At 71.5% G+C, this 110,084-nt stretch carries 111 protein-coding genes, 2 pseudogenes and 1 riboswitch (1 of these 114 only partly in view); of the genes and pseudogenes, 43 read left to right on the top strand and 70 right to left on the bottom strand.

Going from position 1 to position 110,084, the window contains the following annotated elements; all coding sequences use genetic code 11:
• Nucleotides 1-365: 365 nt before the first annotated feature.
• A complete protein-coding gene (locus tag ACIBAF_RS10705; protein ID WP_399462808.1) occupies nucleotides 366-740 on the top strand; it encodes a hypothetical protein in 375 nt (124 codons plus the stop codon).
• A 330-nt stretch (nucleotides 741-1,070) separates the two neighbouring features.
• Here the strand turns inward: ACIBAF_RS10705 and mug are convergent, their stop codons facing one another.
• The 12 genes from mug to ACIBAF_RS10645 all read right to left on the bottom strand — a co-directional run bounded on the left by mug (nucleotide 1,071) and on the right by ACIBAF_RS10645 (nucleotide 13,577).
• A complete protein-coding gene (gene mug, locus ACIBAF_RS10700) occupies nucleotides 1,071-1,568 on the bottom strand; it encodes a G/U mismatch-specific DNA glycosylase (RefSeq protein WP_399462807.1) in 498 nt (165 codons plus the stop codon).
• 71 nt (nucleotides 1,569-1,639) lie between these two features.
• Nucleotides 1,640-3,082 carry an adenylosuccinate lyase gene (purB, locus tag ACIBAF_RS10695; RefSeq protein WP_399462806.1) on the bottom strand — a complete coding sequence of 481 codons (1,443 nt, stop codon included), beginning with the start codon at nucleotides 3,080-3,082 and terminating at the stop codon, nucleotides 1,640-1,642.
• 186 nt (nucleotides 3,083-3,268) lie between these two features.
• Nucleotides 3,269-4,279: an aminotransferase class I/II-fold pyridoxal phosphate-dependent enzyme gene (locus ACIBAF_RS10690; RefSeq protein ID WP_399462805.1), complete on the bottom strand. Its 1,011-nt coding sequence runs from the start codon at nucleotides 4,277-4,279 to the stop codon at nucleotides 3,269-3,271.
• Complete coding sequence (locus tag ACIBAF_RS10685; RefSeq protein ID WP_399462804.1) at nucleotides 4,276-5,616, bottom strand: radical SAM protein; 1,341 nt, start codon at nucleotides 5,614-5,616, stop codon at nucleotides 4,276-4,278. Before ACIBAF_RS10685 ends, ACIBAF_RS10690 begins: the two co-directional genes overlap by 4 nt.
• Nucleotides 5,613-5,858, bottom strand: a complete 246-nt coding sequence (locus ACIBAF_RS10680) for a hypothetical protein (RefSeq protein ID WP_399462803.1) — start codon at nucleotides 5,856-5,858, stop codon at nucleotides 5,613-5,615. Before ACIBAF_RS10680 ends, ACIBAF_RS10685 begins: the two co-directional genes overlap by 4 nt.
• 64 nt (nucleotides 5,859-5,922) lie before the next feature.
• A complete protein-coding gene (locus ACIBAF_RS10675) occupies nucleotides 5,923-6,762 on the bottom strand; it encodes an SGNH/GDSL hydrolase family protein (RefSeq protein WP_399462802.1) in 840 nt (279 codons plus the stop codon).
• A 133-nt stretch (nucleotides 6,763-6,895) separates the two neighbouring features.
• Entirely contained in the window at nucleotides 6,896-7,909 is a 1,014-nt protein-coding gene (locus ACIBAF_RS10670) for a hemolysin family protein (RefSeq protein ID WP_399462801.1), read from the bottom strand.
• A complete protein-coding gene (locus ACIBAF_RS10665; protein WP_399462800.1) occupies nucleotides 7,906-9,249 on the bottom strand; it encodes a hemolysin family protein in 1,344 nt (447 codons plus the stop codon). The genes ACIBAF_RS10670 and ACIBAF_RS10665 overlap by 4 nt, the downstream gene beginning before the upstream one ends.
• Nucleotides 9,250-9,419: 170 nt before the next feature.
• Nucleotides 9,420-9,845, bottom strand: coding sequence for a GNAT family N-acetyltransferase (locus ACIBAF_RS10660; protein ID WP_399462799.1), 426 nt, complete (start codon nucleotides 9,843-9,845; stop codon nucleotides 9,420-9,422).
• Between the two features lie 56 nt (nucleotides 9,846-9,901).
• Complete coding sequence (locus ACIBAF_RS10655) at nucleotides 9,902-10,144, bottom strand: hypothetical protein (RefSeq protein WP_399462933.1); 243 nt, start codon at nucleotides 10,142-10,144, stop codon at nucleotides 9,902-9,904.
• Nucleotides 10,145-10,198: 54 nt separating this feature from the next.
• Nucleotides 10,199-12,766 (bottom strand): ABC transporter permease, encoded by a 2,568-nt coding sequence (locus ACIBAF_RS10650; protein WP_399462798.1) that lies wholly within the window; start codon nucleotides 12,764-12,766, stop codon nucleotides 10,199-10,201.
• Between the two features lie 4 nt (nucleotides 12,767-12,770).
• Nucleotides 12,771-13,577: an ABC transporter ATP-binding protein gene (locus tag ACIBAF_RS10645; protein WP_399462797.1), complete on the bottom strand. Its 807-nt coding sequence runs from the start codon at nucleotides 13,575-13,577 to the stop codon at nucleotides 12,771-12,773.
• Nucleotides 13,578-13,726: 149 nt separating this feature from the next.
• On the opposite strand from ACIBAF_RS10645, the gene ACIBAF_RS10640 reads away from it, so the two are divergent.
• Both ACIBAF_RS10640 and ACIBAF_RS10635 read left to right on the top strand, forming a co-directional pair.
• The gene (locus tag ACIBAF_RS10640) at nucleotides 13,727-14,014 is read left to right on the top strand and encodes a toxin-antitoxin system HicB family antitoxin (protein WP_399462796.1); all 288 of its coding nucleotides are present in this window, start codon (nucleotides 13,727-13,729) and stop codon (nucleotides 14,012-14,014) included.
• 4 nt (nucleotides 14,015-14,018) lie between these two features.
• A complete protein-coding gene (locus tag ACIBAF_RS10635) occupies nucleotides 14,019-14,393 on the top strand; it encodes a fic family toxin-antitoxin system, toxin component (RefSeq protein WP_399462795.1) in 375 nt (124 codons plus the stop codon).
• 22 nt (nucleotides 14,394-14,415) lie between these two features.
• Here the strand turns inward: ACIBAF_RS10635 and ACIBAF_RS10630 are convergent, their stop codons facing one another.
• Nucleotides 14,416-15,114 carry a class I SAM-dependent methyltransferase gene (locus tag ACIBAF_RS10630; RefSeq protein WP_399462794.1) on the bottom strand — a complete coding sequence of 233 codons (699 nt, stop codon included), beginning with the start codon at nucleotides 15,112-15,114 and terminating at the stop codon, nucleotides 14,416-14,418.
• 100 nt (nucleotides 15,115-15,214) lie between these two features.
• A complete protein-coding gene (locus tag ACIBAF_RS10625; RefSeq protein WP_399462793.1) occupies nucleotides 15,215-15,901 on the bottom strand; it encodes an esterase/lipase family protein in 687 nt (228 codons plus the stop codon).
• Nucleotides 15,902-16,018: 117 nt separating this feature from the next.
• Here ACIBAF_RS10625 and ACIBAF_RS10620 point away from each other — a divergent pair, with 117 nt between their 5' ends.
• On the top strand, nucleotides 16,019-18,229 hold the full coding sequence (locus tag ACIBAF_RS10620) for a LuxR C-terminal-related transcriptional regulator (RefSeq protein WP_399462924.1): 2,211 nt from the start codon (nucleotides 16,019-16,021) through the stop codon (nucleotides 18,227-18,229).
• Here the strand turns inward: ACIBAF_RS10620 and bioD are convergent.
• Genes bioD through bioB form a run of 3 tightly spaced genes read right to left on the bottom strand, consistent with a single transcriptional unit; the run spans nucleotide 18,226 to nucleotide 21,429 of the window.
• Complete coding sequence (bioD, locus tag ACIBAF_RS10615) at nucleotides 18,226-18,948, bottom strand: dethiobiotin synthase (protein ID WP_399462923.1); 723 nt, start codon at nucleotides 18,946-18,948, stop codon at nucleotides 18,226-18,228. The genes ACIBAF_RS10620 and bioD overlap by 4 nt on opposite strands.
• A gap of 2 nt (nucleotides 18,949-18,950) precedes the next feature.
• Entirely contained in the window at nucleotides 18,951-20,231 is a 1,281-nt protein-coding gene (locus ACIBAF_RS10610) for an adenosylmethionine--8-amino-7-oxononanoate transaminase (protein ID WP_399462792.1), read from the bottom strand.
• Nucleotides 20,224-21,429: a biotin synthase BioB gene (gene bioB, locus ACIBAF_RS10605; protein ID WP_399462791.1), complete on the bottom strand. Its 1,206-nt coding sequence runs from the start codon at nucleotides 21,427-21,429 to the stop codon at nucleotides 20,224-20,226. Before bioB ends, ACIBAF_RS10610 begins: the two co-directional genes overlap by 8 nt.
• A gap of 148 nt (nucleotides 21,430-21,577) precedes the next feature.
• On the opposite strand from bioB, the gene ACIBAF_RS10600 reads away from it, so the two are divergent.
• Nucleotides 21,578-22,705: an 8-amino-7-oxononanoate synthase gene (locus tag ACIBAF_RS10600; RefSeq protein WP_399462790.1), complete on the top strand. Its 1,128-nt coding sequence runs from the start codon at nucleotides 21,578-21,580 to the stop codon at nucleotides 22,703-22,705.
• Between the two features lie 75 nt (nucleotides 22,706-22,780).
• On the opposite strand, the gene ACIBAF_RS10595 is transcribed toward ACIBAF_RS10600, so the two are convergent.
• Both ACIBAF_RS10595 and ACIBAF_RS10590 read right to left on the bottom strand, forming a co-directional pair.
• Nucleotides 22,781-23,014 carry a DUF397 domain-containing protein gene (locus tag ACIBAF_RS10595; RefSeq protein ID WP_399462789.1) on the bottom strand — a complete coding sequence of 78 codons (234 nt, stop codon included), beginning with the start codon at nucleotides 23,012-23,014 and terminating at the stop codon, nucleotides 22,781-22,783.
• A gap of 9 nt (nucleotides 23,015-23,023) precedes the next feature.
• Entirely contained in the window at nucleotides 23,024-23,884 is an 861-nt protein-coding gene (locus tag ACIBAF_RS10590; protein ID WP_399462788.1) for a helix-turn-helix domain-containing protein, read from the bottom strand.
• A gap of 213 nt (nucleotides 23,885-24,097) precedes the next feature.
• Between ACIBAF_RS10590 and ACIBAF_RS10585 the strand changes: the two genes are divergently transcribed.
• Nucleotides 24,098-24,580, top strand: coding sequence for an ATP-binding protein (locus tag ACIBAF_RS10585; protein ID WP_399462787.1), 483 nt, complete (start codon nucleotides 24,098-24,100; stop codon nucleotides 24,578-24,580).
• Nucleotides 24,581-24,633: 53 nt separating this feature from the next.
• On the opposite strand, the gene ACIBAF_RS10580 is transcribed toward ACIBAF_RS10585, so the two are convergent.
• The 5 genes from ACIBAF_RS10580 to ACIBAF_RS10560 form a co-directional block, all read right to left on the bottom strand.
• Nucleotides 24,634-25,107 (bottom strand): C40 family peptidase, encoded by a 474-nt coding sequence (locus tag ACIBAF_RS10580; protein ID WP_079663740.1) that lies wholly within the window; start codon nucleotides 25,105-25,107, stop codon nucleotides 24,634-24,636.
• 3 nt (nucleotides 25,108-25,110) lie between these two features.
• Nucleotides 25,111-25,290: riboswitch (cyclic di-AMP (ydaO/yuaA leader) on the bottom strand.
• 370 nt (nucleotides 25,291-25,660) lie between these two features.
• Nucleotides 25,661-25,966: a hypothetical protein gene (locus tag ACIBAF_RS10575; protein ID WP_399462786.1), complete on the bottom strand. Its 306-nt coding sequence runs from the start codon at nucleotides 25,964-25,966 to the stop codon at nucleotides 25,661-25,663.
• Between the two features lie 7 nt (nucleotides 25,967-25,973).
• Nucleotides 25,974-26,609, bottom strand: coding sequence for an ATP-dependent Clp protease proteolytic subunit (locus tag ACIBAF_RS10570; protein WP_399462785.1), 636 nt, complete (start codon nucleotides 26,607-26,609; stop codon nucleotides 25,974-25,976).
• Between the two features lie 161 nt (nucleotides 26,610-26,770).
• Nucleotides 26,771-27,961 (bottom strand): tyrosine-type recombinase/integrase, encoded by a 1,191-nt coding sequence (locus tag ACIBAF_RS10565; protein ID WP_399462784.1) that lies wholly within the window; start codon nucleotides 27,959-27,961, stop codon nucleotides 26,771-26,773.
• Entirely contained in the window at nucleotides 27,954-28,538 is a 585-nt protein-coding gene (locus ACIBAF_RS10560) for a helix-turn-helix domain-containing protein (protein ID WP_399462783.1), read from the bottom strand. The genes ACIBAF_RS10565 and ACIBAF_RS10560 overlap by 8 nt, the downstream gene beginning before the upstream one ends.
• Nucleotides 28,539-28,604: 66 nt before the next feature.
• On the opposite strand from ACIBAF_RS10560, the gene ACIBAF_RS10555 reads away from it, so the two are divergent.
• From ACIBAF_RS10555 to ACIBAF_RS10520, 8 genes are all read left to right on the top strand, one after another.
• On the top strand, nucleotides 28,605-28,907 hold the full coding sequence (locus ACIBAF_RS10555; RefSeq protein WP_399462782.1) for a hypothetical protein: 303 nt from the start codon (nucleotides 28,605-28,607) through the stop codon (nucleotides 28,905-28,907).
• A complete protein-coding gene (locus ACIBAF_RS10550) occupies nucleotides 28,904-29,143 on the top strand; it encodes a helix-turn-helix transcriptional regulator (protein ID WP_399462781.1) in 240 nt (79 codons plus the stop codon). Before ACIBAF_RS10555 ends, ACIBAF_RS10550 begins: the two co-directional genes overlap by 4 nt.
• Before the next feature lie 966 nt (nucleotides 29,144-30,109).
• Nucleotides 30,110-30,496: a hypothetical protein gene (locus ACIBAF_RS10545; protein WP_399462780.1), complete on the top strand. Its 387-nt coding sequence runs from the start codon at nucleotides 30,110-30,112 to the stop codon at nucleotides 30,494-30,496.
• 2 nt (nucleotides 30,497-30,498) lie between these two features.
• Nucleotides 30,499-30,714: a hypothetical protein gene (locus ACIBAF_RS10540; RefSeq protein ID WP_399462779.1), complete on the top strand. Its 216-nt coding sequence runs from the start codon at nucleotides 30,499-30,501 to the stop codon at nucleotides 30,712-30,714.
• Entirely contained in the window at nucleotides 30,711-30,950 is a 240-nt protein-coding gene (locus ACIBAF_RS10535) for a hypothetical protein (RefSeq protein ID WP_399462778.1), read from the top strand. The genes ACIBAF_RS10540 and ACIBAF_RS10535 overlap by 4 nt, the downstream gene beginning before the upstream one ends.
• Complete coding sequence (locus ACIBAF_RS10530; RefSeq protein WP_399462777.1) at nucleotides 30,947-31,204, top strand: hypothetical protein; 258 nt, start codon at nucleotides 30,947-30,949, stop codon at nucleotides 31,202-31,204. Before ACIBAF_RS10535 ends, ACIBAF_RS10530 begins: the two co-directional genes overlap by 4 nt.
• A 307-nt stretch (nucleotides 31,205-31,511) precedes the next feature.
• Nucleotides 31,512-32,861 (top strand): phage major capsid protein, encoded by a 1,350-nt coding sequence (locus tag ACIBAF_RS10525; protein ID WP_399462776.1) that lies wholly within the window; start codon nucleotides 31,512-31,514, stop codon nucleotides 32,859-32,861.
• A gap of 242 nt (nucleotides 32,862-33,103) precedes the next feature.
• Nucleotides 33,104-36,805 (top strand): phage tail tape measure protein, encoded by a 3,702-nt coding sequence (locus ACIBAF_RS10520; RefSeq protein ID WP_399462775.1) that lies wholly within the window; start codon nucleotides 33,104-33,106, stop codon nucleotides 36,803-36,805.
• 826 nt (nucleotides 36,806-37,631) lie between these two features.
• Here ACIBAF_RS10520 and ACIBAF_RS10515 read toward each other — a convergent pair.
• Complete coding sequence (locus ACIBAF_RS10515; RefSeq protein WP_399462774.1) at nucleotides 37,632-37,859, bottom strand: hypothetical protein; 228 nt, start codon at nucleotides 37,857-37,859, stop codon at nucleotides 37,632-37,634.
• 208 nt (nucleotides 37,860-38,067) lie between these two features.
• Here ACIBAF_RS10515 and ACIBAF_RS10510 point away from each other — a divergent pair, with 208 nt between their 5' ends.
• From ACIBAF_RS10510 to ACIBAF_RS10500, 3 genes are all read left to right on the top strand, one after another.
• Nucleotides 38,068-39,321 (top strand): multiprotein-bridging factor 1 family protein, encoded by a 1,254-nt coding sequence (locus ACIBAF_RS10510; RefSeq protein ID WP_399462773.1) that lies wholly within the window; start codon nucleotides 38,068-38,070, stop codon nucleotides 39,319-39,321.
• Nucleotides 39,322-39,479: 158 nt separating this feature from the next.
• A complete protein-coding gene (locus ACIBAF_RS10505) occupies nucleotides 39,480-39,866 on the top strand; it encodes a DUF6415 family natural product biosynthesis protein (RefSeq protein WP_399462772.1) in 387 nt (128 codons plus the stop codon).
• A gap of 401 nt (nucleotides 39,867-40,267) precedes the next feature.
• Nucleotides 40,268-40,576, top strand: coding sequence for a hypothetical protein (locus ACIBAF_RS10500; protein ID WP_399462771.1), 309 nt, complete (start codon nucleotides 40,268-40,270; stop codon nucleotides 40,574-40,576).
• Between the two features lie 73 nt (nucleotides 40,577-40,649).
• Here ACIBAF_RS10500 and ACIBAF_RS10495 read toward each other — a convergent pair whose 3' ends face one another.
• The 5 genes from ACIBAF_RS10495 to ACIBAF_RS10475 form a co-directional block, all read right to left on the bottom strand.
• Nucleotides 40,650-41,036: a hypothetical protein gene (locus tag ACIBAF_RS10495; RefSeq protein WP_399462770.1), complete on the bottom strand. Its 387-nt coding sequence runs from the start codon at nucleotides 41,034-41,036 to the stop codon at nucleotides 40,650-40,652.
• Nucleotides 41,036-41,224 (bottom strand): hypothetical protein, encoded by a 189-nt coding sequence (locus ACIBAF_RS10490; protein WP_399462769.1) that lies wholly within the window; start codon nucleotides 41,222-41,224, stop codon nucleotides 41,036-41,038. The genes ACIBAF_RS10495 and ACIBAF_RS10490 overlap by 1 nt, the downstream gene beginning before the upstream one ends.
• 100 nt (nucleotides 41,225-41,324) lie before the next feature.
• Nucleotides 41,325-41,600, bottom strand: coding sequence for a hypothetical protein (locus tag ACIBAF_RS10485; RefSeq protein ID WP_399462768.1), 276 nt, complete (start codon nucleotides 41,598-41,600; stop codon nucleotides 41,325-41,327).
• The gene (locus ACIBAF_RS10480; RefSeq protein ID WP_399462767.1) at nucleotides 41,597-41,869 is read right to left on the bottom strand and encodes a hypothetical protein; all 273 of its coding nucleotides are present in this window, start codon (nucleotides 41,867-41,869) and stop codon (nucleotides 41,597-41,599) included. Before ACIBAF_RS10480 ends, ACIBAF_RS10485 begins: the two co-directional genes overlap by 4 nt.
• On the bottom strand, nucleotides 41,866-42,216 hold the full coding sequence (locus ACIBAF_RS10475; RefSeq protein WP_399462766.1) for a hypothetical protein: 351 nt from the start codon (nucleotides 42,214-42,216) through the stop codon (nucleotides 41,866-41,868). Before ACIBAF_RS10475 ends, ACIBAF_RS10480 begins: the two co-directional genes overlap by 4 nt.
• Before the next feature lie 194 nt (nucleotides 42,217-42,410).
• Here ACIBAF_RS10475 and ACIBAF_RS10470 point away from each other — a divergent pair, with 194 nt between their 5' ends.
• The 8 genes from ACIBAF_RS10470 to ACIBAF_RS10435 all read left to right on the top strand — a co-directional run bounded on the left by ACIBAF_RS10470 (nucleotide 42,411) and on the right by ACIBAF_RS10435 (nucleotide 49,336).
• Nucleotides 42,411-42,689 (top strand): type II toxin-antitoxin system Phd/YefM family antitoxin, encoded by a 279-nt coding sequence (locus tag ACIBAF_RS10470; RefSeq protein ID WP_399462765.1) that lies wholly within the window; start codon nucleotides 42,411-42,413, stop codon nucleotides 42,687-42,689.
• Between the two features lie 340 nt (nucleotides 42,690-43,029).
• On the top strand, nucleotides 43,030-43,332 hold the full coding sequence (locus ACIBAF_RS10465) for an urease subunit gamma (RefSeq protein ID WP_010355509.1): 303 nt from the start codon (nucleotides 43,030-43,032) through the stop codon (nucleotides 43,330-43,332).
• Nucleotides 43,333-43,343: 11 nt separating this feature from the next.
• Nucleotides 43,344-43,655: an urease subunit beta gene (locus tag ACIBAF_RS10460; protein ID WP_399462764.1), complete on the top strand. Its 312-nt coding sequence runs from the start codon at nucleotides 43,344-43,346 to the stop codon at nucleotides 43,653-43,655.
• Nucleotides 43,648-45,369 carry an urease subunit alpha gene (locus ACIBAF_RS10455; RefSeq protein WP_399462763.1) on the top strand — a complete coding sequence of 574 codons (1,722 nt, stop codon included), beginning with the start codon at nucleotides 43,648-43,650 and terminating at the stop codon, nucleotides 45,367-45,369. The genes ACIBAF_RS10460 and ACIBAF_RS10455 overlap by 8 nt, the downstream gene beginning before the upstream one ends.
• Nucleotides 45,370-45,379: 10 nt before the next feature.
• Entirely contained in the window at nucleotides 45,380-46,054 is a 675-nt protein-coding gene (locus ACIBAF_RS10450; protein WP_399462922.1) for an urease accessory protein UreF, read from the top strand.
• Between the two features lie 124 nt (nucleotides 46,055-46,178).
• Nucleotides 46,179-46,856, top strand: coding sequence for an urease accessory protein UreG (gene ureG, locus ACIBAF_RS10445; RefSeq protein ID WP_399462762.1), 678 nt, complete (start codon nucleotides 46,179-46,181; stop codon nucleotides 46,854-46,856).
• A 1-nt stretch (nucleotide 46,857) separates the two neighbouring features.
• Nucleotides 46,858-47,616 (top strand): urease accessory protein UreD, encoded by a 759-nt coding sequence (locus tag ACIBAF_RS10440; protein ID WP_399462761.1) that lies wholly within the window; start codon nucleotides 46,858-46,860, stop codon nucleotides 47,614-47,616.
• Between the two features lie 118 nt (nucleotides 47,617-47,734).
• Complete coding sequence (locus tag ACIBAF_RS10435; protein ID WP_399462760.1) at nucleotides 47,735-49,336, top strand: alpha/beta hydrolase; 1,602 nt, start codon at nucleotides 47,735-47,737, stop codon at nucleotides 49,334-49,336.
• 72 nt (nucleotides 49,337-49,408) lie between these two features.
• On the opposite strand, the gene ACIBAF_RS10430 is transcribed toward ACIBAF_RS10435, so the two are convergent.
• From ACIBAF_RS10430 to ACIBAF_RS10405, 6 genes are all read right to left on the bottom strand, one after another.
• Nucleotides 49,409-50,164, bottom strand: a complete 756-nt coding sequence (locus ACIBAF_RS10430; protein WP_399462921.1) for a lysophospholipid acyltransferase family protein — start codon at nucleotides 50,162-50,164, stop codon at nucleotides 49,409-49,411.
• Between the two features lie 140 nt (nucleotides 50,165-50,304).
• Entirely contained in the window at nucleotides 50,305-51,558 is a 1,254-nt protein-coding gene (locus ACIBAF_RS10425) for a PP2C family protein-serine/threonine phosphatase (RefSeq protein WP_399462759.1), read from the bottom strand.
• A 67-nt stretch (nucleotides 51,559-51,625) separates the two neighbouring features.
• Nucleotides 51,626-54,076, bottom strand: a complete 2,451-nt coding sequence (locus ACIBAF_RS10420; protein WP_399462758.1) for a SpoIIE family protein phosphatase — start codon at nucleotides 54,074-54,076, stop codon at nucleotides 51,626-51,628.
• Between the two features lie 112 nt (nucleotides 54,077-54,188).
• A complete protein-coding gene (rocD, locus tag ACIBAF_RS10415) occupies nucleotides 54,189-55,442 on the bottom strand; it encodes an ornithine--oxo-acid transaminase (protein WP_399462757.1) in 1,254 nt (417 codons plus the stop codon).
• Complete coding sequence (gene ddaH, locus ACIBAF_RS10410; RefSeq protein ID WP_399462920.1) at nucleotides 55,439-56,260, bottom strand: dimethylargininase; 822 nt, start codon at nucleotides 56,258-56,260, stop codon at nucleotides 55,439-55,441. The genes rocD and ddaH overlap by 4 nt, the downstream gene beginning before the upstream one ends.
• Before the next feature lie 167 nt (nucleotides 56,261-56,427).
• Nucleotides 56,428-56,913, bottom strand: coding sequence for an Lrp/AsnC family transcriptional regulator (locus ACIBAF_RS10405; RefSeq protein WP_079663754.1), 486 nt, complete (start codon nucleotides 56,911-56,913; stop codon nucleotides 56,428-56,430).
• Nucleotides 56,914-56,991: 78 nt separating this feature from the next.
• Between ACIBAF_RS10405 and ACIBAF_RS10400 the strand changes: the two genes are divergently transcribed.
• From ACIBAF_RS10400 to ACIBAF_RS10385, 4 genes are read left to right on the top strand one after another with little or no spacing between them, the layout of a single operon-like run.
• On the top strand, nucleotides 56,992-57,744 hold the full coding sequence (locus tag ACIBAF_RS10400) for a LytR/AlgR family response regulator transcription factor (protein WP_399462755.1): 753 nt from the start codon (nucleotides 56,992-56,994) through the stop codon (nucleotides 57,742-57,744).
• A gap of 2 nt (nucleotides 57,745-57,746) precedes the next feature.
• Nucleotides 57,747-58,106, top strand: a complete 360-nt coding sequence (locus ACIBAF_RS10395; RefSeq protein ID WP_399462754.1) for a hypothetical protein — start codon at nucleotides 57,747-57,749, stop codon at nucleotides 58,104-58,106.
• A gap of 30 nt (nucleotides 58,107-58,136) precedes the next feature.
• Nucleotides 58,137-59,882, top strand: a complete 1,746-nt coding sequence (locus tag ACIBAF_RS10390; protein WP_399462752.1) for a cation acetate symporter — start codon at nucleotides 58,137-58,139, stop codon at nucleotides 59,880-59,882.
• Nucleotides 59,879-61,084 carry a sensor histidine kinase gene (locus tag ACIBAF_RS10385; protein WP_399462751.1) on the top strand — a complete coding sequence of 402 codons (1,206 nt, stop codon included), beginning with the start codon at nucleotides 59,879-59,881 and terminating at the stop codon, nucleotides 61,082-61,084. Before ACIBAF_RS10390 ends, ACIBAF_RS10385 begins: the two co-directional genes overlap by 4 nt.
• Here ACIBAF_RS10385 and ACIBAF_RS10380 read toward each other — a convergent pair whose 3' ends face one another.
• Nucleotides 61,085-61,255, bottom strand: a complete 171-nt coding sequence (locus ACIBAF_RS10380) for a hypothetical protein (RefSeq protein ID WP_399462750.1) — start codon at nucleotides 61,253-61,255, stop codon at nucleotides 61,085-61,087. It abuts the gene before it with no gap.
• Between the two features lie 61 nt (nucleotides 61,256-61,316).
• Nucleotides 61,317-62,267, bottom strand: coding sequence for a cytochrome c oxidase assembly protein (locus ACIBAF_RS10375; RefSeq protein ID WP_399462749.1), 951 nt, complete (start codon nucleotides 62,265-62,267; stop codon nucleotides 61,317-61,319).
• Nucleotides 62,268-62,407: 140 nt separating this feature from the next.
• Here ACIBAF_RS10375 and ACIBAF_RS10370 point away from each other — a divergent pair, with 140 nt between their 5' ends.
• Entirely contained in the window at nucleotides 62,408-63,187 is a 780-nt protein-coding gene (locus ACIBAF_RS10370) for an HAD family hydrolase (protein ID WP_399462748.1), read from the top strand.
• A 44-nt stretch (nucleotides 63,188-63,231) separates the two neighbouring features.
• On the opposite strand, the gene ACIBAF_RS10365 is transcribed toward ACIBAF_RS10370, so the two are convergent.
• From ACIBAF_RS10365 to ACIBAF_RS10350, 4 genes are all read right to left on the bottom strand, one after another.
• Entirely contained in the window at nucleotides 63,232-64,665 is a 1,434-nt protein-coding gene (locus ACIBAF_RS10365; protein ID WP_399462747.1) for a hypothetical protein, read from the bottom strand.
• Nucleotides 64,666-64,906: 241 nt separating this feature from the next.
• On the bottom strand, nucleotides 64,907-65,932 hold the full coding sequence (locus ACIBAF_RS10360) for a 6-phosphofructokinase (RefSeq protein WP_399462746.1): 1,026 nt from the start codon (nucleotides 65,930-65,932) through the stop codon (nucleotides 64,907-64,909).
• A 190-nt stretch (nucleotides 65,933-66,122) separates the two neighbouring features.
• Entirely contained in the window at nucleotides 66,123-66,851 is a 729-nt protein-coding gene (locus tag ACIBAF_RS10355) for a glutamine amidotransferase (RefSeq protein ID WP_319344941.1), read from the bottom strand.
• Nucleotides 66,852-66,868: 17 nt separating this feature from the next.
• Nucleotides 66,869-68,107 (bottom strand): MurT ligase domain-containing protein, encoded by a 1,239-nt coding sequence (locus ACIBAF_RS10350; RefSeq protein WP_079663764.1) that lies wholly within the window; start codon nucleotides 68,105-68,107, stop codon nucleotides 66,869-66,871.
• Between the two features lie 158 nt (nucleotides 68,108-68,265).
• Between ACIBAF_RS10350 and def the strand changes: the two genes are divergently transcribed.
• Nucleotides 68,266-68,820: a peptide deformylase gene (gene def / locus ACIBAF_RS10345; RefSeq protein WP_399462745.1), complete on the top strand. Its 555-nt coding sequence runs from the start codon at nucleotides 68,266-68,268 to the stop codon at nucleotides 68,818-68,820.
• Between the two features lie 9 nt (nucleotides 68,821-68,829).
• On the opposite strand, the gene ACIBAF_RS10340 is transcribed toward def, so the two are convergent.
• Nucleotides 68,830-69,471: a TetR family transcriptional regulator gene (locus ACIBAF_RS10340; protein ID WP_399462744.1), complete on the bottom strand. Its 642-nt coding sequence runs from the start codon at nucleotides 69,469-69,471 to the stop codon at nucleotides 68,830-68,832.
• Nucleotides 69,472-69,649: 178 nt separating this feature from the next.
• Between ACIBAF_RS10340 and ACIBAF_RS10335 the strand changes: the two genes are divergently transcribed.
• Nucleotides 69,650-70,876, top strand: a complete 1,227-nt coding sequence (locus ACIBAF_RS10335; protein WP_399462743.1) for an acyl-CoA dehydrogenase family protein — start codon at nucleotides 69,650-69,652, stop codon at nucleotides 70,874-70,876.
• Between the two features lie 19 nt (nucleotides 70,877-70,895).
• Here the strand turns inward: ACIBAF_RS10335 and ACIBAF_RS10330 are convergent, their stop codons facing one another.
• From ACIBAF_RS10330 to ACIBAF_RS10300, 7 genes are all read right to left on the bottom strand, one after another.
• Complete coding sequence (locus ACIBAF_RS10330) at nucleotides 70,896-71,414, bottom strand: cupin domain-containing protein (protein WP_399462742.1); 519 nt, start codon at nucleotides 71,412-71,414, stop codon at nucleotides 70,896-70,898.
• Nucleotides 71,415-71,500: 86 nt separating this feature from the next.
• A complete protein-coding gene (locus ACIBAF_RS10325) occupies nucleotides 71,501-72,565 on the bottom strand; it encodes a type III polyketide synthase (protein WP_399462741.1) in 1,065 nt (354 codons plus the stop codon).
• Nucleotides 72,566-72,713: 148 nt separating this feature from the next.
• Complete coding sequence (locus ACIBAF_RS10320; protein WP_399462740.1) at nucleotides 72,714-72,950, bottom strand: DUF6213 family protein; 237 nt, start codon at nucleotides 72,948-72,950, stop codon at nucleotides 72,714-72,716.
• Nucleotides 72,951-72,975: 25 nt separating this feature from the next.
• A complete protein-coding gene (locus ACIBAF_RS10315) occupies nucleotides 72,976-74,370 on the bottom strand; it encodes an NADP-dependent succinic semialdehyde dehydrogenase (RefSeq protein WP_399462739.1) in 1,395 nt (464 codons plus the stop codon).
• 76 nt (nucleotides 74,371-74,446) lie between these two features.
• Nucleotides 74,447-74,929, bottom strand: coding sequence for an NUDIX domain-containing protein (locus tag ACIBAF_RS10310; RefSeq protein ID WP_399462738.1), 483 nt, complete (start codon nucleotides 74,927-74,929; stop codon nucleotides 74,447-74,449).
• Nucleotides 74,926-76,464, bottom strand: a complete 1,539-nt coding sequence (locus tag ACIBAF_RS10305; protein WP_399462737.1) for an ATP-dependent DNA ligase — start codon at nucleotides 76,462-76,464, stop codon at nucleotides 74,926-74,928. The genes ACIBAF_RS10310 and ACIBAF_RS10305 overlap by 4 nt, the downstream gene beginning before the upstream one ends.
• A gap of 99 nt (nucleotides 76,465-76,563) precedes the next feature.
• The gene (locus ACIBAF_RS10300) at nucleotides 76,564-77,505 is read right to left on the bottom strand and encodes an NAD(P)/FAD-dependent oxidoreductase (protein ID WP_399462736.1); all 942 of its coding nucleotides are present in this window, start codon (nucleotides 77,503-77,505) and stop codon (nucleotides 76,564-76,566) included.
• A 79-nt stretch (nucleotides 77,506-77,584) separates the two neighbouring features.
• On the opposite strand from ACIBAF_RS10300, the gene ACIBAF_RS10295 reads away from it, so the two are divergent.
• From ACIBAF_RS10295 to ACIBAF_RS10270, 6 genes are all read left to right on the top strand, one after another.
• A complete protein-coding gene (locus ACIBAF_RS10295) occupies nucleotides 77,585-78,157 on the top strand; it encodes a helix-turn-helix domain-containing protein (protein WP_399462735.1) in 573 nt (190 codons plus the stop codon).
• A 113-nt stretch (nucleotides 78,158-78,270) separates the two neighbouring features.
• Entirely contained in the window at nucleotides 78,271-79,248 is a 978-nt protein-coding gene (locus ACIBAF_RS10290; RefSeq protein ID WP_399462733.1) for an NADPH:quinone oxidoreductase family protein, read from the top strand.
• The gene (locus ACIBAF_RS10285) at nucleotides 79,245-80,429 is read left to right on the top strand and encodes an acyl-CoA dehydrogenase family protein (protein ID WP_399462732.1); all 1,185 of its coding nucleotides are present in this window, start codon (nucleotides 79,245-79,247) and stop codon (nucleotides 80,427-80,429) included. Before ACIBAF_RS10290 ends, ACIBAF_RS10285 begins: the two co-directional genes overlap by 4 nt.
• Nucleotides 80,426-81,508: an acyl-CoA dehydrogenase family protein gene (locus tag ACIBAF_RS10280; protein WP_399462731.1), complete on the top strand. Its 1,083-nt coding sequence runs from the start codon at nucleotides 80,426-80,428 to the stop codon at nucleotides 81,506-81,508. Before ACIBAF_RS10285 ends, ACIBAF_RS10280 begins: the two co-directional genes overlap by 4 nt.
• 181 nt (nucleotides 81,509-81,689) lie before the next feature.
• Complete coding sequence (locus tag ACIBAF_RS10275; RefSeq protein WP_399462729.1) at nucleotides 81,690-82,550, top strand: phosphatidylinositol-specific phospholipase C/glycerophosphodiester phosphodiesterase family protein; 861 nt, start codon at nucleotides 81,690-81,692, stop codon at nucleotides 82,548-82,550.
• A 116-nt stretch (nucleotides 82,551-82,666) separates the two neighbouring features.
• The gene (locus tag ACIBAF_RS10270) at nucleotides 82,667-82,861 is read left to right on the top strand and encodes a hypothetical protein (protein WP_399462728.1); all 195 of its coding nucleotides are present in this window, start codon (nucleotides 82,667-82,669) and stop codon (nucleotides 82,859-82,861) included.
• Nucleotides 82,862-82,892: 31 nt separating this feature from the next.
• On the opposite strand, the gene ACIBAF_RS10265 is transcribed toward ACIBAF_RS10270, so the two are convergent.
• Both ACIBAF_RS10265 and ACIBAF_RS10260 read right to left on the bottom strand, forming a co-directional pair.
• Nucleotides 82,893-84,122 carry a phosphodiester glycosidase family protein gene (locus tag ACIBAF_RS10265; protein ID WP_399462727.1) on the bottom strand — a complete coding sequence of 410 codons (1,230 nt, stop codon included), beginning with the start codon at nucleotides 84,120-84,122 and terminating at the stop codon, nucleotides 82,893-82,895.
• Between the two features lie 166 nt (nucleotides 84,123-84,288).
• Nucleotides 84,289-84,641, bottom strand: a pseudogene (locus ACIBAF_RS10260) (NUDIX domain-containing protein); the annotation flags it as partial.
• A gap of 290 nt (nucleotides 84,642-84,931) precedes the next feature.
• Here ACIBAF_RS10260 and ACIBAF_RS10255 point away from each other — a divergent pair.
• Both ACIBAF_RS10255 and ACIBAF_RS10250 read left to right on the top strand, forming a co-directional pair.
• Nucleotides 84,932-85,654, top strand: a pseudogene (locus ACIBAF_RS10255) (dienelactone hydrolase family protein); the annotation flags it as partial.
• Between the two features lie 311 nt (nucleotides 85,655-85,965).
• Nucleotides 85,966-86,976: an aldo/keto reductase gene (locus ACIBAF_RS10250; protein ID WP_399462726.1), complete on the top strand. Its 1,011-nt coding sequence runs from the start codon at nucleotides 85,966-85,968 to the stop codon at nucleotides 86,974-86,976.
• Nucleotides 86,977-86,982: 6 nt separating this feature from the next.
• On the opposite strand, the gene ACIBAF_RS10245 is transcribed toward ACIBAF_RS10250, so the two are convergent.
• The 5 genes from ACIBAF_RS10245 to ACIBAF_RS10225 form a co-directional block, all read right to left on the bottom strand.
• A complete protein-coding gene (locus ACIBAF_RS10245; protein ID WP_399462725.1) occupies nucleotides 86,983-87,162 on the bottom strand; it encodes a hypothetical protein in 180 nt (59 codons plus the stop codon).
• Nucleotides 87,163-87,823: 661 nt separating this feature from the next.
• The gene (locus tag ACIBAF_RS10240; RefSeq protein ID WP_399462919.1) at nucleotides 87,824-88,558 is read right to left on the bottom strand and encodes a class I SAM-dependent methyltransferase; all 735 of its coding nucleotides are present in this window, start codon (nucleotides 88,556-88,558) and stop codon (nucleotides 87,824-87,826) included.
• 259 nt (nucleotides 88,559-88,817) lie between these two features.
• Complete coding sequence (locus ACIBAF_RS10235; protein WP_399462724.1) at nucleotides 88,818-89,267, bottom strand: carboxymuconolactone decarboxylase family protein; 450 nt, start codon at nucleotides 89,265-89,267, stop codon at nucleotides 88,818-88,820.
• A 93-nt stretch (nucleotides 89,268-89,360) separates the two neighbouring features.
• Nucleotides 89,361-91,250 (bottom strand): glycoside hydrolase family 97 catalytic domain-containing protein, encoded by a 1,890-nt coding sequence (locus ACIBAF_RS10230; protein WP_399462723.1) that lies wholly within the window; start codon nucleotides 91,248-91,250, stop codon nucleotides 89,361-89,363.
• A 55-nt stretch (nucleotides 91,251-91,305) separates the two neighbouring features.
• Nucleotides 91,306-93,606: a glycosyl hydrolase family 95 catalytic domain-containing protein gene (locus ACIBAF_RS10225; protein WP_399462918.1), complete on the bottom strand. Its 2,301-nt coding sequence runs from the start codon at nucleotides 93,604-93,606 to the stop codon at nucleotides 91,306-91,308.
• A 184-nt stretch (nucleotides 93,607-93,790) separates the two neighbouring features.
• Here ACIBAF_RS10225 and ACIBAF_RS10220 point away from each other — a divergent pair, with 184 nt between their 5' ends.
• Entirely contained in the window at nucleotides 93,791-94,447 is a 657-nt protein-coding gene (locus ACIBAF_RS10220) for a cinnamyl alcohol dehydrogenase (RefSeq protein WP_399462722.1), read from the top strand.
• A gap of 8 nt (nucleotides 94,448-94,455) precedes the next feature.
• Here the strand turns inward: ACIBAF_RS10220 and ACIBAF_RS10215 are convergent, their stop codons facing one another.
• The 7 genes from ACIBAF_RS10215 to ACIBAF_RS10185 are packed head-to-tail and all read right to left on the bottom strand — an operon-like array spanning nucleotide 94,456 to nucleotide 101,163.
• Nucleotides 94,456-95,199, bottom strand: coding sequence for an SDR family NAD(P)-dependent oxidoreductase (locus ACIBAF_RS10215; RefSeq protein ID WP_399462721.1), 744 nt, complete (start codon nucleotides 95,197-95,199; stop codon nucleotides 94,456-94,458).
• On the bottom strand, nucleotides 95,196-96,122 hold the full coding sequence (locus tag ACIBAF_RS10210) for a fumarylacetoacetate hydrolase family protein (RefSeq protein ID WP_399462719.1): 927 nt from the start codon (nucleotides 96,120-96,122) through the stop codon (nucleotides 95,196-95,198). Before ACIBAF_RS10210 ends, ACIBAF_RS10215 begins: the two co-directional genes overlap by 4 nt.
• A 12-nt stretch (nucleotides 96,123-96,134) precedes the next feature.
• Entirely contained in the window at nucleotides 96,135-97,067 is a 933-nt protein-coding gene (locus ACIBAF_RS10205) for a VOC family protein (protein WP_399462718.1), read from the bottom strand.
• Between the two features lie 4 nt (nucleotides 97,068-97,071).
• Entirely contained in the window at nucleotides 97,072-98,067 is a 996-nt protein-coding gene (locus tag ACIBAF_RS10200; protein ID WP_399462717.1) for an amidohydrolase family protein, read from the bottom strand.
• Entirely contained in the window at nucleotides 98,064-99,197 is a 1,134-nt protein-coding gene (locus ACIBAF_RS10195) for an FAD-dependent oxidoreductase (RefSeq protein ID WP_399462716.1), read from the bottom strand. The genes ACIBAF_RS10200 and ACIBAF_RS10195 overlap by 4 nt, the downstream gene beginning before the upstream one ends.
• A gap of 23 nt (nucleotides 99,198-99,220) precedes the next feature.
• Nucleotides 99,221-100,183, bottom strand: a complete 963-nt coding sequence (locus ACIBAF_RS10190; protein ID WP_399462714.1) for a cyclase family protein — start codon at nucleotides 100,181-100,183, stop codon at nucleotides 99,221-99,223.
• Nucleotides 100,180-101,163: a fumarylacetoacetate hydrolase family protein gene (locus ACIBAF_RS10185; protein ID WP_399462713.1), complete on the bottom strand. Its 984-nt coding sequence runs from the start codon at nucleotides 101,161-101,163 to the stop codon at nucleotides 100,180-100,182. Before ACIBAF_RS10185 ends, ACIBAF_RS10190 begins: the two co-directional genes overlap by 4 nt.
• 122 nt (nucleotides 101,164-101,285) lie before the next feature.
• Between ACIBAF_RS10185 and ACIBAF_RS10180 the strand changes: the two genes are divergently transcribed.
• The gene (locus ACIBAF_RS10180; protein WP_399462917.1) at nucleotides 101,286-102,209 is read left to right on the top strand and encodes a LysR family transcriptional regulator; all 924 of its coding nucleotides are present in this window, start codon (nucleotides 101,286-101,288) and stop codon (nucleotides 102,207-102,209) included.
• A gap of 110 nt (nucleotides 102,210-102,319) precedes the next feature.
• On the opposite strand, the gene ACIBAF_RS10175 is transcribed toward ACIBAF_RS10180, so the two are convergent.
• The 5 genes from ACIBAF_RS10175 to ACIBAF_RS10155 form a co-directional block, all read right to left on the bottom strand.
• The gene (locus ACIBAF_RS10175) at nucleotides 102,320-103,591 is read right to left on the bottom strand and encodes an MFS transporter (RefSeq protein ID WP_399462711.1); all 1,272 of its coding nucleotides are present in this window, start codon (nucleotides 103,589-103,591) and stop codon (nucleotides 102,320-102,322) included.
• Between the two features lie 357 nt (nucleotides 103,592-103,948).
• A complete protein-coding gene (locus ACIBAF_RS10170) occupies nucleotides 103,949-104,815 on the bottom strand; it encodes a sugar phosphate isomerase/epimerase family protein (RefSeq protein ID WP_399462710.1) in 867 nt (288 codons plus the stop codon).
• On the bottom strand, nucleotides 104,812-105,828 hold the full coding sequence (locus tag ACIBAF_RS10165; RefSeq protein ID WP_399462709.1) for a Gfo/Idh/MocA family oxidoreductase: 1,017 nt from the start codon (nucleotides 105,826-105,828) through the stop codon (nucleotides 104,812-104,814). Before ACIBAF_RS10165 ends, ACIBAF_RS10170 begins: the two co-directional genes overlap by 4 nt.
• Before the next feature lie 40 nt (nucleotides 105,829-105,868).
• A complete protein-coding gene (locus tag ACIBAF_RS10160; protein WP_399462708.1) occupies nucleotides 105,869-107,299 on the bottom strand; it encodes a sugar porter family MFS transporter in 1,431 nt (476 codons plus the stop codon).
• A gap of 8 nt (nucleotides 107,300-107,307) precedes the next feature.
• Entirely contained in the window at nucleotides 107,308-108,258 is a 951-nt protein-coding gene (locus ACIBAF_RS10155; protein WP_399462707.1) for a TIM barrel protein, read from the bottom strand.
• A gap of 217 nt (nucleotides 108,259-108,475) precedes the next feature.
• Between ACIBAF_RS10155 and ACIBAF_RS10150 the strand changes: the two genes are divergently transcribed.
• Entirely contained in the window at nucleotides 108,476-109,477 is a 1,002-nt protein-coding gene (locus tag ACIBAF_RS10150) for a LacI family DNA-binding transcriptional regulator (protein WP_399462916.1), read from the top strand.
• 63 nt (nucleotides 109,478-109,540) lie between these two features.
• Here the strand turns inward: ACIBAF_RS10150 and ACIBAF_RS10145 are convergent, their stop codons facing one another.
• Nucleotides 109,541-110,084, bottom strand: the 3' portion of a protein-coding gene (locus ACIBAF_RS10145; RefSeq protein WP_399462706.1) for a sugar ABC transporter substrate-binding protein. It continues 461 nt past the right edge of the window; only the last 544 of its 1,005 coding nucleotides appear in the window; its start codon lies off the right edge, out of view; it ends in the stop codon at nucleotides 109,541-109,543.

The raw sequence follows: 110,084 nt of genomic DNA, 5'->3' as shown, positions 1-110,084 counted from the left end.
CGTCCCGGCGAGTGACGAACAGGTACCGATGACGTCACGCACGGTTCCTGGCCGTTGAGCAGGAGTGAGTTCTAGCTACAAATCTGGCGATCATGGACATATCTAACGGTTTCGGGTGTCATAGCCGCCCGCGTTCGCTCCGCGTCCGGTGTCACGCATCGTGTGCGTGGCACTGCACGGCGCGGGGGAGAGCACTCTCGACCCCTGCACCGGTCTCACGGTGACCGCCCGGTGGACGGCGACCGCGGTGACCGCCGGCGCCTGGCGGCTGCGACGCCGGGAAGCCGGGATGCCGGGACCACGTGAGCGCGAGCGCTCCACTGACGGGCCGCCAATTGTCAGTGGCGGCGGGTTTACTGGATCGCATGGACATCGAGAAGTACCTCGCCGCCCCCGGCGACCGTCCGGCCGCCTTAGCGACCAGCCACGGTCTCGTGGCGGCGGACGCCGCCGTGCGCGTCGAGGCGGTCGAGCGGTTCCACGACGACAAGGAGGACCTGGCCGGGGAACTGACGCGGAGATGGGGCGAGCCGCAGCACATCGGCCTGCAGACGATACGGCTGCGGACCGAGCGGGAGGACATACCCGAGCCCTGGTCCGAGCTGAGCCTCAGGGCGGGCCACGCATACCTCTGGCAGGCGACGGAGCAGGGCCGCTGGGTGGCCCTGGGCGTGGCCGACCTCGACCCGGACGACGAGATAGAGCTTCTCCTCGTCGTCACGGAGACCGACCCGCCGTAAAGCTGCCGTGAAGCCCCGCACCATCCAGGCCTCACACGCTCCCGCGCGCCCCCGGCAAGCTCCTTCCCGGCGACCCCCGAGGCTGTCGAACCTGAGCAGATGCATGGATCGGGACCGCCGGGCTGGTGGACAGCCCTTGCGATCATCGCGGCCGTTCTGGGAGTCATCGAGTGGCTGCGACCACCCGGGCGCGATGAATGCCGCACCTGCAAGGGCAGGCGAGGCTTCCACCAGACCTCCTACGTCAACGGCAGGACCACGACCTGGTACGAGTGCTCCGACTGCCGCGGAACCGGCAAACTCCGCCGCTAAGGGCTGTGCGCCGACAGGTCACCCCTCCGCCGCCATACGCAGGCGTGCGAACTCCTCCGCCATCGTCGCCGCCGTCCAATGCGCGTTCAGCCCACTGGGATTCGGCAGCACCCACACGCGTGTGTCCCCGATGACCCGCTCCTGCGGACCCACCGCCGCCTTGCGGTCGTCGAAGGCCGCCCGGTAGGCGGTCACGCCCACCACCGCAAGCCAGCGGGGCTTCAGCAGCGTCACCTTCTCGGCCAGCAGTCGCCCGCCCTCCCGGTACTCCTCGGCGCTCAGCTCGTCGGCTCGCGCGCTCGCCCGGGCCACCACGTTCGTGATGCCGAGCCCGTGCGACAGCAACTCCCGCTGCTCCGCCGGCTTCATCAGCCGCGGTGTGAAGCCGGAGAGGTGCAGCACCGGCCAGAAGCGGTTGCCGGGGCGGGCGAAGTGGTGGCCGGACGCCGCCGTCATCAGCCCCGGGTTGATGCCGCAGAACAGCACGCGGAGGCCGCCCGCGACGACGTCCGGCACGAGACGGTCGCGGGCGGCCTCCAGCTCGGCCTGGGTGAAGCGTGCGACCCGGGTCAGAGGATCGTTCCGGGTCAGAGGATCGCTCCGGGGGTGTAGCCGGCCGCCTCCGGACGCTGCTTCACGATCTCCTCGACACGGCCGACGACCGCGGCCACCTGCGCGGCGGCGGCGCCCGTGAAGGACAGCTTGTCGGCCATCAGCGCGTCCAACTGCGCACGGTCGAGCGGGAGACGCTCGTCGGCGGCCAGCTTGTCCAGCAGTTCGTTGCGCTCGGCGCCCTGCTCACGCATCGCCAGCGCCGAGGCGACCGCGTTCTCCTTGATCGCCTCGTGCGCGACCTCCCGGCCGACACCCGCACGCACCGCGCCCATCAGCACCTTGGTGGTGGCGAGGAACGGGAGGTAGCGGTCCAGCTCACGGGCGACGACGGCCGGGAAGGCGCCGAACTCGTCGAGCACCGTCAGGAACGTCTCCAGCAGGCCGTCGAGCGCGAAGAACGCGTCCGGGAGCGCGACCCGGCGCACCACCGAGCAGGACACGTCGCCCTCGTTCCACTGGTCGCCCGCCAGCTCGCCGGTCATCGACGCATAGCCGCGCAGGATGACCATGAGCCCGTTGACGCGCTCGCACGACCGCGTGTTCATCTTGTGCGGCATCGCGGACGAGCCGACCTGGCCCGGCTTGAAGCCCTCGGTCACCAGCTCGTGCCCGGCCATCAGCCGGATCGTCTTCGCCAGCGAGGAGGGGGCCGCCGCGAGCTGCACCAGCGCGGTGACGACCTCGTAGTCCAGCGACCGCGGGTAGACCTGCCCGACGGACGTGAACGCCTGCGAGAAGCCGAGGTGACCGGCGATCCGGTCCTCCAGCTCGGCCAGCTTCGCGGGGTCGCCGCCCAGCAGGTCCAGCATGTCCTGCGCCGTGCCGACCGGGCCCTTGATGCCGCGCAGCGGATAGCGGCCGAGCAGCTCCTCGACCCGGCCGTACGCCACGAGCAGCTCGTCGGCGGCGGTCGCGAACCGCTTGCCGAGGGTGGTCGCCTGCGCGGCCACGTTGTGCGAGCGGCCGGCCATGACCAGCTCGCCGTACTCGCCGGCCAGCTTGCCCAGACGCGCCAGGACGGCCACCGTACGGTCGCGCACCAGCTCCAGCGACAGCCGGATCTGCAGCTGCTCGACGTTCTCCGTCAGGTCGCGGGACGTCATTCCCTTGTGGACCTGCTCGTGCCCGGCGAGGTCGTTGAACTCCTCGATCCGCGCCTTCACGTCGTGCCGCGTGACCTTCTCGCGCTCGGCGACGGAGGCCAGGTCGACGGTGTCCAGCACACGCTCGTAGTCGGCGATCGCCGCGTCCGGCACCTCGATCCCGAGGTCCTTCTGCGCCTTCAGCACGGCGAGCCAGAGCTGACGCTCCAGCTTCACCTTGTGCTCGGGCGACCAGAGCGTGGCGAGCTCGGCGGAGGCATAGCGTCCGGCGAGGACGTTGGGGATGCGGGGCTTGGCGGCAGCGGAAGTCACGTGCACGGATTCTACTGGCGATTCGTGCAGGCCAGCGCCACCGTCCCGTTCGGCAGAACCTACGAGACGGGCGTCACCCCGCGGCGTCGGGCTGAACCTCGTACGGCAGCAGCCCGGGGCGTTTCGGCGGCAGGCCGTCCCCGGACGGTGTACCCATGGGGGTTGACTGGTCCGGAACGCGGGGCTTCATCGCGCCGGCGTCGGGCCGAAAGCGTCAGCAAGGCTGGTCAGGATGGAGCCGGACCAACTGCTCTCCCCGAACACGCTGACCGGCATGGCGAGCACGCCGCACTCATGCCGGAGCGTCTCCGCCGGGATTTCAACCGGGAAGAAATAGTTGCCGGGACACGTCCGGCTCGCCGTGGGAATCGCCCCGAGCACCTCGTCCGGCAACCGTTCGAACAACCGCTCAGCCCGTGCGGCCAGTGCGTCGACGACCTGCCGGGGCACGTCGTTGTCCTCGGTCAGCAGGCGGTCGGCGAGCCTCAGCTGCGACGGCGCCGGCGGATCCGCCCGGAACGCTTCGGCCAATGCGGCTTGCGTCGGACCCAGCAGGACCACGCCGAATGTGCGGGGCCACAGCCATCCCTTGGTGACCGAATGCAGGAGGACCGCGCAACCGGTGTCCAGCAATCGGCGTGTGCCGGCAGCGAACGGGGCTCCCAGGTCGTAGACGCCGTCGATCAGCAGGCGGCGGCGTGGTGATTCCCGCAACCACGACATCACCGTGGCGCACTCGGCATCGGACAGGTACCGGCCGAGCGGCTTGCTGGGGTTGGCGAGCAGCAGGTATTCGGGCCGGTCGTCCGCCTGCGATCTCGGCAGGACCGGCGCCGGCAGCGTCGGATAGGACGCGGGCGCCAGGCCCGCGGCGCGGGCCAGCTCGAAGTAAACCGGGTACACGTCGCTGGGCAGCCACAACCGCGCTTGCACGGCGCTCAGCCAGTGGAACACCATGCCGAGCCCGTGACGGACCCCTCGACAGACCATGGCGCAGCCGGACCACTCTTCCGGCAGCTCGAAGCGCCGCAGCCAGGCACGGGCGAGATCGCACCGGTGCACCGTACTCATCTCGGTCGGCGGTTGCGGTCGCATCGGAGCAAGCGCCCGGTACACGTTGGTCTCGGCGGCATCCAGAAGCGACGAACCAGCGATGAGTTGCCGGTGCCGGAATTTCTGGAACTCCTCGAACCTCATGCCGTCGCACCTTCCGGCACGATCTCGCTGGCCCGGTCTTCCAGGGAGGCGTAGCAGCGTCCGTCGGCCATGACGTTCCAGCTGCGCGCGATACCGCTGGTGCGTTCCCAGAGCAGGCTGGGCTCGGTGTAAGCGGCGATCCGCATCGGCCGGCCGTCCCAGCTGCCGTGGTAGACCGGCGCGCCCCAGGGCAGGCGGCTCGCCAGTTCGAAGCCGTGCTGCTCGGCGAACCGGGTGACGACGGACAGCGAAACCTGGTGCTCTCGGCTCCAGACGTTGGCGGCGCGGTCGAAGTAGAGCGACTCAGTGCTGGTGGAGACGTAGAGCTCCTTGAAGCAGACTTCCTCGACACCGAGAGCCGCGGCCCACGAAAGGTAGTCGGCGACGCCGGCCGCGTCGGCGACGCCGCCATGCTGGAGCACGCAGATCAGCCTCATCCGCAGCCCCGGCCAGCGGTCACGTTCCACGTGCCAGGTGTCGATCACAGAGCTCACCGGCGTGCGCAGCATCATCAGCCGCTCGCTGACGGCGTCGTCCTGATGGTGCCGGGAGACCGCCAGCACGCTCAGGCCTGCGGCGCTCAGGGCTGCCAGTCGGCCGGCCCGGTCAGCGTGCTGCCCCTTCGCCAGGGTGTGCGCGTTGGTGATGAGGACGACCTTCGGGAAGGCCGCCGAGCAGGCGGACACCAGCCGTAGCAGCTGTTCGAAGGGTATGAGCGTGGGCTCTCCGCCGCCGGTGATCACTGCGCGCTCGGCACCCGCCACACGAGCGCGCTCCAGCCAGCGGGCGACCGCGTCCCACGGGACCCGGGCCGGCGCCTGGTCGCTGGAGATCGAAGCCGAGGAGAAGCAGAACGAACACCGGGCTTGGCAGGCGGCGGCGACCGGGAGAAGCGAAACGGAGCGCGGTCGCATGTCGGCGTGGCGACACTGTGCCGATGCGTGCAGGTGCAGGGAAGCCGCCATGGCATCCTCGACGGTTGTCGGACGCAGAGTGAAGTCGTCGCCCACGTGGTCGAGCTCGTGGACGGCTGACAACCGGATGTGAGCCTCGCGCAGTTCCATGCCGAGGCCTGTCGACACGTTGGGCACCAGCTTGTCGGGTTCCACCGTGGTTTCCAGCACCAGCAGCCGGTCGCCCGGAATGGCCAGACGGTCCAGCAGGCGTCGCGCCTTGCCGATGCCGATTCCCAACTCCGCCCGGGTCAGCAGGTGGAACCGGTCGGGAAAGGTGCTCTCCGGAATCCCCGCCTTACCGTAAGCGAACGCGTACTTGTCGAAGCCCTTCGCGAAGTTCGACAGCACGATGACGTGGAAGCGCTGCTCGCCATGGTTCATCCCGTCATCATGCATGAACGGCCCCGGACGCCAGGGGCCGAACCAGGGTTCTTCTCGCGCACCCACCCCTCCATGGCCATCACGTCGCGCAGCGGGACGCGTGGGGTGCGCCCCCAGGGCAGTGGCCAGAGCCGGCGCGTGATGCTCAGGGTGTGTCCGTCGAAGGTCAGCCGGACGGGCAGGGTCGACGCGGTCAGCGGATGGCGGACGGGCGGCTCACTCACCCCGTCGGGCTTCGGCATGACCGCAAGTGTGACCTTGCATCGATCCGGTCAGGGCCGCCCGTGATCCGCCGGACAGGCCCTGTCAGGGCCCCACCCGTTCCCAGTCCGTCACAGGGCCGGGGTTTGTGTGGTCCGCAGGGGTGACCCAGAAGGCTTTGCCCAGCTCGGCGCTGAACTGGGCGCCTGTCCGGCCGTCTCCCGAGGAGCGGCCCGTGAGGCGGCGGCCTATCCACGGGAGCAGGTACTGCCGGGTGAAGCGGGCGTCCGCGACGCGGCGGGCGGCCCAGCCCGGGGGCGGGGTGGCCGGCATCGGCGTGTGCCACTCGGCGTCCTCGGGGTCGTGGCCGAGGGTCTGCCAGACGGCCTCGGCGACCCGGCGGTGCCCCTCCGGCGTCAGGTGCAGCCGGTCGACGTCCCACATGCGCGGGTCGCCGAGCGACGCGGCCCCGTACAGGTCGACGACGAGCGCGCCGTGCCGCGCCGCCAGCTCCTCGACGCACACGAACAGCTCCTCCATGCGCGGCCTGAACCGCTCCAGGACCGGGCCCTGCCGGCCCGGGCTGCGCATCAGGACCAGCTGTTCGCAGGCCGGGGCGAGCTGCTCCACGGCCTCCGTCAGCAGGCCCTTGACCCGGCCCATGTCGCACTTGGGGCGCAGGGTGTCGTTGAGGCCGCCGACCAGGGTGATGACGTCGGCGCCCATCGCCGCCGCCACCGGCACCTGTTCGTCGACGATCTGCCCGATGAGCTTGCCGCGCACGGCCAGGTTGGCGTACCGGAAGCCGGGCGTGCGGGCGGCCATCCGGGCGGCGAGGAGGTCCGCCCAGCCCCGGTAGGAGCCGTCGGGCAGCAGGTCCGACATGCCCTCGGTGAAAGAGTCGCCGATCGCGACCAGGCTGGTGTGTGTGGAGTTCGTCTGCATGGCGACATAGATGGTAGCCCGAGTCCCATACCCAGCGGTCGGTCACCTCTTGTCCGTGGTCACCTCGTGTCCGCGGTCGCCTCTGGACCGTCCAAGCCCGTCAGCGCCCGCCCGTCACCGCCCGTCCGTGGCCTCAAGCCTGCTGCCCGAACAGCTCCCGCAGCACGTCCTCCATGGTCACCAGGCCGGCCAGCCGCCCGTCGGAGCCGAGCACGGCCGCCACATGCGTACGGCTGCCGCGCATCGCCGTGAGGACGTCGTCCAGCGGCGTCGCCTCCCGCACGCGCGCGATGGGCCGCATGTCCTGCGCCCGGAACGGCACGTCCTGCGGCGAGGCGTCGAGAGCGTCCTTCACATGCAGGTAGCCGACGATCCGGCGCCCCTCGTCCACCACCGGGAATCGGGAGAACCCGGACTCGGCCGCCAGGAGCTCCAGCCCCTCCGGGGTGATGCCCACGCGCGCGTGGACGACCCGCTCCAGCGGCAGGACGACGTCCCGCACCGGGCGACGGCCCAGCTCCAGGGCGTCGTGCAGCCGCTCCTGGGCGCGGTCGTCGATGAGGCCGGCCTCGCCGGCGTCTCGCACGATCTGGGCCAGCTGGGCGTCCGAGAACGCCGCGGCGACCTCGTCCTTCGTCTCGATCCGCAGCAGTTTCAGCAGACCGTTGGCGAAGGCGTTGATCGCGAAGATCACCGGACGCAGCGTCCGCGCCAGGGTGACCAGCGGCGGGCCCAGCACCAGGGCGCTGCGCACCGGCTCGGCGAGCGCGATGTTCTTCGGCACCATCTCGCCGAGCAGCATGTGCAGATAGGTGGCGAGGGCCAGCGCGATCACGAAGGACACCGCGTGTCCGGCGCTCTCGGGCACGCCCACCGCATGGAACACCGGCTCCAGCAGGTGTGCGATGGCCGGTTCGGCGACCACACCGAGGATCAGCGTGCACAGCGTGATGCCGAGCTGCGCCGCCGCCATCAGCGCGGACACGTGCTGCAGCCCCCACAGCACGCTCTTGGCGCGCCGGTCGCCCTGATCGGCGTAGGGCTCGATCTGGGAGCGGCGGACGGAGATCAGCGCGAACTCGGCGCCGACGAAGAACGCGTTGACGACGAGGGTCGCCAGGGCGATCAGCAGCTGGACGGCGGTCACTTCCCGGCCTCCTGTTCAAGACTTCCGGACGACGCGACGGGCGGCGCGTGCAGCAGCACGCGCGCGGCCCGGCGGCCGGAGGCGTCCACCACGTCCATGCGCCACCCGGCGACCTCGACGGTGTCGCCCTCGGCCGGTATCCGGCCCAGTTCGGCGGCGACGAGCCCGGCGAGCGTCTCGTACGGCCCCTCCGGGGCGTGCAGGCCCACGCGCGCGAGCTGGTCGGTGCGGGCGGCGCCGTCGGCCGAGTAAAGGGCGCGGCCGTCGTCGTCCGTGCCGGCGGGCGCCAGGTCGGGCGTCTCGTGCGGGTCGTGCTCGTCACGGACCTCGCCGACGACCTCCTCGACGATGTCCTCCAGCGTCGCCACGCCCGCCGTGCCGCCGTACTCGTCGATGACGACGGCCATCGTCCGCTTGCCGGACAGCCGGTCCAGCAGCCGGTCCACGGTCAGCGACTCGGGTACGAGGAGCGGCTCGCGCATGATCTCCGAGACGGGCACGCGCACGCGGCGCTCCGCCGGGACCGCCAGCGCGTCCTTGATGTGCGCGGTGCCGACCACCGCGTCGAGGCTGCCGCGGTACACGGGGAACCGGGACAGGCCCGTCGCCCGGGTCGCGTTCGCCACGTCCTCGCAGGTCGCCGACGCGTCCAGGGCGATGACCTGGACGCGCGGGGTCATCACGTTCTCCGCGGTCAGGTCGGCCAGGTTCAGCGTGCGCACGAACAGCTCCGCGGTGTCCGCCTCCAGGGCGCCCTCCCTCGCGGAGTGCCGGGCCAGGGCGGCGAGCTCCTGGGGGCCGCGCGCGGCGGCGAGTTCCTCGGTGGGCTCCAGTCCGAAGCGGCGCACGACGTGGTTCGCGGTGTTGTTGAGGTGGCTGATGAACGGGCGGAAGGCGGCGCTGAACCAGCGCTGCGCGTTGCCCACGGTCTTGGCGACCGTCAGCGGGGAGGAGATCGCCCAGTTCTTGGGCACGAGTTCGCCGACGACCATCAGGAACACCGTCGACAGGGCCGTGCCCAGCACCAGGGCGACGGAACTCGACGTGGCGGCCGACAGGCCGAGCGACTCCAGCGGCCCGGCGATCAGCTTGGCGATCGACGGCTCGGACAGCATGCCGACGACCAGGTTGGTGACGGTGATGCCGAGCTGCGCGCCGGAGAGCTGGAAGGTGAGGTTCCGTACGGCCTTGAGCGCGCCGGCCGCGCCGCGCTCGCCGCGCTCCACCGCCCGCTCCAGTTCGCCGCGCTCGACGGTGGTCAGCGAGAACTCGGCGGCGACGAAGGCGCCGCACGCCAACGACAGCAGGATCGCCACCAGGAGCAGCAGCACTTCGGTCATCGGGTCACCTCCGTCCCAGGATCGGACAGGGCAGGAAGGAACGCGCGATGTCGCGTGCGGGTACTGGGAGGCTCGCCCATGGGCGGACGCTCACACCTTTCACAAGTCGTCAGGGGGCCGTACGGTCCCGTACGGTCCCCCAATGGTAAAGGATCAGCAAAGGGTTCTGGTCAGTCGGTGAGCGGCTTCACCCAACGCCGCCATTTCTCCTCCGGCGCATACCCCGCCGCGCGCCAGGCATGATGCGCCGTCTCGTTGCGGGTGAGCACCATCGCGTCCCCGCGCCGCCCGCCCAGCCGTACGAACCGCTCCTCCGCGGCGGTCAGCAGCGCCGAACCGATGCCCAGGCGGCGCCGCTGCGGGTGCACCGCCAGCCGGTACAGATGGCACCGCCACCCGTCGAACCCCGCGATCACCGTCCCCACCAGCTCACCGCCCCGCTCGGCGAGGATCAACGCCTCCGCGTCCCGGGCGACCAGCCGCTCCACCCCGCTCCGGTCGTCGCTGATGCTCGTGCCCTCGGCGGCGGTCTTCCAGAAGGCGAGGACGGTGTCCAGGTCGTCGGGCGTCGCGGCCCGTATCCGCAGATCAGACATGCGGCGATCCCATCACGGCCGACGCGCCGGGGCGCGGAATTCCAGAATCCGGACGGTCACCGGCCCCGCCGCTCGGCGACGACCGGAGCGAACGCCTCCCGGTGCGGCCGCCCCAGGAGCGTCCGCCGCAGCCGCTCCAACTCCTCGGCCGTGCACTGCAGATGATCGACCCGCTCGCCCGGAGAGCCCCACGGCAGCCCGGCCGCCTCGTGTCGGTGGCCCCGGCGGCATGTGGCACGCCACTCGTCGGCGGGCCCGGGGCAGCTCAGGCCGGCGCCGAAACGGAACGGACGCGGCATGAACCCGCCTGAGCCGCAAGCGACGTGCGTCTGCGCCGGGATTCACCCCGTCCGTCACTCGTGCGCGATCGCCGCCAGCACGTTCATCCGGGAGGCACGCAGCGCCGGCAGCAGCGCCGCCACGACGCCGACGACCGCCGAGCCCACGACGACCGCGACGATCGTGCCCCACGGGATCGCGAGGGCCTTCATGCCCTGCAACTCCAGCACCTGCTGTATGCACACGCCCCACACCAGGCCGAGCGCCAGCCCCAGTACCGCGCCGAACACCGCGATCACCACCGACTCCAGCCGGATCATCCGGCGCAACTGCCGCCGGGCCAGTCCGATGGCGCGCAGCAGCCCGATCTCCCGCGTCCGCTCCACCACCGACAGCGCCAGGGTGTTGACGACGCCGAGCACCGCGATGACGATCGCGAGCCCGAGCAGCGCGTACACCAGGTACAGCAGGACGGCGATCTGGTCGTGCACCAGCTTCTTGTAGTCGGCCTGGTCGCGGGCCTGCACCTGCGGATACGCGTCGAGCGTCCGGTCCAGTCGGGGGCGCAGCTGGTCGGCCGTCGTGCCGGAGGCCGCGTTCACGTACAGCGCGGAGTCCTGCCCGCCCGGCACGTACTTCTCGACGGTCGCGATCGAGAAGAACAGACCGCCCTGCGTCCCGAACCCCTCGGCGGAGTCCTGGTCGGTGAGCGCGCCGACCTTCAGCGACGTCGTCCGGTCGCCGGGGAACTCCACCGGCAGCACGCTGCCGAGCCGCACCCCGTGGTCCTCGGCGAAGTCGACGTCCATGCCGATCGCGCCGGCGGCCAGCGCGGCCGCCGAGTCCCCCTGCGCGTAGGTGACATGCGCGACGTCGTCGATCCGGTCGTCGTAACCGGTGGCGGTCGTCTCGATCCGCTTGCCGTCGGGCAGCCGTACGGCGACCGGCGCGAACCGCTGCCGTACGACGAGGCCGACGCCCTCGGTGCCGCGCACCGCGTCCGTGACCTCGTTGGAGAACGGGGTGAAGTTGGCGTTCTGGATGACGAAGTCGGCGCCCAGCGTCCGGTCGATCTGCTGGTCGAAGGACTTGGACATGGAGGCGCTCGCCACCGACATCCCGCCCACCAGGGCGAGGCCCACCATCAACGCGGCGGCCGTGGCGCCCGTGCGGCGCGGGTTGCGCAGCGCGTTGCGCTGGCTCATCCGGCCGACGGAACCGAACAACGCCGGGAAGGCGCCGCCGAGGACGCGGATCACCGGACGCACCAGCAGCGGGCCCGCGACGACCATGGCGACGAGCGTGAGGACCACGCCCAGGCCCAGCAGGGAGGCCGCCGACGCCGTCTTCGAGGAGGACACGCAGCCCACGAGCGCGGCCACGCCCAGCGCCCCGACGACCGCGCCCACCGCCGCGCGCACCTTCAGCGGCCGGCCCACCCCGGCGACGTCCGCGTCCGCCAGCGCCGCCATCGGCGACACGGTCCCGGCACGCCGGGCCGGCAGGTAGGCCGCCACGAAGGTGACGCCGACGCCGACCACGTACGCCGCCACCGGGGTCGCCCAGCCGACGACCATCTCCGTGGTCTTCAGGTTCATGCCGAACGCGCTCATCAGCTTGATCAGCCCGGCCGCGAGACCGATGCCGGCGGCGAGACCGAGCGTCGAGCCGACGACGCCGAGCAGCACCGCCTCGGTGAGCACCGAGCGCCGCACCTGACGCCGGTCGGCGCCCAGGGCGCGCAGCAGGCCCAGCTCACGGGTGCGCTGGGCGATCAGCATCGAGAACGTGTTGACGATCAGGAACACACCGACCAGGACGGCGATCCCGGCGAAGCCGAGCATCACGTACTTGATGACGTCGAGGAAGCCGCTCAGGGCCTCCGCCGACGACTTCGCCTGCTCGTCGGCGGTCTTCACGTCGTAGGGCCCGGCGCCGACCGCGGCGGCGACGCGCTGCTTGAGCACCGTGTCGCTCACGCCGTCCGCCGCGTCGACGGAGATGCTCGTGGCCTTGTCCGCCGAGCCCAGGAGCTTGGTGGCGGCCGTCCCGGGGTCGAGGAAGACCAGGGCCGCGCCCGGGTTGGTGGTGGTGAAGGTGGCGATGCCGACGATCTCCACCTTGAACGACCCCGGCTGGGCCATCACGGTGAGCGTGTCGCCGATCTTCACGTGCTTCTTGTCGGCGGTGTCGGCGTCCAGCATGGCCTCGCCGGCGCCGTGCGGGGCGTGGCCGTCGGTCAGCTTCACGGGGCTGCGGTCGGTGAGGTACCAGTCGGTGGCGATGGTCGGCGCGCCCGTGGTGGGCCCGACGGACTTGTTCCCGCTGTCGACGACCGTGATGTTCTCGACGCTCACGTCCGGGTGGGCCGACGCGACCCCGTTCACGCGGGCCAGCTGCCCGGCGAGGGAGGCGGGCACGGTCTGGACCGCGCCGGTCGGCACGGAGGAGCTCAGGTCGTCCTTGGGCTCGACCGTGACATCCGCCGCCGTGGAGGCGAAGAGCCGGTCGAAGGTGCGCGTCACGGTGTCGGAGAAGATCAGGCTGCCCGCGACGAACGCCACCGACAGGACGACGGCCAGCGCGGACAGCAGCAGCCGGCCCTTGTGCGCGAGAAAGCTTCGCAGTGTCGCCTTCAGCACCGGGTCAGTCCTCCTCGGGGGCGCCGTCGACCAGGGCGCGGGTGACGTCGAACCGTTTCATGCGTTCCAGCACCGCGTCCGCGGTGGGCCGCTCCATCTCGTCCACGATGCGCCCGTCCGCGAGGAAGAGCACCAGGTCGGAGTGGGCGGCGGCGCTGGGGTCGTGGGTGACCATGACGACACTCTGGCCGAGATCGTCCACGGCCTGGCGCAGGAAGGCGAGCACCTCCAGGCCCGCTCGCGAGTCCAGGTTGCCGGTCGGCTCGTCGGCGAAGATCAGCTCGGGCCGGGAGGCGAGCGCCCGGGCGCAGGCCACGCGCTGCTGCTGGCCGCCGGACAGTTGCGCCGGCCGGTGCTTCAGCCGGTCCCGCAGACCCAGCGTGTCGATCACCTGGTCGAGCCACTTCTGGTCCGGCCTCTGACCCGCGATGTCCATGGGCAGGGTGATGTTCTCGGCCGCGTTGAGCGTCGGGATCAGGTTGAACGACTGGAACATGAACCCGATCCGGTCCCGCCGCAGCCGGGTCAGCTCCCGCTCCTTCAGCCCCGTGATCTCGGTGTCGCCGAGCCATACCTGACCGGCCGAAACGGTGTCGAGCCCGGCCAGGCAGTGCATCAGGGTGGACTTCCCGGAGCCGGAGGGTCCCATGACGGCGGTGAAACGGCCGCGGGCGATGTCCACGTCCACCGAGTCCAGAGCGAGCACCGAGGTCTCGCCCGAGCCGTACGCCTTGGTCAGACCGCGGGCGCGGGCCGCGATCCCGTCGGCCGAGGCCAGGCCGGGGGCGTGCTCCGCAGCAGGTGTGGACAAGGCTTCCTCCTCGCTCGCATGGACGGGCCGACTACGCGCCGATACCCCTGCCTGGCCGAGCGTAGTGTGACCCGGCGCACACTGCGTATTCCTTTTCGATTCCTGGCCGCCCTTGCGGCTGCTAGCGTCCCGGCGCTAGCGTCGATGGTATGGCGAAGACCCAGCTGAACGTACGCGTCGACGAGGGCACGGCCCGGGCCGCCCGCGAGCGCGCCACCGCGCGTGGCATGAGCGTCAACCGCTACATAGAAGAGCTGGTCAGACAGGACGCCGGGGAAATCGGTCACACGTTCGTCGAGGCGGCCAGTGACTTCATGAAGCAGTACGAGGCCGTCTTCGTGGAGGAGTTCGGCGCGGAGCGCGAGGGCGGCGCCCGCGAGACGGGCGCCCACGAGGCCGGCACGCGTGAGGCCGGTACGCGCGAAGGTCGCCGCTGATCCCTTGAGCGACCTTCGCATCGACCTCGCCTGGCTCCTCATGCTCGCCGAACAGAACACCCCGGGGGACCCCCAGGTCACCGACTGGGGGGCACTGGTCGCGGCCGTGGCACGCCACCAGGCCGAGATATTCGACGTCCCCGTCTACGACGACCCGCAGGCCCGCGCCGCGGCCCTGCTCCAACTCCTCATCCACGTCCCCGCGCTGGAGCGCTCCAACGCCCTGTTCGCCTGCGCCGTCGCCTACGCCTACCTCGTCGCCAGCGGCCTGAAGGTCGCCACCTCGCCCGAACAGGTCCGCGACCTGGCCCGGCTGGTGAAGGACGGGGAGGCGTCGGTGTCCGACATCGCGCAGGAACTGCGCCAGTGGAGCCTGTGAGATCCGTGCGGGCGGTGAGGTCTCACCCGGGTGCGTCGGGCCGCCGGGCGGTACCGAGCACGCAGTAGGAGAACGGCATCCGCGGCCCCTTCTCCGGCAGCAACAGCCGCTGGTACGGGCCGAGTTCGAAGCCGGCCTCCCGCAGCGCGCCGACCGCGTCACGGGTGAGCCGGCAGCCGCCGGCCAGGTGCGGCCACACCGTACGGTCCAGCGCGCGCTGGGTGAGCCGCATCGCCCGGCCGCCGCCCGGTCCGTGTTCCAGGAACCGCACCTCGCCGCCGGGCCGCAGCACCCGGCGCAGCTCCGCCAGGGCGCGTGGCACGTCCCGCACGCTGCACAGCACCAGCGAGAGCACCGCCGCGTCGAAGGCCTCGCTCTTGACCGGCAGGGCCTCCGCGACGCCCGGCACGACGTCGACGGGCGCCTCGGCGCGCAGGGCGGACTCCAGCGCCGCCTTCCGCATCCCGCGCTCGGGTTCGATCGCCACGACCTCCGAGACGGCCCCCGGATAGTGTGCGAAGTTCAGCCCGTTGCCCGCGCCGATCTCGATGACCCGGCCGGAAAGCCCGGCGAGCAGCCGGTCCCGCACACCGGCGAGACCGGCCCGGGTCTCCGCGGCCGCGCCCAGCCGGGCGTAGCAGCGGGCGAACAACGGATGGTGGACGGGATCACCGGGCACCTTGCCGGAGCCGGAGCCGGAGCCGGTGGAGCACAGCCGCATGGCGACCTCCCGGGCAGGACGGGCCTATCGGGATTCTCCCCCGGACGGGCCCGTCGCACCCATCGGTGTTCCGTCGCGTGCGGCCGTCCGTCGCGTGCGGCTACTGGATGAAGTCGCGTACCCGTTCGTACACGCCGTGGTCGTTGTTCATCTCGTCGTGCGAGATGCATCCGACGCCGACGTTGGTCGCGCCGCTCAGCAGCGCCGAGGAGTCCGGGTCGACGGCGGCGTCGCAGTTCGACCAGTAGGTCGCGTAGTTCACGCTGCCCGGGGTCTCGTCACCGGAGTTGAGCGCGGTGACGAAGGAGCTGCCGGTGACCATCTCGGCGCACGAGGTGTACAGCCAGCTGCACCACGAGGCGATCGAGGTGCCGTGGTTGGTGCCGGCGACGGAGACGAAGTCGTCCACGTACGCGGTCCCGCCGAGGTTCTTGAGGTAGTAGCGGGAGCTGAGCGCGCCCATGGAGTGGACGACGACGTCGACCTTGCTCGCGCCGGTTCTCGCCAGCACGCTCTTGATCTCGGTGGCCAGCTGGGCGGCGGTGGTGGCGTTCGACTGGGACCAGCTGTACGTCCACGCGTCGAGCTCGGCGGCCGTGTAGCCGTCGGCCTTGAAGTCGGCGACCCAGTCGTCCCAGCTGCTCGAGGAGCTGCTGATGCCGTGCACGAAGACGATCGGGTTGTGGGTCGCCGCGTGGGCTGTGGGGGCGGAGAAGGACAGTGACAGCAGGAGCGAAGAGACCACGGCCGAGAGAGCCGCTGCGATGCGACGCTTGGGGCGCTGCATGATGCCTCCTGAAACGGGTGGGGTTGCCAGGAGTGTCCGGCGGGTCTACGCGCGCCGCATCGGTGAAATCGCCGGTCTTTACGGTTCAAGTAACCCGCCAGTAACGTCAGTTGTGTGGTGACACCGGTGAACCCCCCACCTCTTGACCGCACTTCGCCACCGACGCCCCCGGACGCGGGTCCGCGTCCGGCCTCGGCGCTGCCCGACGGCGTCCGCGTGCGCGTGCTGCGGCTCGTATACGGCGATCCGCGCGCCGCCGCCGAACTCGCGGCGCGGCTGACCGAACGGCAGACGGCCGGCCTCGACCCGCTGCCGACCGAACCCGCCGACCTCGCTCCGGTCCTGCTGCACGGGTACCGCCGGGAGATCCGTGCCCTGCCGGAGGACACCCGGCTGCTGCTCCTGCTGGCCGCCGCCGACCAGTACCCGGTGGCCACCCACGCCTTCCTGCGGGCCGTGGCCGCCGCCCGCCTCGACACCCGTCCCCTGGAGGCGGCCGAGGCGGCCGGCCTCGCGTACGCCACGGCCGGCGGCGTCGGCTTCCGCGACGCCTGGACCCGGATCGCCGCCTACGAGACGGCCGTTCCGGCCGACCGGCGCGACGTCCACCGGTTGCTCGCCCGCGTCCTGCACGGCCCGGCGGAGACGCCCCGGCGGTCCTGGCACCGGGGCGCGGGCGCGCTCGGCCCCAGCGCCCGGCTCGGCGCGGAACTGACGGCGGCGGCCGCCCAGGCACGCGTCGGCGGAGACCCGGCCCTCTCAGGCGCCCTCGCCGAACGCGCCGCCGCGCTCTGCACGGACCCCCGCGAACAGTCCCGCCTCCTCGCCGACGCGGCGACCGACGCCTGGCACTCGGGCGACGGCGACCGCGCCCGCACCCTCGCCGCCCGCACGCACTCGGGCGCCTTCACCGGCATCCTCGCCCTGCGCACGGGCAACGCGACGGAGGCCTTCGACGCCCTGCTGGCAGGGACGGCGCGCCCGCAGGGCGACGGCGGCGCCGACCCCTCGGCGTCCCGCGCCCCCGCCTCCCACCTCCTGGCCCGGGCCGCCGAAGCCGCCGTATACACCGGTGACCTGCGGCGATGTCGTGAAGTGGTCGTGGTGGCCAGGGAGTTGGGATTGGATCCGCCGGGTGTGTCGGGCGGGCTCGCCGCGGCCGCCGACGGGCGGTACGACGATGCGCGCGATCTGCTGGAGGCGACCGCCGGACGGTGCGGGCCCGGCGGCGACCCCACCCATCTCGTTCACGCCGGCATCGCCGCGCTGATGCTCGGCGACCACCCCCGCGCCGCCACCGCCACCGTCCGCGCGGCCGCCGCCGCCCGCGCCCGGGGACTCACCGCGGCCGTGTCCCAGGCCATGGAGTTCCGTGCCTACGCCGACTTCTGGACCGGCCGCCCGCGGGCCGCCGAGACCGCCGCGCTGGACGCCCTGCGGCAGGCGTACGCCACCGGACAGGACAACGGCGCCTGCCATCTCCAGGCCGCCCTGGCGATGTTCGCCGCGCTCACCGGCGACGGCGACCTGTGCCGGGAGCGGGCCGCGGCCGCCCGCTCGTACGCGCTCGCCCACGGGCTGGGCCTGCCCGCCGCCCTCGCGCAGTGGGCCCTCGCCTTCCTCGACCTCGGCTCCGGCCGCTACGACGCCGCCGCGACCCGGCTGCGCGCCCTCGCCGCTTCCGGCCCCGGCCACGGTCACCGGGCCATCCGCCACCTCGCCACCCCGCACTACGTGGAGGCCGCCGCCCGCACGGGCGACACCCGCGTCGCCCGCGCCGCGCACGCCGACTACGACCGCTGGGCCCGCGCCGTCGGCAGCCCCGACGACCTCGCCCTCAGCGCCCGCTGCCGGGCCCTGCTCACCCCGGGCGACGACGCCCTCGACCACTACCGCACGGCCCTCGACCTGCACGCCGACGGCGCCCGCGCCGTCGAACGCGCCCGCACGGAGCTGCTGTTCGGCAGCGCCCTGCGCAGACTGCGCCGGCGCACCGAGGCCCGCGACCGGCTGCACAGCGCCCTGGCGGCGTTCGACTCCTTCGGCGCCCCGCACTGCGCGGAGGCCGCCCGCGCCGAACTCCGCGCACTGGGCGCGCCCGCCGCCCCGGCCCGTGGCGGCCGACGCCCGACGACCGACCTGACCGCGCAGCAACTCCTGGTCGCCCGCATGGCCGCCGACGGCGCCACGAACCGCGAGATCGCTTCCCGCCTCGCCCTCAGCCCCCGTACCATCGACCACCACCTACGCGGCGTCTTCACCCGCCTGGGGATCCGCTCCCGCATCGAACTCGTACGACTGCTCGCGGACGGCGACGACCGACCCTAAGCGCCCGAACCGGTCCTCGTTCGGAACGCCTCGGCCTCCCACGTTCCGTCCAGGCGCGGCGCCAGCCAACCGGGCGCCGCCGTACGGAAGTCGGCGGGCGCGAGCGCACCCGACCCCGCCGGGAGCGCGCCCAGCAGGGGCGCCCCGGCCACCTCCGGCAGGTCCGCCACATTGCAACGGGACGCCAGGTCGGGGGAGTCGGGCCAGCTGCCGATGACTACTCCCAGCAACTCCACGCTCCGCAAGCGCAGTTCACGGGCCGTCAGTTCCGTGGTGTTGAGTGTGCCGAGCCCCGCCGACGCCACCACCAGCACCGGCGCCCGCAGCGCCTGCGCCGCGTCGGCCAGCGTCCCGCCCGCCTCGTCGAACCGCACGAGCAGACCGCCCGCGCCCTCGACGAGCACCAGGTCGTGGTCGGCCGCCAGTTTCTGCGCCGCTTCGACCACCTCGTACGGCCGCACCGGCGCGAGGCCCGCCCGGCGCGCCGCCGTGGCCGGGGCCAACGGCTCCGGGTAGCGGGCGAGTTCGGCCGTCGTGAGCGCGCCCGCGAGCCGCGCGACCTCATGGGCGTCCCCGGGCTCGTCCGGCCCCACGCCGGTCTGCGCGGCCTTCAGCACGGCCACCGAGCGCCCCGCCGCCAGCGCCGACGCGGCCACCGCGGCCGTCGTGACGGTCTTGCCGACCTCCGTGCCCGTCCCCGTGACCACCAGGATCGGCATGTTCATCCCTCCCGCGCCGCGGCGCACACCGCGCGCGCGATCCGAGCCACGTCCACGTCACCGGTGACGTAGGGCGGCATCGTGTAGACCAGATCGCGGAACGGGCGCAGCCAGACGCCCTCCCGCACGGCCGCCGCCGTGGCCGCCTTCATGTCCACCGCATGGTCGAGCTGGACGACTCCGATCGCGCCGAGGACACGGACGTCCTGGACGCCCGGAAGCTCCAGGGCGGGGGCCAGCCCGTCCCGCAGTCCGGTCTCGATCCGCTTGACCTCCGCGAGCCAGTCCTGTCCGAGCAGCAGTTCGATCGAGGCGCAGGCGACGGCGGCGGCGAGCGGGTTGCCCATGAACGTCGGCCCGTGGGCCAGCACCGGCACATCGCCCCGCGAGATCCCGTCGGCCACCCGGGAGGTGCACAGGGTCGCCGCCATCGTCATATAGCCGCCGGTCAGCGCCTTGCCGACGCACATCACGTCCGGTGTCACCGCCGCGTGCCCCGCCGCGAACAGCGCGCCGGTGCGCCCGAACCCGGTCGCGATCTCGTCGAACACCAGCAGTGCGTCGTGGGCGTCGCACGCCTCGCGCAGCACCCGCAGATACGCGGGGGAGTGGAACCGCATCCCGCCCGCGCCCTGCACCACCGGCTCCACGATCACCGCGGCCAGTTCGTCGGCGTGCTGCTCGATCGCCGCGCGCAGCCGCTCCGCGTACGACTCCTCGTACCCGGCCGGCGGCGGGTCCACGAACACCTGCCGGGGCAGGACCCCGGTCCACAGGTCGTGCATCCCGCCCTCGGGGTCGCACACGGACATCGGCTGCCAGGTGTCGCCGTGGTAGCCCCCGCGCCAGGTCAGCAGCCGCTGCTTGCCCGGGCGGCCCAGCGAACGCCAGTACTGCAGGCACATCTTCACCGCGACCTCGACCGACACCGAACCGGAGTCGGCGAGGAAGACATGCTCCAGGCCGTCGGGCGACATGTCGACAAGGAGCTTCGCGAGCCGTACGGCGGGCTCGTGGGTCAGCCCGCCGAACATCACATGGCTCATCCGCCCGAGCTGCTCGCGGGCGGCCTCGTTCAGCACGGGGTGGTTGTAGCCGTGGATCGCCGACCACCAGGACGACATGCCGTCGACCAGCTCACCCGAGCCGTCGGCCAGACGCAGCCGCACCCCGCTCGCCGACGCGACGACGAGCGGGTCCACCCGGCCGGGCATCGGACCGTACGGATGCCACACATGCCGCCGGTCGAGCTCCAGCAGTTCGGAGACGGGCAGCTCAGGCATTGGGCGCGAGGTCGGTTCCGGCGCCACGGCGGCGCACGGCGACCAGGTCCGTGCGCGGCTCGCTCACCGCAGGAGCTTCGGCGGCGGCAGCAGCAGTACCGCACACGCCCCCGCCCTCGTGGGACCCGCAGCCCCCGCTCTCATGCGCACCGCAGCCGCCGCCCTCGTGGGACCCGCAGCCGCCGCCCGCCGTCACCCGGTGCTCGGGCAGCGTGATCTCGCCCGCGCCCTCCACCTCGAACCCGGCGTCCGCGATCATCTCCAGGTCGGCCTTGCCGGCCTGGCCCTCGGTCGTCAGGTAGTCGCCGAGGAAGATCGAGTTGGCCAGGTGCAGGGCCAGCGGCTGCATGGTGCGCAGATGGACCTCACGGCCGCCCGCGATGCGCACCTCGACGTCAGGGCAGACGAACCGGACCATCGCCAGGATCCGCAGACACCGCTGCGGGGTGAGGTTCCACTCCTTGGCCAGCGGGGTGCCCTCGACCGGGATGAGGAAGTTGACCGGCACCGAGTCGGGGTCCAGCGCGCGCAGCGAGAACACCACGTCGACGAGGTCCTCGTCGCTCTCGCCCATGCCGGCGATCAGACCCGAGCAGGCCGACAGGCCGGCCGCGTGCGCCTTGTTGACCGTGTCCACCCGGTCGGCGTACGTGTGCGTGGTCGTGATGTCCCCGTACGTCGACTCGGACGTGTTCAGGTTGTGGTTGTAGGCGTCCGCGCCCGCCTCGCGCAGCCGCTCGGCCTGGCCGTCGGAGAGCAGGCCCAGACAGGCGCACACCTCGACGCCCTCGTTCTCTTCCTTGATCGCCTTGATGGTGCCGGCCACCCGGTCGACGTCCCGGTCCGTGGGACCGCGCCCGGACGCCACCAGACAGACCCGCTTGGCTCCGCCGGCGAGCCCCGCCGCGGCGGCCCGGGAGGCCTCGTCGGGCTTGAGCCAGGTGTACTTCAGGATCCCGGCCGTGGAGCCGAGCCGCTGGGAGCAGTACGAGCAGTCCTCGGGGCACAGCCCCGACTTGAGGTTGACGAGGTAGTTGAGTTTCACCCGTCGCCCGAACCAGTGCCGGCGCACCCTTCCGGCCGCGGCCACCACGTCCAGCACGTCGTCGTCGGAAGTGGCGAGGACGGCCAGAGCTTCCTCGCGGGTCGGCAGCTCGCGCCGAAGCCCCTTGTCCACCAGCGTGTTCAGCAGGTCCATGAGAGCCGATCCTGTCCTACGCACCCGCTTCGGGCCAAGGTAGGGATCGCACAACACACCCGCTTCGACGTGTGGGTATTGCCACACCGTGGGTAGCGATCGCTGCCGCTAGTGTCTGTCCGCTACCTACAAAAGCCCCGGAGGACCCATGGCGTTCGGCTGGATCGACGAGCAGGCGGAGCTGCGCCGCCGCGCCGGACTCGTGCGGACGCTGCGGCCCCGCCCGGCCGACTCGCCGCTCCTCGACCTCGCAAGCAACGACTACCTGGGCCTGGCCCGGCATCCCCGGGTCGTGGCGGGGGCCGCGGAGGCCGCCAGGACCTGGGGCGGCGGCGCGACCGGTTCCCGACTGGTCACCGGCACCACCGAGCTGCACGGCGAGCTGGAGCGGGAGCTCGCGGAACACTGCGGGTTCGAGGCGGCCCTCGTGTTCTCCTCCGGGTACGCGGCGAACCTCGCCGCGGTCACCGCGCTGGCCCCGCACGGCTCGCTGATCGTCTCCGACGCGGGCAACCACGCCTCGCTCATCGACGGCTGCCGACTGGCCCGCGGCGCCACCCAGGTCGTCGGACACGCCGACCCGGACGCCGTGCGCAAGGCGCTCGGCACCCACGCGGGCCCGGCCGTGGCCGTCTCCGACACGGTCTTCTCCGTCGACGGCGACGCGGCCCCGCTCGCTGCCCTCGCGGCCGCCTGCCGGGAGCACGGCGCCGGACTGGTGGTCGACGACGCCCACGGGCTCGGCGTGCTCGGGGACGGCGGCCGGGGCGCTCCGTACGCGGCGGGTCTCGCGGGCGCCGACGACGTCGTCGTCACGGTCACGCTGTCGAAGTCGCTCGGCAGTCAGGGCGGAGCGGTGCTGGGCCCCGCGCGCGTGATCGACCACCTGGTCAACGCGGCTCGGACGTTCATCTTCGACACCGGCCTGGCTCCGGCGGCGGCGGGCGCGGCGCTGGCCGCCCTCAGGCTGCTGCGCGGCGAGCCGCAGCGGGCGGCACGCGCGCGTGCGGTGGCGGGCGAGCTGTACTCGCGGCTGACGGCCGCGGGTCTGGAGGCGGTGCGTCCGGACGCCGCGGTCGTCTCCGTGCGTGCTCCGTCCCCGGAGAAGGCCGTGCGGTGGGCGGCGGACTGCCGGTCGGCAGGCCTGGCCGTGGGCTGCTTCCGTCCTCCCTCCGTGCCCGACGGCGTCTCACGCCTGAGGCTGACCGCCCGTGCGGACCTCTCCGGGGCCGAGCTGGAACGCGCTGTACGGGTGATCGACGAGACACGACCATGAGTCGGCGTGACACGGCCGTGGGTCGCCGCTGAGCACCGCTTGCCGACTACTGCGGTGCGTTGTGCTGCGGTGCGCTCAGCGGAACGCGGCCGTGAAACCCGTCCAGCTCTCGGGGGAGAAGAGCAGGGCGGGGCCGGCCGGGTCCTTGGAGTCGCGTACGGCGAGCAGGCCGGCCCAGGGGCCGAGGGCCGGCCGGGCGGTCTCCACACAGTTGTTCGCTCCCGTGCTGTAGCTGCTGCGCAGCCACCGCACCTGCGGGAGATGATCGGGATCGGTACTGGAAGGTACGTTCCGCGGTAGTGCGGACATGGTGCCTCCTTACGCGCCGTCGGCTATCGCGGCGATGTAATCCGATGAGTCCCCGGGCGAAAGGGCGTGCGCCCGAAGGGCGTTGAAGGCCTCGGTGTAGGCCTGGAGGTCTTCTTTCCGTTCGAGATAGAGGCTACTCGTCAAGTGGTCGAGAACAACCACATCCAGATCAGAAGTGCGCGAAAATGAGAAGATAACGAAAGGGCCGGTTAGGCCGATATGCGCCCCGGCGGCGAACGGCAGGACCTGAAGTCTCACTTGCGGCAGCCGGGCCGCCTCCGCCAGCCGACCGAGCTGATGTGCCATCACCTCGGGCCCGCCCACCTCCCGCCGCAGCACCGCCTCGTCCAGCACCGCGTTCAGCTCCAGCGGCGGCTGCGCGCGCAGCACGTCCTGGCGGGCCAGCCGCACCTCCACCAGGGTGTCGAGCCGCTCCTCGTCGGCGCCCTCCACTGCGGCCCTGGTCACCGCGCGCGCGTACTCGGGCGTCTGCAGCAGCCCCGGTACCACACTCGTCTCCAGCGTGCGCATCGCGCTCGCCTGGGACTCCAGACTGATGAAGTCACGGTAGGTGGGCGGCAGCACCCCGCGGTAGGCGTGCCACCAGTGGTCCCGACCGCCGCTGCCCTCGGCGCCCGCCAGCGCCAGCATCAGCTCCCGCAGCTGTGGATCGACTACGCCGTAGACGTCGAGGAGTAACCGCACATCGGCCGGTTTTGACCCACTGGTGCCGGTCTCGATACGGCTCACCTTGGACTGGTGCCAGCCCACGAGCCGGGCCGCCTCACCACTGGTGAGGCCCGCCTGGGTGCGCAGCGTGCGCAGTTCGGCGCCCAGTTTCCGGCGGCGCACCGCGGGACCGTGTTGCATGGGCTCCTCCTTAGTCCTTACGGGCCGTCCAAATACGCTCTGTCGTCGCAGAGTTCACCGCATCGAGCGACAGATATATGCATATCTTGGTGGATCGCCACCCGTGACCGGCGCGGTAATGGCAGTCTGGCGAAGAAGCACCAGTCCGGGACCGTACTCGAACCACACGCACCGTGTCGGACTTCGGTCCCGTGGGAAAGGGACGACGTCGCCATGGCAGATCACCTGGAAGCATCCGTCACTCTGCCGAGCGATCCCGCTTCGGTCTCCACGGCCCGCGGCTTCGTGGCCGGCGCCCTCGAAGAGTGGGGTCTGCCGGGGGACACGGAGGCGGCCGACACCGTCCGGCTGATCGTCTCAGAACTCGCCACCAACGCCGTACAGCACACCTTCGGGCAGTCACCCACCTTCACGGTGGACCTCGTCCTGGACCGTGACGAACACTTGCGCATCGGTGTCACCGACAGCCACCCGCGCTTCCCGAAACGGCTGCCGGCCGCCGTCCAGCAGGACAACGGCCGAGGCTTGGTGATCATTCGCTGGCTGACCGCGGAGTGCGGCGGCAAGCTCAGAGTGCGGCCCACCCGGGAGGGCGGCAAGACCGTCATCGTCGAACTCCCGTGGACCGTCCCGGCGGCGGAGCCGGTGGCCGGAGCCCTGACTGCCCCGGCGGAGGGCGAGATCCCGGGGCGGTGACGGCGCGTCAGGGACGCCGGCGCCACCCCGGGAGACTCAGTGGACCCGATGGCTCAGCGGACCCGCCCGTACCAGACGCTCTTGGTCCAGATCTTCTGCAGTTTCACCACGTCCCCGGTCTTCGGCGAGTGCCAGATCTTGCCGTTACCCGCGTAGATCCCGACGTGGTACACGTTCGAACCCGAGTGGAAGAACACGAGGTCGCCCGCCTTGCGGCTGGACGCCGAGATGTGCTTCGTCTTGTTGTACTGCTGGGCCGCCGTCCGAGGCAGGGTCTTGCCCGCCTTCTTGTACGAGTACAGCGTGAGCCCGGAGCAGTCGAACCTCTTCGGCCCGGTGGCCCCGTACTTGTACGGAGCGCCCTTCTTGGAGGCCGCGATCTGGAGCGCCTTCGTCGCCGGTGTGGCAGCCGAGGCGTCCGGGGCGAGCCCGGGGACCACGACCGAGCCGCCGACGGCGGCGATGGCGAAGGCCGAGGCCGTACCGGCCCGGACCATGAGCGACGGGACACGATTGAGCGCAGTCATGCGCAACCCTTCGTCAGCCGCCTGTGAAGGATGACCTGTCGGATTCGGGCTGGCGAAGTTGCCCGGCCGCTGACGCGGCTTCACCCCAAGGGCTGCTCGGCCCGGTCATGGCGTGACCGTTCCGGCGACCCGTCGTGCTTGGGTCCTCCACTCCTGCCGATGCACTTCTGTCGACCGGTCATCCGGGCGGCGGCAGGACTCGGCGTCCGCCCGGACCGCCCCGCCTCTTGTGGCGGGGGCTTGTCGTCAGTCAGGGATCTTGGCTCACGGATGTCCGAAAATCCCAATGGAACCGGGGATTTGTGGGGTTACTCACCACTCACCCGTTCGGGTGGACACCCTGATGGCCGATCAGGTGTCAAGGCGGCCACAGGGCCCCGGACCAGCCATGGAGCCCTTTATTCCGCCCGAAGAGCGCCCATTTGCGCAACCTCTACCGGCCCGGGAAGACAGCGCACGCTACGCCGAACGAGGGTCCCTCGTCTGGTCCGTTTCAACTCCGCGCCGGACGGCACGCTCGGGGCGCGGTCCGCCCGGCCCAGGTCGCCTCGCGTCAACTGTCGGAGAGCGGAGGCACCGTGACGCGCGCCGCACGGCGCTCCCCGTCCAGGACGCGCAGCGCCCGCGCGAGTGTCGGAGCGTGCAGCTCGTTCTCGCCCCGCTGGTGCATCAGCGTCAGCGCGTCGCGCAGCGCGACCGCCTTGCTCACCAGCGCCTGGGCGGCACGCAGTCCGCGGTACGTGTCGCCGTGGTGGGCGGGGTTGATACGGCCGAGCAGGTCGACGACGTCGAGGTAACCGTCGATCAACTCGGCCTCGGCGCGCGTCAGCGCGGGCAGCGGCGGCAACTCGGGCACCATCGGCCCCTCACCTCCCGCCCTGGCCGCCGGCCGAGGTCTTGCGGGTGGTGATGATGCCGTCCACCAGGCCGTATTCCATGGCCTCCTGGGCGGTGAGGAACTTGTCCCGCTCGATGTCCGCGCTGACCTGCTCCGGGCTGCGCCCGGTGTGCAGGACGAGCATCCCCTCCAGGGTGGCCCGGATGCGCGCCAGTTCGTCGGCCTGGATCGCGAGATCGCTGGCCTGTCCTTCTACGGGCTCGGGCAGGGACGGCTGGCGGATCGTCATCCGCGCGCCCGGCAGCGCGAACCGCTTGCCCGGCGTGCCCGCCGCGAGCAGCACCGCCGCCGACGAACCGGCCTGGCCCAGACAGGTCGTCTCCACGTCGCAGGTGACGTACCGGATCGTGTCGTACAGGGCCGTCATCGCGCTGAACGAGCCGCCGGGGGAGTTGATGTACAGCGCGATGTCCCGGTCCGGGTCCTTGTGCTCCAGGTACATGAACTGGGCCATCACGTTGTTCGCCGAGAAGTCGTCGATCGGCGTCCCCAGGAAGACGATCCGCTCCTCCAGCAGCTTCGAGTACGGATCCATGGTCCGGCTGCCGAAACTCGTACGCTCGGTGAACTCGGGCAGGACATGGCGGGCGGACGGTCGGGTCATGGGAAACCCCCTCCTTCTGGCGTGTGCATCTGTAAGAAATGTACAGGACGTACGTGACGTTAGAATGGGGGTACATTCTAGTGATCCACTAAAAGCCGCAGTTCAGAGGCGGTATTCAGTTGTCTGTCAGGGGTTCTGTCTCACAAAATCTCACGCGGTGGTCATGCGGCGACTTCATCCCCGAAGCCGAGCAGGACCGTGAGCTGATCCGAGGCGACCCGAAGATCGTCGGGGCTCGGATGGACGTAGACGCGCTTCGTGAACTCCGCCGAGACGTGCCCGGCCCATGCTGCGAGGATCACGTCCGGGACGCCGTTGACGGCCAGGAACGTCAGGCACGAGTGGCGGGCGTCGTACAGCCGCACCTTGCGCAGCTCCAGCCGCGCCATGGCCGCATAGGCGTGCTCGCGGAGGTGACGTGTGGTGAGCGGCTCGCCAATGTGGTCGACGAACATGTAGCCCGACGGGACGTAGAAGCTGCCCATGGACATCTGCTCGATCTCCTGGAGCGCCTTGAAGGCGAGCAAGGCTTGCCGTACGGGCTCCGGCAGCGGCAAGACTCGCTCGCCAGCCTCCGTCTTCGTGTCCTTCTCGACCACTTCGGCGTTGCCGATCATCGTCCGGGTGTTGGCGATGTCCAACGTCCCGCCGTCAAGGTCGATGTCCTCCCAGCGCAGCCCTGCGACCTCGGCCGGGCGCAGCCCCATCAGGCTGAGGATGAGCGGCGCGAACAGTCGGTCGTCGCGGATGCCGAGTAGGAAGTCCTTGACCTCCACGACGTTCCACGGCTTGGCTCGCTGGTTGGTGCGACGGTCCTCCTTCCATGCCTTGCGCGGGATCTGGACGTACTGCGCCACGTTGGCGTGCACGTACTTGCGGACCACGGCCCACCCGAGGGCCTCCTTCAGTCGGGACAGCACGCCCTGCGCCGTACTGGGTCGGATGCCCGTGCCGACCTTCCCGCCGCGCCTGCGCGCGGCTACCAGGAGCCACGCCACCATCGAGTCGACCTCGTCCTCGGTCAGCTCCTGGATGCGGATGTGACCGAGGTACTCGTCGACGTGCACCAGGGCGTTGCGGTAGCCCTGGATTGTCGTTACCTCCAGGTCCCGGGCCTTCTTGGCGAGCCACATGGCCAGCAACTCGGCCACGGTGATCTTGTTCGGTGCCACGAAGGACCCGGTCGCCCGCTGATTGACGATACGGGCGTACTCCTCCTGCGCCTCTTTCTTGCTGTCCTTGGTCACGGTCAGCTGCTTGCGCCGGCCGTTCTCGTCGCGGCCGACGTCGACGACGAACCGGTACCTGACCTTGCCGCTCCCCAGCGTGATCCGCTTGATCGGATCAGCCATCGGATTCCCCCTCGGTCTTCGGCGGATTCTTCCAGCGAGGCTTCCCGTCCGTCCGATCCCATTCGTACGTGCCGCGTACATGCCCCTCTGTCCGGTACTCCTCTAGCTGCTCGCGTGTGTAGGCCTGACGGGCGGAGCGGAGCGGGGCGAGGAATCCGGGACGGCCCAAGAGCTCGTACTCGCGATACTGCTCGTTCGGGTTACTCCGAGGGTCGTAGATCAGCGGCGTGAGTCCGTCAGCCCAGTCCCACGCTGCCAGTGCGGGTACGTCGCCGACGCCCGTGACGCCCACCGACTCGTCCGGGGTGAGCGTTCGGCGGACCAGGAGGGCGGAGGGCGAAACGCCGAGCGTGATCGCCAGGGCGGCGAGATCGTCGACCGTCACCTGCCGTTCCATCCGTTCGATCTTTGCTACGGCAGAGGGAGTGATCGGGCGGTCGGCGTCACCGAGGGCCGCGGATAGGGCGTAGATCGTCATGTTGTGGCGCTCTCGGAGTCGCTTCACGTTCGCCGCCACGGCTTCAGCGGTAGGGCCGTAAGTGACTGAGGGGCGCGGTCGGCGCTGGGCTTCGCTCATGAACGGAAGCGTAGGGCTCATCGGTGTCCATTTCTTGCTCCGGGGTGCTAGCTTGATCCTCGCCATGTGTTCAGTGTATCTCTAGCCGTGTTCAATCTGAACACGAAAGCCGAGGAAAAAATGAGCCAAGGGTCGATAGTGGCCACGGTAGTGCTGCCTGAGGGCGGCGACGAGCTCTTGAAACCCGTGCAGGTCGAAGCGGAGTACGGGCCAGCGCTACGGGTTCACACCCTCGCCCAGTGGCGCTGGATGGGCCGAGGGCCTGAGTACATCAAGACGACCCCCGGTAAGTCGGGACGGATCTTCTACCGCCGGAGCGCCATCGAGGCGTACCTGAGGGACCAGACCGTCTCCGTAGGTGCCCGATGAGTAGCGCACGAGCCATGCGAGCGGAGACGCTCTCGACTGCTGCGCCCACGCTCGAAGACGTGCGCGGTTGGCCGGCCACCGTGGATGTCTCGCAGGCGGCCACGGCGCTCGGCTGCTCCAAGAGCCATCTGTACGAGTTGATCAGGCGGGGCGAGTGCCCCGTCCGCGTGCTTCCGCTCGGAGGCCGTCAACGCGTCGTGACTGCGTCGCTCGTGCGGCTGCTCGAAGGGGCGTGATGGACGACGAGCAGGCGGCATCCGGAAGCGTGGCGCACGCCTTCGGCAACAAGGTTGCCCAGAGGTGGGCGCCCGAGCTGCCCCGGCCCCTGCGGTCGGGCTTCCTGAAGCTGCTCTACGCCCTTCGGGCCGTCGCGCGCGCCGATGGCACCGTGGCCGGCGAGTACTCGCCCTACCGCATCAGCCAGATTGCACAGTTCTGTGGCGCAGACGAGAAGGACACTCGACGCTACCTACGGGCTGCGATCGCCGCGGGCGTCGTAGTGATCCCCGAGGGCGAGAAGGTGACCCGCGGCAAGGCGAACACGTACGTGCTCCTGCCTGCCCCACGCCCGGACTGGCAAGCCGCCGTGGACTCGCTCAAGGAGAGCCGGCCGAAGCCGAGCCCGAAGCGAGCGGCCAGCGTTCCCCCCTGGCGGCAGGGTTCAGGGGACCAACCCCTGAACTCTGAAGGGCACGGTTCAGGGGACCAACCCCTGAACTCTGAAGGGCAGGGTTCAGGGGACCAACCCCCGTTGGAGTTCGGGGGACCGACCCCCGGCGAGTTCGGGGGACCGACCCCCGGCTTCTCAGGGAGTACTCAAGAACAACCTCAAGAAGTGGCTGATGTAGTACCTCAGCCACAGGACGTCCGCGTGCGAGGGATCGACCCCCACCAGCGACATCCGTACGAGGACAACGGCGACGGCAGTTGTCGGCACTGCAATCTGCCTCGCAGCAACAGCCGGAGGCATCTGCGGGATGCTGCATGAGCACCTGGCCGCCTACCGAGCTACCGGGGCTGCACGTCGACTTTGGCGCGTACGACGTGCAGGCGGCGCGCTGGGTGCGGGAGCCGTCGGCCCGCTACCGCTGCGTGTGCGGCTTCAGGCGGGCAGCGTCCGGGGTCAAGGGCGTTGCCTCCGTCACGGCCGCTGCGGACGGCCACAAGGCGTCCTGCCGACACCACACTGACCGGAGGGCCGCATGAAGCACCGTCACAACTGCGCCGTCTGTGACCGCCCGCTGAAGTCCGGCCGGTACCGGGCCTGCGTACGTGGCTGTGGAGCGGTGTACTGCCGCGCACCGCACAGACCGCCCTGCGGCGACGTCCACGGCGGTCAGTGCTCCCGCTTGCAGCTCCCGGAGAGCGAGCCGCTCCAGGCCGCTGCCGAGCGGCTGCTGACCGCCCTCACCGCCGGGTCGGACCCCGTGACGACCGCCGGGTCGTCGACCGCCGGGTCGGACCCCGTGACGACCGCCGGGTCGTCGACCGCCGGGTCGGACCCCGTGACGACCGCCGGGTCGTCGACCGCCGGGTCGGACCCCGTGACGACCGCCGGGTCGTCGACCGCCGAGACACCGAAGGAGTGACCATGTCCAAGAAGAAGCCCCCGACCCCCGCCCCGCCCGCCCCGGACGGGCTGATCATCCGCAGCACCCCGTTCAACGGCACCGACGGCCGCCGCCTGGCCCTGCACGAGCAGCAGGAAGACACGAAGCGGCGAGGCCGTGAGCAGCTGCGTGCGCGTAGCCGCTTCATCGGGGCGACCGGCCGCCGGCCCCGTCGCGCGCCGAAGGGCGAAGCGTGAAGCGCGCCGCCGCCCCGACGCTCGCCGACCGGGCCCGCGAGCTCCAGGCCCTGGCCGCCGTCGGCTCCAACCGGCGGCGCGCGGCCGGAGTCGTCGCCGTCCTGCTCGACAGCTCCCGGACCACGGCCGGCGCGCGCCGCCTGCTCGCCCGCCACCGGGTCCCCGCGGAGCTGAAGGCCGCGGTCCTCCAGGTCCTCGCCGAGCTCGACCACTCCGAAGGAGACGATCCGTCATGACCGATGCACAGCCCGAGCTGCCCGTCGAACTCGACTGGGAGGACGTGGCCGCGTTCGTCGCCCACTTCACCGCCCACCCCAACTGTGCCGTGTGCGGGGGCCGCGCCGAAGTTCGTCCCGGGCGGGGAGGCCGGCCGAACGTCGTGATCTGGCACGAGGATCACTGCGAGATGCTCGCGAAGGCGCTGGAGAGCGGCGCACGCCCGGCCGACGTCCAGCCGCAGCCCCCGGCCACCTTCCGCAGCCTGGGGTGATCCTGGCGGCCCGCACGGCTGCTGACGTACCCTGATCGAAAGCTCCGCTCGAAGGGCCTGGCACTGGCCCTCGAACGGCCCCGCCCGGCACGGGCACCGGCCTTGAGCGTTGAGCGATCCCACGGCCTGGCACTGGTCGACGCCCTGTACACCCAGCGTCCGCCTCTGCCCTGGCACTGGAAAGACGACGACGCGCATCCCTTCTGGGAGAGCGCACGTGTCCACACCCACACTTCCCTCGCTGGCGCGCCTCCAACAGCGCCTCGAAGACCTCCAGAGGCACATGTCCGGTCTTCAAAGCCGGCGCATGAGCATCCTCGCCGCTGTCGAGTCGAGGGGGGCCGATTCCCTCACCGAGCCGGAGAGCGCCGAGATCATCGAGGTGGCCGACCAGCTGAAGGCCGCCCGTGCTGAGCTGAAGCAGATCGAGGAGCGCATCGAGCAGCTGGGCGGCGACGCCCCGGTCAGGCCGGCCTCGGCCGCCGCGGTCCCCGCCTACCGGCAGACGCATCCCACTGGGGCTGCCCTGGCGGTGCGGAACATGCATGTGCCGCGCGCCACGATCGGCCGTGAGCCGATGACGTACGACCAGGGCACGCGCACTTCGTACTTCGCCGACCTGATCCGCCACCGCGTCGGCATGGACGACGGCAGCGGCGCCGAGCGTCTGCGCCGTCACGCCGAAGAGGTCGCATCGACTGCCGAGTACCGCGACCTCAGCCGCACCGACGGCAACGGGGGCTACTTCGTGCCGCCGCTGTGGCTGATGAGCCAGTTCATCGAGCTGGCCCGCGCAGGACGGGCGTACGCCAACCTCTGCACCTCGCAGCCGCTGCCCCCGGGCACCGATACCATCAACATCCCGAAGGTGGCCACCGGCGCGTCGACCGCCATCCAGACCGCCGACAACGCGGCCGTGTCCGAGACGGACCTGACCGACACGTCCGTCCCGGCCCCCGTGCGCACGATCGCCGGTCAGCAGGACGTCGCGATTCAGCTGCTCGACCAGTCCCCGGTCTCCTTCGACGAGGTCATCTTCCGGGACCTGACCGCCGACTACGCGACCAAGGTCGACCTCCAGGTCATCTCCGGCACGGGCGGCTCCGGCCAGGTCACCGGCATCCGGGCGACGTCCGGCATCGTGACGGTCGCGTACACCGACGCCTCGCCGACCGTGGCTGAGCTCTACTCGAAGCTCGCGGACGCCGTGCAGCGCGTCCACACCGCCCGCTTCATGCCGCCCACGGTGATCGTCATGCATCCGCGCCGGTGGGCGTGGTTCCTGGCGGCCTCCGACAGCACCGGACGGCCCCTGGTCGTGCCGAACGCGGGCAACCCGCAGAACGCGGCCGCAACCCTCGGCGTCGTGGGCTCTCAGCAGGTCGTCGGGCAGATGCACGGCCTTCCGGTCGTCACCGACCCGTCGATGCCGATCACGCTCGGCGCAGGGACGAACGAGGACGTCATCCACGTCCTGCGCGCGTCCGACCTGCTGCTGTTCGAGTCGGGCCTGCGCTCCCGGGTCCTCCCCGAGGTCGGCTCCGGCACGCTCACGGTCCGCCTCCAGGTCTACGGGTACCTCGCCTTCACCGCCGGTCGGTACCCGCAGAGCATCGTCGAGCTGGGTGGCTCCGGCCTGGTTCAGCCTGCGTTCTAGGTCCCCAACTGTGGGGTGAGCGCAGGGGAGTGATGACCCCGCGCCGCCTGATCGGCCTGGCACTGGCCTTGATCGGCGGCAGCGCTCACCTCCGGGCCGCGGCCGGGTCCCGCGGTCCACCCCGTGGCGGGTCTCGCTCATCCCCGCCACACCCGCCGGCCGGGAGTCGCGATTCCCCTCGGGGCCCTGGCCGGCGGCCCCCTCCACTTCCCGCTCAACAGCCCCACCGGGAGGGTGTAGCCGTGGCCAGCTCCACGATCGTGTTCGCGCTCGTCGGCCGCGACCGGGCGTCGTCGGTGTTCCGGCAGGTCGGGCGATCGGCGAACTCGCTGGCGTCCACGTCGTCGAAGGTCGGCAGGGCCATCAAGACGTCGCTGGCCGTCGGCGCCGTCGGCGTCGCCGGAATCGCCGTCGCCTCCCTGAAGACCGCGGGCGACTTCGAGAAGAGCATGAACAGGGTCAAGGCCGTGTCGCAGGCCACCGGCAAGGACTTCACGATGCTGCGCGACCAGGCGAAGGAGATGGGCCGCACCACGGCGTTCAGCGCCAAGGAGGCTGCCGACGCGCAGGGCAACCTCGCCATGGCCGGCCTGTCGACCAAGCAGGTGTTCAAGGCCCTCCCGTCGGTGATCAACCTCGCTTCGACGGAACAGATGGGGCTCGCCGACGCCGCCTCGATCGCCACGAACGTGATGACGGGCTACGGGAAGACCGTCGATGATCTGGCGCACGTCACTGACGTTCTGGCCAAGGCCTCGATCAACACGAACGCCGGCGTGAGCAGCATCGGCGAGGCAATGAAGTACGCCGCTCCGGTCGCCCATCAGGCAGGGCTGAAGTTCGAGGAGACGACCGCCGCAATCGGCTTGATGTCCAACGCGGGCATTCAAGGCTCGATGGCGGGCACGGCGCTGCGCGGTGCCATCAGCCGTCTGCTGAAGCCCACCAAGCAAGTTCAGGCCGCGCTCGACCACCTCGGGGTGAAGGTCAGCGACTCGCACGGGAAGCTGCTGCCCCTGCGGGACATCGTGGATCAGCTCGGCAAGAAGGGCGCGACAGCCGGTGACCTGCTGACGATCTTCGGGCAGCGGGCGGGACCGGGCATGACGAAGCTCGTCGCGCTGGGGGCGCCCGCCCTCGACAAGCTGCGCGTGCAGCTGGAGAACAGCGGGGGCACCGCCGAGAAGGTCGCAAAGATTCAACTGGCAGGTCTCCAGGGCCAGTTGAAGCGGCTGAAAGGCGCGTGGGAGGACCTGCTGATCGAGGTCGGCGATACGGGCCTGCTCAGCGGTGCCACGAAGGCCGTGACCGGCCTGACGACCGCGACGAGCGGATTCGCGTCCTGGATCAACCAGAAGGGCATCCCTGCCGCGCAGAACTTCGGTCACACGCTCGCCGGCATGATCCCCGTCGCGCAGATCCAGGACCGCGTGGGCCAGGCCAAGCAGGTCATCGGCGACTTCTGGGGCGGCCTGACCGGGTCGAAGCCGGCGAAGGCCGCGAAGGACCTCATGGGCGGGCTGCTCGACACCTCCCCGCACCTGGGCTCCAGCAAGACGACCGTGGCCCCGAAGGGCCCGGCCCTGGCCCCGATGCCTCACTACGGCGTCGGGCAGGTCGCCCCGACGACCGGCGTGAAGGGTCCGGCGCTCGCGCCGATGCCGCACGGTGGGTCCGGTTCGGTCGCCCCGCTGGTCACCCCGAAGGTGAAGCCCCCGAAGTCCCTTGCTCTGCGGATCGGCGAGCAGGTACGCCTCGCGTTCACCGGCGGTATCAAAGGCGTCGACTGGGGGAAGGTCGGCGCTGCCATGGGCAACGGCCTGGCGTCGGGTGTGAAGACCCTCGCCAAGGGCGCGGTGAAGCTCACCGCCGCGTTCGGCCACCTCATGACACAGATCGACTGGGTCGGCATCGGAATCAGCCTGGGGAAGTTCGCCATCCCGCTCGTCACCGGCTTCGTCGTCGGCCTGCTCAACGTCGACCTCGGCGCGCTGCTCAAGGGGCTCGGCGACCACTGGTTCGACGTCTTGATCGCGGTCGTCACCGTCGCCTTCCTGCCCGCGAAGTGGGTCGGCGCGATCGGCAAGATGCTCACCAAGATTCCGTTCCTCGGGAAGCTGATCAGCTGGGCATTCGAGATCTTCGCGAAGTTCTCCAAGTCGCTCGGCGGCTTCGCTGGGAAGGTGCTCGGCGGCTTCGCCAAGGGCTTCGTCTCAGGCATTGCCCGCGTCTTCCCCGAGATGGCCGCGAAGCTGAGCAGCGGCCTGGCTAGCTTCGCCGTCGGCATCGTCGCCTACGTCGGCCGCTTCGGAGAGTCCGGCCTCCGCCTCGTACGCGGCATCGTCCCCGGCATGGTCAGAGGCGCTGCCGAGGTCGGCACCGCCGCAGGCCGCGTCATCGGCACCATCGTCAAACCCTTCGCCAGCGCCGGCCGGTGGCTGCTCGTGCGCGGCTTCGAGCTCGCCAAGGGCTTCGGCTCCGGCATCGTCACCGGCGCGCAGGGGCTCGGTTCCCTCGGCAAGGCGTGGATCGTCGACCCCGTCGTCGGCGTCTTCAAGACCGCCGGATCGTGGCTCCTGGCGCGCGGCTCGGCGCTTGTGTCCGGCTTCAAGTCAGGCATGGTCACGGGCGCGAAGGCCATCGGATCCTTCGGCAAGACGTGGATCATCGACCCCGTCGTGGGGGCCTTCAAGACGTCCGGATCCTGGCTGTGGGCGCGCGGCTCAGCGCTGGTGTCCGGCTTCAAGAACGGGATCGTGGCCGGCGCGAAGTTCCTCGGCACGTGGGTCATCAAGAACGTCGTCAACCCGAGCGTCGGCGCCTTCGCCAAGGCCGGATCCTGGCTGTTGGATAAGGGCGGCGCTCTGATCTCGGGTCTGAAGTCCGGCATCGTGTCCGGGATTAAGGGCATCGGCTCGTGGATCAAGTCGAACATCATCGACCCCGTCGTCAACGCCGTGAAGAATTTCTTCGGCATCCACAGCCCGAGCACCGTATTCGCCGAGATCGGCGGCCACTTGGTCGGCGGCCTCTTCAAGGGCCTTGCCACCACCAACGGAACGGACATCGCGAAGAAAGTCTTCGGCGACATGCCGTCCGCTCTGGGCTCCATCGTGAAGAAGGGCATCGTGTCCGTCGCGGGGCTGCCAGGCAAGGCACTCAACGCGCTCGGCAGCCTCGGTGGCAAGCTCGGCGGCTTCTTCAAGGGCCTCTTCGGCGGCGGCGACGGCGGCAGCGTCGGTAAGGGCGTCCAGAGGTGGGCGCCGCTGGTGTCGCAGGTGCTGTCGATGCTCGGCGCGCCCGCCACCGCGATCGGACCCGTCCTCAAGCGGATCAACACGGAGTCCGGCGGCAACCCGAACGCCATCAACAACTGGGACATCAACGCCAAGAACGGCGACCCCTCCCGCGGCCTCATGCAGACCATCGGGTCGACGTTCGCCGCATACGCTGGCCCGTTCCTCAAGCGCGGCATCTACGACCCGCTCGCGTCGATCTACGCCGGCATCAACTACGCCATGCACAGGTACGGGGCGAACTGGATCAACGTGATGACCCGGCCCGGCGGCTACGCCAAGGGCACCATGTCGGCTGCCCCCGGCCTGGCGTGGGTCGGCGAGAAGGGCCCCGAGCTGATGAATCTCAAGGGCGGCGAGAGCATCCTCAGCCACCGCAAGTCGATGGCCGCCGTCGCAGCCGGGGTATCCACCCGCCGCGTTGTGATCCCGAGCCCCGCCAGCACGTTCGACACGCAGCAGGCCGCCGCTGTCCGGGAGCTCGCGGCAGCGGTGCACGAGAGCAGCGCAAGCGGCGGCCAGTTCGTCGGCGAACTGCGACTCGACAGCGGTGAACTGATGGGGATGATCCAGGGCACCGTGCGCCCCATGATCAAGAGTGGTCTCAGCGAGGCGGCCTACCGGGCGAAGGTCGGGCGACAACCGTGATGGTCGCGGCCGTGCGATCGCCGCGCCCGACCGCGCCCGGCGGGCCGACGGCGAGCGCGGCGACACGCGAAGCCGGCAGGACAACGAGACGCGATCAAGGCTCTGACCTGCGGAAACGTGAAGTCGATCAAATGCGCGGCTGCAAAGTCGATCTTTTTATGCGACGGCCGGCTGACCCCGCGCCCACCTCAAAGAAAAATCCCCCCGAGGTCAGATCGACAGGGCTCTGTCTTCCTCGGGGGGATTCGGTGATCTTCGCGGATCCCGGGGGCCTTCTCGGCTCTCTTCGGGGGTTCCGGGGGCGATTCGCTCGACCGGGGGGCCTGTCGGCCGCTGCGGGAGCTGCTCGCCTGCATCACCAGAGTCCTGCACGGCCGGGTGTACGTCAAGCCCTCAACTCACCTTATTTCAAATAATCTTGAGGAATGAGCGGACATGGCCCGAAGCTACGTGTGCGCGGACTGCTCTGCCGCGGGTGAGACGGAGAAGGACCGCGGCGGCCTCCCGAAGCGCTGCCCGGAGTGCGCCCGCCGCCGCAGGGTCGAGCAGGAACGCGCCCGCGAGAAGACCCGGACCCGGGCACCGCGCACGTACCCGCCTGAGGGGCGGGCGAGCTCGGCACTGTGCGCCGACGGCTGCGGGCGGCTGCTGTACGGCAGTCCCACGTCGCTTCCGGCCGGGAAGAGGACGTGCCGAGCCTGCCGGGCCGCACGCCGCGCCCTACCCTCCTCCGCCGGCGGAGGAGGGTAGCCCGTTCCTCGATCGGTGGAGGAACGGACAGTACGCCCTGGTCTCCTCCACAAATCGAGGAGACCAGGGCCGCGACTCAGGCGCCGCTGTCCGGGTCCCCGCGCACCGCGTCGCCGATGTCCGCCAGGTCCCACAGTGCGAGGGGCTGACCGCGTACGGGGTTGGGCCGGAAGCCGGCCGGGGCGACGCCGCGCCGCCGGGCCCAGGCTCGGAACTGCTGGGGGTTCTTGCCGAGGGAGTAGGCGGCCTCGGGGGTCATCACGAGCTGACGGCCGTCGCGGCCGGTCTTCTGGGAGGGCAGCACGCAGCCCAGTGTGCGCCGCGCGCGTGCTGCACTGGCGTCTCCCGCCCGATCCGGGCACTCCGAGAGGGGACTGCCCCCTGTGAAGCGGACGGCCCGCAGAAGGGGATACAGGGCGACGGCCCCCACCTCAGAGATGGGGGCCGATCGCTGACACCCGGGCCACGGCCAGGGGTACCGTTCTGATTGCGACGTCAGAACGGAGTTCAGTATGCCTGAGCGGACCGACATTGCCCCCGAGACCTTCGGTCAGCGCGTCCAACGCGCCCGCGTACGTACAGGTAAGACCAGGGCCGTTGTAGCGGGTCTGATGGATCAGTCCACCGAGTGGGTCAAGGCCATCGAGACCGGCCGTATCGGGATGCCCCGCCTGCCCAAGCTCCTTCGGCTCGCGCACGTCCTCGGCATCGAGGACATCAGCGAGCTGACCGGAGACGAACGCATCGCAGCCACGACCTACACCAAGGCGCAGCACGACGACTTGCCCGTCATGAAGCGCGCGCTGACCACGTATCGGCTCGCTGCTGACGACCGTGAACCGGAGTCCGCCGAGGTACTGGCCGCGCGCCTGCGCCAGGCGTGGAAGCTGTGGCACGCCAGCGACCGCCGCACGGGCCCGAGGAACGCTGTCGAGGGCAACCGCTCCCGCATCGTCGGCCTGCTGCCCAGCCTGCTCGCCGACACCCAGAACGCCACACGCGCCCTCGAGGGCGCCGACCGCCGGCGTGCGCTCGTCGCGCTCGCCGAGACCTACCACCTGGCCCAGCTCTTCCTGTCCTTCCAGCCCGCGCCTGATCTCGTCATGCTCACCGGGGACCGGGCCATGACGGCGGCTCAGGACGCTGACAGCCCGCGCGCGATCGCTGCTGCCGCCTGGTACGTCAACCACGTTCACCGCGACGCCGGAGAAGCAGCAGAAGCACGCGTCGAACTGGCGGAGCAGGCCGCCGTGCTCCTGCCCGACCAGGCCGACCCGGACCACGTCGCCCGCCGAGGCCTGCTGTACCTGGCCGTCGCCCTGTCGTACGCGAAGACGGGCCAGGCCGGGGACGCATGGCGGTACTGGGACAAGGCCGACGCCGCCGCCCGCCAGCTCGGCGACGACTACGCGCACCCGTGGCTGATGTTCGGCCGCGGAATCGTCGACGGCTACGCCATCACCATGCACAACGACCTGGTGCAGCCCGGCAAAGCTCTCCAGGTCGCGGACTCCCTCGAACTGGACCGGATCCCGTCGGCCACCCGCCGCTCGTACCACCTGATCGAGACGGCGCGCGCGTACGGCCTGGTCGGCGAGCGCGTCGCGGCCGTCGCCCTTCTCAAGAAGGCGTACGAGGAGTCGCCGGAGACGATCGAGTACAACCTGCACACACGCAGCGTGCTGCCGGAGTTGGTGAAGTCGGGGCCGCGCATGGTCCGTGACGATGCGCTCGTGCTGGCCCGGGACTTGGGCGTACCTGTGTGATCACGGCGGGGGTAGGAACCGTACCCCTCCGTAAGGGGGTAGGGGCCGTACCCCTTGGCGGCCTCAACCGCTCTTAGCGTCGACAGCTCAGGCAAGACCCCCGCGACCGGGCGAACGGTCCGGGGGCGTGGCCACAGCCGCGAAGGAGCTGCGACACCATGCAAACTACAACCTCGGTGCCATCCGCCGAAGAGCAGGTTCAGGACCCGCCGGATATCGCCACCATGCGGGAGACGGCGGGAATCCTGCTGGACCCCGACGCCGTCGCCCTGGCCCCCGCCGCCGGCGAGCTGGACAAACTGACGCGGATGATGCGCGGGCACCTGGAGCTGCTCATCCCGAAGGTCGAGCGGGTGGCCGGGAAGCTGGAGGAAGGGAGCCCCGCTCGCCACTGCGCGCTGGCGTGCCTGGGTGAGGCGAGCAGGAAGCTCCGCACGGAGGCGGCCCCGACGCCTGACGGGCCGCTCACCCACGCCCGGCGCCTGGCCCGCGTCCTGAACGCCCTGTGCGAGCACTACGAGCAGAGCGGCGGTGAGCGCCCGTGACCGCCGCGACCGACAGGGAGTCGCTGTCCGCCGAGTGCGCGGTCGCGCGCACGCCCAACTACGAGAGCCTGCACGGGGACTGCCGCCAGCTGGAGGACATCCCTCTGCCGCACTCCAGTGGCGTCGTGCTTGTGCCTCGCTGCCGCTGTTCGTGCCACGGGAAGGCGTCGTGAAGGCGGTCACCGGCCTGCTCGTGTACGTGGCGGCCGTGACGGCCCCGGTCCTCGCCCTGGTGCTGGCGCGGACGCCGAACTGACGCACCCCCATGGCGGCCGCTCCGGGACAGGGCCGCACCCAAAGCCCCGCCGCGCCGAGGACCGCAAGCCTCAGCCCGGCGGGAAGCCGCCCCGCCGCAGTCTCCGCAAGAGCTCGGCGGGGCGGCCCTCACCAGGAAGAGACCGATGGACCCCATCGACGGGCAGACCCTTCCGCCCCCGGCGCCCTTCATGTTCGGGTGCGCCGAGTGCGTGAGGCTGCTACGGGCGTTGGGCGAGAACGTCGCCGCGGACGTCGGTTGCCTCACCGAGCAGCTGTTCATCGCCCGGCACATCGTCGAGAACCATCCCGACCAGGTGCCGGATCCGCACGCCCGGAACTGCGACCGCTGCCCCCGCTACGCCTCCCGCAGCGACGGCGATCCTGGCGGCCTGTGGGCCGAGCACCGCGCCCGCGACCTGTTCCTGCCGGAAGCCGTCGCCCGGCTGCTGTAGCCCCGCCCGCCCCCTGAACGGCCCCGTCTGTCCGCTCCCCCCGTGGCGGATGGGCGGGGCCTTCCTCGTTCTGTCAGGCGGATTCGTTCGGGAGGACTGCAACGGGCCAGTCACCGAGGTATAGCCACTCGTCGAACTCTGGCTCGGGCCGCTCCCGGAAGGCGATCCAGAGGTGCCCGTGCGCCCGGAAGATGTTGGCCAGTGCTCGGCAAAGATCCTGCGGCGACTCGTTCGGGTAGTCGTCGAGGTCGAGGCCCATCTCATCGAGGGTCTGCCGCAGGCTTCCCCGGGCGTCGAGCACGCTGCCAGCGTCGACCTCGGCGCGGTAGAGACACGGGCCGCCGAACACCAGGAACCGGCCGCTCGCGTAGTCGAGTGCGTGTTCCCTGCTGCTCGTCCATGAGGTCAACCCCTCGATGACGCTCAGGCCGGGGGCATCTGCTCGATACAGAGTGATCACTACCGTTGGTGCCCCTCGACGGCGCTGGCGATCGCGTTGCCCAGTTCCGGAGCGAGCGCGGCCAGGATCGCGCTACCGATTCGGGGTGACACGGTGGCACGGAGGGTCTTCTCGTCCGTGGAAAGCGAGAGATAGACCGCGCCCGGCGGCACCGCCTTCTCATCGACGATGATCTCGACGTCATACATGGCTTCTTCTTCCCTGTGGTGAAGGTCGGATACGACCTCGCCGGGCCACGCCTCGCCATGCCGCTCTCAGGCTACTGGACGAAACGGACCCGGCGATGGGTCACACGGCGTGGAGGCCGTGCCGGTCGTCGCTGTGGGCGTCCCGGTGTCTGCCGGTCCGGCCGCCCTCGAGGACCCGCAGCGCGGGCCGGGGCCGCTTCTGGATTGCCGCCAGAATCTCGTCTGCCTCCTGCTCGGCGCGCGCCACCTCGGGTGCCTCCTCGGCGAGCACGGCCCGCAGGAACTCCAGGTGCGCACGGGTGGCGCGCAGCTCACGCGACACGGCGGCGAGCTGCTCTTCGACGGCCGCCAACCGCTGGGACTCGGCGTGCGTCATCTCCGCTCACCCCCACCCCGTCTGACGGCCGTATGACGCTCCTCGGGGGCGTCATACATGCTGGTCAGGTCGGCGACACGGATGGACAGGACGTCCGGCCGGTCCCCGTTCCGGGCCGTCAGGTCGTCCACCGTGCGGTGAGCCTGAGCGATCAGGCGCACCGCACACCTCACGGCGTCGGACGCGCTCAGGCCGCCGCGCTGGAGTACTGCGAGGTCGTCGTCGAAGTCGGGCGTCCGACGGATCGACACGGGAGGCCGGCGGCTCATCGACCCTCACCGCCCGACGGCCGGACGGCCTCCATCCAGTTCTTCCCGGCGGCGAGGCGCTCGCGCGCCTGGTCGTAGGTGACGTACCCGGTGGGCGGATGCTCGGCGAGCCGCTCGCGCAGATAGTCGGTCGTCCAGTCGACGCCGAGCGGAGCGTCATCGGTGAGGACCGTCTGAAGAGCGATCTTCACGTGACCGATGCGCTCGATCAGGATCCGGTCGTGTGTGGCTGCGTCGCCGACCGTGGCCGGGTACGGAAGGTCGACGGCTTCGAGGACGGCCGCGAGTAGGTCGCGCAGCGGCTCAGTCTGGTGCCCGGGTGCGGGGTTGGCGGTACGGTCGTGCACGGGTCTGGCTCCTTGATCGGAAGGATCTGGATCAAGGCCCTGGGCCGGTCTCTCACACCGGCTTGGGGCCGCCCGCCGTCTCACGGATATCTCACAGACGTGACGTGTGACGGTGGTCTCGGAGCCTCTGAACTGCGGTTTCGTGGAATCTGCGGTCTCTCACGGAACCCCTGGAACGTCCGTAAGCTAGGGGTATGGCCTACGAGATTCCGGTGACGCAAGCCAGGGCTGAGCTCGCCGACCTGATCAACCGAGTGGTGTACGGCGGAGAGCGCGTCGTCGTGACACGGCACGGCAAGCCCCTTGTCGCCCTCGTCTCCGCCGCCGACCTGGAGCGACTCGACGAGCTGGACCGGCCCGTGGAGGAGCCGGTGATCCGCTCGGTCTCAGCCGTGCGCGAGGTCGCGTCCGCTCCCCGCGAACAGCAGCGGTTCGGCATCGCGGCGGAACACCGGCGGCCGAACCCGTCGTGAAGACGCCGTCGGCCGCGAGCGCCGGGCCGCGCCCCGCGGCTCGGGCCCCGGGCCGCCGTGAGGGCCGGCTCCTGGGCCGGTGAGGGCCGTCGCGCTGTATACGGTCCGGTCCTCTGTGCCGTCCCGGCCGGCCTTCCGGTGGGGTCGGGACGACGGGAGGGCCTGGGCGCGTCGCCGGGCGGGTCGCCCCCCGCTGCCGGGATCATGCATCGAGCACCGCTCGGTTAACAGGCTCGAAACGCGGTCCAACTAGCCTGCCGATCCATGCCACCAGGGACTTTTCCCCGTGGCCGCGGCAACCGGGCCCCGCACGGCCTGGAGCGAGGATGTGAGGTGGGACGTGCAACTGACCCCGCACGAGCAGGAGAGGCTGCTGATCCACGTGGCGGCCGACGTCGCCGAGAAGCGCCGGGCCCGCGGGCTCAAGCTCAACCACCCGGAGGCCGTGGCCCTCATCACGTCGCACATCCTCGAAGGCGCGCGTGACGGCCGCACGGTCGCCGAGCTCATGGCCTCCGGCCGCAAGCTGCTCACCCGCGACGACGTCATGGAGGGCATCCCCGAGATGATCCACGACGTCCAGGTCGAGGCCACCTTCCCGGACGGCACCAAGCTCGTCACCGTCCACGACCCGATCGTCTGAGGGAGGCCTCGATGATTCCCGGAGAGATCCTGTTCTCGGACGAGCCCGTCGTGTACAACGAGGGCCGCGAGGTCACCCGGCTGACCGTCCTCAACGCCGCCGACCGGCCCGTCCAGGTCGGCTCCCACTACCACTTCGCCGAGGCCAACCCGGGCCTGGACTTCGACCGCGCCGCCGCGCGCGGCAAGCGGCTGAACGTCGCCGCCGGCACCGCCGTGCGCTTCGAGCCCGGGATCCCCGTCGACGTCGAACTCGTCCCCCTCGCCGGCGCCCGTGTCGTGCCCGGGCTGCGCGGGGAGACCGGAGGTGCCCTCGATGCCTGAGATCTCGCGTGCCGCGTACGCCGACCTGTTCGGCCCGACGACCGGCGACCGCATCCGGCTCGCCGACACCGACCTGCTGATCGAGATCGAGGAGGATCGCTGCGGCGGCCCCGGCCTCGCCGGTGAGGAGGCCGTCTTCGGCGGCGGCAAGGTCATCCGTGAGTCCATGGGCCAGTCCCGCGCCACGCGCGCCGACGGCACGCCCGACACCGTCATCACGGGCGCGGTCATCGTCGACCACTGGGGCGTGGTGAAGGCCGACGTCGGCATCCGCGACGGGCGGATCACCGGCATCGGCAAGGCCGGCAACCCCGACACGATGGACGGCGTCCATCCGGACCTGGTCATCGGCCCCGAGACCGAGATCATCGCGGGCAACGGGCGGATCCTGACGGCCGGCGCGGTCGACGCGCACGTCCACTTCATCTGTCCGCAGATCGCCGACGAGGCGCTGTCCTCGGGTGTCACCACGCTCGTCGGCGGCGGCACCGGACCGGCCGAGGGCTCGAAGGCGACGACCGTGACGCCGGGCCCCTGGCACCTCGCGCGCATGCTGGAGGCGATGGAGCAGTACCCGCTGAACATCGGGTTCCTCGGCAAGGGCAACACCGTCTCCCAGGACGCGATGCTGTCGCAGATCCGGGGCGGGGCGCTCGGCCTGAAGCTGCACGAGGACTGGGGCTCGACCCCGGCCGTCATCGACGCCTCGCTGACCGTCGCCGACCGGACGGGCATCCAGGTCGCCATCCACACGGACACCCTCAACGAGGCCGGTTTCGTGGGCGACACGCTCGCCGCGATCGCCGGCCGCGGCATCCACGCCTACCACACCGAGGGCGCGGGCGGCGGGCACGCGCCGGACATCATGACCGTCGTCTCGGAGCCGCACGTGCTGCCGAGCTCGACCAACCCGACGCGGCCGTACACGGTGAACACCGCCGAGGAACACCTCGACATGCTGATGGTGTGTCACCACCTCAACGCGGCGGTCCCGGAGGACCTGGCGTTCGCCGAGTCCCGGATCCGGCCGTCCACGATCGGGGCCGAGGACGTCCTGCACGACCTCGGCGCGATCTCGATCATCTCCTCCGACGCGCAGGCCATGGGCCGGGTCGGCGAGGTCATCCTGCGGACCTGGCAGACGGCGCACGTGATGAAGCGGCGCAGGGGCGCGCTGCCCGGCGACGGCCGCGCGGACAACCACCGGGTACGCCGCTACATCGCCAAGTACACGATCAACCCGGCGCTCGCGCAGGGCCTGGCCCGCGAGATCGGCTCGGTCGAGGGCGGCAAGCTCGCCGACCTGGTGCTGTGGGAGCCGGCGTTCTTCGGCGTCAAGCCGCACCTCGTCATCAAGGGCGGGCAGATCGCGTACGCGCAGATGGGCGACGCCAACGCCTCGATCCCGACCCCGCAGCCGATCCTGCCGCGCCCGATGTACGGGGCGATCGGGCGGGCGCCGGCGGCGAACTCGTTCAACTTCGTGGCGCCTCTCGCCATCGAGGACGGGCTGCCGGAACGGCTCCAGCTGGGCAAGAAGTTCGTCGCCATCGACTCCACGCGCGCGGTGACCAAGGCGGACATGCGGGAGAACGACGCCCGGCCGCGCGTTCAGGTCGATCCCGACAGCTTCGCCGTGCACATCGACGGGGAGCTCGTCGAGGCGACTCCGGCCGCCGAACTGCCCATGGCCCAGCGGTACTTCCTGTTCTGAGGACGTGAGTGTGACAAGGGCGGCACTACTGGTCCTGGCCGACGGCCGCTTCCCCGCCGGAGGGCACGCGCACTCCGGCGGGGCGGAACAGGCCGTCAAAGCCGGGCGGATCACCGACGCGGCGAGCCTGGAGTCCTTCTGCCGGGGACGGCTGCACACGGCGGGACTGGTGGCGGCGGCGCTGGCCGCGGCGGCGGCCGTCGGGGCGGACCCGGCGCAGCTGGACGCGGCGGCCGACGCCCGCACGCCGTCCCCGGCGCTGCGGGCAGCCGCACGGCGACTGGGCCGGCAACTGATGCGGGCCGCCCGCGCGACCTGGCCGAGCGCCGAACTGGACGCCCTGGCACGGGAGTTCCCCAAGGGCGCGCACCAGCCGGTGGTCCTGGGTCTGACCGCGCGGGCGGCCGGGCTGGGGGCGGAGGACGCGGCGTACTGCTCGGTGTACGAGAGCGTGAGCGGGCCGGCGACGGCTGTGGTGCGGTTGCTGAGCCTGGACCCGTTCGAGGCGACCGGCGTCCTGGCCCGGCTGGCGCCGGAGGCGGACCGGGTGGTCGACCGGGCGGTGTCGGCGGGGGCGGCGGTGGCCGCGGGCGGGGTCGACGCGTTGCCTGCGGCTTCCGCGCCGCTGCTGGAGATCGGGGCGGAGGTGCATGCGGCGTGGCCCGTGCGGCTGTTCGCCTCCTAGCTTTCCTCGCCCCCGCCGCCCCTTCCCGTCCCATCCCTGGGGGCTCTGCCCCCAGACCCCCGTTCGGCCCTGAAAGGGCCTCGTCCTCAGACGCCGGACGGGCTGAGTTGTAGGAGCCGTTGCCATGCATCTTGACCATTCCCACGGCGGGCCCGCCGCCGTCAGCGCCGACGCTCGTCGGCCCGACGGTTCGCGTCGTGCCCTGCGGATCGGGCTCGGTGGGCCCGTCGGGTCCGGGAAGACGGCCACCGTCGCCGCGCTCTGCCGGGAGCTGCGGGACGAGCTGTCCCTCGCCGTCGTCACCAACGACATCTACACCCGCGAGGACGCCGAGTTCCTGCTCCGGGAAGCCGTGTTGCCGCCCGAGCGGATCACCGCCGTGGAGACGGGCGCCTGTCCGCACACCGCGATCCGGGACGACATCTCCGCCAACCTCGAGGCCGTGGAGGATCTCGAGGACGCCGTCGGGCCGCTCGATCTCGTGCTGGTCGAGTCCGGCGGGGACAACCTCACGGCCACCTTCTCCAAGGGGCTGGTCGACGCGCAGATCTTCGTGATCGACGTCGCGGGCGGGGACGACATTCCGCGCAAGGGCGGGCCCGGCGTCACCACCGCCGACCTGCTGGTCGTCAACAAGACCGACCTCGCGCCGTACGTCGGCTCCGACCTCGCCCGGATGGCCGCCGACGCCAAGGCCCAGCGTGCCGAACTGCCCGTCGTCTTCCAGTCGTTGCGCAGCGACAGCGGGGTGAGCGACGTCGCCGCGTGGGTGCGGGCGCGGCTCGCCGCCTGGGCGGCGTGACATGAGCGGTGTGCACGCCACCGCACGGATCGGGGCGCGCGCCGACGGGCGTGGGGGAACCGCGCTGCCCGTCCTGGAGAGCGACGGGCCGCTCGCCCTGCGGCGCACCCGGGGCACGGGCGGCGAAGCACGGGTCGTGCTCGTCGGGGCGATGAGCGGACCCCTCGGCGGCGACCGGTTCGCCGTCGAGGCGGACGTCGGCGGCGGCGCCCGGCTGCGGGTGGGATCGGCCGCCGCCACCATCGCCCTGCCCGGTCAGACGAAGGACGAGGCCCACTACGACGTACGCCTGAGGGTCGCCGACGACGGTGAACTGCATTGGCTGCCCGAGCAGTTGATCTCGGCCAAGGGCAGCGAACTGTTCGTGTCCACCCGGGTCGACCTCGACGCCGGGGCCCGGCTCGTGCTGCGCGAGGAGCAGGTCCTCGGGCGGGCGGGGGAGGAGCCCGGCCGGCTCACCAGCCGGCTCGTCGTGCGGGTCGCCGGGCGGGTCGTCCTCGACCAGGAGCTGGCCTGCGGGCCCGGCGCTCCCGGTGGCTGGGACGGCCCCGCCGTGCTCGCGGGACACCGCGCCCTGGGCCAACTCGTCGTCGTCCGGCCGGAGTTCGCCGAGCAGGCGGTGGCGGCCCGGGTCCTCGGGGAGCAGGCCTGCGTCATGCCGCTGGCCGGGCCCGCCGCCCTCGTCACCGCCGTGGCGCCCGACGGCCTGCGGCTGCGCCGCGTGCTGGACGAGGCGCTCGTCGCGCTCGACATCCGGTGAGCGGTACGTTCTGCTCCGGTTATCGGATTGGCAAAGAAGGTCAACGACACCTGTTCTCAGGCGCCGCACAGCCGCGAGGATCCCTCTGCCGCCATAACTAGGTAGGGAGAGGGCCCACTTGAGGGACATACGACCGACCAAACGGACCGCTGCGCTCGGCTCGGCCGGCGTACTCGTCGCCACGACGCTGCTGGCCGCCGCCGTCGCGGCGCCCACGGCGAGCGCGACCAGCAGCAGCACCGGGCAGGACCGTGAGGCGCGCGGAGCCGCGATCGCCGCGGAGCGCGCCGCCAAGGCCGGCATCGACTGGCAGGACTGCCCCGCCGACTGGGGCCTGGAGAAGCCGATCCAGTGCGGCTGGGTCACCGTGCCGCTGGACTACGCCAGGCCGAACGGCAAGCAGATCAAGCTGGCCGTCGACCGCATCGGCAACACGGGCACGCCCCAGGAGCGCCAGGGCGCGCTCGTGTACAACCCCGGCGGCCCCGGCGGGTCCGGCCTGCGCTTCCCGCGCCGCGTCACCACCAAGGCCCCCGTCTGGACCAACGTGGCCAAGGCCTACGACTTCGTGGGCTTCGACCCGCGCGGGGTCGGCCACTCCGCGCCCATCTCCTGCATCGACCCGCAGGAGTTCGTCAAGGCGCCCAAGGCCGACCCGGTCCCGGACAGCGCGGCCGACAAGCGCGCGCAGCGCAAGCTCGCCCGTGAGTACGCGGACGGCTGCGCCGAGCGCAGCGGCAAGGCCGTGCTCGCGCAGATGACGACGCCGAACACCGTCCGCGACCTGGACGTCATCCGCGCCGCCCTCGGCGAGAAGAAGCTCAACTACCTGGGCGTCTCCTACGGCACCTACATCGGCGCCGTCTACGGCACCATGTTCCCGGGCCATCTGCGCCGCATGATCGTCGACAGCGTGGTCGACCCCTCCCGCGAGAAGATCTGGTACGAGGCCAACCTCGACCAGGACGTCGCCTTCGAGGGCCGCTGGAAGGACTGGCAGGACTGGGTCGCCGCCCATGACGCGACCTTCCACCTCGGCACCACCCGCGCCGCCGTCCAGGCCAAGTGGCTTCAGCTGCGCGCCACCGCCAAGAAGAACCCCATCGGCGGGGTCGTCGGCCCGGCCGAACTGATCTCCTTCTTCCAGAGCGCCCCGTACTACGACTCCTCGTGGGTCCCGGTCGCCACCGTCTTCGGCAAGTACGTCGCCGGGGACACCCAGGCGCTCGTCGACGCCGCCGCCCCGGACCTCACGGACACGGCCGGCAACATCACCTCGGAGAACGGCAACGCCGTCTACACGGCCGTCGAGTGCACCGACGCCAAGTGGCCCACCAGCTGGCAGAAGTGGGACCGGGACAACACGGCGCTCAACAAGAACTACCCGTTCATGACCTGGGCCAACGCCTGGCTGAACCTGCCGTGCGCCACCTGGCCGGTCAAGCAGCAGACCCCGGTGGACGTCAAGACCCACAAGGGCCTGCCGCAGGTGCTGATCGTGCAGTCCACGCGTGACGCGGCCACCCCGTACGGGGGCGCCGTCGAACTGCACAAGCGGTTCAAGGGCTCGCGCCTGATCACCGAGAAGGACGCCGGCTCCCACGGCGTGACCGGTCTGGTCAACACCTGCATCAACACCCGGGTGGACGCCTACCTCCTCACCGGCAAGCTGGACACCGCGGACGTGACCTGCGCGCCGCACGCCACGCCGAAGCCGTAACCACCGGCTGCAGGACGGCAACGAGGGGCGGCCGGAGCAATCCGGCCGCCCCTCAGGCATTGTGACGGAGCGTCAACTCAGCGGAAGGCGACGGAACTTCCGTTCCTTCTCCGGCTTCTGCGCCTTGTCCGCCTTGTCCGCCTTGGCCGCGGCGGCCTCCTCCGCCTTGGCGACGGCCGCGTACTGGTCCACGTACTCCTGCTCGGACAGCATCAGGATCGCGTACATGATCTCGTCGGTGATGGCGCGCAGCACCGCCTTCTCGTTCTCCATGCCGAGGTAGCGGGAGAAGTCGAGCGGCTTGCCGAAGCGGATCACCACGGGGTGCAGGGTGGGGATCTTCTTGCCGGGAGGCTGCGCCTCGAAGGTGCCGATCATCGCGCAGGGGATCACCGGCGCCTGCGCCTTCAGCGCCATCACCGCGACGCCGACCTTGCCCTTGTAGAGGCGGCCGTCGTGCGAGCGGGTGCCCTCCGGGTAGATGCCCAGCAGTTCGTCCTTGCTCAGCACGCCGAGGCCCTCGCGGATCGCGGCCTGACCGGCGTCCTTGCCGGAACGGTCGACCGGGATCTGCCCGGCGCTGCGGAAGAAGGTCGCCGTCAGCCGGCCCTTGATGCCGGGGCCCGTGAAGTACTCGGCCTTGGCCAGGAAGGTGATGCGCCGCTTGAGGACCGCGGGCATCAGAAAGTGGTCCGAGAACGACAGGTGGTTGCCGGCGACGATGGCCGCTCCCGACTCGGGGACATGCTCCAGACCCTCTATTCGGGGGCGGAAGAGCAGTTTGAGCAGCGGCCCCAACACCACGTATTTCAGGAGGTAGTAGAACAAGGGAGTCGCTCCTCGGGTCCGGCGGATCGGCTCGTGGCCGTGTTCCAGCAGGTCAACCGGCATGGTGTGGGGTGTCAGTGTAGGGGCAGGCGGCGACGGCCGAAACCGTGCCGACCCGTCCCCGCGGCCCGACCTCGCCGTCACAGCCGTACGACGACCAGGGCCGTGTCGTCGGTTGCGCCGCCCGGGGGCAGCAGCTCCAACAGGACGGCGTCGGCGAGGGTTTCGGGGTCGGCGTCCCGGTGCCGGGCGAGGGCGTCGGCGAGGCGGTTCACACCGGTGTCGATGTCCTCCCGGCGCCGCTCCACCAGTCCGTCGGTGTACAGGGCGAGGGTGGCGCCGTCGTCGTAGGAGGTGCACGCCTCGGGCCGGGGGGCCGGGGTGGGGCGGGCGTCGAGCGGGGGATCGGTGGCCTGGTCGAGGAACTCCACGCGGCCGTCGGCGTGGACGAGCACGGGCGGCGGGTGCCCGGCGCTGCTGTAGGTGATGGTGTGGTGGTCGAAGTCGATGAACGTGGTGACCGCGGTGGCCGACTCGGCGCCGTCCACGACGTGCGCGTACCGCCCGAGCACGTTCAGCGCCTCGGCCGGTCCCGCGGCGACCCGGGAGGCCGCGCTGAGGGCGCTGCGCAGCTGGCCCATCACCCCGGCGGCCTCCAGACCGTGCCCGACCACGTCGCCCACCGACACGCCGATGCGGTTGCCGCCGACGAGGTCGACCAGGTCGTACCAGTCCCCGCACACGTTGAGCGCGCCCACCGCCGGCCGGTAGCGCACGGCCGCCCGGTGGTGTCCGACCTGACGGCGGGCCGGCAGCATCGCCTCCTGCAGGGCGAGGGCCACCTCGCGTTCGCGGGCGTGCGCCCGGCGCAGGCGCTCGTTGAGCTCCTGCAGCTCACGGGCCCGGGTGTACAGCTCGGCCTCCAGGACGCGGCCCCGGCTGTCGATCTGTGATCCGTGCCCGCCGGCCCCGCGCCCGCCGCGGGCCCGGATCAGCTCGGTGACCTCCTCGACCCGGTGCACCAGCAGCACCACCGACCCGTCCGGGCCGTGCACCGGCGCGTTCACCGGGCTCCAGTAGCGCTCCTCCCACTCGCCGGGGCGCTCGACCGACTCGACGTCGTAGCGCTGCAGCGCCATGGCGTCCCGCTCGCCGGTGGCCAGTACCCGGCGCAGTGAGGCCTCCAGGTTGCGCATGCCGGTCGCGCCTTCGTCGTTGGGGTTGTCCGGGAAGACCTCGAAGAGGTGCCGACCGATCATCTGCTCGCGCTTGCGGCCCGCCACGCGCAGGAACTCCTCGTTGGCGTCCGCGTACACCAGCCCGGGCGTCAGCAGCGCCACCATGCCCGGCAGGGCCTGGAACACCGCCGCGTAGTCGATCGCCGTGTCGTTCATGGCTCGCGCCCCATCCGCCGGTATTGCGCCATTTTCTCATGTGATGTGACGAATGGTGGAAACGTGCTCAGGCGCCGGGATCCATGAGCGACTGCTCGGCCCAGATGATCTTCCCTTCGGGGAGGAAGCGGGTGCCCCATCGCTGGGTGACCTGTGAGACCAGCAGCAGCCCGCGGCCGCCCTCGTCCATGGCGCGCGGATGGCGCAGATGGGGTGCGGTGGCCCCGCCGTCGAAGACCTCGCACACCAGGGTGCGCTCGCGGATCAGCCGCAGCCGGATCGGGCCGGTGGCGTACCGGATGGCGTTGGTGACCAGCTCGCTGACGACCAGCTCGGTGGTGAACGACAACTCGGCGAGCCCCCACTCCGCCAGCCGGCGGCTCGCGGTCTTGCGGGCCTCGGCGACCGCCGCAGGATCGGCGGGCAGCTCCCAGTCGGCGACCCGGTCGGCGGCCAGCCGGTGCGTCCGGGCCATCAGCAGGGCCACGTCGTCGTGCGGCCGGGCCGGCACGAGCGCGTCGATCACGGCCTGGCAGCGCACATCGAGACGCTCCGACGCCCGCTCCAGGGCCAGCCGCAGCCGCTCCCGGTCCGTGTCCAGCGCCCAGTCCTGGCCCTGGGCCAGCAGCCCGTCCGTGTGCAGCGCGAGCGTGCTGCCCTCCGGCAGGGTCACCTCGGCCGACTCGAACGGCGGGCCGCCCACGCCGAGCGGCGGTCCCTGCGGCAGGTCGACGAACGTGACGGCGCCGTCGGGCAGGACGACGGCCGGGGCGGGGTGCCCGGCGGCGGCCATCGTGCACCGCCCGTCCACGGGGTCGTAGACGACGTACACGCATGCGGACCCCACGGTCTGCGTCCCCTCGGCCCCCGGCTCCGCCTCCCCCTCCTCCGCTGTCACGTCGTCCTCGTGGTCCATGCGGGCGACCAGGTCGTCGAGGTGCGCGAGGACCTCCTCGGGCGGCAGGTCCAGGGCGGCGAGGGTGCGCACGGCGGTCCGGACCCGCCCCATGGCCGCGGCGGCGTCGATGCCGTGCCCGGGCACCTCGCCGACGACCAGGGCTACCCTGCCCGCCGACAGCGGGATCAGGTCGTACCAGTCCCCGCCGAGGCCGGTCAGCTCGTCGGCCGGCCGATAGCAGGCGGCCACCTCGACCGCCTCCTGCTCGGGCAGCCGGCGGGGGAGCAGGTTGCGCTGGAGCACCAGGGCCGCGTCGCGCTCGCGGGTGTAGCGGCGGGCGTTGTCCACGCAGACGGCCGCCCGTGAGACGAGGTCCTCGGCCAGGGCCAGGTCGTTCTCGTCGAAGGGCTCGCGCCGGTGGTCTCGCAGGAACGTGGTGACGCCCAGGGTGGTGCCCCGGGCCCGGACCGGCACCACCAGGACGCTGGGCGGCTCGGCCGCGGCCGGCCCCCGCTCCTCGGCCGGCCCCCGCTCCTCGGTGGGCCGCTCGCCCCGCCAGGGCCGCCCGGTCGCGAGGCAGCGCGCCGACGGCGAGTCGACCGGGCAGACGACCAGGGCGGCGCCGGCGTCCTCTGGGGCGTCGGCGCCGGCCGACCGCCGGCCTGCCCGGTGCAGGGTGACGGTTTTCCTCGGGCCGTCCGCCGGTTGCCCTTGCGTGGGCTCCGCGCCGCGCAGGACCGGCTCCAGCAGGTCCACGGTGACGACGTCGGCGAAGCCCGGCACAGCCACGTCGGCGAGTTCCTGGGCGGTGCGGCCGATGTCCAGGCTGCGGCCGATGCGCCGGCCGGCCCGGTCCAGCAGAGCCAGCCGCTGCCGGGCGCGGTGGCGCTCGGTCATGTCGACGACCGTGTAGTACACGCCCATGGGATGGCCGTGGTCGTCGTCGAGCCGGGTGAACGAGAGCATGTGCGCCGTCTCCCGGTGCGGCGAGGCCCGTACATGCCCCACGTGCTCGTACCCGAGGACGGGCTCCCCGCTCTGCAGCACCCGCCGCATCTGCGCCTCGATCGCCTCGGAGTCCAGACCCGGCTGGACGTCCGCGAGCCGCAGGCCCAGCCGGTGCTCGGGCGGCCCGCCGCCGAACCGGGCGAGGGCCGCGTTCGACCACACGAAGCGCAGGTCGGCGTCGACGATGGCGATGCCGATCGGCGAGCCGCTCACCATCTTCTCCAGCACGGGGCGGCTCATGCTCCAGCCGGGGGCGTCGCCCCGCTCGTTCAGCAGGACCAGCCAGCGTGTCGGGCCGCCGGGCTCGTCGGCCGAGGTGATCCGGGCCATGACCGGGATCGGCCGGCCGTCCCCGCGGCGGGCCGACAGCAGTCCGGCCCAGCCGCCCTCCCGCCGGCACCGTTCGAGGACGTCCGGCACCCGCGCGGCGTCCGCCCGGGTCAGCAGCTCGGCCAGCCCCCTGCCCACCGCCTCGGCGGCCGGATAGCCCAGCAGCCGCTCGGCGTCCCTGGTCCAGCCCCTGACCACACCGCCCGCGTCGAGCAGGAGGGGGGCGGCATCCGCCACGTCGAACCGCCGACGGGCAACGTCGTCCTCGTCGTGTGTGCCCACGGTCGACCTCTCTGTCGCTGAGAGTGGTCTACCACCTCCTGACTCAATCATCACCCTGCCTGCACGACAGCCGCCGAGCCACCCGGGGAACGGGGCCGGTCCGGCGGATCCCTCAGGCCTCCCGGGTCAGCACCCGCTCCAACGCCGTCAGCGCCGAGGCGAGTTCCTCTTCGGTGATCGTCAGCGGTGGGGCCAGCCGGATGGTCGAGCCATGGGTGTCCTTGACCAGGACGCCCTCGCCCATCAGGCGCTCGCTCACCTCGCGGCCGGTGCCGAGGGCCGGGTCGACGTCCACGCCCGCCCACAGCCCCCGCGCCCGGAAGCCGACCACGCCCTTGCCGACCAGCCCGGTCAGACCGTCCCGCAGGACCGCCCCCAGCTCGGCCGCCCGGCGCTGGAACTCGCCCGTCTCCAGCAGGTCCACCACCGCCGTGCCGACCGCCGCGGCCAGCGGATTCCCGCCGAACGTCGACCCGTGCTCGCCAGGCCGCAGCACCGACAGCACCTCGCGTCGCGCCACCACCGCAGACACTGGCACGATCCCCCCGCCGAGCGCCTTGCCCAGCAGCAGGACGTCGGGGACGACCCCCTCGTGCTCCACGGCCAGCGTGCGACCGGTGCGCCCGAGCCCGGACTGGATCTCGTCCGCGACGAAGAGACAGTTCGCCCGCCGGGTCAGCTCCCGCACCCCGGCCAGATAGCCGTCGTCGGGGATGAGGACGCCCGCCTCGCCCTGGATCGGCTCGATGAGCACCGCGGCGGTCGTCTCGTCGACGGCCTGCTCCAGCGCGGCCAGGTCGTTGTACGGGACGATCCCGAACCCCGGAGTGAACGGTCCGAAGCCGGCCCGGGCCGTCTCGTCCGTGGAGAAACTCACGATCGTCGTCGTACGGCCGTGGAAGTTGTCCGCGGCGACCACGATCGTCGCCCGGTCGGCCGGGACGCCCTTCACGTCGTAGGCCCACTTACGGGCCACCTTGATGCCGGACTCGACGGCCTCCGCGCCCGTGTTCATCGGCAGGACCATGTCCAGACCGGTCAGCTCCGCGAGCCGCTCGGCGAATTCGGCGAGGCGGTCGTTGTGGAAGGCGCGGGAGGTGAGCGTCAGACGGTCCAGCTGACGGTGGGCCGCCTCGATCAGCAGCGGGTGCCGGTGGCCGAAGTTGAGGGCCGAGTAGCCGGCCAGCATGTCCAGGTACCGGCGGCCCTCGACGTCCTCCACCCAGGTGCCCTCGGCGCGCGCGACGACCACGGGCAGCGGATGGTAGTTGTGCGCGAGGACGGGCTCCTCGGCACGGATCAGGTCGGCGGAGGAACGCTCGGCGGCGGCATCGGCGGACTGCGCGGGGACGACGGGTGCGGTCATGAACGGATCTCCTGCGTGCAGCACTTGATGCCACCGCCGGCCTTCAGGAACTCCGAGAGGTCGACGGGGACGGGGACATAGCCGCGCTCGGCGAGCCGGGACGCGAGGACCTCGGCCTGCGGGGCGATGAAGACATGACGGCCGTCGGAGACCGAGTTCAGGCCCAGCGCCATGGCGTCGTCGCGGGTGGCGAGCACCGCGTCCGGATACAGCCGGGCCAGCACCTCCCGGCTGCCGGCCGAGAACGCCTCCGGGAAGTACGCGATGTTTCCATCGTGCCCGCCGTCGAGGACGAACAGCGCCGTGTCCAGGTGGTAGAAGTGCGGGTCCACCAGCGTCAGGCTGATCACCGGGTGACCGAAGAACTCCTGCACCTCCCGGTGCGCCTCCCGGGTCGTGCGGAACCCGGTGCCGGCCAGCACGTACCGGCCCGTCCACACCAGGTCCCCCTCGCCCTCGCAGACGGACTCGGGCCGGTGGACGTCGAAGCCCGCCGCCTTGAACCAGGTGTCGTAGTGCACGGACTCGGGCCGCCGCTGCGGCGCGTGGAAGAGGGCCCCGAAGACCCGGCCCGCCACGACGACCGCCGAGTTCGCGGCGAAGACCATGTCGGGGAGACCGGGGGCCGGCTCCACGACGTCCACGGTGTGGCCGTGGGCCCGATAGGCGCTGATCAGCGTCTGCCACTGGGTCTGGGCCAGATCGACGTCCACGGGGGTGTCGGGACGCATCCAGGGGTTGATCGCGTACTGCACGGCGAAATGTCTGGGTTCACAGACGAGGAAGCGCCGGGGGCGCTGCACACGGTCGTCGGTCACACTCTCGGACACAGAGGGTTCCTCCGCTTTTCCTGCGGTGTCGACTGAGGGTTGACACCAAGGTAGGAACTGACGGGGACGCACGACAAGGAACGAGCATTGCGTGTCCGCGCAGGAATACTGCGTGCTGTCGACGATCTGCGCAGGTTCGCTGCGTCTTCGCAGGTTTATTCGGGAGCGTGCTGGGTCGCGCCCGCCTCCGGGCTCTCCGGCAGCAGATGCGACAGCACCATCACGCTGATCGTCTTCCGGATGAACGGCTCGGCCCGGATGCGCTCCAGCACGTTCTCGAAGTGCTCCACGTCCCGCGCCCGCACGTGCAGCAGCGCGTCCGCCCCACCCGTCACCGTCATCGCCGCGGTGATCTCCGGATGGTTGCGCACCACCTCCGCCAGGCGCCTCGGCGGAGCGGCCCCCTCGCAGTACACCTCCACGTACGCCTCCGTGCGCCAGCCCAGCGCCGACGGCTGCACGGTCGCCGTGAACCCGGTGATCACCCCCGTGTCCCGCAGCCGGTCCACCCGGCGCTTGACCGCCGTCGCGGACAGACCGATCGCCGTGCCGATCTCGGCGAAGCTCGACCTGGCGTTCGCCATCAGAGCCGTGATGATCTTCCGGTCGAGATCGTCGAAAGGGGCGGGCGCGCTGTTCATGCGGGCACTGTATCCAGCACATACGTCCACACCCCGGCACATGTCCAGCGGTGCGGATCGCCCCTACACTCCACCTTCATGCTGCGCGCCCTCGCCGTCGACGACGAACGCCCCTCGCTGGAGGAGCTGCTGTACCTGCTCACCGCCGACCCCCGGATCGGCAGCGTGGAGGGCGCCGGCGACGCGACCGAGGCGCTGCGCCGCATCAACCGCGCCCTGGAGTCCGGCCCGCACGGCCCCGAGGCCATCGACGTCGTCTTCCTCGACATCCAGATGCCCGGCCTCGACGGCCTGGACCTGGCCCGACTCCTCACCGGCTTCGCGCAGCCTCCCCTGGTCGTCTTCGTCACCGCCCACGAGGACTTCGCCGTCCAGGCCTTCGACCTCAAGGCCGTCGACTACGTCCTCAAACCCGTCCGCAAGGAACGCCTCGCCGAGGCCGTGCGCCGGGCCGCCGAACTGCGCGGCGCCGCCGCCCCGCGCATCCCCGTGCACGAGCCCGACCCGGACTCCATACCCGTCGAGCTCGGCGGCGTGACCCGCTTCGTCGCCGTCGACGACATCACCCACGTCGAGGCCCAGGGCGACTACGCCCGCCTGCACACCGACCGCGGCAGCCACCTGGTCCGCATCCCCCTCTCCACCCTGGAGGAGCGCTGGCGCGCCCGCGGCTTCGTCCGCATCCACCGCCGCCACCTCGTCGCCCTGCGCCACATAGGCGAACTCCGCCTGGACGCGGGCACGGTGAGCGTCCTGGTCGGCGGCGAGGAACTCCAGGTCAGCCGACGCCACGCCCGCGAACTGCGGGACCTGCTGATGAGGAGGCCCTAGCCGTGCCCCAGGACCCCGTCGAACGGCGCGTCGTCGTCACCGGACCGCCGCGCCGCACCCGGCGCTCCTTCGGCTACTACCGCCCGCGCACCGAGATCGACGAGCAGACCACCCTCGGTCACACCTACGTCCGCTCCCTCATGCGCTCCCAACTGCGCGCTGCCCTCACGGTGTTCGCCGTCCTCATGCTCCTCATCGGCCCGCTGCCCCTCCTCTTCGCGGCGATGCCCGACGCCCACCGCCTTCAGTGGGCGGTCCTCGGCTTCTGCCTCTACGCCCCGCTCGTCCTGCTCGCCCGCTGGTACGTACACCGCGCCGAACGCAACGAACGGGACTTCATCCGGCTGGTCGAGGACAAGTGAAGGGCGAGGACAAGTGAAGGCCGCACCGCGATGAACTCGACGTTCGCCGTTCCCGCCGTCGCCCTGGTCGTCGTCGCCACCGTCCTCGTCGGCGCCTTCGGGCTGCGCATCTCCCGCACCACCTCCGACTTCTACGTCGCCTCCCGCACCGTCGGCCCCCGCCTCAACGCGGCCGCCATCAGCGGCGAGTACCTCTCCGCCGCCTCCTTCCTCGGCATCGCAGGACTGGTCCTCGTCCAGGGCCCGGACATGCTCTGGTACCCCGTCGGCTACACCGCCGGCTACCTGGTCCTGCTCCTCTTCGTCGCCGCCCCGCTGCGCCGCTCCGGCGCCTACACCCTCCCCGACTTCGCCGAGGCCCGTCTCGCCTCCCGGCCGGCCCGACGGCTCGCGGGCGCCTTCGTCGTCGGCGTGGGCTGGCTCTACCTGCTGCCCCAACTCCAGGGCGCAGGACTGACGTTGACCGTCCTTACCGGCGCCCCCGACTCGCTGGGCGGGCTGATCGTCGCGGTCGTCGTCACCGCGACCGTCGCCGCGGGCGGCATGCGCAGCATCACCTTCGTGCAGGCCTTCCAGTACTGGCTCAAGCTCACCGCCCTCCTCGTTCCCGCCCTCTTCCTGGCCCTCGCCTGGCAGGGCGACGGCGCGCCCCGCGGCGCCTTCGAGGAACCGGCCGCCTTCCGCGCCCAGCGCGTCGTCCGCGTCGACGACACCCTCGACCTCAAGCTGGCGAGCCCCCTCACCGTGACGGTGGACGGCACGGTCGACGGCCGCCCGTACGACGGCGCCGTACTGCGCCTCCCCGCCGGCGCCCACCACATCGAGCGGGGCGCCCGCCTCACCTTCGCCGCGGGCACCGCCGTCCCCACCGCCGAACGCGGCAGCAACGGAGGCATGTCCACCTCGCTCGCCGCCGGCCGCGAGGAACGGCCGCTGTACGCGACCTACGGACTGATCCTCGCCACGTTCCTCGGCACCATGGGCCTGCCGCACGTCGTCGTCCGCTTCTACACCAGCCCGCACGGGGTCGCCGCTCGCCGCACCACGGTCGCCGTCCTCGCCCTGATCGGCGCCTTCTACCTCCTGCCGCCCGTCTACGGCGCCCTGGGCCGCCTCTACGCCCCCGAGCTCGCCCTCAGCGGCGACGCCGACGCGGCCGTCCTGCTGCTGCCCGACCGGGTGATCGGCGGCCTCGGCGGCGACCTGCTGGGCGCCCTGGTCGCCGGCGGCGCCTTCGCCGCGTTCCTGTCCACGGCGTCCGGCCTGACGATGGCCGTGGCGGGGGTGCTCGCGCAGGACGTCCTGCCGACCCGCGGCGTACGGCACTTCCGCCTCGGCACCGGGCTCGCCATGGCCGTACCGCTCGCCGCGAGCCTGCTGGTGGGCGGGCTGCCGGTGGCCGACGCGGTCGGGCTGGCCTTCGCGGTGTCGGCGTCCTCCTTCTGCCCGCTGCTCGTCCTCGGCATCTGGTGGCGCCGGCTGACCCCGCCCGGCGCGGCCGCCGGAATGCTGGTGGGCGGGGGGTCGGCGTTCCTCGCCGTCGCCGCGACCATGGCCGGCTTCCCCGGCACGGGCGGCCTGCACGCGCTGCTCGCCTGGCCCGCGCTGTGGTCCGTCCCCCTGGGCTTCCTCACGATGATCCTGGTGTCCCTGGCCACCCCGGGGCGGGTCCCGGCCGGCACGGCGGCGATCCTGGCCCGCTTCCACCTGCCCGAGGAACTGCGCACCGAGGAGCTGCGGGCGGCGGAGGCGAAGGCCGCGGAGGCAACGGCATGAGCGGCTTCCTCGCGGGCGTCTGCATCGCGATCCTCCCCTTCCTCGCCGCGGGCTTCTGGCTGGGCCGCCGCACCGCCCGCCCGGAAAGCCTGGGCGGCCTTGGCACCCCCGTCGAGCACGCCACCTTCCAGACCCTGCACACCGCCTCCCTCGCCGCACCCCCGCTCCGGGCCGGCCTCACGGAGGAGACGGCCCGCAGATCGGCCCGCAGACTGCGCACCCTGCTCGGCACGGACGCCCTGTGCCTGACCGACGAGAAGGAGGTGCTGGCCTGGGACGGAGTGGGCGCACACCACCGCGCCGAGATCATGGAGCGGCTGGCCGGCCCGCTGGAGAGCGGCCGGGGCGAGGCCTTCCGCCTGACCTGCGAGCACACCGACTGTCCCGTCCGCTGGGCCGTCGTTGCCCCGCTCACCGTCGACGACCGGGTGCACGGCGCCCTCGTGGCCTGCGCGCCCCGCGAGTCCGCCGTCCTGGTGCGGGCGGCCGGCGAGGTGGCCCGCTGGGTGAGCGTCCAGCTGGAACTGGCGGACCTGGACCAGTCCCGGACGAAACTGATCGAGGCCGAGATCAAGGCTTTGCGCGCCCAGATCTCCCCGCACTTCATCTTCAACTCCCTCGCGGTGATCGCGAGTTTCGTCCGCACCGACCCCGAACGCGCCCGCGAACTGCTCCTGGAGTTCGCCGACTTCACCCGCTACTCGTTCCGCAGGCACGGCGACTTCACCACCCTCGCCGACGAACTCCACGCCATCGACCACTACCTGGCCCTGGTCCGGGCGCGCTTCGGCGACCGCCTCGCCGTCACCCTCCAGATAGCCCCCGAGGTCCTCCCCGTGGCGCTGCCGTTCCTCTGTCTCCAGCCGCTGGTGGAGAACGCCGTCAAGCACGGCCTGGAGGGCAAGGCCGGCACCTGCCACATCCAGATCACCGCGCAGGACGCCGGCGCCGAGGCCCTGGTCGTCATCGAGGACGACGGCGCCGGCATGGACCCGGTCGCGCTGCGCCGCATCCTGGCCGGCGAGGTGAGCCCGTCCGGCGGCATCGGCCTGTCCAACGTCGACGACCGGCTCCGCCAGGTCTACGGCGACGATCACGGCCTGGTCATCGAGACCGCCCTCGGCGCCGGCATGAAGATCACCGCCCGGGTCCCGAAGTACCAGCCCGGCGTGCACTCGGCGGCCCGGCTCGCCCCCGAGTGATCAGCCGGTCTTGGTCACGACCAGCGCGAGCGTGATCAGCCCCAGCACGACCCAGCCGAACCACAGCCAGCCGTTGCTGCCGAGCGCCACCGTGTAGGCGGTCACCATGACGAGCCCGCCGACGGTGAGCGCCCCCATGGTCTTCGTGGAACTGTCCGTGGTACCGGCCATCGCGACACCCTCCTCAGGGCCGCCCTCCGCAGGGCGGGTCCCCCTCCATGGTGCCCCGGGTTCAGCGCCCGCGTGCCTGGAGCGACGCAAGATAGGCGTTGTACGCCTCCAGCTCCTGGTCCCCGTCGCGGTCGGCGGCCCGGTCCTTGCGCCTGGCCTGCCGCTGCTCGGAGCCGTACCACTGGAACAGCAGGGCGATCAGCACCAGCACGGACGGGATCTCGCTGAACGCCCAGGCGATTCCGCCGGCCGCGTTCTGGTCGGACAGGGCGTCGATGCCGAGCGAGGCGGGCGGGTTCTTGAACGTCTCGACCATCGGCTGCGAGGCCATCATCAACGCGATGCCGAAGAACGCGTGGAACGGCATGCCCGCGAACAGCTCCAGCATCCGCATCAGATAGCCCGGCCGGCTCGGACCCGGGTCCACGCCGATGATCGGCCAGAAGAACACCACGCCGACGGCGAGGAAGTGCACCATCATCGCGACGTGCCCGGTCTTGGAGCCCATCAGGAAGTCGAACAGCGGGGTGAAGTACAGCGCGTAGAGGCTCGCGATGAACAGCGGGATGGTGAACGCCGGATGCGTGATGATCCGCATGTAGCGGCTGTGCAGCAGCATCAGCAGCAGCTCACGCGGCCCCTTGCGGCCCCGGCCGGCGGCCGGCAGCGCCCGCAGCGCGAGCGTCATGGGGGCGCCCAGCAGGATCAGGATCGGCGACAGCATGCTGATCACCATGTGCTGCACCATGTGCACGCTGAACATGACCATCCCGTAGTCGTTCAGCCGGGTGCACATCATGAGCCCGACGGTCAGCACCCCGACGACGAACGACACGGTCCGCCCGACCGACCAGGCGTCCCCGCGCCTGCGCAGCCGCACGACGCCCCAGCCGTACAGACCGAGCCCCACCAGGCAGGCGACGAGGAAGAACGGGTCCGCCGACCACTGAAGACCCCGTCCCAGCGTGAACGGCGGCAGATCCATGGTCATGCCGTGCCCGCTGTGATCCATCCGCCGGCTCCTGATTCGTGGGGGGTTGTACGTTTCCTGCCGCCCACCAGAGTAGAGAAGCCCCCGGCGGCCTCCGGCACCGGGGCGGTTCACCCGGGCGGTCCCGACTCGGAGGCGTTCACCGCGGGGAGGCTTGTGCCATGTCTGTCATCTTCTTCGACATCGGGGCGACCCTGGCGGAACCCCAGCCGGAACCGGACGGCTCGCTGACACTGCGCCCCCTGCCGCGTGTCCTCGCCGTTCTCGACGCCCTGGGCGAGGTACGCAAGGGCATCATCTCCAACCCCGGGTCCGCCGAGGCCGCCGTGGCACGGGCGCTGGCGGAGGCGTTTCCCGGCCGTTTCACGGACGCGGCCCTGGTGCACTGGGGAGTGAAGGACAGCCGCGAGATCTTCGACCGGGCGGTCGCCGGCGCCGGGGGAGCGGCCGACGACTGTGTCTTCGTGGGCGAGGACGCCCAGGAGCGCGGCTTCGCCCGGGAGGCGGGGATGCGCACCGCGGCCCATCCGGTGTTCGCCCTCGCGGCGGCGGAGGACCGGCCCGTGCTCCGGGCGCGGATCGAGCTGCGCGACGGCCAGGACCTGCGCTCGTTGACCGCGGCGATGGACGAGACGGAGGCCGTGCCCGCCGAGGTCGTCTCCGAGCGGCTGGTGCTCGCCATGGTGACCACGCGGGGCGTCGAAACGCTGGAGCGCGCAGGTTTCACGGTGGACGTGCGGGGCCCGGCGGAGGACCTGGTGCGCGATGACGTGGAGCAGGACGAGGTCGAGCGCCGGGCGACCGAGAAGTTCATCAGCGACCTGCTGGCGCGCGGCGAGGCGGTCTTCGAGGGCGAGAAGCCGACCCCTCGAACGACTCATGTGATCGAGCGCGCGGACGACGGACGGCTCTCCGTCCGTCGTCTGCGCTTTCTGTACTGAGCCGACGTGCTGACGGCCGATGTGCCGACCGCTGACGTCCGGCGTCAGTCGAAGCCGCGCCGGACCAGGGCCAGGCCCTCGCCGGCCTCGCTCCGCGCGATCTCGTGGGTCTTCAGCCGGGTCGGGCTGTCGTCGACGAACGCCGTGGCGGAGCGGTGCTCCTCGGGCACGTGGACCCGGCCGCGGCGGAAGAGGTCCTCGAGGAACGACGTGGCGACGCGCTCGGGGTCGGCGGGCCGCACCGAGCCGCCGGCGGGGTCGGACCCCGCGATGCCGAAGCGTCGCTCCTGCGCCGGGGCGGAGAGGGCGAGCGGCTGGGTGACGCCGTACATCGCCCCCTGGACCGTCACGGCCGTCAGGCCCTGATCGTCGGCGCCGCCGGGCGTCGCCTCGGCGATCGCGGCGGCCCGGCGGGTCAGCTCCGGCTCGGTGAGGGACGTGGCGGCCTCCAGGGAGAGGATGCCGTGCCGGATGAACGCCGAGCGCAGGGAGGGCCCGTACTTGCCGCCGTTGCGGCGCTGGTCCGCGGCGATCATGTGGCCCGCGACCTGCGCGTAGTAGGCGGACACCACGGGCGCGGCCACGACGGCGTCCACCAGGAGCTGTCCCGCCATCTCGGCGGAGAAGGCCAGACCGGCCTGGTCCTGCAGGTCCTGCTGGTGGAAGATCCCGGCGACGATCTTCAGGAACGCGCCGCTGAACACCCGGGAGAACGAGTGCGGCTCGCTGGTGAGCATGTTCGCGGGGCCGTTGGGCTGCAGCAGCACCGGGTCGACGTAGAAGAAGCTGTTCGCCATGTTGCGCAGGCAGTCCGGGTCGACCCGCTCCGGATGGCGCTGACGGATCGCCCAGCCCAGCTGCTCGGCCATCCTCGACACCCGCGAGGACAGTTCGAGTTCGCCCTGCGTCTCGGCCAGCACGCCGATCCGCAGCGATTCCAGCCGGAGCGAGCTCAGCAGGGCGCTGATGTCGCCGAACGCCTCGTGCAGGGCGGCCGCTTCCGCGCTCGCGGTGTCGAACAGCTGGGGGCGCAGGGCGTCGAGGACCGCGTGTCCTGTCTCGTGCTCGACGATCTCGTTGCTCTCGCACGTGGCGACGAGGACGCCTGCCACCGTGCGGCGGAAGAACCACAGGCCCTTACGGTCGTAGAAGGCGTTGAGGTCGTCGCCCGCGTCGAGGTGCGCGGTCAGGAGGCGTCCGACGCGCGGATGCCAGTGCGTCCCGGTCGGGACCAGCGGCCCCCAGGTCTGACTGCACCTGCTGAGCGCGTCGGCCGCCACCCAGTACCGGAAGGCCTCGGTGCCGGGTCCGGCGCCGTTCGGCTGCGGGGCGTTGCCCGCGATGGCCGTGGGGAAGGGCTGGGTGTCGAGCTGCGGCACCGGATGCGGTACGGGCATGTTGACCAGCGGAGGAAATCCCGGGTCGTCCTCGTACACCAGCACCGTCGGAAGGGATACCTGCTGTTGTTGCACTGTCATGGAGGGGCTCCCTGAGTGGGGAGAGATGGGGGGGTGGAGGCAACGACGGGGAACCTCTTGACAAAGAGTCCCTCGTGTTCAGTTCCTCGCGTTCAGTACGAGGCCCCAGGAGCCGGGTGTCAATTCGAACAGGGGCGGGGGAGACGCCCGAGGCGGCCCGCGCCCAGTGCGCACGGGCCACCGAAGCCTGACGGTTCGACGGCCGGACGGGTGACCGTCGATGCGTCGAACCGTCGGACGACTAGAGCACGCACTCCGCTTCCGCGTACCGCTCCTGCGGAACGGTCTTCAGGGTCTCGACCGCCTCGGCGAGGGACACCATCACGATGTCCGTCCCGCGCAGGGCCGTCATGTGGCCGAACTGCCCCCGGTGCACGGCCTCCACCGCGTGCCACCCGAACCGCGTGGCGAGCACCCGGTCGTACGCGGTCGGCGTGCCGCCGCGCTGCACATGCCCCAGAATCACCGGCCGCGCTTCCTTCCCGAGCCGCGACTCCAGCTCGATCGACAGCTGCCGGGCGATCCCCGCGAAGCGCTCATGCCCGTAGATGTCCTTGGCGCCCTCGTCGAAGTCCATGCCGCCGGGCGCGGGCTTGGCCCCCTCCGCGGCGACGACGATCGCGAACCGCTTGCCCGCCTCGAACCGCTCGCCGACCCTGCGGGCCAGCTCCTCGATGTCGAAGGGCCGTTCCGGCACGACGATGGCGTGGGCGCCGGCGGCCATGCCGGAGTGCAGCGCTATCCAGCCGGTGTGCCGCCCCATGACCTCGACGACCAGCACCCGCTGGTGGGACTCGGCGGTGGTCTTCAGCCGGTCGAGCGCCTCGGTGGCCACGCCGACGGCCGTGTCGAAGCCGAAGGTGACGTCGGTGACGGCGATGTCGTTGTCGATGGTCTTCGGCACGCCCACGATGGGCAGCCCCGCGTCCGACATCAGCCGGGCCGCTTTGAGGGTGCCCTCACCGCCGATCGGGATGATCGCGTCGAGACCGAGCTCCGCGACATGGCCCCGGGCCCGCTCCACGCCGTCGCGCAGATGCGAGGGCTGGACCCGGGAGGAGCCGAGGATCGTGCCGCCGCGGGCCAGGATGCCGCCCACGGCGTCGAGGTCGAGCTTGAGGTAGTCGCACTCCAGGAGGCCCTTCCAGCCGTCCCGGAAGCCGATGACCTCGTCGCCGTGGTCGGCGACGGCACGGTGCACGACGGACCGGATGACGGCGTTCAGGCCGGGGCAGTCGCCGCCGGACGTGAGGACACCAATGCGCATAGCCCGAAACAACCTTCTCCACGTGGGCCGGTCCGGACCACGCTGTCCGGCTCGAATCCCCGCCACCCTAGCGGCAGAAGGGGGCGGGGCCGTAGCACGCGTCCGCCTGCTGGACGTCCCTGCTCACCTGTGCGGACGCACCGCCAGACGGGCTGCTGACGGTGCGCTGAAAATCAGGTGAACATCCAGGTCAGGCAGGCTGCTGCGCAGCCGCGATGCGCTCGCCCCGCAGCGCCTCGTACCAGCGGTCGTCGATCGGCGGCAGCGCGTTCACGTCGAGCGCCAGCTTCAGCAGCAGGTCCGCGATCAGCGGGTTGCGCGCCAGCACCGGGCCGTGCATGTACGTCCCGAACACGGTGTCGTTGTACGCGCCCTCGGTGCCGTCGCCGGTGCCGTTGCCCCGGCCGAGCTGGACCCGGGCGAGGGGGCGGGCGGTCGGGCCGAGGTGGGTGACGCCCTGGTGGTTCTCGAAGCCGGTCAGCTGCGGCAGGCCGAGCCGCGGGTCGATGTCCCCGAGGACGTCGCCGACGCACCGCTCGCCCTCGCCGCGCGTCGTCGTCACGTCCAGCAGGCCGAGACCCGGCTCGCGCTGCCCGAGGTCGTTGACGAACTCGTGGCCCAGGATCTGGTAGCCGGCGCAGACCGCGAACACGATCGCGCCGTTGTTCACCGCCTGGTACAGGTGCGCGTCGCGGCGCAGCCGCTCCGCCGCGAGCCGCTGCGGCCGGTCCTCGCCGCCGCCGATGAGGTAGATGTCGCCGGACGTCGGGATCGGCTGGTCGCTGCGCACGTCGAGGCGCGCCACGTCGAGACCGCGCTGCCGTGCGCGGCGCTCGACGACGAGGGCGTTGCCCTGGTCGCCGTAGGTGCTCAGCAGGTCGGGGTAGATCCACACCAGCCGCAGTTGGTTGTCGCTCATGGAAACGTCCTTCGTGGTCAGTTGCCGACGCGGCGGCGCAGGTCCTGGAACGCGGTGTAGTTGGCGATGACCTCGATCCGGCCCGGCGGCGCCAGCTGCACGGCCTGGTCGAGGTTCTCGCACACCTGGAAGTGCTGGTTCGCGACCTCCAGCCGCACCGCGAGGTCCAGCTTGCGGTCACCGACGACGAAGATCGGGTGGCCGGTCAGCCGCGTGTAGTCGACGTCCCACAGCCAGGAGGTGTCGGTGCCGTCGGCGCCGCGCGCGTTCACCGAGAGGATGACCGGGGCCGGCGGCGGATCGATCAGGCTGAACGTCTCGAGCCAGCCGGCCGGGTTCTTCGCGAGCAGGAGTCTCAGATCGCGCTGCATGAACTGGACGACGTCGTAGCGTCCGGCGACGGCCTGCACCTGGTACATCCGCTCCAGCGCGACCTGCGGCGGCACCCCGAAGACGGCGGCGACGGCGGCCGAGGAGGCGGCGTTGGCCTTGTTGGCGCGGCCCGGCAGCTGCAGATGGATCGGCCAGGCGGAGCCGTGCGGATCGAGCACATGGTCGCCGGACAGCACCCAGCTCGGCGTGGGCCGCCGGAACCCGCACTCGCCGCAGAACCAGTCGTCCCCGGGCCGCTGCATGACGCCGCCGCAGGACGGGCACGACCAGGCGTCGTCCTTCCACATCTGACCGGCGGCGACCCAGATCACGTTGGGCGAGGAGGAGGCCGCCCACACCACCAGCGGGTCGTCGGCGTTGGCCACCACGACGGCCTTGGAACCGGCAAGCCCCTCACGCCAGTTCTCCGCGAGCATGCGGGTCTCGGCGGCACGGTCCAGCTGGTCGCGGGAGAGGTTGAGCAGCGCGATGCACTTGGGGGCGGTGTCCCGGGCCACGCCCGCGAGGTACTTCTCGTCGACCTCGATCACGCCGTAGCGCGCGTCGGAGCCGCCCGCGAGGGCCGAGGTGATGCCGGCCGGCATGTTGGCGCCGAGCGCGTTGGACACGACCGGTCCGGCGGCGCGCAGCGCCTCGGCGATCAGCCGGGTGGTGGTGGTCTTGCCGTTGGTCGCCGAGACGAGGACGACGTCCAGGTTCTGGGCGAGCCGGGCGAGGAGGTCGGGGTCGAGTTTGAGCGCCACCCGGCCGCCGATCACCGAACCGCTGCCGCGCCCCGCCGCGCGCGACGCCGCCGCGACCGCCTTGCCCGCGGTCACGGCGATCTTGGCCCGCGGCGTGAGCGGGTCCGAGTTGCCTGCCATCAGTTCTCGATCCTCCTTGCGTACGCGCCGCGCCTCTGCCGTACGGCAACGTGGTAGGTGGTCAGCCTATCGAGATCCATTCGCACTCCCGAATCCCGGGACCGCGTCACGCCCGTGGGCGGCATGCGCGTGTCAGAAAGGACCGTACCCTTGCCGCCATGCGACACGGCTCCATCCCGGGCGCCCACGGGCGCGTCCGACCCCTCACCCTGCTCGGCGACCCCGTCCTGCACGCCCGTTGCGAGGACGTCACCGACTTCGGCCCCGAACTCGCCCGCCTCGTCGAGGACATGTTCGCCACGATGTACGCGGCCAGGGGGGTCGGCCTGGCGGCCAACCAGGTCGGCGAGCCGCTGCGCGTCTTCGTCTACGACTGTCCCGACGACGAGGACGTCCGCCACCTGGGCCATGTGGTGAATCCGCGGCTGGTCGAGACGGACGGCATCGTGCTGCGGGGCCCGGAGGGCTGTCTGTCCCTCCCGGGCCTGGAGGCGGGAACGGAGCGTTACGACCACGCGGTGGTCGAGGGTCTCACGATGACGGGCGAGCCGGTCACCGTGCACGGCACGGGATTCTTTGCCAGATGCTTGCAGCACGAGGCCGACCATCTGGAGGGGACGGTCTACTCGGACCGGGTGCAGGGCTGGCGCAAGGGGAGGCTGATGCGCCAGGTGGCCCGAACCTCCTGGTCCCGGGCGAGTGGTCCGGCCTGAGCGGGACCCTCAGAACCCGGGCCCGCCGACCTTGTCCCCCGCCGCCGCGAGGCGACCCCACAGCAGATCGGCCAGACTCCGCACCAGTTCCGCCCGGGAACAGGGCCGCTCACCCAGCCACCAGTCGCCCGCCGCGTGCATCATCCCGACGATCCCGTGCCCCCACACACGAGCGAGTTGCTGGCTCCCGGGCCCGAGATCCAGCCGGTCCTCGATGACCTGAGCCAGTTCCTCCCCCATCCGTCGAAGCAGCGGAGCCGAATGCTTGCCGACGTCGAACCCCTGCTCTCCGGAGGACCCCTCCGCCGGATGCATCAGGAACCGGTACACCTGGGGCCGGGCCTCGATCGCCGCGAGGTAGGTGTCCAGGGTCGCCTCGACCCGCTCCCGACGCTCGGCGGGAGCGTCCAGCGCCGCCCGCAGCGAGTCCAGCAGCGCGTCGGTGTGCCGTTTGGCGAGGGCGGCGTACAACCCGCCCTTGTCACCGAAGTGGCGATAAAGGATCGGCTTCGTGATGCCCGCCTCCGCCGCGATGGCGTTCATCGAGGCCTGCGGCCCGTCGCGCAGCACCACCCGGTCGGCGGCCTCCAGCAGCTCGCGCCGTCGGCGGTCGGCGGACCGTTGCTGCTCGGTCCGCTGCGTGGTGTCCATGTGCTCTCCCCACCCGTGCTGATTCGGTGACGCCTGCGCAAACTAACACCTGACAGCAGCCTGACATCGAACGGGCTGGCGGGCTCCGGGCCCGTCATCAGGAGTTGACTTTCCCTACCGATCGGTAACAGACTCTGGTTACCGCTAGTAACATGCACGTTCCGCCGCTGGAGGGGACATGGCCGAGTTCACCATGGAGCTCAACGACGAACAGAAGGAGGTCCGGGACTGGCTGCACGGCTTCGCGGCCGACGTCATCCGCCCCGCGGCCGCCGAATGGGACGAGCGTGAGGAGACTCCCTGGCCGGTCATCCAGGAGGCCGCGAAGGTCGGCATCTACTCCCTCGACTTCTACGCGCAGCAGTACTTCGACCCCACCGGCCTCGGCATCCCGATGGCCATGGAGGAGCTCTTCTGGGGCGACGCGGGCATCGCCCTGTCGATCGTGGGCACCGGCCTCGCCGCGGTGGGCGTCCTCGCCAACGGCACCGAGGAGCAGATCGGCACCTGGATCCCCCAGATGTACGGCGACGCGAACGACGTCAAGGTCGCCGCGTTCTGCTCCTCCGAGCCCGACGCCGGCTCCGACGTCGCCTCGATGCGCACCCGTGCGGTGTACGACGAGGCCAAGGGCGAGTGGGTGATCAACGGCACGAAGACCTGGGCGACCAACGGCGGCATCGCCAACGTCCACGTGGTCGTCGCGGTCGTGGACGCCGAGCTCGGCTCCAAGGGCCACGCCTCCTTCATCGTCCCGGCGGGCACCCCCGGGCTCGCCCAGGGGCAGAAGTTCAAGAAGCACGGCATCCGCGCCTCACACACCGCCGAGGTGATCCTCGACAACGTGCGCGTCCCCGGCTCCTGCCTCCTCGGCGGCAAGGAGAAGCTGGACGAGCGGCTGGCGCGGGCGCGCGAGCGGGCGAAGTCCGGCGGCGAGCGAGTGAAGAACGCGGCGATGGCCACCTTCGAGGCGTCACGCCCGGCGGTCGGCGCCATGGCCGTCGGCACCGCACGCGCCGCGTACGAGGTGGCCCTCGACTACGCGAAGACGCGTGAGCAGTTCGGCCGTCCGATCATCGACAACCAGGGCGTCGCCTTCCAGCTCGCGGACATGCGCACGCAGATCGACGCCGCGCGGCTGCTGGTCTGGCGCGCTTCCTGGATGGCGGTCAACGGCAAGCAGTTCACGGCAGCCGAGGGCTCCATGTCGAAGCTGTTCGCCAGCGAGACCGCGAAGAAGGTCACCGCGCAGGCGATCCAGATCCTCGGCGGCAACGGCTACACCAGGGAGTACCCGGTGGAGCGCATGCACCGCGACGCCGCCATCTACACCATCTTCGAGGGCACGAGCGAGATTCAGCGGTTGGTGATCGCCCGGACCTTGTCGGGGATGCCGATCCGGTAGCGCCGTCGGGGCGTGTCCCTCACCGGTGCTTCAACGGTGTGAGCTGTTCGATGTCGTAGCGCTTCCGCAGGCTCTCGATCGCCTCGTGGTCCGGCGGGCCCCCGGGGGCAAGGATCTCGAGCAACTCCTCGAAGTAGCGCTCGTGGTCGGGCGGCGGGGACGCCTGGAAGAACACGCGGGCCGTGGCGTCCGTCGGGTTGGCGAAGGCGTGGGGGCAGCCCGGGGGCACGACGATGACCGTGCCCGGGGTGGCCCGGACCACCCTCGCGCCCGAACTCGACTGCCAGCGCTGCCAGTTGTCGGCCGTACGCACCCGGGGCTCGAAGGCGAGGACGTCCAGCTCGCCTTCGAGGACGTAGAACAACTCCTCGCTGCGGGTGTGCACATGGGCGCCCACGTCGAAGCCCGGCGGGACCTCCACCTCGAAGGTGGAGGCCACGCTCGAGTGCGTGCCGGTGACCTTGAACGTCACCCGCTGGGCCGGGGTCTGGACGACCCTGCCGTGGCCCGGCGGCACCAGCAGCCCGTCGCTCACCATGGGACCGGGAGGGCTTCGGGGCCGCGGATCGACGCGCCCTTCCGGGGCAGGGTCTCGGTGATCGTCGTCTCTTCGATCATGCGTGCTCACGCCCTCCCGTCGTCCGCGCGCTGCCAGCGCCCCAGTGTCATCTCGGCGGTGATGCCGGGCCCGAACCCGGCGAGCAGCCCGCGCGCCCGGTCGGCGGCGCCACCGTCGTCGAACAGCCGGCGCAGCGCGTCCAGGACGACGGCGCTGGCGATGTTGCCGTACTCGGTGAGCGTGGCCCGGCTGAACCGGAAGGCGTGCGGGTCGACCTGCAGGAACACGCTGAGGTCGTCGAGGATGCGGGGGCCGCCCGCGTGGACTATGTAGAAGTCCAGGTCGGCCGCGTCCCAGCCATGCCGACCCGCGAGGTCCTGCAGGGCCGGCGCGAGCGGCTCCATCGTGGCCGGCACCCGCTTGTCCAGCAGGAAGTGGAAGCCCGTCGCCCGGACGTCGTACATGATCCACTCTTCGGTCTTGGGGATCACGTACGAGCCGTTGCGCTCCAGCCGGATGCCCTCGCCGCCCCGGCCGCGCACCACGGCGGCCGCGATGCCGTCGCCGAACAGGCCGTTGCAGAGCAGGGATCCGACGCCGAGGTCGGTGGGCTGGTAGCACAGCGAGCAGAACTCGCAGGCCACGATGAGCGCGTTGGCCTCGGGGTAGGCCGTGCAGAAGTCGTGCGCCCGATTGATCGCGGCGCCGCCGGCCGCGCAGCCCAGCTGGGCGATCGGCAGTTGCCGGGTGGTGCTGTCGAAGTCCATCTCGTTGATCATCCAGGCCGTCAGCGAGGGCATCATGAAGCCCGTGCACGACACGTAGATGATGACGTCGATGTCGCTGGTGAGCAGCTCCGCCTCGTCCAGCGCCCGCTGCACGACTGCCGGGACACGGGCCTTCGACTCGGCCACGTAGACCCTGTTGCGTTCCTCGAAGCCCGGATGTTTCAGGGTTTCCTCGATGGGCTGCACGAGGTGTCGCGTCCGGACGCCGGTGTTCTCGATCAACCGGAGAGCCAGGGGCAGCTGGGCGTGGTCCGCATGGCGGGAGCGCGCCAGTTCGAGCGTCTCCTCCATCGTGATCACATGCTCCGGAACCGCTACCGAGGGCCTGCACAAAGTCGCCATGAACCGTCCCTCCAAAAGGTGGTTCACCACAGGGATGCGTGCACACCCACGATCACCCGTTAGGGCGAAGACTTCGCGCGGTACTACTCCATCTGGGGGACGTTTCCCGGTCAGGGGCGGGGGGAACTGCGCGACCGGTCACAAGGCGCTACGGCGCACCCCCGCTGCTGTGCGCGATACACGCCACATCGATGCGATCGGCAAGCTTCGCGAGCTCAATGGTCAAAGCGGCAACGGTGTCCTCGTCAAGCCCGTCGACCCCAGCCTCGACGAGATGCAGCCACCGTCCACCCAACGTGCGGAGCAGCTTGCTCACGTCGGCCGCAGCCACCTGCAAGGTCCCGCGGTCATCGACGATCAGAGGCAGAGTCACTTCGCGGTTCACATCCGGGATCGTAGCCGCGCAGCGCTCACGCACCGTGCCAAACCGTGGTGATGTTGCAGAACTCCCGGATTCCGTGCCCGGACAGCTCACGGCCGTATCCGGACCGCTTCACCCCGCCGAACGGGAACCCCGGATGGGACGCCGTCATCCCGTTGACGTACACCCCGCCGGCCTCCAGATCCCGTACGAAACGGTCGACCTCGGCCTCGTCCCGGGTCCAGACGTTGGAACTCAGACCGAACGGCGAGTCGTTGGCGATGAGCACGGCCTCATCGAGATCGGCCGCCCGATACAGCGTGGCCACGGGCCCGAAGGCCTCCTCCCGGTGGATCCGCATCTCGCGCGTGATGCCGGCGAGGACGGTCGGCGGGTAGTACCAGCCGGGCAGCTCGGGCCGGCGGAGCCGATGGCCGCCGCACAGCACCGCCGCCCCACTGCGCCGGGCGTCGTCCACCAGCTCTTCCAGGTCCGACCGCCCCTGTTCGCTCGCCAGCGGCCCGACGTCCGTCTCCTCCTCCAGCGGGTCGCCGACCTTCAGCGCCGCCATGCCCGCCACGAACCGTTCGGCGAACGCGTCGTACACGTCCGTGTGAACGATGAACCGTTTGGCCGCGATGCAGGACTGCCCGTTGTTCTGCACGCGCGCGGTCACCGCCACCTGCGCGGCCCGGTCGACGTCCGCCGACGGCATGACGACGTACGGGTCGCTGCCGCCCAGTTCCAGCACCGTCTTCTTGACCATCTCGCCGGCGGTGGAGGCGACCGCCCGGCCGGCCGGCTCGCTGCCGGTCAGCGTCGCCGCCTTGACGCGCTCGTCGCGCAGCAGGTCGTCCACCGCCCCCGACCCGATCAGCAGCGTCTGGAAGCAGCCCTCGGTGAAGCCGGCCCGGTGGAACAGGTCCTCCAGGTACAGGGCGGTCTGCGGGACGTTCGAGGCGTGCTTGAGCAGCCCCACGTTGCCCGCCATCAGCGCCGGCGCGGCGAACCGGACCACCTGCCACAGCGGGAAGTTCCACGGCATCACCGCGAGCACCGGCCCCAGCGGCCGGTAGCGGACCAGGGCGCGCGAGGCGCCGGAGTCCTTCACGTCGGCGGCGGCCGGCTCCTCGTCGGCGAGCAGTTCCTCCGCGTGCTCGGCGTACCAGCGCATCGCCTTGGCGCACTTCGCGGCCTCCGCGCGGGCCTGCTTCACCGGCTTGCCCATCTCCGTGGTCATGGTCCGGGCGATGTCCTGCTGGTCCTCGTCCAGGAGGTTCGCGGCCTGGATCATCAGGCGCGCCCGGTCGACGAAGCGCGTCGCCCGATACGTACGGAACGTGGCCTCCGCGAGCTGGAGCCGGCGCTCCAGTTCCTCCTCGCCCATGGCCTCGTACGTGCGAAGCGTCTCGCCGTTCGCCGGGTTCACCGTCGCGATGGGCATGACCGACCTCCTGAAGAGCTGCCTGTGTCTCGACCTTCCCGCGCCGGGCCCGAGGCCGCAACGCGTGCGCATCCGCTCAGGGCGAGTGCTCCGTCAGGCGGTCGAGAAACGCGGACTGCGCGGTGACGATCACCTCGCGGGCCCGGGCGAGACCGAACCAGGCGACCCGGTCCAGTTCCGGGAACTCCTGGAGGCGTCCGGATCTCGGCGGCCACTCCAGGGTGAACGTGCCGGGAGCGATCGTCGCCGGGTCGAGGTCGGCCTCGACGGCCCACGCCGTGACGATCTTGCCGTTCTTCTGGCGGACCTCGCCGAGCGGGATCGCCTCGCCGTCGGGCGGGGGCAGGCCGAGCTCCTCCCGGAACTCGCGGCGGGCCGCCTCCCAGGCCGGTTCGTCAGGCTCGTACTCGCCCTTCGGGACCGTCCACGCCCCGGCGTCCTTCTTCGCGAAGTACGGGCCGCCCATATGGCCGAGCAGCACCTGAGGGCCGTCGTCCGTGCGGCGGAACAGCAGCAGGCCCGCGCTGCGCCTCGGCGCGGCGGGCGTCGCGGGTGTCACGGGCGCACCTCCGGATGGGCGGCGAGCAGGGTCTGCACCGTGTCCGCCTCCGCCGGGTGCTTGTCCTCGCGGTAGCGGACCACGCGGGCGAAGCGGAGGGTGACGCCGGCCGGGTAGCGGGTGGAGCGCTGCAGACCGTCGTAGGCGATCTCGACGACGAGTCCGGGGCGTACGGTCACCACCCGACCGTCGTCCTCGACGGCCAGGTCCTTCAGGCGCTCGGTCTGCCAGGTGAGCATCGCGTCGGTCATGCCCTTGAACGTCTTGCCGAGCATGGCGAAGCCGCCGTCGGCGGTGCGGGCGCCCAGGTGCAGGTTGGAGAGCTTCCCGGTGCGCCGCCCGTGACCCCACTCGGCGGCCAGCACCACCAGGTCGAGCGTGTGCACGGGCTTCACCTTCAGCCAGGACGCACCGCGCCGGCCCGCGCTGTAGGGGGCGTCGAGGGCCTTGACCACGACTCCTTCGTGGCCGCGCAGCAGCGTCTCCCGGGCGAACTCCTCCGCCGCCTCGGCGTCCTCGGGGCCGGAGACGATCCTCCGGCGCACCCGCATCGGCTCGGGCGCCAGCCGGGCCAGTTCCGCGTGCCGTTCGGCGAACGGCAGGTCGAGCAGGTCCCGGCCGTCCACGGACAGCGCGTCGAAGAAGACCGGGGAGACGGGGACGGCCTCGGCGGCCGTCGCGACGTCCACGCGGGAGCCGACGCGGCCGGCCGTCTCCTGGAAGGAGCGGGGGCGTCCCGTGTCGTCGAGCGCGATGACCTCGCCGTCCAGAATGAAGCGCGACCCCGCCAACTCCCGTGCCGCAGCCGTCACTTCGGGCAGGCGGTCGGTGATGTCGTCCAGGGTGCGGGTGTAGAGGCGGATGTCGTCGCCGTCGCGGTGCACCTGGACGCGGATGCCGTCCAGCTTCTCCTCCACCGCGCAGACGCCGAGCTTTCCGACCGCCTCGGTCACGGAGGACGCGGTGTGCGCGAGCATCGGCAGGACCGGGCGGCCCACGGTGAGCCGGAACGTCTCCAGGGCCGGCGGCCCGTCCGCGAGCAGCGCCCGCGCCACCGTCTGCAGGGAGCCCGCCAGCATCACCGCCCGCCGTACGTCCGCCGGCGGCGCGCCGGTCGCCTGCGCCAGACCCTCCACGGCCACGGCGTCCAGCGCGCCCTGCCGGACCTCGCCGGTGATGAGGCCCAGCAGGAAGCGCTGTTCGTCCGCGGTGGCCGCGCCCATCAACGTGCCGACCAGCCGCGCCCGTTCGGCCTGCGAACCGGCGCCCGAGACCGTGCCGAGCTCGGTCAGGAGGGCGTCTGCCTCGCGCACGGTCAGGGTCGGCGCCGCGGCCGGGGCGACCGGGCGGCTCAGCACCTTCCAGCCGACGCCCAGGCGGCCCTGGGGGAGCCGTCCGGCCAGGTAGGGGATGACGATCGGCACGTCCTCCGCGTCCGCGTCCCGGAAGAGCTCGGCGAGCAGGGCGATCTTGCGGGAGCGCGCCGAGGTGGCCGCGACCTCCCGGGACACGTCGGCGAGCCGGGTCAGCAGCATGCAGCCATGGTGCGGCGCGCTCCGCTGTTTTACCCGCCGAGGAACGAGTCGATTTTCGTCCGCGGGCGCGTCGTGGCCGGTCGCACCGTCCTCGCGCCCTTAGGGCGCTGCGTCCAGGTCGGCCATCAGCAGCTCCCCGTTGATCGCGGCTCCGGCCCGGTAGCCGCGGCTCGCCGCGTTCACGACCTGCTCGGCGAAGCCCGACGCGTTGCCCGCCGCCCACAGTCCGGGCACGCTCGTCAGGCCCCGTCCGTCGACCACGGGGTACGTGCCGAACGGGGTCTCGGCGGTCTCGGCGCCCAGCCGGGTCAGCAGGTCCGTCTGCGGGACCGCCCGGGGCGCGACGAACAGCACCTCCCGCTCGTGAACCCGGCTGTCCGCGAGCCGGACCCCGGTGAGCCGGTCGTCCTCGACGACCAGGCCGGCCACCTCGCCGGGGACGACGTGCACGCCGGCCGCGGCCAGCCTGCGCAGGTCCTCCTCGGTCAGCTCCTCCTCGGCGACCGTGTGCAGGAAGAGGGTCACGTCCTTCGACCACTGGGTCACCATCAGCGCCTGGTGGACGCCCAGCGGGGTCGTGGCGAGCACGCCGAAGGCCCGGTCGCGGACCTCCCAGCCGTGGCAGTACGGGCAGTGGATCACGTCCCGGCCGAAGCGCTCGGCGAGGCCCGCGACCGGGGGCAGCTCGTCCTTCAGTCCGGTCGCGACGACGAGCTGCCGGGCGTGCACGGTCCGGCCTCCCGCCAGCCGGACGGCGAAGTCCGCGCCCCTGACGACGTCCACCGCCCGGTCCTGGACCAGCTCCACGCCGTACCGCGCGATCTCCGCGCGGCCGGCGGCGAGGAACTCGGCGGGCGACATCCCGTCCCGCGACAGATAGCCCTGCATGTGCGCGGCGGGCGCGTTGCGCGGCTCGCCCGCGTCGACGACCAGCGTCCGCCGCCGGGCCCGGCCCAGGACGAGCGCGGCGGACAGGCCGGCCGCGCCGCCGCCGACGACGATCACTTCGTACTTCTCGGTCACTTCGCACTTCTCGGTCATGGTGACCACCTCCGCCGCCACGGTGGCCGGGCAGCTGCGGTATTGACAAACCTCTTTGCCGGTTCCGCAATATGGAGGCATGACTGCCGATGACGTTCTCGCGGAGGTCGGGCCGAGGCTCAGACGGATCCGGAAGGAGCGGGAGGTGACGCTGGCGGCCCTGTCCGAGTCGACCGGGATCTCCGTCAGCACCCTCTCGCGGCTGGAGTCGGGGCTGCGCAAACCCAGCCTGGAACTGCTGCTGCCGATCGCCCAGGCCCACCAGGTGCCGTTGGACGAGCTGGTCGGCGCGCCGCCGGTGGGCGACCCCCGGGTGCGCGCCAAGCCGCTCGTACGGCACGGGCGCACCTTCTGGCCGCTGTCCCGGCAGCCCGGCGGGCTGCAGGCCTTCAAGGTGCTGGTGCCCCAGCGCGAGGAGGAGCCGGAGCTGCGCACCCACGAGGGCTACGAATGGCTGTATGTGATGTCCGGGCGGCTGCGGGTGGTGCTCGGCGAGCACGACGTGGTGATGACGGCGGGAGAGGCCGCCGAGTTCGACACGCGCGTGCCGCACTGGTTCGGATCGACGGGGGAGGGGCCGGCCGAGTTCCTGAGCCTGTTCGGGCCGCAGGGCGAGCGGATGCATGTGCGAGCCAGGCCCCGGCAGGGGTGACGGAGGCGACTCTTCCGCCGGCGACTGTTCCCTCTCAGCAAGCGACCGCTTAGTATGCGATCGACCCCGGCGGAACACGCCGGTCGGACGACGCAGTCCCGTGGAGGCTCCGCATGCAGGCATGGCAGGTGCACGAGAACGGCGAGCCGAGCGAGGTGATGCGGCTGACCGAGGTGGAGCGGCCCACGCCCGGCGAGGGCCAGGTCCTGCTCAGGGTGCGTGCGGCGAACATCAACTTCCCCGACGCGCTGATGGTCCGGGGCCACTACCAGGTGCGGCCCCCGCTGCCGTTCACCCCGGGCGTGGAGTTCTGCGGCGAGACCGAGGACGGCCGCCGCGTGATCGCCAACCCGGCCCTGCCGTACGGCGGTTTCGCCGAGTACGCCGTCGCCGACGCGACCGCCCTGCTTCCCGCGCCCGAGTCGCTGGACGACGCCGAGGCCGCCGCGCTGCACATCGGCTACCAGACGGGCTGGTTCGGCCTGCACCGCAGGGCACGCCTGGAGGCGGGCGAGACCGTGCTCGTCCACGCCGCCTCAGGAGGGGTGGGCAGCGCGGCCGTACAGCTCGCGAAGGCGGCGGGCGCGCGGGTCATCGGCGTGGTGGGCGGGGCCGACAAGGCGGCCGTGGCCCGGGAGCTGGGCTGCGACGTGGTGATCGACCGGCGGGCCGAGGACGTCGTCGGCGCGGTGAAGGAGGCCACCGGCGGCCGGGGCGCGGACGTGATCTACGACCCCGTCGGCGGCGACGCCTACACCCAGTCCACGAAGGTCGTCGCCTTCGAAGGCCGGATCGTGGTCGTCGGCTTCGCGAGCGGGACCATCCCGAGCCCCGCGCTGAACCACGCCCTGGTGAAGAACTACTCGATCCTCGGCCTGCACTGGGGCCTGTACAACACCAAGAACCCCAAGCTGGTCCAGCACTGCCACGAACAGCTCACCGAACTGGCCGCCCGGGGCGCGATCGCGCCGCTGGTCAGCGAGCGCGTCCCGCTCGACGGGGCCGCGGCCGCAGTGCAGCGGGTCGCCGACGGCGTCACCACCGGCCGGGTCGCCGTGCTGCCCACGCTGAAGAACGGAGCCACCGCATGACCGTCGACGCAGCCGAACTCCAGCGCCGCACAGCGGAGTTGCTGGCCGCTCATCCGCCCTCGACGACGGACCGGCTCGATTTCCTGAAGGCCCGTTTCGACGCGGGGCTCGCCTGGGTCCACTACCCGGAGGGCCTCGGCGGTCTCGGCGCGCCCCGCTCCCTCCAGGTCGTCGTGGACGCCGCACTGGAGGCCGCCGGCGCCCCTGACAACGACCCGCGCCGCATCGGCATCGGCCTCGGCATGGCCGCTCCGACGATCCTGAAGTACGGCGCCGAGGAGCAGAAGCAGCGCTTTCTGCGGCCGCTGTGGACAGGCGAGGAGGTCTGGTGCCAGCTCTTCAGCGAGCCCGGCGCCGGCTCCGACCTGGCCGCGCTCGGCACCCGGGCCGTACGGGAAGGCGACGAGTGGGTCGTCAACGGGCAGAAGGTGTGGACGTCCAGTGCCCACCTGGCCCGCTGGGCCATCCTCATCGCCCGCACCGACCCGGACGTGCCCAAGCACGCGGGCATCACCTACTTCCTCTGCGACATGACCGACCCGGGCGTCGAGGTCCGGCCCCTGCGCCAGATCACCGGCGAGGCCGAGTTCAACGAGGTCTTCCTCACCGGCGTCCGCATCCCCGACTCCCGCCGGCTCGGCGAGGTCGGCGACGGCTGGCGGGTCGCCCAGACCACACTGAACAACGAACGCGTCGCCATCGGCGGCATGCGCCTGCCCCGCGAGGGCGGCATGATCGGCCCCGTCTCCAGGACCTGGCGCGAGCGGCCCGAACTGCGCACCCACGATCTGCACCAGCGGCTGCTGAAGCTGTGGGTGGAGGCCGAGGCCGCCCGGCTCACCGCCGAGCGCCTGCGCCAGCAGCTCGCCCTGGGCCAGCCCGGCCCCGAGGGCGCCGGCATGAAGCTCGCCTTCGCCCGCCTCAACCAGGAGATCAGCGGCCTGGAGGTGGAACTGCGCGGCGAGGAAGGCCTGTTGTACGACGACTGGACCATGCGCCGCCCGGAGCTCGTGGACTTCACCGGCCGGGACGCCGGGTACCGCTACCTGCGCTCCAAGGGCAACAGCATCGAGGGCGGGACCAGCGAGGTCCTGCTGAACATCGTCGCCGAGCGCGTCCTGGGCCTGCCGTCCGAGCCGCGCACCGACAAGGACGTCGCATGGAAGGACCTGTCCCGATGAGCGCACAGCCGGATCTTCTCTACTCCGAGGAGGAAGAGGCCCTGCGGTCCGCCGTCCGGGACCTGCTCGCCGATCACTGCGACGCGCCGGGCGTCATCGCCCGCACCGAGTCCGACGCCCCGCACGACCTGACGGCCTGGAAGGCGCTCGCCGACGGCATGGGCCTCGCGGGCCTGCTGGTGCCCGAGGAACTGGGCGGCCAGGGCGCCACGCATCGCGAAGTCGCCGTCGTGCTGGAGGAGTTGGGCCGGGCGGTGGCCCCGGTGCCGTATCTGACCAGTGCCGTGGTGGCCACGGAGGCGCTGCTGGCCGTCGGGGACGCGGAGCTGCTCGGCCGGCTGGCGTCCGGGCGGGCCGTCGGCGCACTGGCGGTCGCACTGCACACCGCCCCGGGCGCCCCCTTCAAGGCCGTGCACGTCGAAGAAGGCGTTCTCCAGGGGGAGTTGACGGGCATCGCGGACGCTGCCGCGGCCGACGTGCTGCTCGTGCCGGCCGACGACGGCGGACTGTACGCCGTGGACGCCCAGGCCGTGACCGTCACCCCGCAGGTCGCCTTCGACCTGACCCGCCCCCTCGCGACGGTCACCCTCGCCGGCGCCCCCGGCCGTCGCCTCGGCGACGCCGCACCCGCCGTGCGCCGCGCCCTGCGGGCCGGAGCCGGGCTGCTCGCCTCCGAGCAACTCGGGCTGGCCGACTGGACGTTGACCGAGACCGTGCGCTACCTGAAGGAGCGCAAGCAGTTCAACCGGCCCGTCGGCGGGTTCCAGGCGCTCAAGCACCGGCTCGCCCAGCTGTGGCTGGAGGTCGTCAATCTGCGCGCCGCCGCCCGGGGCGCGGCCGACGCCCTCGCGACCGGCCAGGACGTCGACATCGCGGTGGCCGTCGCCCAGGCCTACGCGGCAGGGGTCGCCGTGCACGCCGCCGAGGAGGCGCTGCAACTGCACGCCGGGATCGGCATGACCTGGGAGCACCCGATCCATCTGTACCTCAAGCGGGCCAAGGCCGACTCCATCGCCTACGGCACGGCCGGCGCCCACCGCGAGGCGCTGGCCGACATGGTCGATCTGCAGGCCCCCTGACCGTCCCCCACCGTCCCTCGGTGAAGCCCGCCCCACCTGGGGCGGGCTTTTTCGTGCGGCTGCGCGGACGGAGTGAACACGCGACGGCGGTCCGGCCAACTCCTGGCATGTACAGGTTCCTTGGCGCTCGGACCGACTCATACTCCCTGTGGCTCGGACCCGCCCCACAGGGAGGAACAGCATGGCCCTCATCACCCGCCGCAGAGCTCTCACCGGCTTCGGCGCCACCCTCGCCGCAGTGCTCGCTCCGCCGGCCGGCAGCGCGTTCGCCGACGGGCAGCAGCACCGCCCCCGGCCGTTGCGGCACGCCCACGCCCACAACGACTACGAGCACCCCCGCCCCCTCTTCGACGCGCTCGACCACCGCTTCGGCAGCGTCGAGGCCGACATCTTCCTCGTCGACGGCGAACTCCTCATCGCCCACTCGGCGGACGAACTCGACCCGACCCGCACCCTGGAGTCCCTCTACCTCGCCCCGCTCGCCGCCCGAGTGAAGGCCAACCACGGGTCGGTGTACCGGGGTTACCGGCAGCCGCTGCAACTGCTCATCGACATCAAGACCGAGGGCTCCGCTGCCTACCTCGCCCTGGACGAGCTGCTCAAGCGCTACCGGCGCCTCTTCACGACGTACGCGCACGGCCGCATCCACTCCGGCCCGGTCACCGCCGTCATCTCCGGCGACCGCGCGGCCCGTACACCCATGGAGGCGCAGACCGTCCGCCGGGCCTTCTACGACGGCCGGCTCACCGACCTCGGCGCGTCCGAGGCGTCGTTCGCCTCGCTGATCAGCGACAACTGGACCCTCAACTTCACCTGGCTCGGCGTCGGCGCCTTCCCCGAGGCGGAACGGCAGAAGCTGCGCGGGATCGTCGACGCCGCCCACGCGCGCGGGCAGCAGGTGCGGTTCTGGGCCACGCCCGACCTCGTCGGCCCCGCCCGGGACGCGCTGTGGACGGAACTCCTCGCCGCCGGCGTCGACTACCTCAACACCGACGACCTGGCCGGACTGGAGGCCTTCCTCGACGCCCACCGGGCGGCATAGCACCACGGTTTCGACACCACTCGTTCGGCGGACAGGGCAGTCGCCCGGACGAACCCTCCGTTACGCCACACTTGCGGCCGAACGCCGTGAAAGCGGACGTGCGGAGGAGGTTGACGGTGGCCATTTCGATTTCAGCGGTGCTGTTGCTGCTGCTCCTGGCGGTGATCTTCCTGCGCAACGGCGGACTGAAGATCTCGCACGCGCTGGTCTGCCTGTTGCTCGGGTTCTTCCTGGCCGGCACCAGCATGGCTCCCACCATCCACAGTGGCCTCACGGCGACGGCCGACATCGTCGGCAGCCTTCGACCGTGAGGCCCTGCGGGGGTCACCGGGGTCACCGGGGTTACTTGGTGAAGACCCCGATGCCGTTCGCCACCGGGCGCTCGTACCCGTCGGACGGATGGTTGCGGACCGTCACCCTGGTCGCCCCGGACGGGCGGGCCACCAGGGTCGACGAGCCGCCGCCGTCCAGGCTGAAGCCCTCGGTCGCACCGAGGCTCTTCAGGGCCGTGGCGACCTCGGCGATGGTCAGGCCCTTGCGGTAGGCGACGGCGCCGTCCAGCGCGAACAGGAACACGCGCTTCCCGCCGTTGCCGATGCCGACGGCCGTCCGCACGGCCGAGACCGAGGTGTTCAGACCGGACAGCGACTTCCCGCCCGTGAGGACCGGGTAGCCGCCGACGGCGAAGCCGTACGCCGACTGCGACGCGGACGACAGCCCGTACCGCACCGCCACCCGCTGGCCCTTGACGAGCTTCTTCAGGCGCTGCGCGCCCGCCTCCCGCCCGACCAGGACCGTGGTGCCGGCCGCGATGGTCCCGCTGCCGGGCGTCGTCGACGTCGACACGACCCGGCCCTTCTTGAGCACCACCTCGTAGGTGCTGGTGCTGCACGCCGCGGCCCGTTCGGCGTCCGTGCCGCAGGCGGCCCGCTTGCGCGAGACGCTGCCCCAGTCCGAGGTGTACGCGCCGACGGAGTTCTCCGGCAACGCGTACTGGTTGAGGCCGCCCAGCGGCAGCCGCCGCGTCGAGGTGCTGTACGACCCGTTCAGGGACAGGCTGTCGATCCGGGCCTTGCCGTCCGTGCCGACGCCGACGACGGCCCTGGTGTTCATGCCCGGCGGCAGGGCGGGCCCGAATCGCTGCGCGTCCGGGACCGCGCCCTTGAGCGCCCTCCCGTTCACGACCGCCGGACCCACGCTCGCCCCGGTCGCCGCGACGCCCGGGTGCTGCGCCTCGGAGATGTTGAAGAAGTCGCCGTTGATGCCGGCGACGGCCTTCTGGCTGTCGGCCAGCGAGGAGACGGCCGCGCGGGACGCGACCGCACCCGGGTACAACAGCCCGAGGCGCACGTGGGCGTTGGTGAGGTCGACGCTGAGCACGTGCACATGCGTCGTCCCGGCGGCCGCCTGCAGGTCGTACTGTCGGTACGCCACGCCCGCCGCCACGGTGGTCCAGGTCGCGGCCTCGGCCGAGGCCGCCCCCGCGAGGGTCGCACCGGCCACTGTGCCGAGTGCGACGAGCAGCGTCAGCGACTTTCTGCGTGCCCCGGACCGTTTCTGATGTTGCGTCACAGACCCCCCTGGGTAGTTCGGGCCGCAACTCTCTCACGACCTGCGGGAACACCCGCAGAGAGGGTGGGCGCAACGCCACGGGAACGGGTGAGAAAACGCACGAATGCGGGTGTCCCCGTCCCCCGTTCGGCAGCACCGCCCCGCCGCGTGTGCTACGGGACAGCCCTCAGGCCCTGTCCGGCAGTTCCTGGGCGTACGGGGTGAAGTGGGCCGGGGGTGGTCGATCGGGAGGTCCGGGCGCCAGGCGGTGAGGGCGCTGCAGACGAACAGGGACGGCGGCAGGTGGTCCAGGGAGTACCAGCGCCAGTCGCCGACGCTCTCACCGGGCTGGTCGTCCGGCTCGCCCTCCCAGTCGGTGACGACGGCGCCGACCGTCATCCGCACGACGCCGTCGACCTGGTCGAGGAGCGTGCTCAGCAGGCGCACGTCCGACGGGTCCGCCCGCAGCCCGGTCTCCTCCCGCAGTTCCCGCACGACCGTTTCCCGGAGCGACTCCCCGGGTTCCACCGTGCCGCCGGGCGAAGCAGGCGGGTTCGCGAATTTCTGGCCGCTCAGTCGCAGGAACCTGCGCGTTGATGGACGGCAGGGCGCTCTGCACGGACGAGTTCAGGGACACCCGCCTGTCACGCGGGTGTGACCGAGATACTCCCCAAAGGGGCAACGGGATGATTCCGCCAGCGCTGCCGTGGGGACGGGGTTTGTGACGGTTCTTGTGAGCCCTCGCCGTATTTCAGAGGGATACCCGCGCTGTTCTGCCGGCGGCAGAACACCGGCCGGACCGGGCTCGACGATCACTACAGTCCAGTCTCATGACGACGATTGCAACGCGTCCGGTCGAGTATCCGGCCGACGGTTTGACGATGATCGGGCACCTCGCGCTCCCGGCCGGTGCCGACCGCCGACCCGCGGTGCTGCTCGGACCAGAAGGCATGGGGCTCAGCGACGTCGAGCGCCGCAGGGCCGATGCTCTCGCCGAGCTGGGTTACGTAGCGCTGGCCTTCGACCTTCACGGCGGGCGCTATTTGGGTGACCCCGAGGAGATGCTGGCCCGTTGCCTGCCGCTGCTCGCTGATCCCGACCGGATGCGGGGTATCGGCCATGCGGCGCTCGACGTGTTGCGCGCCGAACCGAGGACCGACCTCGACCGGATAGCCGCCGTCGGCTACGGCACGGGGGGCGCCGTCGGGCTGGAACTCGGGCGCGATGGCGTCAGCCTGCGCGCGATCGGGACAGTCAACGCAACTACCACGGGCCGACCGGGCGAGGCGGCGCGCATTCGCTGCCCGGTGTGGGCCGGGGTCGGGTCGGAAGACCCGATCATGCCGCCCGCGCAACGGAACGCGTTCACCGCCGAGATGCAGGCCGCGGGCATCGACTGGCGCCTCACGGTCTACGGCGGCGCCCTGCACGCCTTCCACCACCCACCGGTCGACCACCCCACGGTCCCCGGCGTCGGCTACCACCCACAGCACGCACAGCGAGCCTGGCGCGACGTCCTCGACCTGCTCGCCGAGTGCCTGCCCGTGACAGAGTGATCTGGGGGCATGACCCAGGCAAACATGCTGGCGCCAGGCCTGGTCGGCATCGGGCACTGACAGTCCCCTCCCCTCAAGACCGCACAGCAGAACAGCATTCGGGCAGACGCTCGATCGCGGAGACGTATGCACAACTGCCGCAGTAAGAGATGCCGCGGGTAGGGGCGCCGTCGCGAGCGCTGCGATACCGCCGCCCGGACCGACGGAATCTCTTTCGAAACCTGACACGGCGCGCATTCCCCACGCCTCCGAATTCCGGACCGAGACGTATTGCGTTGGAGCGCACTCCAATTCCTAGGTTCGGAGGCATGCGATACGTCAAACTCGGAACGACCGGACTGGAAGTCTCCGCCATCACCCTCGGCTGTATGAGCTTCGGCGAGCCGGACCGGGGCGGCGAGCCCTGGTCGCTGGGCGCGGACGCCAGCCGGGACATCATCAAGCAGGCCCTTGAGAGCGGCGTCAACTTCCTCGACACGGCCAATGGGTACAGCGCCGGAAGCAGCGAGGAGATCGTCGGCCAGGCGGTCAAGGACTTCACCCGGCGCGAGGAGGTCGTTCTCTCCACCAAGGTCTGGATGCGGATGCGCCCCGGCCCGAACGGCGCCGGGCTGTCCCGCAAGGCGATCTTCGCCGAGCTCGACGCCTCCCTGAAGCGACTGGGGACCGACTGCATCGACCTGTACCAGATCCACCGCTGGGACTACGACACCCCGATCGAGGAAACCCTCGAGGCGCTGCACGACGCGGTCAAGTCCGGGAAGGTCCGCTACATCGGAGCCTCTTCCATGTACGCCTGGCAGTTCGCCAAGGCCCTGTACCTGGCTGACCTGAACGGCTGGACCCGGTTCGTGTCGATGCAGGACCACTACAACCTCATCCACCGAGAAGCAGAGCGGGAGATGCTCCCGCTCTGCGTGGACCAGGGCATCGGCGTGATCCCGTGGAGCCCGCTGGCGCGGGGCAGGCTGACGCGGGTCCGGGACACCGCCACGGCGCGTGCCGGGACCGACGAGGGCGGCAAGATCCTCTACCGCGACGGGGACCAGGCAGTGGCCGAGCGCGTCCACGAGATCGCGGGCGAGCGGGGTCTGTCCCCGGCCCAGGCCGCCCTGGCCTGGGTCATGCGCAACCCGGCGGTGACCTCGCCCATCGTCGGGGTCACCCAGCCGGCCCAGCTGGCCGACGCGGTCGCCGCGGTGGACGTCGAACTCGACGAAGACGAGGCCGCCTACTTGGAGGAGCCCTACCAGCCGCACGAGGCCGCCTACCTGGAGGAGTCCTTCTACAAGTCGCGCCCTGTGGCGGGCTCCCGGTAGTCCGGGCTACGGTCGGGCCTTCGACGAGTCCTTGGCCTCGGCCTTCACAGCCCTGTGGTGGGCCCGGCGGTGCTTGCGGGCGGTCGCGCGCACCTGCATGATCCGCGCGCTGCCCGCCACCGCGGCCAGCAGCAGGGCCACGCGCAGCGGAACGTGCCCGTGGGCACCGAAGTAGCTGACGTCCACCGACTGCTCCTGAGTTTGAGCAATTGGTAAAGTGCCGGATTTACCGCGACGGGGGCCCTGCCGCGATCACTCCGACCTGCGACGGGCCGTGCGTCCCGGCCGCTGCGGCGAGGCGTACGCATTTACTGCGGCGTAACTGTGCTGACCACGCGCCAAGGCAGGCCGACGGACGGAAGCGGGCAGACAGAACGCGAGCTGGGTCCAAGTCGGCTGCCCTGCGGCCTGTGCGGGTTCGAAGTACCAGGCCGCGTCGTACTCGGTGACAGCTACGACACACGCCCGGCAGAAGCCTTCATCGTTGATGCGCCACAGCCGCTTACACCGCCTGCACTCGCCCTCCGGGTGGTTCCGTTTGGAGCGCCACTGGTGGCAGGGGGAGCAGAACGGTGACTGGACTCGCAGCCCCCAGCCGAGGCAGCCGGCACACTGCCCCAGCGAGGGCAGGCGCTTTCGTCTTGGGGCCGCCTCAGTTCGGTGGGAGTGACCTGGGCCGCCCCGCCTGCGTACCGGCGCTGCAGCAACAGCACGTCGCTCAGCCCCGGCTCGCCTCCCAGCAACTCCGCCTCTGCGGCGACGGTTCGCTGGGAGGCGGTACGAGGGAGAGCACGCGAGTCCCGGGATCTGCCACGAACGTTGGAATCACAGCAGTGAGTCCTGAAACTCAGGAGAACGGCCCAACATCCTGAGAGGCCGATGTAGGAGCCCATCGAGCCTCCTGCCAGCCAGTTAGCTCCCAGGTGCCCCGGCGGTGGCGGCCCAGGAGCAGTCCGCGGGGACCGTGGAGGATGGCGCCGACGCCGAGCGCCGTGTGCGCGACGGGCGGGAGGTTCGTGCGGGGGCGGGCCAGGACGCGCAGCGGGCGCCGGGCCCGGAAGACGCGGTAGGACGCACGGTTGGCCGGGTCGGGCGCCGTCACCGGCACGACGTCCTCGACGCGCAGCCCGTGCTCGGTGAGCAGTTCCTCCCACACCTCGGGGGCGGGCGCCCACATGCGGACCGTCGTCTCGCCGCCGCCCGCGAACCGCAGCGTCTCCGGCCGGGAGACCAGGTCCGTAGCCGGCCCGTCTCCCCGGGGGTTCGTGTGCAGCACGGAGAAGCACAGAGTCCCGCCCGGGGCGAGTGCCGTCGCCAGGGCGGGGAGCAGCCGTCGTGGGTCGATGAACGGGACGGCGTTGACGGAGTAGACGACGTCGTACGGCCGCGCGGCCCGCAGGTGTGCGACGGCGTCGGCGTGGAAGAGCCGCAGCCCGGGCAGGGAGCCGTAGCGGGCCCGGGCGCGTTCGATCTGGCCCGGCGCGGAGTCGACTGCGTCGACTGTCGCCCCGTGCGCGCGCACCAGCCGGGCGGCGTGCCGGGCCGTGCCGCAGCCGAGGTCCAGGACGCGCCGGCCCGTCAGCTCCCCGAGGAACGCCTCGTCCGGCCCCGAGTCCGGGAACCCCCAGTCGATCCGCTCCGCCTCCGCCAGGACCGTCCCGCGGCGCAGATGGTGGGCGGCGTAGGCCTGCCAGGCGTCGGCGTTGACCGACTCCGGCTCCTCGTCGAGGGCGTCGTCGGGGGAGAGGGGGGCGGGGCATGGGCGGAGCCTTTCGGGGGTGGGCGGTCGGTGCTCGTCGGCCGGGTGATTCTTACCGGCCCGGCGCCCCCGGAAGCATGGCTCAGTGCACGGGGTGCTTGCTGAGGATCGACACCCGGTTGAAGGCGTTGATGGTGACGGCCACCCAGATCACCGCCGAGAGCTGGTCGTCGGTGAGGACCTGCCGGGCGTCGGCGTACGCGGCCTCCTGTGCGGCGGCGTCGGACGGCACGGTGGTCGCCTCCGCCAGCGCCAGGGCCGCGCGCTCCGGGGGAGTGAAGAGGTCGGTGTCCCGCCAGGCGGCGAGGACGCCCAGCCGGCGGGTGTCCTCCCCGGCCCGCAGGGCGGCCTTGGTGTGCACGTCCAGGCAGAACGCGCAGCCGTTGAGCTGGGAGACGCGCAGGTTGACCAGTTCCACGAGGGTGCGCTCCAGGCCGGCGTCGGCGGCGGTCGCCCGCACGGCCTCGGACGTCTGGACCAGGGCGTGGTAGGCCTTGGGGCTCTGCTTGTCGATGAAGATCCGTCGAGTCACAGTTGAATATCAAACCACCCATGGGTCGGGGTGTCCGCCCGACCCGGGCGACGGCCGCCGTGGCGAGCCGTTCGCCCGGGAAGGGCGCGGTGCTCAGCGGTGGCAGGTGGTGAGGCCCGGCCGCCAGGGGCAGGCGAGGGCGGCGAAGCCGCCGTTGCCCACGACGTCGACGTCGAGCGTGTCGCCGCCGCGCAGCACCTGACGGTCCTGCACGAGGCCGTCGGCGCCGTCCCTGACCGTCTCCACCAGCCACCGTCCGGAGCCGATGGACAGCGGCACCTGCGCGGTGTGGGCCGTGCCCGCGTACACCCCGCCGAGGAACCAGCGGTCGCCGCTGCGCCGGGCCAGTACGGCCTCCTGCCCCGGCTGTCCGGCGAGCAGCCGGGTGTCGTCCCAGGCGGCGGGGACCTGGTCGAAGAAGCCCCGGGCGAGCGGCCGGACGTCGTACGACTCCGGGGTGCCCGCGAACATCTGCAGCCCCGACTCGTAGACGACGCCGAGCCCGACCTCGGCCGCGTCGGAGTTGGGGCGCAGGCCGACCCGCTGGAAGGCGCCGGGGGTGAAGTCCATGGAGCCGATGACGTTGCGGGTGAAGGGCAGGGTGGTGAGGTGGGAGGCGGTGTTGGTGCGCTTCTCCTCGCCGCCTACGCCCTCCAGGGTCATCACCTGCGGCCAGGTGCGCTGGATGCCCTTGGGGATCGTGGAGCCGTGGAAGTCGACCATGAGGTGGTGGGCGGCCGTCTCCGGGAGGATCGTGTCGTACCACCGGAGCATGGACTGAGCCTCGGAGTTCATGAAGTCGATCTTGACGCCCTTGACGCCCCATCGCTCCAGGGTGGGCAGCCACAGGGCGCGTTCCTCGGGCGTGTCGAGGTCGCGCTGGTGGATCCAGACGACGATCCCGACGCCCTTGGCGCGGGCGTACTGAACGAGTTCGGGCATCCAGCTGGTGGCCGGCCAGTCGGGATCGGTGACGTCCCACTCGTCCTTCTTGAAGTACCAGCCCGAGTCGACGGCCTCGTAGGGCCAGCCCCGTTCGGCCGCGTAGTCGACGTACGCCTTCTGTGCCGCGAGGCTCTGACCGGCCGGACGGCCGCCGGCGAGCCAGGTCCACAGCACGGTGCCGGGCCGGATCCAGGAGGGGTGCGTGACCTTGGAGGCGGGGGCGAGGTCGTCGGTGAACGTGGACCGGGTGACGGTGGCGAGGTCGCCGGTGACCATGGCCCGCCAGGGTGTGGCGAGGGGGCCGTCGACGCGGACCCGTTCGTCGGCCAACCGGATCCGGTATCCGCCGGCGCCCTGGGTGTGAGCGAGCCGGGCGCCCGAGTAGGCGCCGGTGAGGTCGGACTCGGCGAGCAGGGTGTAGCCGCCGGGCGTGGCGAAGAGCGCCTGGTCGGAGTAGTCGTTGGTGGGGGCGCTCGCCGCGGTGTACTGGGCGAACTGGCCCTCGTTGTCGACCCGGTAGGTGCTCAGCCAGGCGCTCGCGTCCGACGGCAGGTTGAACGCGGAGGTCTCGCCGAGCACGTCGCCGTACCCGGCGGGCAGGACGTACCGGTAGGCGATGCCGTCGGCGGAGGCGCGCACGACGAGGTCGAGCCGGGCGCCGGCGGCGGTGGCGAACGACAGCCGGGTCTCGTTCATCCGGACGCTGCGGTCCAGCCGTTTGCCGGACCGGGCCCGGTACCGCTCGTCGACCCGCCCGTCCTTGCGGTGCAGGAAGCGCAGACCCTGGGACAGGTCGGCCTGTTCGGTGACGATGCCGACGGGCGACGGCTCGAGGACGGTGCGGCCGTCGCGGGACACCGACAGGCTCAGCGTGCCGGTGGCGTCGTCGAGGGATATCCGCGCGCGGGGTGCGTGGGGGGCCGCGGAGACGGCCCAGACGTGGTCCTGCTGCTCGGCCCGTGCGGGCCCGGTCGTGAGGAGTGCGGCCACCAGTCCGGCGCAGAGCGCGGCGACCGCGGTTCTGATCGGAACAGCCATGAGAACCCTCCCTGTCGATGAGGTGGGGCGGAGTGTGCGGCCTGTCCGTCGGTCCTTACGGCAGTCCCCAGGCCGGACCCGGTTCGCTCACGGCGACGGGCGCGACGACGAGGTCGGGTCGGGAGCCGGAGTGGACGAGCACCTCGCGGCCCTTGGGCAGGTCGATGGCGAGGGCGCCGTCGGGCAGGGCGTGGGTGCGGGCCGGGCTGCCGTCGTCGAGGAGCACGGTGAGGGCGCCGGTGAGGCCGTGCCGGAGCTTGAGCGGCTCGCCGGCCAGGCTCCTGATCCGGATGAACCGGGTCTTGCCCGCCTTGCGGACGGCGCTGACCAGGAAGGCGCCCTGGGTGCGGAAGTCGTGCAGGGTGACGTCCGCCCAGTCGGACGGGACGGCCGGGAAGACGCGGATCACGCCGCCCCAGCTCTGGCAGAACATGTCGTGCAGGGACTGCGAGGCGGACAGCGGCGTCTCGATGACCGGACCGGCCTCGGTGTAGTGCGTGTTGGCCTGGCAGGGGTAGCGGGTGGTGGTGTCGAAGAACTTCCGCAGATAGCCGATCGCGGTGTCGCCGTCGCCGGTCATCGCGTAGATGGAGGCCGCGCCGGTGTAGCTGTAGCCGCGGTGCGCGCCGGTCAGCGCGTGCCAGCGGACGACGGACTTGGTGATCAGGTCGCGGCTGCCGGGCTGGTCCCAGTTGACCAGGTACAGCGGGTACACCATCAGCAGGTGCGAGTAGTGCCGGTGGGACTGCGCGTACGGGGTTTCGGCGCCGATCATGAAGCCGTTGTCGTCGACCGGGTACGGCGTGAGCCTGGCCAGCACGTCCCGCCAGCGGGGGATCAACTCGTCGTCGACGCCCAGCAGTTCGGCGGACTCGATGAGGGTCTGACAGCCCCAGCGGATGAGCGCCAGGTCGTAGTTGGTGTCCTGCGGGGGCACGACGGGGTACTCGGGCGAGAGCGTGCTCGGCAGATGCAGCCTGCCGTCGCTGCCCGGGGTGAGGAAGTGCAGGTAGTAGGCGATCGCCCGGCGCAGCACCGGGTGGATCGTGTCGCGCAGCAAGGACTCGTCCATGGAGTGCCGGTAGGACAGCCACACGTTGTGCAGCGCCCAGGTGAGGTCGCCGGTCTCGGCGCCGGCGCCCGGGCGGCCCACCTCCCGGTTGCCGAACATGTCGGAGCTGCGGCCGATGCCGGAGCTGTCCGCGCGGTAGGCGGCGGGCACGTTGGCGATCAGCTGTTCCTGGTTCTGCCGCAGGGTGGTGGCGAGCGAGTCGAGTTCGGGGTGGTTGGAGCCGTGGATGAGCCAGTACTCCAGCTGGACGTTGAGGTTCCACCACACCGCGGGCCACGGGGTGGGCTCCAGCCAGGGGCCGGAGGTGGCCATGACGGGGCCGCCCGCGCGGCTGGCGGAGGCGACCTTGTAGAGCTGGATCCAGTGGAAGCTCTGCAGCCGCCGGTCGGGGAACGAGACGAAGCTCTTCGGGTAGAACGCGTGCCACCAGCTGGTGTGACGTCGCCGCAGGGCGCCGTACGACGCGGCGCGCCGCAGGTTGCGCAGCGAGTCGGCCTCGGCGGCGGTGCCGGAGGGGAAGCTGTGCCCGACGCTGACGAGGAGGTCGTCGCCGGTGCGGCGGTACGCGGTGGCGGTCTGCCCGCCGCCGCTGAGCGGCTGCAGCACCTGCTCGGCGCCGTCGGCGGCGGTCCGGGTGGTCCAGGCCGGGTTGGCGGTGTAGCCGACGGGCGGGGCCTCCTGGATCTTCCGGGGGCTGACGGCCTCCTCGGGGTGGAAGGTCCAGGTGACCCGCTCGCCGCCGTCGGCCGTGACCCGGGCGGCCAGGACCTCGTCGTGGATGAGGGCGGAGAGGGTCAGGGTGCCGGCGGTGGTGGTCACGGTGCCGGTGAGTTCGGCGTTCCACAGGCTCAGCCGCCAGTCGACGGCGGTGATGGCGCCGACCGGCTCGAGCGTGAGGTGTCCGACCGGCAGCCGGCAGGTGCCCCAGCCGCTGCCGAACTCCGGCCGGTGGTCCTGGACCCGGCCGTGCTGGACGGTGAAGCGGATCTGGTTGGCGCCCGGTTCCTGGTAGATCATGCTGCCGAGCAGCCCGTCGCCGAGCAACGGACCCTCGTACCAGCGGGTGGGCAGTCTGGTCCACAGCAGGTCCTGGTCGCGCAGGAACCTGCTCCAGGCGCCGTCGGCAGTCATGGCGGAGCGGAGCTTCCAGGGGCGTTTGCCGCCTGCTGAGGCCGGCTCGGCGTGGGCCGTCCCCGGCAGGGCTGTCACCGCCGCTCCGCCGAGCGCGGTGCCCAGTACGGCTCTGCGAGGCACCGGTAAGCGCTTCCCCGGCTGCGAGGTCATCATCGTCCTCCAGATCTGACAGGCCATCAGTGCAGGGAATACATCGGGTGTATCGGGGACCGTAGGTAGGGGTTCAGGGACATGTCAAGGGTTCAACTCCTTGACTGCTCCGATGTATTGAGGTTGCCTGCTGGTATGTACCTGGAATGTTCCTGACTTTCTTCCCCTCGGAAAGGAACACCCCATGAACCGGAGATCCGTCTTACGGGCCGGGGCCGGCCTGCTGGCCGGCGGCGCCACCGCGATGGCGGCGCCGGCCGCCGATCCCACCGACGGCTGGACGCGGACCTCGTTCACGTACAGCTGGCAGAAACCCTGGGACCTCGACCTCGCCGACCGGCACAGCTACAGCGGCGGCGTCCACCGCATGTGGGTGAACGCCACCGACGAGCCGTTCGAGGAGGGCAGCACCACCGACCCGCGCACCGAGATGCGCTGGAAGGTCGACTACCGGACCGGCGACCACATGTGGGACGCCGACGTCTACCTGCCGTCCGGCACCGACGGCGCGTCCTTCGTGCAGATCCTGCGCAGCGTCCACCCCTCGGGCACCCCGGCCACCGACATCATGCTCAACGTCTACGACACCGGCGGCGGCACCGTGCGGCGCTACGACGGCACGGTGCTCAAGACCGGCGCGTACGACGCCTGGTTCAACGTGAAGATCGCCCACCAGGCGAGCAGCGGGACCGGGACCGTCAAGGTCTACTTCGACGACTCCCTCGTCCTGACGGTCGCCGACCGGGGACCCGCCACCCGTTATTTCAAGAACGGCGTCTACGACCACGGTTCGGGCCGCGTCGAGGCCCGCTTCCGCAACCTCGCCTACTGGACGCGCTGAGCGACGCCTCAGGCGAGCCGAACGCCGCCCAGCGCGTCGGAGACGGACTTGACGCCGCCGTGCGCGGTGAGACCGCCGTCCACCGGGATCTCCGCGCCGGTGATGAAGGACGCCTCCTCGGACAGCAGGAACACCACGAGCGGGGCGACCTCGTCGACGGTCCCGGTGCGGCCCAGCGGGGTCTCGCGGATGTTCGCCTCCCGGAAGACGGGCGCGGCGGAGGCGGTCATGTCGGTCTCGATGAACCCGGGGTGGACGCTGTTCACTCGGATGCCGCGCGGGCCCAGCTCGGTCGCCGCCGCCTTCGACAGGCCCCGCAGGGCCCACTTGCTGGACGTGTACGCCACCGGATAGTGGCCGGTGAGCGCGGCCGTCGAACCGACGTTGACGATCGACGAGCCCGGCGGCATGAGCGGTGCGAGGTGCTGGATGCCCAGGAGCGGACCGATGACGTTGACCGCGTGGACCCGCGCCATGTCCTCGGGCCGCACCTCGCCGACCCGCGCGCGCCAGGTGACGCCCGCGTTGTTGACCAGGCCGTGCACGGCGCCGTACGACTCCCGCAGCTCCGCGGCGAGTCGGGCCCAGTCGTCCGCAGCGGTGACGTCGAGACGACGACAGTCGCCCGCCGCCGGGTCGACGTCCGTGGCGATGACATGGGCGCCCGCCCGGCGCAGGGCGTCGGCCTCCGCCGCGCCCTGCCCGCGGGCGGCCCCGGTGACGACCACCACCCTGCGGTCGAGCCTGCTCACGGCCGCTCCCGGGAGCGCCGCCGGGCGGCCGCCACCGGCACCGGATCGGCGCCCCGCACCACGGTGTTGGAGACGGTGCCGATGCCCTCCACCGTGAGCGTGACCGTGTCGCCGGGCCCGAGCGGCGCCGGGTCCCGCCGCCCTCGCACACCCCAGAGCTCCGCCAGACAGCCGCCGTTGCCGCAGGTGCCCGAGCCGAGGACGTCGCCCGGGCGGACGACGGTGCCGCGCGAGGCGTAGGCGACCATCTCCTCGAAGGTCCAGCTCATGTTGGACAGCAGGTCCTCGCCCACCACCTCGCCGTTCACCGAGGCGGTCAGCGCCAGCCGCAGGAACCCGTCGCGGTCACGGTACGGCTCCAACTCGTCGGCCGTGACCAGGAAGGGGCCCAGAGTGGTGGCGGTGTCCTTCCCCTTGCAGGGGCCGAGCCCCACCCTCATCTCGGCGGACTGCAGGTCCCGGGCGGACCAGTCGTTGAGGACGGTGTACCCGACGATGTGGTCGCGGGCCTGCTCGGGAGTGAGGTCGCGGCCCTCCTTCCCGATCACGGCGGCCACTTCGAGCTCGAAGTCGAGCAGGCCCGAACCCGGCGGCACGGGGATGTCGTCGTACGGGCCGTATACCGCGTAGGGGTTGGTGAAGTAGAAGGTCGGGGCCGCGTACCAGTGCTCCGGCACACCGTCGGCCCCGTCCACGGACCGCCGTACACCCTCGACGTGTTCCTCGAAGGTGACGAAGTCCCGGATGGTCGGCGGCCGCAGCGGCGCCAGCAGGCGCACCTCGGAGAGCGGGACCGCGGGGCCCGTCGCGGACACCTCAAGGGCGTCGAGCGGTCCGTTCCCCTCGGGCAGGGCGCGTACGGCGTCGTCCTGGACGACGCCGTAGCGACGGCGCCCCTCGTGCAGATAACCGGCGATGCGCATGGCGGGCGCCCCTCAGACCGGCGGGGCGACGAACACGCCGCGGTCGACGTCGTTGAACGACTCCTTGGCGACGAGCTCGTTCATCGGGTTCGCGGTGCCCCACTGGTCGCTGACCTCGGGCCGGGAGAAGTCGTAGACGTGGGGGTGCCAGGTGTCCTCGTCGAGGAGTTCGAGCTCGGTGGTGTACTCCACGGTGTTGCCGTGCGGGTCGAGGAAGTACGTGAACGTGTTGTCGCCCGCCAGGTGCCGGCCCGGCCCCCAGACCTTCTGGAATCCGGCCCGCATCACCCGGCCGGAGCCGCGCATGTACTCGTCCAGGCCGCGCATCTCGAAGGAGACGTGGTGCAGCGAGGTGTGCGGGCCCTTGGCGATGGCCATGGAGTGGTGCTGGTTGCTGATCCGCATGAAGTGCATGACGTCGCCGACGTACGGCGAGCTGAGCGTGTCGGAGTGGCGGAAGCCGAGGTGGCGCTCGTACCACTCGCGGGTCCTGTCGAGGTCCGGCGAGTTGAGCACGACGTGCGACAGCTTGACCGGGATCGACTCCTTCTCCTCGATCCTGCGGTGCCGGCGGACCTCGACGTCGGCGGAGACCTCGATCGTGCGCCCGTCGACGTCGAAGAAGCGGAAGCCGTAGCCGCCGCCGGGCGTGTCCACCTTGCCCGGCTGCGAGATCAACTGCACGCCGTCGGCGAGGAGTTGCTCGGCCAGCGTGTCCACGTCGGCGGCGCTCGCGGTGCCGTAGGAGACGAGGTCGAGGCGCTTCTCCTCGGCCTTGCGCAACCGGATGACGTACGTCTCGGGGCTGCCCTCTGCCGCCAGGAAGGAGATGCCGGAGTCCTCGGCGACCTTGGTCAGGCCCCAGACGCCCGCATAGAAGTCGAGCTGCCTGTCGTAGTCGGGCACGGCGAGGTCGACGTGCCGCAGATGGGTGAGCAGACGCATGGTGTCAGTCCTTCCGGAGGAGGGCGGCCGCGTTGCCGCCCCGGACGGCGTGGAAGTCGGCGTCGGGCAGGCCCGCGGCGCGCAGCACGCCCAGCGGGTCGTCCGTGCCCATGTCGAAGGGGAAGTCGGAGCCGAGCAGGACCCGCTCCGGGCCCGCGGCCCGCAGCAGCTCCCGCAGCACGTGGGGGTCGTGGACCAGGGAGTCGAAGTACAGCTGCCGCAGATAGCTGCTCGGCTCCCGTGAGCAGCCCTGGGCGTCGGGGCGGACCCGCCAGGCGTGGTCGGACCGGCCGAGGTGGGTGGGCAGATAGCCGCCGCCGTGCGCCGCGATCAGCCTCAGGTCCGGATGGCGGTCCAGGACGCCCGAGAAGATCAGGTGGGAGAGGGCGACGGCGTTCTCGGTGGGCTGGCCGACGGTGTTGGACAGATACCACCGGTCCAGGCGCTCGTCGAGCGTGCAGCCGAAGGGATGCAGGAAGAGCAGGGCGCCCCTCTCCCGCGCCCGCGACCACAGGGGTTCGTACGCGGGATCCGACAGCTCGCGGCCGGGGGCGTGCGAGGAGATCTCCACGCCCAGCAGTCCCTCGTCCAGCGCGTGGTCGAGCAGCGGCACGGCGAGGTCGGGGTGCTGGAGCGGGACAAGACCGAGGCCGTGCAGCCGGCCGGGGGCCTTCGCACAGTGGGCGGCGACGCCCTCGTTGGCCAACCGGCAGATCCGCTCGGCCAGTTGGGGCCCGGCCCAGTAGTGGTAGTGCGACGGGGACGGGCTGACCAGTTGGACGTCCACGCCCTGGGCGTCCATCGCGGCCAGGCGGACGGCGACGTCCGTCAGCCGGGGCGCCCGCGCACCGACCATGGGGCCGTTGACGGCCAGGGCGGCCGACCCGTTGCGGCGGGCGTCGAGGGCGCGGGCCTCGGCGAGACCGGCCCGACCGGCGACGGCCTCCTCGACCTGCGGCAGCAGGACGTGGGCGTGCACATCCACCGTGGGCGCCGTCACGGGGTCTCCTTGAGGGCGTTCATGGTGCGGCCCACCAGCCCGGGCACGTCCGCGTCGCGCACCCCGTCGAGGGTCCACCGACCGAGCTGGACGGAGGCGTCGACGACCATGCGCACCCGGGGCAGCCGCCGGGCGTGGTAGTCGGTCAGGAGCCGGTCGTCCCAGTCCTCGCGGGTGGTGAGCAGCTCGGCCAGGACGGAGGCGTCCTCCAGGGACATCGCCGCGCCCTGCGCGAGGGTGGGCGGGCAGCAGTGGGCGGCGTCGCCGATGAGCACCACCCGGCCGCGGTGCCACGGGCCCTCCACCAAGTGCCGGTCGAACCAGGTGTAGTTGACCTTGGCCGGGTCGTCGATGTGCTTCACGATCTCGGGCCAGAAACCGCCGTAGCCCTCGGCGAGCGCCCGCATCTCGTCCGCGTACGACTCGGCGGGGACCGAGGCGCGGGCGCGACACCCTTCGACGACATAGGCGTAGATCGTGGTCGCGCTGGTGGGGCAGTAGCCCGCGATGTACGCCGGGCCGCCGTGCGTCAGGTCCGTGCGCTCCAGGCCTTCGGGGCGCGGGGCGGCGATCCGCCAGATGGCCATGCCGGTGGGCTCGGGCCGGTCGGCGATGCCGATCATGGCGCGGGTCGCCGAGTTGCGGCCGTCGGCGGCGATCACGAGGTCGTAGCGGCCGCGGGAGCCGTCGCTGAAGCGCGCCGAGACGCCGTCGGCGTCCTGGTCCAGGCTCTCCACGGTGGTTCCCAGGCGGATCCGGGGGCCGCAGGCGCGGACCGCCTCGATGAGGATCTGCTGGAGTCGCGGGCGCTGCATGCCGACGGTGGCGGGCAGGTCGGGGCCGCCGGTCCTGATGTCCTCGACGACATGCAGGACGGTGCCGTCCGGGGCGGTCATGCCCAGCGAGCCGAAGGCGAACCCGCAGGCCTCCACCTGCTCCCAGACGCCGAGTTCGCGCAGGACGCGCAGGGCGTTGCCCTGGAGGGTGATGCCGGAGCCGGTGGCGGCGTGCCAGTCGGGCCTGGCCTCGATCAGGTCCACGGTGACACCCGCGCGGCGCAGCAGGATCGTCACGGCGTTGCCGGCGGCGCCTCCGCCGACGACGAGGACTTTTCGCGGTGCTCTGGTCATGGGGAACTCCTTTGTTCCGCCGGTCACTTGACGGCGATCGGGTTGACCGGTGAGCCGACGGCGCCGGTGATGGGCAGGGGAGCCGCGGTGAGCCAGAACTCGTACACGCCGTCGGCCGCGCAGTCCGCGGCGAGGGCTTCGAGGTCCCACATCTCGCCGATCAGCAGGCCCAGGTGGGGGATGACGACCTGGTGCAGGGGCTGGAAGGCGTGCTCGAACTCGTTCGGCCGCACCTCGAAGCCCCAGGTGTCGGTGGCGATCGCGGCGATCTCGGCGCCGTGCAGCCAGCCGGCGGTGGTGAACGACAGGCCCGGCGCGGGCCCGCCCGCGTAGTCGCCCCAGCCGTCGCGCCGGACGCGGGCCAGCTGTCCGGTGCGGACGAGAACGAGGTCGCCGCGGCCGACGCTCACCCCGTGCGCCTCGGCGGTCGCGGTCAGCTGCTCCGCGGTGATGGCGAAACCGTCGGGCAACTCGCCGTCCGTGCCGATGACTCGACCCACGTCGAGGAGCACTCCGCGCCCGGCGACGTACGGCGCCATGTGCTCGATGCCGGTGACGAGATCGCCGTCGGAGGTGACGACCTGCTCCGCCGGCCGCCCGTTCCACGCCCTGCCGTGGTCGAAGATGTGCCCGAGCCCGTCCCACTGCGTGGAGCACTGCAGCGGCATCGCGATCACGTCGTCGGCGCCGCCGATGCCGTGCGGGAAGCCCTGGTTGCCGAGGGCGGCGTCGGTGCCGGTGTCGAGCATGGTGTGCACCGGGTTGGTGCGCCGCCGCCAGCCTTTCTGCGGGCCGTTCATGTCGAAGCGCTGAGAGAGGGAGAAACTCGCCCCGCGCCGCACCAGGGCCGCGCCCGCACGCCGTTTGGCCGCGTCGAGGAAGTTGAGGGTGCCGAGCACGTCGTCCTCGCCCCAACGCCCCCAGTTGGAGTACGACCCGGCGGCCTCGGCGATCGCGCCCTCCGGGTCGTGGCGGTCCGGGCTCATGCCGCTCCCTCCGCCACACACCGGGTGCGCTGCACGCCCAGACCGGTGATGGACCCCTCCATGACGTCGCCGTCCCGCAGCAGCCGCCCCCAGTGGATGCCGTTGCCGGCCGGACTGCCGGTCAACACCAGGTCGCCCGGGAGGAGCCGAGCCGTCTGCGAGATGTACGACACCAGACGGGCGACCCCGAAGAGCATGTCCGCGGTGGACTCGTCCTGCATGGTCTCGCCGTTCAGCTTCAGGGTGACCCGCAGGTCGCCGGGGTCGCCGATCGACCCGGCGGGGACGAGCCATGGGCCGAGCGGGGTGAAGCCGGGGGCGTTCTTGCTGCGCAGCCAGTCGGTGCCGATGGCCTTCATGTCCCGGCGGAAGACGGTGGCGCGGTCGGTGAGATCGTTGGCGATCGCGTACCCGGCGACGTGCTCCAGGGCCTCCTCGACGGACACCCGGTACGCCGGCCCGGCGATCACGGCCGCCAGCTCCAGCTCCCAGTCCGGCTGTGCGGCCCAGTCGGGGAGGACGACGTCGTCGTACGGGCCGGCGATCGTGCCGGGCAGGCCGAGGAACACGTACGGCAGGTCCTCGGCGGCCCGGCGGTCCATCACCGCGGCGATCTCCGCGCGCGCCTCCTCCACGGTGCGGGGGTCGTCGGGGGAGCGGTGGGCGACCTCCAGGTCGATCACGTGCTGCCGGTAGTTGGCGCCGGACTGGAAGATCTGGCGCGGCTCGATCGGAGCGTGCACCTCCAGGCCCGCGAGCGGACGCCAGTCGAGGGCGTGATCGTCGGCGAGGGCGTGCAGGACCGGGAGGGTCTTCTCCCACCGCGCGACCACGGCTCGCATGTCGGTCGGGGCCCCGTCCAGGGCGCTGCTCAGGTCCAGGACGCGGTCCCGCACCAGGAGGCCGGGGAACGGCTTCCCGCCCGAAGCGCAGAACGTGCCGAGCGCGAACGGGCCGGCAGGTTGCGTGATCGTTGCCATCGGATTTCCTCCTGCTGGGTTGCGGTCTACTCTGAGCTCGATCGAGTAATCACGGAAATCAATCTTTTGGATTGCTGCCATCTGTGGCGTGGATGGTGAGTCATGGTGATGGAGGGTGCTTGGTGAACCTGTCCCGGCTCGACCTCAACCTGGTCGTCGCGCTGCGCGCGCTGCTGGAGGAGCGCAACGTCACGCGGGCCGGCGAGCGCGTCGGACTGAGCCAGCCCGCCATGAGCGCGGCGCTGTCCCGGCTGCGCCGCCACTTCGACGACGAACTGCTCGCCCGCACGGGCAACAGCTACGAGCTGACACCGCTCGGTGTCGCCCTGCGGGACCGCAGCGCCACCGCGTGCGACCTGCTGGAGCGGGTCTTCGCCAGCCAGGCCGACTTCGACCCGGCCGCCGAGGCGCGCGAGTTCACCCTGCTCGCCTCCGACTACGGCGCGGCCGTGTTCGGCGCCGCGCTCTCCCGCGCCCTGCACGAGGACGCCCCCGGCATCCGGCTCACCTTCCGGCACCCGGCGCCCGCCGTCGAGGAGAACACCGCCGTCCTGCTGAGCACCGTCGACGGACTGCTGATGCCGCACGGCGTCATCGACGGCTTCCCCGCCGTCGACCTCTTCCGGGACCGCTGGCTGTGCATGATCGCCGACGACCACCCCGAGGTGGGTGACGCGCTCACCCTCGACCAGCTGGCCCGGCTGCCCTGGGCCGTCTACCAGCGTCCCTACGACGCGCCGACCGCCCGCCAGCTCAGCATGCTCGGCATCAGCCCCCGGGTGGAGGTCTCCGTCCAGACCTTCCAGCTGCTGCCCCACATGGTCGAGGGCACCCGCCGGGTCGCGATGATCCAGGAGCGCCTGGCCCGCGGGGCGGTCCGCTCCGCCGCGGTACGCGTCCTGCCCTGCCCCTTCGAGGCGGTACCGGTACAGGAGGCGATGTGGTGGCACCCCCTGCACGCCCAGGACGCGGGCCACATCTGGCTACGGCGGCGGGCGGCGGAGGTGGGGGCGACGCTGGTGAGCAACGGCCCGGCAACGCACTGAAGGGGCGCCGCCGGGCAACGCGCTGAAGGGGCGCGGGCCCGTGTCGGCATGCGGCTCCGCCGGGCACGCGCCGTGGCTGTTCCTGGCCGCGAGAGCGCCGGTCAGGCCGGTCAGGCAGGTGGCTCCGGGAGCGGCCGGGGGCCGGCTGCTCCCGCGCGGCGCGCGCGGCGGCGGGCCGCCACCAGGCCCGCCGCGACGAGGGCGGCCGCCAGACCCAGCAGACCCACCGCACCCGCGAGGCCGCCCACCGCCGACTCCCCGGCGAGCAGCACCAACGGGCAGATGAACTCACCGCCGAAGAAGGCCGCCGTCCACAACCCCGTCCCCCGGCCCCGGTCCTCGAAGGCCAGCCGGGACATGGCGCTGGTCAGCAGCGCCGGCAACAGCATCCCCGTACCCACACAGTTGACGACCGCCCCGACGACCAGCAGCGGCGCGTCGCCCGCGAAGGACATCACCCCGAAGCCGGCCGCGCAGAGCGCGAGCACGGCGGGCAGCATCGGGTCGGGGGAGCGTCCCAGCCGGGCGAAGACGACCGCGCCGCCCACGGTGGCCGCACTGGCGATCGCGGTGGCCAGACCGATCACCCCGGAGTTCTCCACGCCGAGGTCGTCGAGCAGGTACGACATCTCCACCGGCACGGTGTAGAAGACCATGGCCCCGAAGAAGGTGAGCGCACAGATGCCCGCCAACTGCCGCCAGGCGAAAGCCCGGTGCACGGTTCGGACCTCCTTCGCGGCGGCGCGGGGCGCCACGTCGGGCAGGGCGGTGGCCATCAGCGGGGCCAGTACCAGGCTGACGGCGTACACCCAGAACGGCACGCGCCAGCCCGCCGATCCGGCGGCGCCGCCGAGCACGAAGAAGACGGTGGCCGACGCGGAGGCGCACATGGTCTGCAGGGCGAGGTACTTCACCCGTCGCCGCCCGCTGTAGTAGTCGCCGATCAAAGTGGTGCAGCACGTCATGATGGCGGCCTCGGTGACCCCGACCAGGGCGCGGACGGCGATGATCGCGCCCAGCGAGTCCAGCCAGAGCGGGGCGGTGCCGAACACGGCGTACAGGAGGGTCGCCGTGATCAGCAGGCGTCTGCGGCCCAGCCGGTCCACGAGCACGCCGGCGAACGGCGCGAGGAGCGCCAGCGCCAGCGCGGGAACGGTCAGCGCGAGCGGCACCAGCGCCTTGGCCCCCGGGACGGACGCGAAGTGGTCCTGCATCTTCGGCAGCACGGGGGCGATCAGCACCGCCCCCAGGATCGGCAGACAGCTGCCCGCCATCAGCAGGGTCACCCGCAGCAGATGGGCCGGGCCCGAGACGGCGACGGGGGTCGGGGCGGCCTCGTCGACCGTGGTGGGAGAGGGCGACGGAACGGCGGAACCGGGCATGGCGACTCCAGGGACGGTGCAGGGGAGCGGGCATGCCTTCCCGGGCGCGTTCGGCGCTGCGGCGCACGGTATGCGGTGCACGGATGCGGCGCACGGTATGCGGAGGAAGGCATGTGGCGGACGGCCGCATGCCGGCGGCTGGTCCGGGCAGCGGCGAGCGGGTAGGACGACTATGGGTCGTGCCACGCCCGGTCGCCATCCTCCGCACGATCCGAATCCCGTATCCGTGTCATCCACGCCGTGGATGGCCTCCACTTGTGCTCGTGGGCCCGGGAGTTGACGCCCGACCCCGCCCCGGCACCACAGGGTCCGCCGTGCGGCGGTGCGGCACGGCGGACCCGGGGACGTGCGGGTGACTCAGGCGGTGAGCTCCTTGGTGATGCGGTCGAGCATGAAGGCCGACGACTCGTGGGCGCGTTCTTCCCAGGCGAAGACACAGGCGGTGGCGACGCCGTCGAAGTCCAGCTCGCGCAGGGCGCCGAAGAAGGCGTCCCAGTCGACCTCGCCCTGGCCGATGTCGAGGTGCTGGTGGATGCGGGCGGGGGTGCCGGGCGGGTTGAGGATGTAGCGCAGCCCGCTGGAGCCCTTGTGGTTGAAGGAGTCGGCGATGTGGACGTGCTGGAGCTTGTCGCCGGCGTGACGCATCATCGCGGCGACGTCGGCGGTGGGGTCGGCGCCGGAGAGGTGGAAGGAGTGGGGTGCGCAGTAGAGGTAGTTCACCCAGGGCTTGTTGATCGCGCGGACCAGGTCGACGGCCGGGGCGTTCTCCTCGCAGAAGTCGTCCGGGTGGGCCTCCAGGTTGAGGGCGATGCCCTCGCGCTCGAAGAGGGGCAGCAGCTCCTCCAGCGACCGCCAGAACGCGGCCTCGCTCGCGGCGGCCTGTTCGGGACGGCCGTTGAACTCCGAGTTCATCAGGGGGCATTCGAGATCCGAGGTGATCTCGATCATCCGCTTCCAGTAACGGACGGCCGCCTGCCGTTCGGTCTCGTCGGGCGAGGACCACTTGTACAGCGGCAGCACGGAGGACAGCTGAACCCCGTGCGTGCGCAGAGAGTTCTTCAGCTCCGCGACGCGCTCGTCGTCGGCGCGCGGGTGCAGGAAGAACGGCATGAAGTCCTCGCGCGGCGAGAGCTCGATGTACTGGTAGCCGAGTTCGGCGACGGTGCGCACCATGGCGTCGATGGGCAGGGCGCGGAACATGTACGGGTCGAGGGCGATCTTCACGCGGCACCTCCGTAGAACGCGGGGCGGGGCTTGAGGTCGGTGCCGACGACGCGGCCCGACTCGAGGGCTTCGACGGTGGCGCCGGTGATGACGGTGGCGGCGTAGCCGTCCCACGCCGAGGGGCCGGTGGGCTCGGCGCCGGCGGCGACGCACGCGATCCACTCCCGGAACTCGGTGTCGAAGGCGTCGGCGAACCGCCCCACCCAGTCCGTGAGGACCTCCGTGCTGTGCTGCCCGGCGCTGCGCACGCCGACCGACGCGGGGTCGGGCAGCCGGACGAGGCCGTCCTCGCCGACCGTCTCGCACTGGATGTCGTAGCCGTACTGGCAGTTGACGAAGACCTCCAGGTCGATGCGGACGCCCTTGGCCGTCTCGAAGAGCATGATCTGCGGGTCCTTGAGGTGCGGATGCCGTTTGCCGGTCGCGCGCGGGGTGACGACCTGGGTGGAGACGATCTCGTCGTCCAGCAGCCAGCGCAGCACGTCGACCTCGTGGACGGCCGTGTCCAGGGCGGCCATGGCGGACGTGTAGGACTCGGGCACGGTCGGGTTGCGGTGGGCGCAGTGCACGATGAGCGGCTCGCCGATCCGGCCCGAGTCGATGACCTGCTTCATCTGCCGGTAGCCGGTGTCGTAGCGGCGCATGAAGCCGACCTGGACCAGGCGGCGGCCGTGCGCCGTCTCGGCCTCGACGATCTTCAGGCAGTCCTCGGCGGTCGTCGCGAGGGGCTTCTCGCAGAACACCGGCTTTCCGGCGGCTATCGCGCCCAGCACGTGCTCGGCGTGGGTGGGGCCCCAGGAGGTGACGAGCACGGCGTCCACGTCGTCCGCCGCGATCACGGCCGCGCCGTCGGGCAGGACCCGGGCGCCGACCGGCGCCGCCGCCTCCTCGGCGCGGGCGGCGTCGAGGTCGGTGACCGCGGTGACCCGGGCGCCCGTGACGACGTCGGTGAGACGCCGGATGTGCTCCTTGCCGATCCAGCCGGCGCCGATGACGCCTACACGTACGGTCATGGATGGTGGTCCTTTCGGGAACTGCCGAGAACAGGGGAGGTCAGGAGAAGCGCGAGCGGAGTTCGGCTTCGAGGGTTTCGAGGGTGCGGCCCCTGGTCTCGGGGACGTAGCGCTTCACGAAGGCGAGGGAGAAGACGCCCGCCGCCACGAAGAGGAAGAAGGTGTTGGAGACGCCGATCCCGTCGACCAGGGACGGGAAGACCAGGCCGATCGTGAAGTTGGTCAGCCACAGCACCACCGCCGCGACGCCCATGCCGAAGCCGCGCATCCGCATGGGGAAGATCTCCGACAGCATCAGCCAGGTCACCGGCGAGATCGCGCCCTGCTGGAAGGCGAGGAAGGTGACGGTCATCGCGAGCACCGCGTACGCCCGGCCGTCGCCCGAGGGCAGCGTCAGGGAGAAGACGCCGATGAGCAACAGGGCGGCCGTGGTGCCCAGCTGACCGGTCATCAGCATCGGGCGGCGGTCCACCCGGCCGAGCAGCCAGATGCCGACGAAGGTGGCCAGCACCGAGATGACGCCGTTGGCGATGTTCGCGGTCAGCGCGCTGTCGGAGGCGAAGCCGGCGTCGGTGAGGATCTGGGTGCCGTAGTACATGATCGTGTTGACGCCGGTGATCTGCTGCACGATCGCGATGCCGAAGCCGACGAACATCAGCTTGCGCAGCCACGGCGTGGCCTTCATGTCCTGCCAGCCGCCGAGCCGCTCCTGGTCCTCCTTGACGGCGAGCGCGGAGACCTCGGCGAGCTCGGCTTCCGCGCGCTGCTGGGACCGCACCTGCCTGAGCACCTGGAGCGCCTCGCCGAAGCGGGTCTGCGAGGCCAGCCAGCGCGGGCTCTCCGGCATCACCAGCATGCCGAACCAGAGCGCGACGGCCGGGACGGTGGCCAGGACGAGCATCCAGCGCCACACTCCGCCGGACTCGCCGCCGATCCGGGCGATGACCGCGTTCGAGGTGAAGGCCAGCAACTGACCGCTGACGATCATGAGTTCGTTGCGGGTGACCAGCGCGCCGCGCCGTTCGGCGGGGGAGATCTCGGCGAGATAGACGGGCACGGTCACCGACGCCCCGCCGACCGCGAGCCCGAGCACGAACCGGGCCACGACCATGACGGCGGTGTTCGGCGCGAGCGTGCAGCCGAGCGCGCCGACGAAGAACACCACGGCGAGGACGAGGATCGTACGGCGCCGTCCTCGCGCGTCCGACAGCCGGCCGCCGGTGACCGCTCCCAGGGCCGCGCCCAGCAGCAGCGAGCTGGTGACCATGCCCTCGGTGAAGGGGGTCAGACCGAGGTCGTCGGTCATATAGGGCAGGGCGCCGTTGATGACGCCGGTGTCGTAGCCGAAGAGAAGCCCGCCGAACGTGGCGATGACGGTGATCAGCCGCAGCCGGCGGGAGACCGCCGGGGGTGCGTCGCCGGCCGTGGGAGTGGAGCTGCGGGTCTTGAGCGCGTTGTTCCTGACGTCCACGCCGCCTCCTACTGGTCGAGGATCGGGCGGCGGGTACCCGTGAGTCCGCAGCCGGCGAGGTGCTCGCGGGTGCGTACGGCGATGGGCAAGGGCACCTCGGGGGCGCAGGGGTAGAGGTCCTGCTCGACGATCACGAACAGCTCGGCGTCCAGCTTGGCGAGTTCGGCCACGACGTCGGCGGGGTTCGGCACGCCTGCGGGCGGGGAGACGCAGACCCCGCGCTTGACGGCCTCGCCGAAGGAGAGGTCCTCGGCGGCGACCTGGGCCAGCACGGCGGGGTCCATCTGCTTGATGTGGACATAGCCGACGCGTTCGCCGAAGCGGCGGATCAGGTCGAGGTTGTCGCCGCCGCCGTAGGCGACGTGTCCGGTGTCCAGGCAGAGGTTGGTGTAGCGGGAGTCCGACTCGTTGAGCAGTCGCTCGATCTCGGGCTGGGTCTGGATGTGGCTGTCGGCGTGCGGGTGGACGACGAGACGGACGTCGTACTCGTCCAGGAGCAGCTTGCCGAGCCGGTCGGCGCTGCGGCCGAAGCCGGCCCACTGCTCGGCGGTCAGCTCGGGCGGCTCGGTGAACGCGCCGGTCTTCTCGTCCCGGTACATCGGCGGGATCAGCACCAGGTGGTGCGCGCCCGCGGCCGCGGTCAGCGCGGCTACCTGGCGGACGTGGGCGAGCATCTCCGCCCAGGCCTCGGGCCGGTGCAGCGCGCCGAAGGCGGTGCCGCCGGAGACCTGCAGGCCGCGGGAGTCGAGCTCCTCCTTCAGCCGCTGCGGGTCGGTCGGGAGGTAGCCGTACGGGCCCAGCTCCAGCCACCGGTAGCCGGCCTCGGCCAGCTCGTCGAGGAAGCGGGTGTGCGACACCTGGTGTTCGTCCTCGGGGAACCAGACGCCCCAGGAGTCGGGGGCGGAGCCCAGGCACAGGTTGCCGACGGTGGTGCGGAGCGGGGTTGGCGCCGTTGCCATGACGTGTCCTTTTGCGGGGAGGGACAGGGGCCAGGAAAGTGTCGCGCTCTACTAGCGCGCTCTAGTGCGAGTACGATGACCCCTGTCCAAATGTCATGTCAATAGCCTGTTGCCGGGAGATTTCGAGAGCGCCGTTAGGGTGACGGCGTCGGAAGGCGGATTCGGCGTCGGAGGGTGGGGTTCTCAGGTGGGTGCATCGGGCAAGCAGCGGCCCACGATGGCGGACGTCGCCGCGAAGGCGGGCGTCTCCCGGGCGCTCGTCTCGATCGTGTTCCGCGACCAGCCGGGAGCGAGCGAGGAGACCCGGCAGCGGGTGCTGCGGGTCGCCGACGAGATCGGCTACAGCCCCGACAGCGCGGCCCGGCTGCTGGCCCGCGGCCGCAGCCGCACCCTGGGGGTCATGTTCACGGTGCACCAGATCTTCCACACGGACCTCATCGCGGGCATCTACCCCGAGGCCGAGCGCCTCGGCTACGACGTCCTGCTCTCCGCGGCCGCCGAGGGCCGCAGCGAGGCCAAGGCGGTCGAGGCCCTGCTCAGTCACCGCTGCGAGGCGCTGATCCTGCTGGCCTCCGACGCCGAAACCCCCTATCTCGACGAACTCGCGCACCGGACGGCGGCCGTCTCGGTCGGCCGGCGCGCCACCGGCGCCCCCGTGGACTTCGTGCACTCGGCCGAGGGCAAGGGCGTACGGCAGGCCATGGACCACCTCGTGGAGCTCGGTCACCATCGGATCGTGCACATCGACGGCGGGCGCGGCCCCGGCTCGGCCGAGCGGCGGCGCGCCTACCGGGCGGCGATGCGCCGGCACGGGCTGGAGGCCGAGGCGCGGGTGATCCCCGGCGACCACACGGAGCAGTCCGGGATCGAGACGGGACGACTGCTGCTGGACGAACGCGACCGGGGGCAGCCGCTGCCGACCGCCGTCCTGGCGTCCAACGACCGCAGCGCCATGGGCCTGTTGATGGCCCTGACGCGGGTCGGCGTGGAGGTCCCGCGCGACCTGTCCGTCGTCGGCTACGACGACAGCCACCTCTCCCATCTGATGCCGATCGGGCTGACCACCGTCCGTCAGGACGCGGTGCTCCTCGCGGAACACGCGGTGCGGTTCGCGGTGGAGCGGCTGGAGAACCCCGAGCTGGCGCCGCGGGAAGCGGTGTTGGAGCCGAAACTGGTGGTGCGGGCCTCCAGCGGCCCGCCGCCGGAGGGCGCGGCCTGAGGGCATGGGCGCGGGCCGGCAGCGCGGGTGCGCTGCCGGCCGGTCACTCCGCTGCGCTCCCGGTCAGCGCGTGCCCTTCGCGGCGAACTCGGCGACGGCGTCGGCGTTGTCCTTGGTGATGAAGGCGGGGCCGGTGAGGACGGGTGCGGTGCCGCCTCCGCTGAAGTTGCCGTTGGTCCTGTAGAGCCAGAGGGCGTCGACGGCGAGGTAGCCCTGGAGGTAGGGCTGTTGGTCGACGGCGAACTCGACGGTGCCGTTCTGGACGGCCTTGACGAGGTCCTTGTTGAGGTCGAAGGTGGCGACCTTGGCCTTGGTGCCGGCGTCGGCGAGGGACTGCACGGCGGTGAGGGCGATGGGGGCGCCGAGGGTGACGACCTGGTCGATGGAGGAGTCGGCCTTGAGCTTGGCGGTGATGGTGGACTTCACGGAGGGCATGTCGGTGCCGTTGACGTAGAGGATGTCGGTCTTGCCGGTGAAGCCCTTCTTCAGGCCGGCGCAGCGGGCTTCGAGGGCGACCTGGCCTTGTTCCTGGATGACGCAGAGGGCGTGTTTGGCGCCGAGGGTGTTGAGGCGTTCGCCGAAGGCCTGGCCGGCGATGTTCTCGTCC

The sequence above is a fragment of the Streptomyces sp. NPDC051677 genome (assembly GCF_044453465.1).
Taxonomy (GTDB): Bacteria; Actinomycetota; Actinomycetes; order Streptomycetales; family Streptomycetaceae; genus Streptomyces.
Note: the sequence above shows the minus strand (reverse complement) of the source record. Positions and strands in the feature narration are given on the sequence as shown.

Excerpts from the sequence above, each read along its gene's own strand:
- ACIBAF_RS10705 (WP_399462808.1), top strand. The coding sequence starts at position 366 with ATGGACATCGAGAAGTACCTCGCCGCCCCCGGCGACCGTCCGGCCGCC.
- ACIBAF_RS10690 (WP_399462805.1), bottom strand. The coding sequence starts at position 4,279 with ATGAGGTTCGAGGAGTTCCAGAAATTCCGGCACCGGCAACTCATCGCT.
- ACIBAF_RS10685 (WP_399462804.1), bottom strand. The coding sequence starts at position 5,616 with ATGAACCATGGCGAGCAGCGCTTCCACGTCATCGTGCTGTCGAACTTC.
- ACIBAF_RS10680 (WP_399462803.1), bottom strand. The coding sequence starts at position 5,858 with ATGCCGAAGCCCGACGGGGTGAGTGAGCCGCCCGTCCGCCATCCGCTG.
- ACIBAF_RS10675 (WP_399462802.1), bottom strand. The coding sequence starts at position 6,762 with ATGCAGACGAACTCCACACACACCAGCCTGGTCGCGATCGGCGACTCT.
- ACIBAF_RS10665 (WP_399462800.1), bottom strand. The coding sequence starts at position 9,249 with ATGACCGAAGTGCTGCTGCTCCTGGTGGCGATCCTGCTGTCGTTGGCG.
- ACIBAF_RS10660 (WP_399462799.1), bottom strand. The coding sequence starts at position 9,845 with ATGTCTGATCTGCGGATACGGGCCGCGACGCCCGACGACCTGGACACC.
- ACIBAF_RS10655 (WP_399462933.1), bottom strand. The coding sequence starts at position 10,144 with ATGCCGCGTCCGTTCCGTTTCGGCGCCGGCCTGAGCTGCCCCGGGCCC.
- ACIBAF_RS10640 (WP_399462796.1), top strand. The coding sequence starts at position 13,727 with ATGGCGAAGACCCAGCTGAACGTACGCGTCGACGAGGGCACGGCCCGG.
- ACIBAF_RS10630 (WP_399462794.1), bottom strand. The coding sequence starts at position 15,114 with ATGCGGCTGTGCTCCACCGGCTCCGGCTCCGGCTCCGGCAAGGTGCCC.
- ACIBAF_RS10625 (WP_399462793.1), bottom strand. The coding sequence starts at position 15,901 with ATGCAGCGCCCCAAGCGTCGCATCGCAGCGGCTCTCTCGGCCGTGGTC.
- bioD (WP_399462923.1), bottom strand. The coding sequence starts at position 18,948 with ATGCCGATCCTGGTGGTCACGGGGACGGGCACGGAGGTCGGCAAGACC.
- ACIBAF_RS10610 (WP_399462792.1), bottom strand. The coding sequence starts at position 20,231 with ATGCCTGAGCTGCCCGTCTCCGAACTGCTGGAGCTCGACCGGCGGCAT.
- bioB (WP_399462791.1), bottom strand. The coding sequence starts at position 21,429 with ATGGACCTGCTGAACACGCTGGTGGACAAGGGGCTTCGGCGCGAGCTG.
- ACIBAF_RS10600 (WP_399462790.1), top strand. The coding sequence starts at position 21,578 with ATGGCGTTCGGCTGGATCGACGAGCAGGCGGAGCTGCGCCGCCGCGCC.
- ACIBAF_RS10595 (WP_399462789.1), bottom strand. The coding sequence starts at position 23,014 with ATGTCCGCACTACCGCGGAACGTACCTTCCAGTACCGATCCCGATCAT.
- ACIBAF_RS10590 (WP_399462788.1), bottom strand. The coding sequence starts at position 23,884 with ATGCAACACGGTCCCGCGGTGCGCCGCCGGAAACTGGGCGCCGAACTG.
- ACIBAF_RS10585 (WP_399462787.1), top strand. The coding sequence starts at position 24,098 with ATGGCAGATCACCTGGAAGCATCCGTCACTCTGCCGAGCGATCCCGCT.
- ACIBAF_RS10580 (WP_079663740.1), bottom strand. The coding sequence starts at position 25,107 with ATGACTGCGCTCAATCGTGTCCCGTCGCTCATGGTCCGGGCCGGTACG.
- ACIBAF_RS10575 (WP_399462786.1), bottom strand. The coding sequence starts at position 25,966 with ATGGTGCCCGAGTTGCCGCCGCTGCCCGCGCTGACGCGCGCCGAGGCC.
- ACIBAF_RS10570 (WP_399462785.1), bottom strand. The coding sequence starts at position 26,609 with ATGACCCGACCGTCCGCCCGCCATGTCCTGCCCGAGTTCACCGAGCGT.
- ACIBAF_RS10565 (WP_399462784.1), bottom strand. The coding sequence starts at position 27,961 with ATGGCTGATCCGATCAAGCGGATCACGCTGGGGAGCGGCAAGGTCAGG.
- ACIBAF_RS10560 (WP_399462783.1), bottom strand. The coding sequence starts at position 28,538 with ATGAGCGAAGCCCAGCGCCGACCGCGCCCCTCAGTCACTTACGGCCCT.
- ACIBAF_RS10550 (WP_399462781.1), top strand. The coding sequence starts at position 28,904 with ATGAGTAGCGCACGAGCCATGCGAGCGGAGACGCTCTCGACTGCTGCG.
- ACIBAF_RS10545 (WP_399462780.1), top strand. The coding sequence starts at position 30,110 with ATGAAGCACCGTCACAACTGCGCCGTCTGTGACCGCCCGCTGAAGTCC.
- ACIBAF_RS10540 (WP_399462779.1), top strand. The coding sequence starts at position 30,499 with ATGTCCAAGAAGAAGCCCCCGACCCCCGCCCCGCCCGCCCCGGACGGG.
- ACIBAF_RS10530 (WP_399462777.1), top strand. The coding sequence starts at position 30,947 with ATGACCGATGCACAGCCCGAGCTGCCCGTCGAACTCGACTGGGAGGAC.
- ACIBAF_RS10525 (WP_399462776.1), top strand. The coding sequence starts at position 31,512 with ATGAGCATCCTCGCCGCTGTCGAGTCGAGGGGGGCCGATTCCCTCACC.
- ACIBAF_RS10510 (WP_399462773.1), top strand. The coding sequence starts at position 38,068 with ATGCCTGAGCGGACCGACATTGCCCCCGAGACCTTCGGTCAGCGCGTC.
- ACIBAF_RS10505 (WP_399462772.1), top strand. The coding sequence starts at position 39,480 with ATGCAAACTACAACCTCGGTGCCATCCGCCGAAGAGCAGGTTCAGGAC.
- ACIBAF_RS10500 (WP_399462771.1), top strand. The coding sequence starts at position 40,268 with ATGGACCCCATCGACGGGCAGACCCTTCCGCCCCCGGCGCCCTTCATG.
- ACIBAF_RS10490 (WP_399462769.1), bottom strand. The coding sequence starts at position 41,224 with ATGTATGACGTCGAGATCATCGTCGATGAGAAGGCGGTGCCGCCGGGC.
- ACIBAF_RS10485 (WP_399462768.1), bottom strand. The coding sequence starts at position 41,600 with ATGACGCACGCCGAGTCCCAGCGGTTGGCGGCCGTCGAAGAGCAGCTC.
- ACIBAF_RS10480 (WP_399462767.1), bottom strand. The coding sequence starts at position 41,869 with ATGAGCCGCCGGCCTCCCGTGTCGATCCGTCGGACGCCCGACTTCGAC.
- ACIBAF_RS10470 (WP_399462765.1), top strand. The coding sequence starts at position 42,411 with ATGGCCTACGAGATTCCGGTGACGCAAGCCAGGGCTGAGCTCGCCGAC.
- ACIBAF_RS10460 (WP_399462764.1), top strand. The coding sequence starts at position 43,344 with ATGATTCCCGGAGAGATCCTGTTCTCGGACGAGCCCGTCGTGTACAAC.
- ACIBAF_RS10455 (WP_399462763.1), top strand. The coding sequence starts at position 43,648 with ATGCCTGAGATCTCGCGTGCCGCGTACGCCGACCTGTTCGGCCCGACG.
- ureG (WP_399462762.1), top strand. The coding sequence starts at position 46,179 with ATGCATCTTGACCATTCCCACGGCGGGCCCGCCGCCGTCAGCGCCGAC.
- ACIBAF_RS10440 (WP_399462761.1), top strand. The coding sequence starts at position 46,858 with ATGAGCGGTGTGCACGCCACCGCACGGATCGGGGCGCGCGCCGACGGG.
- ACIBAF_RS10425 (WP_399462759.1), bottom strand. The coding sequence starts at position 51,558 with ATGAACGACACGGCGATCGACTACGCGGCGGTGTTCCAGGCCCTGCCG.
- rocD (WP_399462757.1), bottom strand. The coding sequence starts at position 55,442 with ATGACCGCACCCGTCGTCCCCGCGCAGTCCGCCGATGCCGCCGCCGAG.
- ACIBAF_RS10405 (WP_079663754.1), bottom strand. The coding sequence starts at position 56,913 with ATGAACAGCGCGCCCGCCCCTTTCGACGATCTCGACCGGAAGATCATC.
- ACIBAF_RS10400 (WP_399462755.1), top strand. The coding sequence starts at position 56,992 with ATGCTGCGCGCCCTCGCCGTCGACGACGAACGCCCCTCGCTGGAGGAG.
- ACIBAF_RS10390 (WP_399462752.1), top strand. The coding sequence starts at position 58,137 with ATGAACTCGACGTTCGCCGTTCCCGCCGTCGCCCTGGTCGTCGTCGCC.
- ACIBAF_RS10385 (WP_399462751.1), top strand. The coding sequence starts at position 59,879 with ATGAGCGGCTTCCTCGCGGGCGTCTGCATCGCGATCCTCCCCTTCCTC.
- ACIBAF_RS10380 (WP_399462750.1), bottom strand. The coding sequence starts at position 61,255 with ATGGCCGGTACCACGGACAGTTCCACGAAGACCATGGGGGCGCTCACC.
- ACIBAF_RS10375 (WP_399462749.1), bottom strand. The coding sequence starts at position 62,267 with ATGGATCACAGCGGGCACGGCATGACCATGGATCTGCCGCCGTTCACG.
- ACIBAF_RS10370 (WP_399462748.1), top strand. The coding sequence starts at position 62,408 with ATGTCTGTCATCTTCTTCGACATCGGGGCGACCCTGGCGGAACCCCAG.
- ACIBAF_RS10365 (WP_399462747.1), bottom strand. The coding sequence starts at position 64,665 with ATGACAGTGCAACAACAGCAGGTATCCCTTCCGACGGTGCTGGTGTAC.
- ACIBAF_RS10360 (WP_399462746.1), bottom strand. The coding sequence starts at position 65,932 with ATGCGCATTGGTGTCCTCACGTCCGGCGGCGACTGCCCCGGCCTGAAC.
- ACIBAF_RS10355 (WP_319344941.1), bottom strand. The coding sequence starts at position 66,851 with ATGAGCGACAACCAACTGCGGCTGGTGTGGATCTACCCCGACCTGCTG.
- ACIBAF_RS10350 (WP_079663764.1), bottom strand. The coding sequence starts at position 68,107 with ATGGCAGGCAACTCGGACCCGCTCACGCCGCGGGCCAAGATCGCCGTG.
- def (WP_399462745.1), top strand. The coding sequence starts at position 68,266 with ATGCGACACGGCTCCATCCCGGGCGCCCACGGGCGCGTCCGACCCCTC.
- ACIBAF_RS10340 (WP_399462744.1), bottom strand. The coding sequence starts at position 69,471 with ATGGACACCACGCAGCGGACCGAGCAGCAACGGTCCGCCGACCGCCGA.
- ACIBAF_RS10335 (WP_399462743.1), top strand. The coding sequence starts at position 69,650 with ATGGCCGAGTTCACCATGGAGCTCAACGACGAACAGAAGGAGGTCCGG.
- ACIBAF_RS10330 (WP_399462742.1), bottom strand. The coding sequence starts at position 71,414 with ATGGTGAGCGACGGGCTGCTGGTGCCGCCGGGCCACGGCAGGGTCGTC.
- ACIBAF_RS10325 (WP_399462741.1), bottom strand. The coding sequence starts at position 72,565 with ATGGCGACTTTGTGCAGGCCCTCGGTAGCGGTTCCGGAGCATGTGATC.
- ACIBAF_RS10315 (WP_399462739.1), bottom strand. The coding sequence starts at position 74,370 with ATGCCCATCGCGACGGTGAACCCGGCGAACGGCGAGACGCTTCGCACG.
- ACIBAF_RS10305 (WP_399462737.1), bottom strand. The coding sequence starts at position 76,464 with ATGCTGCTGACCCGGCTCGCCGACGTGTCCCGGGAGGTCGCGGCCACC.
- ACIBAF_RS10300 (WP_399462736.1), bottom strand. The coding sequence starts at position 77,505 with ATGACCGAGAAGTGCGAAGTGACCGAGAAGTACGAAGTGATCGTCGTC.
- ACIBAF_RS10295 (WP_399462735.1), top strand. The coding sequence starts at position 77,585 with ATGACTGCCGATGACGTTCTCGCGGAGGTCGGGCCGAGGCTCAGACGG.
- ACIBAF_RS10290 (WP_399462733.1), top strand. The coding sequence starts at position 78,271 with ATGCAGGCATGGCAGGTGCACGAGAACGGCGAGCCGAGCGAGGTGATG.
- ACIBAF_RS10285 (WP_399462732.1), top strand. The coding sequence starts at position 79,245 with ATGACCGTCGACGCAGCCGAACTCCAGCGCCGCACAGCGGAGTTGCTG.
- ACIBAF_RS10280 (WP_399462731.1), top strand. The coding sequence starts at position 80,426 with ATGAGCGCACAGCCGGATCTTCTCTACTCCGAGGAGGAAGAGGCCCTG.
- ACIBAF_RS10275 (WP_399462729.1), top strand. The coding sequence starts at position 81,690 with ATGGCCCTCATCACCCGCCGCAGAGCTCTCACCGGCTTCGGCGCCACC.
- ACIBAF_RS10250 (WP_399462726.1), top strand. The coding sequence starts at position 85,966 with ATGCGATACGTCAAACTCGGAACGACCGGACTGGAAGTCTCCGCCATC.
- ACIBAF_RS10230 (WP_399462723.1), bottom strand. The coding sequence starts at position 91,250 with ATGGCTGTTCCGATCAGAACCGCGGTCGCCGCGCTCTGCGCCGGACTG.
- ACIBAF_RS10225 (WP_399462918.1), bottom strand. The coding sequence starts at position 93,606 with ATGACCTCGCAGCCGGGGAAGCGCTTACCGGTGCCTCGCAGAGCCGTA.
- ACIBAF_RS10220 (WP_399462722.1), top strand. The coding sequence starts at position 93,791 with ATGAACCGGAGATCCGTCTTACGGGCCGGGGCCGGCCTGCTGGCCGGC.
- ACIBAF_RS10210 (WP_399462719.1), bottom strand. The coding sequence starts at position 96,122 with ATGCGCATCGCCGGTTATCTGCACGAGGGGCGCCGTCGCTACGGCGTC.
- ACIBAF_RS10205 (WP_399462718.1), bottom strand. The coding sequence starts at position 97,067 with ATGCGTCTGCTCACCCATCTGCGGCACGTCGACCTCGCCGTGCCCGAC.
- ACIBAF_RS10195 (WP_399462716.1), bottom strand. The coding sequence starts at position 99,197 with ATGACCAGAGCACCGCGAAAAGTCCTCGTCGTCGGCGGAGGCGCCGCC.
- ACIBAF_RS10190 (WP_399462714.1), bottom strand. The coding sequence starts at position 100,183 with ATGAGCCCGGACCGCCACGACCCGGAGGGCGCGATCGCCGAGGCCGCC.
- ACIBAF_RS10185 (WP_399462713.1), bottom strand. The coding sequence starts at position 101,163 with ATGGCAACGATCACGCAACCTGCCGGCCCGTTCGCGCTCGGCACGTTC.
- ACIBAF_RS10175 (WP_399462711.1), bottom strand. The coding sequence starts at position 103,591 with ATGCCCGGTTCCGCCGTTCCGTCGCCCTCTCCCACCACGGTCGACGAG.
- ACIBAF_RS10165 (WP_399462709.1), bottom strand. The coding sequence starts at position 105,828 with ATGACCGTACGTGTAGGCGTCATCGGCGCCGGCTGGATCGGCAAGGAG.
- ACIBAF_RS10155 (WP_399462707.1), bottom strand. The coding sequence starts at position 108,258 with ATGGCAACGGCGCCAACCCCGCTCCGCACCACCGTCGGCAACCTGTGC.
- ACIBAF_RS10150 (WP_399462916.1), top strand. The coding sequence starts at position 108,476 with ATGGCGGACGTCGCCGCGAAGGCGGGCGTCTCCCGGGCGCTCGTCTCG.